Raw genomic sequence first — 112,665 nt, 5'->3', positions numbered from 1 at the left:
CGCATTCACGCTGCAGCGAGGGCATCTCGGCGCGGTCATGCGCATAGGACACCACCCCCACCGTTTCACCCTGGCGCGGAGGCGCGGCAAGGTCGAAGGGCGCAAGCTGCGGCAGGCGGATCGGTTGCTCCAGCTCGATCAGCGCCAGGTCCCAGGCAACGCGGCCCAGCCGGTCGGCGCTGAGATAGGCATAGGCGGGGTGGGCCACCGCGCGGCGCACCTTGCGAGAGGCCAGCGCGCGGCCGTTGCGCCAGCCCGCGCGAAACTCCATCCGGTCCACCGGCAGCATCTCGCCCGAGCGCGGATCGAACAGGCAATGCCCTGCCGTCAGCACCAGATCGGGTGCGATCAGTGTGCCGGTGCAAAAGCTCCCGGCGCCAAGATTGAGCCGACCGACCGCCTCCCAGCCGCGCGCGTCATCACCCGTCGCCAGCCGCTCAAGCGGCGTCTGCGCAAGCGCGATCGTCGCGGAGGCAAGGGCCGCAAGCAGGCTCAGAAGGGGCAGGAACCGGCGCATGCAACGATCCGTAAAGGATGATCCAAGGCAGGTCTAGCGCCGCTCTCTGGCAGGATTATGGCGTGGCCGCCAGCGCCGGCGGTTTCGGCCCGCCCGTCGCCCAATCCAGCAGCTCGACCGTGTGCACCACCGGCACGCCGGTGCCCGAGCCGATCTGGATCATGCAGCCGATATTGCCCGCCGCGATCACCTGCGGCGCGCGCGCCTCGAGCGTGGCCACCTTGCGCCGTTTGAGTTCCTCGGAAATCTCGGGCTGGAGCAGGTTGTAGGTGCCCGCCGAGCCGCAGCACAGATGGCTGTCGGCCGGCTCGACCACCTCGAAGCCCGCGCGTTTCAGCAGGTCTTTCGGCGCCGATTTCACCTTTTGGCCGTGCTGCAGCGAACAGGCGGCGTGATAGGCCACGCGCAGCCCCTTCGGCGCGCCTTCGGGCAGGCCGACCTGGGCGAGGAACTCGGTCACGTCCTTGGCCAGAGCGGCGACCTTTGCGGCCTCGCCCGCCAGCGGACCCTGGCGGAACATATGACCGTAATCCTTGACCGTCGTGCCGCAGCCTGAGGTGTTGATGATGACCGCATCCAGATCGCCCTCGGAGAGATAGGCGTGAATGTTGCGCGCGGCCTGCGCATGGCTTTCATCTTCGCGGCCCATGTGATGCGAAAGCGCCCCGCAGCAGCCGAGGTTGCGCGGAATGACCACCTCGCAGCCGAGCCGCCGCAACAGCCGGATCGTGGCGTCGTTGATGTCCGTATTCAGCGCGCGCTGCGCACAGCCGATCTGCAGCGCGACGCGGTATTTTCGCTCGCCCATCGCCGGGAAGGTCTGCGCGTCATCGTTGCGGCTGACGGGCGGAATGGTCTTCGGCGCCATCCCCACCATCGCACGCAGCCGCGCATCGGGCAGGAACCGCGCGAAGGGCTTCGCCAGCTTCGCCCCGCCCATCGCCAGCCGGAACCGCCCCGGATAGGGCACGATCTGCGCCAGCGTCCAGCGCAGCATCCGGTCAAGGAACGGGCGGCGATAGGTGCGCTCGACATGCGCGCGGGCGTGGTCGATCAGATGCATGTAATGCACCCCCGAAGGGCAGGTCGTCATGCAGGCCAGACAGCTCAGGCAGCGGTCGAGATGCTTGACGATCTTCACATCCGCCGGGCGGTCGTTTTCGAGCATGTCCTTGATCAGGTAGATCCGCCCGCGCGGGCTGTCGAGCTCGTCACCCAGCACCTGATAGCTGGGGCAAGTGGCGGTGCAGAACCCGCAATGCACGCAGGCGCGCAGGATCTCGTTGGCGCGCGCGATGCCGGGATCGGCCAGTTGCTCGGGCGTGAAATTGGTCTGCATCAGCCCATCCTTCCGGGGTTGAGAATGCCGCGGGGGTCGAATTGCGCCCGCAGCGCCCGGCTCAGCGCCGCGACCGGCGCAGGCTCGGGTTCAAAGGCGGGGGCGGCGCCGCGCAGACAGGTCGCGTGGCCGGTGTAGGGCGCGGCCATGGCGCGCGCGTCGGTGCCCTCGGGCAAGAGCGCCCAGATCAGCCCCCCGCCCCAATCGAGCATCACCTTGCCGCCCAGGCGTGCAACCAGCGCAGGCGCCTCCGAGGGCTTCACCGAGAACCGCCACAGGTCCCCCGGCTTGCCCGCGAACGGCGCCAGATCGCGCAGATCGGCCCAAAGCTGCGCCGAGCCCTCACGCTCGATCCGCACCGCCCCGAACGGCGCGAGCAGGGAGACAAGGCGGTCAGCGCGATAGGCGACCGAATCCGCCAGACCCTCGATGCGGACAATCGCGCCCACACCCGGCAACCAGCCCGCGCCCGACACGTCAAAAGGCGAACCGAGCGCGGCGGCCAGCGCCGGCTGCGCGGCGTCAGACGGCAGGTCGATGACCAGCGTCGCCTGCGATGTCGCTGCCGGCAACAGCTTGAAGGCCACCTCGCTCAGCACACCCAAGGTGCCCCAGCTCCCGGCCATCAGCTTGGTCAGATCGTAGCCGGTGACGTTCTTCATCACGCGCCCGCCATTTTTCAAAATCTCGCCGCGGCCATCAACAAAGCGCACCCCGATCAGGCTGTCGCGGCAAGCCCCCGCCTGCACCCGGCGCGGGCCGGACACATTCGCCGCCACCACGCCACCGATCGTGCTCTCGCCGCCCTGCCCCAGTGCCGCCACCCAATGCGCGGGCTCGAACGGCAGTCGCTGACCCTCGGCGGCCACCGCCGCCTCGATCTCGGCAAGCGGCGTGCCCGCCCCCGCGACCAGCGTCAGCGCGCCGGGCTCATACAAACGAATGCCGGAAATCGCGACCTGCAAAGGCGTGCCCGCCGCTTGCCCCACGGGGCGCGTGCCGCCGCCCACAATCCGCACGGGCCCCTCCGCCGTGCGGATCGCCTCGGCCAGTTGCTCTTCGGTTTCAATCTTCATCGGACCTGCTTTCATCGAGCCGAAAAATACTCCGGGGGGCAGAGGCACAGCCTCAGCGGGGCAGAGCCCCTACCCCGCGCGCCGCGTGGCACTGGCGGCCAGCGGAAACACCTTGACCGGGTTCAAGAGCCAGGCCGGATCGAACACATCCTTCACCCGCATCTGCGCCTCAAGATCCGCAGCGGTGAACTGCACGCCCATCAGGTCGCGCTTTTCGATGCCCACGCCATGCTCGCCGGTCAGACAGCCGCCCATCTCGACGCAAAGCTTCAGGATCTCGGCGCCCAGCGCCTCGCAGAGCTCCTGCTGGCCGGGCTCGTTCGCGTTATAGAGGATCAGCGGGTGCATGTTGCCGTCGCCCGCATGGAACACATTGGCGACCTTCAACCCGTATTCCTCCGACAACTCGCCGATCCGACGCAGCACCTGCGGCAGCGACGACACCGGGATCGTGCCATCGAGGCACATGTAATCGTTGATCTGCCCCATCGCGCCAAAGGCCGATTTACGGCCCAGCCAGATCCGCGCGGCCTCGTCGCCGTCGCGCGCCTCGCGGAACTCGACCGGATCGTGGCGCATCGCGATCTGGCGCACGAGGCCCAGTTGCTCGTCGATCTCGGCGGGCGCGCCTTCGCATTCGACGATCAGGAGCGCCTCGCAATCGGGATAGCCCGCGTGGCAGAAGGCCTCGGTCGCCTCGATGCAGGGGCGGTCCATGAATTCGATCGCGACGGGCAGGATGCCGGCGCGGATGATATCGGCCACGCAGGCGCCGGCGATCTCGTTCGAGGAAAACCCGATCAGCACCGGGCGCGCGCCCTCGGGCTTGGGCAGGATGCGCAGCACGGCCTCGGTGACGACACCCAGTTGCCCCTCCGAGCCGCAGACCAGCGCCAACAGGTCAAGCCCGCCCGCATCCGACCAGGGCCCGCCGATCTCGACCACCTCGCCCGCCATCGTCACCAGCGTGACGCCCAGCAGGTTGTTGGTGGTCACGCCATATTTGAGACAGTGCGCGCCGCCCGAATTCATCGCGATATTACCCGAGATCGCGCAGGCCAGCTGCGAGCTGGGATCGGGCGCATAAAAGAACCCCTCAGCCTCGACCGCACCGGTCACCGACAGGTTGGTGCGCCCCGCCTCGACCCGGATAAACCGGTTCTCGTAATCGGTTTCCAGCACCGCGCTCATCCGCGCGAGCCCCAGAACGATCGCATCCTCGGTCGGCATCGAGCCCCCCGCGAGCGAGGTCCCCGCGCCGCGCGGCACCACCGGCACGCGCTCTTCGTGGCAAACCTTGAGCGCGGCGGCGACCTCGGCGATCGAGCGCGGCAGCACCACCGCCAGGGGCGGGCAGCGATAGGCCGAGAGCGCATCGCATTCATAGGCGCGCGTTTCCTCGGGGGCGTCGATCACGGCATCGGCGGGCAAGACCGCGCGCAGACGCGCGACGATCTGGGCCTTGCGGGCAATCACCCGCGCATCGGCTTTCGGCAGTTCCATCGGGGCTCCTCCATCTGGTCAGAAAATATAACCAGTTTTGCCGTCTGGCAAGCAATCTCGAAGCGCGCTAACAGTTTATCATGAGTGATTTGCTTCTTGGCCCTCTCAGTTTCGCCGATCTGGCGGCTCTGGCGCTTCTGGTGCTGGCCTGGCTCGGCATCGGCTGGGTGACCGAGCATCCGCCCGCGCATCGTCCCTCGGTCGGGGTTTTGATGGAGGGCTACCGGCGCGAGTGGATGCGCCAGCTGGTGACGCGCCAGCCGCGGATCTTCGATGGCGCGATGATGGACGGGCTGCGGCAATCGACGACCTTCTTCGCCTCGACGGCGCTGATCGCGATCGGGGGCGGGCTCGCGCTGATCGGCAATCCCGAGCGGCTGTCGGACCTGGCGTCGGAATTCGCGCTGGAGGAAGGGCCGCGGCTGTTGTGGGAGACGCGGATCCTGACGGCGGTCTTGTTCGGGGCGAATGCGTTCCTGAAATTCGTCTGGTCGCACCGGCTGTTTTCCTATGCGGCAATCGCGATGGCGGCAGTGCCCAATGATGTGAACGACCCGCTGGCCTATCCGCGCGCGGCGCAGGCGGCGCGGGTCAACATCAATGCTGCCAAGAGCTTCAACCGCGGGCTGCGCTCGGTCTATTTCGCGCTGGCCTCGCTGGCCTGGCTGGCCGGTCCGGTGGCGCTGGCGGTGGCGGTTGTGATGACGACGGTGATGCTGTGGCGGCGCGAGTTCGCCTCGGTCGCGCGGATCGCGCTGTTGGAGAACCCGCCCGAATAGGGGGCGCTGCCCCCTCGGCCTGCGGCCTCCCCCCGGGATATTTTCGGCAAAATGAAGAGGTTCAGCGGCGGCGGGTGCGCCCCTCAAGCAGCCAGGCGGCGAGGGTGAGCGCGACGGCCATCAGGAGCCACGCCCAGCCCGGCAGGAGCGGCGCGACCCGCAAGTCGACGGTTGCGCTGGCGCCGCGCGGGGTGAGGCCGATCCAGCCATTGCCAGCGCTGGCGCGGCCCGCGCGGATCAGGCGCAGGCGGGGGATGCCGTCTTCAAGGCGGGTGACGGCGCCGCCCGAGGCGGTGATCGCGGCCTGAAGCGTCGCGGCACTGGCGAGGGTTTCTTCGAATTCACGCGGGGCAGCGGGGCCGAGCGCGAAGACGCGTTCCAGATCTCCGTCGCGCAGCCGGTAGAGCCCGGCCTCCGGCGCCTGCCAGCGCGCGGTGAAGCGGCCCGGCGCAGTTTCGGCAAGGGCGATTTCCTCGCGCGTGCCGTCGGGATGGGTGAGGGCGACGGGCGGGACCGAAGGCGCCATCGAGCGGCGCACGAGGGTCACGCTCAGGCTGCCGGGTTCGATCTCGGCGTAAAGCGCCTCTTCTTCCAGCTCGGGCTCTTTCATCGACCAATGCGCGATGCGGCGCAGCAATTCGAGCTGCGGGCCGCCGCCTTCGAAGCCGCGATCCCAGAGCCAGGCATGATCGGAGGCCAGCAGCGCCACACGGCCCTCGCCCTGACGCGAAAGCACCAGAAGCGGCGTGTTGCCTGCGCCCTCCATCACGACCTCGCCGGTGGGGTTTTCAACCTCGATCTGGCGCAGCCAGCGGCCCCAGTGCGGGACACCTTCGGCCTCAGGTTGACCGGCGGCGGGCGGCGCCCCGTCAAGCCCGGCGGTCACCGGATGGCGCAGGCCCAGCTCGGTCGGACGCGGCAGAAAGGCCTCGGAGAGGACGCGACCGGTGGGGCGCGCGGGCATCAGGTCTTCGAGGGCGGTGCGCGAGAGGCTCTGGACGGTGGCGAACTCGGGGCCGGCCGAAATCAGCACCGCGCCGCCGCGCTCGATATAGCTGCGGATATTGGCGAAATAGGCCGAGGGCAGGATGCCGCGCGCGCCGTAACGGTCGAAGATGATCAGGTCGAACTCGTCTATCTTGTCGATGAACAGCTCTTGCGTCGGGAAGGCGATCAGCGAGAGCTCCGAGACCGGCGTGCCGTCCTGCTTTTCGGGCGGGCGCAGGATGGTGAAATGCACAAGGTCCACCGCCGCGTCGGATTTCAGTAGGTTGCGCCAGGTGCGCTCGCCCGCATGGGGTTCGCCCGAGACCAGCAGCACGCGCAGCCGGTCGCGCACGCCGTTGATCTGCACGACCGCCGCGTTGTTGCGTTCGGTCAGCTCGCCCTCGGACGGATCGAGGGTGAATTGCACCACGTTCTGCCCGCCGTGTTTCAGCACCAGCGGCAGCTCCAGCTCGCGCCCGACATTGACCTCGTAGCGTTTGGGGTCTCCCCCGTCGATCGAGATTTCCAGCCCCGCGCGCCCGGCCAGTTCGGGCGGCACGGCGCCCTGATCCTCGACGCGGAGGCGGATCTGGGTTTCCTCGCCGATGATACCGAAGGCGGGGGCGGTCCGGATCACGAGGCGGCGATCCCAGTCGTTATCGCGCCCGGTCAGCAGCAGATGCAGGGGCGCGGGCATCTCGGGCAAGAGCGCCGGGTCATGGGCCTGCCCGTCGGAGATCACGATGGCGCCCGCGATGCGCGCGCGCGGCTCGGCGGCCAGCGCCTCGGCCAAGGCCGCGCCGATCTCGGTGCCAGCGTTGCCCTCGCCATCGGCCACGCTGACACGGCGGGTTTCAACGCCGCCCAACCCGTCCAGTTCGGCCGCGATCCGGGCCAGCGCGGCATCGGTTTGCGCCGGACGATCGGCCAGCGCCTGCGAGGACGAGCGATCATCGAGCAGCAAGACGATGTCGGAGAGCGGCTCGGTCTCGGCGGTTTGCAGCGCGGGCTGCGCCAGCGCCGCCAACAGGACCAGCACGGCAAGGCCACGCAGCGCCCAGCCCGGAAGCCCGCGCCACAGCGCCAGCGCCACCAGCACCAGCGCCGCCCCGGCAAGCGCCGCGATCACGGGCCAGGGCAGAAGCGGCGCGAAGATCACCGAAAGCCCGCTCATTGCCCGAGCCTTTCCAGAAGCGCGGGCACATGGACCTGATCGGATTTGTAGTTACCCGTCAGCACATGCATCACGAGGTTCACGCCAAAACGCGCCGCCATCTCGCGTTGACGCTCGCCCGCCATGCCGCGCCCGACCGGAAACATCGGCAGGCCCTCGGGGGTTTCCGCCCAGGCCGAGGCCCAGTCATTGCCGCCGATCACCACCGGCGTCACACCGTCATTGAGGTTGCGAAAGGGCATGCCCTCGGCCAGCTCGGCATCAGGTGGGGCGGCCTCGACCCAGATCGCGCCGTCGTGGCGGCCCGGAAAATCCTGCAGCAAGTAGAACGTGCGCGTGAGCACGTGATCGGGCGGCACCGCCTCGAGCGGCGGCACATCCAGTGGCGCCGCCAGCGCCTGCAGCCGTTGCCCGGCGGGCGTCGTTGCCCCGACCCCGGCCAGATCGGCGTCGCGCGTATCGAACAGGATCATCCCGCCGCTGCGCAGGTAACGGTTGAGCTTGGCATAAACGCGCGGCGAGGGCGCGGGCTGGCCTTCGGTCACCGGCCAGTAGATCAGACTGAACAGCGCAAGATCGTCGCGCTCAAGATCCAGCGTCATCGGCGCCGAGGGCTCGACCGTGGTGCGCCGCGCGACGATATCCGACAGCCCCTTGAGCCCGGCATAAGCGACGCGATCGACCTCGGCATCGCCGGTGGGCACATGGGCGAAGACCACGTTCGAGGCGGCCTGAATGGCGCGGGCCTCATCCATCTGCGCGGGTTCCTGCGCCTGCGGCGGGTGCGGCACGAGCGCCAGCGCCAGCGCCAGCACCAGCGCCGCGCCGCGCACAGCCGGGCGCCAGAGCCGCCCCGACAGGCCCAGCGTCGCGAGCACGTCGAGCAGAAGCGCGCCAAGCGCGAGCGCCAGCGCGATGCCCTTCAGCGGAACCTCTTCCCGCTCCTCCAGCGCACCTTCAAGCGTCACTGTCGCGGGCCATTGCGCCGCCGCCAGCGTGCGCCCGCGCGTCACCGCATTCAGCGCGATCACCCGGTCACCCGCCGCATAAAGCCCCGGCGGCGTCGCAGCACTAGCCGCACCGCCGGCAAGGTCCTCGCCCGCGATCCCGGCAGCGGCATCCGTCGCCTGCAAGCGGCCATAGCCATCCAAAACCTTTTGCGGCACCCAGATCGTGCCCGCCAATTCCGCCGCTTCTGGCTCGGCAGGGCGGGTCGAAACCGCAAGCCGTTCCAGCATCTGCGGGAACAGCCCCGACAGCGGCAAAGACGACCATTCCGCATTCGCCGTCACATGGAAGAGCACGATCTGCCCGGTGCCAAAGCGCGCGCGCGTCACCAGCGGCGTGCCATCGGCCAGCGCCGCCAGCGTCGCCTCGGCCAGCTCGGGGCCCGGCTCGGCCATGACCTGCATGCTCACGCGCACCTCTTCGGGCACGGGAAGCCCGGCAAAGGGCGAGGCCTCGGCAAAGGGCGCGAGGCTGCGCGGCTCGCCCCAGCTCATCGTGCCCCCGACCGAACGCCCGCCCAGCCGCAACCGCACTGGCAAAAGCGGGTCTTCCGCCTCGGCCGCCGCCATTCGCGGCCCGGCAAAGCGCAGCAGAAGCCCGCCTTCCTCGATCCATTCCGCAAGCCGGTCGGGCTCGGCGACCTCGGCGACATCGGCCAGGATGATCACATCGGGGCTGACGGGCAGCACATCTTCCAGCGGGCTTTCGATCAGGTCCGCCGAGGGCGCCAGCGCCTCGCGGAGGTAATGCAGCGGCGAGAGCAGTTCGAGCCCTTCGCGTGGGCGCCCCCCGGCGACCAGCGCCACTTTGCGGCGCTTGAGCGCGTCATCGGTCAACCGCACAGCCCCCGCCGAACGCGCGCCCGCGATCTCGAAGCGGGTGATCCGGTTGCGCAATTCAGGCGGCAGGTCAAAGACCTGTTCGGTGCTGGTTTTCCCTTCGAAATCAAGGGGCGCGCGGATCAGGTCGCGCTCGATCCCGGCGGGGTCGAGCCCGACGGCCACGATCTCGACGGGCGCGGCGGGCGGGGCGGAGGCAATCGCCCCGACGACCAGCTCGCCGTCAACAAGTGCCGCAGAGCTGAGCGCCAGCACCGGGCGCGCCGGCTGCCAGACGCTGACCGCGCCACGGGATTGCACCGCCGCTAGCAAGGGCGCGCGGCCTTCGCGCGCCACCCCGTCCGAGAGCCAGAGCGTGTCGAAACCGCCCTCCGGCAACAGCGCCGGATCGAACGCGGCAGGCTCCCACGGATGGGGTTTCAGGCCGGGCAATTGCGCGGCCAGATCCGCGGCGGGGGCAAAGGACAGGGCCTGCGGTGGCGGGTCGGACAGGTCGATCAGCGCCGCCGGGCGGCCCGCGACGCGCGCCTCTTCAAGCGCCAGTCCAGCGCGGGCGATCGCGCGCGACCAACCCGGCGCCGCGGCCCAGGAGCCGTCAAACAGAACCAGCAGCGGCCCCTGCCCCGGCAGCGCCACGCGCGGGTTCAGGACCGGCCCGGCAAAACCGATGATCGCCGCCGCCAGCGCCGCCATACGCAACAGCATCAGCCACCAAGGCGTGCGATCGGCCTCGGCATCCTCGTCGCGGAGCCCCAGCAGGAGCGCGACACCCGGAAAGCGACGGCGGATCGGCGCAGGCGGCACCGCGCGCAGCAAGAGCCACAGGATCGGCAGGCCCAAGAGCCCCAGCAAGAGCCAGGGCGCAGAGAAACCGACAGGGCCCAGCATCCACATCAGACCAGCCTCCCGAGCGCGGCATTGAGCCAGAGCAGTGCGCCTTGCGCGGGCGATCCGGTATGATGGGTCGAGAACTGCCAACCCGCCGCGCGCGCCATCCGCGAAAGCCGCTCGCGCCGCTCGGCCAGCCGTTCAAGGTAGCGCGCGCGCAGGTCGGCGGCCTTGCGGGTTTCATGCGTCAAGGCGCCCGACATCGACTCGAAAATGGTGCGGCCCTGAAACGGGAATTCCTCTTCCTCGGGGTCGAGCACCTGCAGCATCACCCCGGTCACGCCGCGATCCGACAGCCGCGCAAGCGCCGCTTCGATCGCCTCGGGCGCGCCGAAGAAATCCGACAGAAACACCGCTCGGGCACCCGATTGCACAGCCCCCACCTCGGGCGCGCCGTAATCGCCCGCCTCAGGCAGGCTCGACAGATGCGCGGCCAGCGTCATCAGTTGCGCCCGACCCGGACGCGGCGGCGCCAGCGGCCCCATCAGCCCGACACGCTCGCCCCCACGGATCATCAGCACCGCCAGCGCCAGCGCCAGAAGCCGCGCGCGCTCCCCCTTGGAGGCCCGCGCCGCATTCGTCGCGCTGCCCGCAAACCGCATCGAGGCCGCGTCATCGACCCAAAGATGCACCGACTGCGCCAGCTGCCATTCGCGTTCACGCAGGTATTGCGTGTCCGAGCGCGCCGAGCGGCGCCAGTCGATGAACCGCGCATCATCGCCCGAATGCACGGGCCGGTATTGCCAGAATTCCTCCCCCGCACCCGCGCGACGGCGGCCATGGCCCCCCATCTGCACCGTTGCCGCCAGATGCTCTGCCGCGACCAGAAGCGCGGGAAGGGCCGAAGCTTCGGCCTCCGCGCCGCGGCGCAATTCGAGCGCGCGGGCGGCAGAAGGCGGGGCTTGGGTCACGCCGCGGCCTCGGCAGCGGCGCCCAGCACCTCGCGCGAAATGCCGGAGATGACGCCCTGCAAGGTCTCGCCACGGGCGCGGGCGGCAAAGCTCAGCGCCATGCGGTGGCTGAGCACCGGGCGCGCAAGCGCGATCACATCCTCGATGCCGGGCGCAAGGCGGCCCCGGATCAGCGCGCGCGCGCGCACCGTCAGCATCAGCGCCTGCGCCGCGCGCGGACCCGGCCCCCAGGCCAGTGCCTCGGCGGCGAGTTTCGAACCCTCGGGTTCGCCGGGGCGACAGGCGCGCACGAGGTCGAGGATCGCCTCGACCACGGTCTCGCCCACGGGCATACGCCGCACCAGCTCCTGCGCCGCAATCAGATCCTCGGGCGAGAACACCTGATGCGCCTCGGTGCCGGTCGCGCCGGTCGTGGCCAGCAAGATATCGCGCTCGGTCGCGCGGTCGGGGTATTCGACGTCGATCTGCACGAGAAAGCGGTCAAGCTGCGCCTCGGGCAGCGGATAGGTGCCCTCCTGCTCGATCGGGTTTTGCGTTGCGAGCACGTGGAAGGGCCGCCCGAGCGGGCGATGCGCACCGGCGATCGTCACCTCGCGTTCCTGCATCGCCTGCAACAGCGCGGATTGCGTGCGCGGGCTGGCGCGGTTGATCTCGTCAGCCATCAGAAGCTGGCAGAACACCGGCCCTTCGAGAAAACGAAACGCGCGGCTGCCGTCGGCGGCGGTTTCCAGCACCTCGGAGCCAAGGATATCGGCTGGCATCAGGTCGGGCGTGAACTGGATCCGGTTCGAGCCAAGCCCCATCACCGTCGAGAGCGTATCGACCAACATGGTCTTGCCAAGCCCCGGCAGGCCGACCAAAAGCCCGTGCCCACCCGACAGCATCGCGGCCAGCACCAGCTCGACCACACGCTCCTGCCCGATGAACCGGCGGTTGATCGAGTCGCGCGCGGCGGCGAGCTTGCTGCCCAGTGCCTCGATTTCGCCAATCAAATCATCGGTATCGGCCATGACAAATGCTCCCCGTAAGCTATTATGTTCAGCAAAGCAGATATTCGCGCGCAAACAAACCGGAAAGACCGATGAGCAACGGATCGACCCCACAAAAGCCCGTGAAGGGCGCAGCGCCCAACGCCGATGGTATCGCCGCGGCGGCAAGCAAGGCGGGTCGGAAAGGCCCGCCGCCGGTGCATCTGTGGAACCCGCCGTTTTGCGGTGATCTCGACATGGAGATCCGCGCGGATGGCACCTGGTTTTATCTTGGCACGCCGATCGGGCGGGCGCCTCTGGTCAGGCTTTTCGCCTCGGTGCTCAAGCTCGAAGACGGAAAATATTTCCTTGTGACGCCGGTCGAGAAGGTCGGTATCCGGGTCGAGGACGCACCCTTCATCGCCACCGATTGCGAGGCGGTCGGGCGCGGCCCCGAGCAGGTCTTGCGCTTCACCACCAATGTCGGCGACGAGGTTGTCGCCGATGCCGAGCACCGCATCCGCGTCGAGACCCGCGAGGGCGGCGAGCCGCGCCCCTATATCCACGTGCGTCGCGGCCTTGAAGCCCGGATCGACCGCAAGACGTTTTACCGCCTCGTCGATATCGCGCGCCCGGCCAGCCACGAAGGCGCCGACTGGCTTGGCCTCTGGTCGCATGGTGAATTCTTCCCGATCATCCCGATGGCCGACCTCTAACATGCTGAAATTCAGCGCGAATCTCAGCCTCCTGTTCAGTGAGCTGCCATTCATGGAGCGTTTCGCTGCAGCCAAGGCGGCGGGGTTCGATGCGGTCGAGGTGCAGTTTCCCTATGACGGCCCCGCGCAGGAGATGCGCGACGAGTTGGTGATCCATGTGCTGCCCCTTGTGGTCATCAATGCGCCGCCGCCGAATTACACCGGCGGGCCGCGCGGCTTTGCTGCCGTGCCGGGGCAAGAGGCCCGGTTTCGCAGCGATTTCCGCCGGGTGCTGCGCTATGCGCAGGTGCTCAAACCCTTGCATCTGCATGTGATGGCCGGGGCCAGCGACGCGCCCGAGGCCCGCGCCTGTTTCATCGAGAACCTGCGTTGGGCCTGTGCCGAGGCGCCCAATCACTCGTTCCTGATCGAGCCGATCAACCGGGGCGATATGCCGGGCTATTTTCTTGCCGATTACGATCTCGCCGCCGAGGTAATCGCCGAGGTCGGCGCGCCGAACCTTGGCCTGCAATTCGATTTCTATCACGCGCAAAAGATCACCGGCGATGCGCAGGCGGCCTGGGCACGCCATGGCGGGGCCACACGCCATGTGCAGATCGCGCAGACCCCGCAGCGCTCGGAACCCGATGCCGGGGAAATCGACTATCCGGCGGTTTTCGCGGGTCTGAAGGCCGGGGGCTATGCGGGCTACATCGGCGCCGAATATATCCCCGCTGAAACGACCGAGGCCGGGATCGGCTGGCTGGAGAAGGCCAAAGCCGGAACCTGATCCTGTGCAAATTCGCCAAGGGACCTGCGCCCCCATCGGCGTTTTCGAACACCCGCGCACAGGTTAGGTTCAGCGCCTCCCCCTCAACCGGAGCCGCACCATGATCCCTGCACGTTACAGCCATTTCCTGTTCAGCCTGATCCTCTCGGGGCTGATGTCCTTTCTCGTCTCGGGCATCGCGACCTTTCGCGCGACCGGTCTGGTCGAGAACTTCCCGCAGCTCTGGATCGGCGCCTGGCTGCCGTCCTGGCTCCTGGCCTATCCGGCGGTGCTGATCGTGGCGCCCTTCGCACGGCGGCTCACGCAGCGGCTTACCGTGGCGGCCTGATCCGCTAACAGGCGGCGGCGCGATCGGCACAGCCCAGCGCCGCTGTCTCGGGTTCGAGCGTGACATGTTTCAGCCCGAACTCCTCGGCCAGCATCGCCTTGGCCTCGGCGATCACCCGCGCAAAATCCGCGCCCTCGGCCAGCACCAGATGCGCCTCGAAGGCGTTGCGATGCTCGTCGATCTGCCACAGATGGACGTGATGGAGGCTCGCCACGCCTGGCACCCGCGCCAGATGCGCCTCGATCTCGGCGGTCTCCAGCCGCTGCGGCGCGCCCAGCATCAGGATGCGCAGGACCGGCATGATATCGCCCGCGACATGCCACAGGATAAAGACCGAAATCCCGATCGTCAGCAGCGGGTCGATCAGGCGCCAATCGAACAGAACAATCGCCACGCCGCCCACGATCACCGCAACCGAGGCCCCCGCATCGGCAAGGTTGTGCAGGAAGGCCGCGCGGATATTCAGGCTTTCCTTCGACAGCCGCCAGGTCAGCCAGGCCGTGCCAAGGTCAATCACCAGCGCCAGCGCCGCCAGCCAGATCACGATCGAACCGTTCACCTCGGGCGGCGCCAGAAGACGCCCCACGGCTTCGGCGATCAGCCAGAGCGCCACCACAACGAGCGAAACGTAATTGATCAGCGCCGCAACCACTTCGGCCCGCGCCCAGCCAAAGCTCATGGCCGCGTCCGCACCACGCCGCGCCAGCCGGCGCGCGCCAAAGGCCAGCACCAGCGCCGCCGCATCCGAGAAATTATGCACCCCGTCTGCGATCAGCGCGACAGATCCCGCCACCAGCCCGCCGATCACCTGAGCGCCGGTGAGGCCCAGATTGATCGCCACCGCCCAGGCCACCTGCCGATCGCCCGCGGCGGGGCTCAGGTGGTGGTGATGGTGGTGACCATGGTGATGATGATCATGCGGCATGCCCGCCCCCACTGTTTCCGGGGGCTCCGCCCCCGCCCGTTCCGGGCTCCCCCGGCATATTTTTCCCAAGAAGAAGCCCAATTCTCCTGGCTCAAATACGCCCGCCGGAGGCGTCCCGCAGTTTTCGCCCGCGCGGCGCGCGCATCAATGCGCCTCGGCCCAGCTGTGGCCGACACCGCCGTCGACCACGAGCGGCAGCGAGAGCTTGACCGCCGGTTCGGCAGCGCCTTCCATCACCGCGCGCGCGGCGCCGATCAGTGCCTCTTCGGCGCCCTCTTCGACCTCGAAGATCAATTCATCATGGACCTGCAACAGCATCCTTGCGGGCAGATCCGCGATGGCGTCGGGCATGCGCACCATTGCGCGGCGGATGATGTCGGCGGCAGCGCCCTGAATCGGCGCGTTGATGGCCGCGCGTTTGGCAAAGCCCGCGCCCGGGCCCTTGGCGTTGATCTCGGGGGTATGGATGCGGCGACCGAAGATGGTTTCGACATAGCCATGTTCTTTCGCGAAATTCACCGTCTCGTCCATGTAGCGGCGGATGCCGGGGAATCGCTCGAAATAGCGGTCGATGAAGCCCTGCGCCTCGGCGCGCGGAATGCGCAGGTTGCGTGCAAGCCCAAAGCCCGAGATGCCATAGATCACCCCGAAATTGATTGCCTTGGCCTGCCGGCGGATTGCCGGGTCCATGCCTTCGACGGGCACGCCGAACATCTCGGCGGCGGTCATCGCGTGGATGTCAATGCCGTCCTTGAAGGCCTGCTTCATCTCGGGGAGGTTTGCGACATGGGCGAGGATGCGCAGTTCGATCTGACTGTAGTCGAGGCTGACAAGGCGCATGCCCGGCCCGGCGACAAAAGCCTCGCGGATGCGGCGGCCCTCGTCGGAGCGGACGGGGATGTTCTGCAGGTTTGGGTCGGTCGAGGCGAGCCGCCCGGTGTTGGCACCGGCGATCGAATAGCTGGTGTGGACGCGGCCGGTCTCGGGGTTCACATGGGTCTGCAGCGCGTCCGTGTAGGTCGATTTCAGCTTGGCGATCTGGCGCCAGTCCAGCACCAGCCCGGCCAGCCGCGCGGCCTGTTCGTTCTCGGAGGCGGCAATGTCCTCGAGCACATCGGCGCCGGTGCCCCAGGCGCCGGTCTTGCCCTTTTTGCCGCCCTCGGCACCCATGGTTTCAAACAGAATTTCGCCCAGCTGCTTGGGCGAGGCGACGTTGAAGGGCTGGCCCGCAACTTGCTGGATCTCGTCTTCGAGCCCGGCCATCTTTTGCGCAAACGCGTTCGACATCCGCGCCAGAACCGAGGTGTCGACACGCACGCCGGCCATCTCCATATCGGCCAGAACCGGCACCAGCGGGCGTTCCTCGGTCTCGTAGATCGTGGTCGCGCGCAGGCGGTGCAGTTGCGGCTTGAACGCCTGCCAGAGGCGCAGCGTGACATCCGCATCCTCGGCGGCATAGGCGGTGGCCTTGTCGATCTCGACCTTGTCGAAGGTGATCTGCGCCTTGCCCGAGCCGATCAGCTCCTTGATCGGGATCGGCTGATGGTTGAGGTGGCGATCCGACAGCGCGTCCATCCCGTGGCCATGCAGCCCCGCATGCATCGCGTAGGACAGCAGCATCGTGTCGTCGATCGGCGCGACGCGGATGCCGTGGCGGGCAAAGATCTTGAAATCGTATTTCATGTTCTGCCCGATCTTGAGGATCGCGGGGTCCTCAAGCACGGGCTTCAACAGCGCCAGCGCCTGCGCCATCGGCATCTGGCCGGGTTGCGGCGCGGAGCCGCCGAACAGGTCATCGCCCCCCGCCGTGTGGCCGAGAGGCAGGTAACCCGCCTGCCCCGGCTCGATGCACAAGGACACGCCGACCAGATCGGCCTGCATCTCGTCAAGCGAGGTGGTCTCGGTATCGACCGCGAGCCAGCCGCGCGCGCGGGCCTGATCGAGCCAGCGTTCGAGCGTGTCCGCGTCGCGGATCGTCACGTAATCACCGGGCGTGAAAGCCGCCTGCTCGGGCGCGGGGGCGTCTTCGGGCGCGCGCTCGGAGACCGGCGCGATTTCCGGCGCGGGCGGCGGCGCGGCGCCGAAATGATCGGCCACGCGGCGGGTCAGCGCGCGGAACTCCATCTGATTGAGGAAATCCATCAGCACCTCGGGCTCGGGGTCGCGCAGCTCAAGGTCATCAAGCGTGAAATCCAGCGGCGTGTCCTGATCGAGCGTCACGAGGCGCTTCGAGAGGCGAATCTGATCGGCCTTTTCGATCAGGGTCTGGCGGCGCTTGGGCTGCTTGATTTCCTCGGCGCGGGCCAGAAGCGTGTCGAGATCGCCGAATTCGTTGATCAGGAGCGCCGCCGTCTTCACCCCGATGCCGGGCGCGCCGGGGATATTGTCGACCGAGTCGCCCGCCAGCGCCTGCACGTCGATCACCCGCTCGGGGCGCACGCCGAATTTCTCCTCGACCTCTTCGGGGCCGATGCGGCGGTTCTTCATTGCGTCGAACATCTCGACGCCGCCGCCGACCAGCTGCATCAGGTCCTTGTCGGAGGAAATGATCGTGACGCGCCCGCCCGCCTCGCGCGCCTGACGCGCCAGCGTCGCAATGATGTCATCGGCCTCGTAGCCCTCAAGCTCCTTGCAGGCGATGTTGAAGGCCAGCGTCGCCTCGCGCGTGAGCGGCATCTGCGGGCGCAGATCCTCGGGCATCTCGTCGCGGTTGGCCTTGTAGAGATCGTAAAGATCGTTGCGGAAGGTGTGGCTGCCCTTATCGAAGATCACCGCGATATGGGTCGGGCCATCGGCGCCGTGATCCTTCTGCAGCTCAGACCAGAGCATGTTGCAGAACCCCGCGACCGCCCCCACCGGCAGCCCGTCGGATTTGCGCGTGAGCGGCGGCAGTGCGTGATAGGCGCGGAAGATATAGGCCGAGCCGTCGATCAGATGCAGGTGACAGCCTTTTCCGAATGCCATGTCTTCCCCCTTCGCGCGTTTGCCCCGTTCTGCCACAGGGGGGCGCAAACGAAAAGGGCGGCCCGCCGATGCTCGAACGGGGCCGCCCTGTCAGGTGGTTGCGCTGCGATCAGTGATCGTCATGCGCGTGATCGCGGTCGATCACGAATTTCTTGTCGCAATAGGGGCATTCGACCTCGCCGGTGTCGCGCGGCAGGGTCAGCCAGACGCGCGGATGGCCAAGCGCGCCTTCGCCGCCGTCACAGGCGACTTTCCACGTGGTGACAATCTGGGTTTCGGGCGCAGCGGGGGCGGTGGTCATGGAAGGCTCCGTCATGGGTCGCGGGGAACGCGCGGGTTTGCCGCATACTAGCCAAACCCACGCCTCAGGCAAGATCGAAGGCGCCGGTCAGCGCATCAAGAGCATCGGGCCAAGCGGGCGCCCGGCCAGAATATGCAGGTGGTAATGCGGCACTTCCTGCACGCCATCCTCGCCGGCATTGGTGATCGCGCGGAAGCCGTCGCCGCCATGGCCCGGCTCGGCACCGATCATCTTGCAGACCTGACCGGCGGCGCGGGCGAAATCGACCAGTTCCGCATCCGAGGCTTCGTTGCAGAAATGGTCAAAGCAGACATAGGGCCCCTTCGGGATCACCAGCACATGGTCGGGGGCCTTGGGCGCGATATCGCGGAAGGCCAGCGTGTGCTCGGTTTCCAGAACGGTGTTGTTCGGGATCTCGCCGCGCAGGATCTTGGCGAAGATGTTTTGCGGATCGTAGGCATAGGCCATCGCGGCTCTCCTCAGTCGACAAACAGGTGGTCGGTTCCGGCAATATCACGAGCCGTCGCCCGATCGCAGCCCAAAAACGCCGCCAGGGCCCGGGCATTCTCTTCGGGCGTGGCGGCCTGACGGATCACCGCGAACCCGGGCAGGTCGGCATCATGCATCCGATCGGATTCAAAGCGCATATCGGCGCGGATCGTGGGCAACAGCCGGTCGATCACCTCCTGCGGCGTGCTCTCGCCCGCAAGGCCTACCCGGCGGGCATGGCCGACAAGGTAATCGTCGGAGAAATCGCAGGCGATCTCAAGCACGCGCACGCGGGCCTTGTCGGCGCAGAAATCCTGCAGCAGGTCGAAATCCGACGGGTCGATGCAGATCAGCAGCTTGTCGGTGCGATGCAGGTCGAAGAGCATCTTGACCAAGGCGCGGCGGTGGCGGTGGCGCTTTTCCAGCGTGCCCTCGATCCCGCCCAGATAGGGCAGCCCGCCCGTCTCGTTGAACAGGTATTCCACCGCCTCGATGCCGGTGCGCTGACGCACCTGCGCGACCAGACGCTTGGCGACGTGCCATTTCTTGCAGACCACAATCAGCAGCGTGTTCTCGCGCCCGAGGCTGGTGTCGACCTCCCAGAAACGCGGGGCGAAACGACGCCCGATGCGGCCCCGCCCGGTCAGAAACTTGAACAGCGAGCGCCCTTCGTTCGAGATCGAGAACTGCACGCCCTTTTGCCCCCAAAGAGCCCCAAGGCGCTGCTTCAGCTCGCTCGCATCCGCGCTGACCTTGCGCGCGAACAGGGAATCCTGGCTCAGCAACAGGTCGTAATGGTCGTTATAAAAGGTCACCGGCATGCCGTAATCGGTGAACATCAGGAAGGTCAGCGTGCGCGACCGAATCTCGGCCTCGGGGACGACATGCGGCACGATGGTCTGGAAAAAGGTTTCATCCGGGATCCAGGTTGTGCGGAAGAACCGCATCACATCGCGACGCGTATCGCAGAACGCCAGCACCTTCTCGATCGTCGCGCGGCGCAGGCACCACCATTGCGAGCCGATCTTCATCTCGACGTCGGCGGGCACCTCGCGGGTGAAGCCGAAGCGCTTCTGCAAGTTGTAGCTGGTGTAGAACAGGCGCTTTTGCGTGCGCTCGTTGAAGAAGTGGCGATAGATCAGCCGCTCTTCCTTGAAGCCGGTCTTGATCCAGTCCGAGCCAAAGAAATCAAAGCATTCAATGTAATCGACCGGGTCGGCATCCAGGAACGCATGGGCGAATTCGGCGGTCTTGATCTGCATGCAATCGCCTGAAAGCATGTAGAAATGCGTGGCTTCCGGGAAGGCCTCGACGGCGGCGCGCACCGCTTCCAGCGAGGCCGCGACCAGTGACCACTCCCCCCAGCCGCATTTATGCCGCCGCCGCGCAAACGTCACGCGCGGGTTCGAACCCAGTTCATCCTGCAAGAGCGCGTAATCGGAGGCCTTGGCCCGCGCGTCATAGTGAATCGCCACGAAATCGCCCTGCTCGGTCAGCCGGCGTGCCTGCTCGATCAGCCCTTTCGGGTCCTTGTGGGTCAGCATTATGAAGGCGATTTTCGCCATTTCCGAAACAGTACCTTCCATTGCATTCGGATCATCGTCTCTTTAACGGTAATATCCGTTGAAAAGTAAGTATTTCTTTGCTCTTTAGGGCCTAATTCTCGGGTGACGCCACTGACGCGAAGCTCGCATGATCGTGGAGGTATGAATTATGGGGTTTCCTGGCACATGGATGACCGAGAGCGAAAGCGTGGTCTATCGTGTGGTCCCCAAATGTGCCTGCTCGAGCATCGGGCAGATCATGTTCTTCTCGGACCACGGCCGTTTCTTTGACGGCGACATTCACGACGCAACCGGCGGCATGCACAAATGGTCGATCGAGGCCAGCCAGAAGGCGATCGAAGCCAATGTGAAGGCGCATAAATCCTATGCCTTCACTTGCGTGCGCAATCCCTACGCCCGCATCCTGAGCTCGTTCTTCGACAAGATCGCGGGCATCCAGCGCAACGGCAAACGCTATCGCGGCAACCTCGTGCCGCAGCTGGTGCAGAAATACGGGATCGAGGTCGGCAGCCCCGAGGACAATTTCGACTTCGACCAGATCACGTCGTTCCGCCGGTTCCTGCTGTTCGCGCGCGACACCATCCGCTGGCGCCGCCCGATGGAGCCCGATATCCACTGGTCGGCGATGTCGGGGCATATCTCGACCTTCATCTGCAACGGTGGTCAGTACGACAAGATCTTCTTCACCGAGAAGTTCAACGAGGGCATGCAGCAGGTGCTCGACCATATCGAGACGCCGGTGCCGGTCGATCTGGCCAAGATCCCGAAATTCAACGAATCCGAAGGGCACGGGCCGAAGCGCGCGCATAAGGTCAGCGAGTATTTCGACGACCTGTCACGGCATCTGGTCTGGGAAATCTACAAGAAGGATTTCCAGCTGTTCCGCTATGATTTCGACGACCCCGACAACAAGATGCCGGTCGGCGAGATCGACCTTGACGAGGTGCATGCGAAACTTGGGGCGTAAGGGGGGCGCTGCCCCCCGTCTTCGCGGCGCGAAGCCTCCCCCCGGAGTATTTCAGGCTCGATGAAAGGGCGGCTCAGACGAGCCCGTGCGCGGCGAAAAGTGCCTGCACGTCAGCCTCGGGGCGCGCGCCGAAATGCGAGATCACCTCAGAGGCGGCGATCGTGCCCATCTTGCCCGCGACGGCGAGCGGGCGACCCGTGGCGTAGCCGAAAAGGAAGCCCGCGGCGAACTGGTCGCCCGCACCAGTGGCGTCAACCGGCGTCACGCGCTGCACCGGCACCTCGACGCGCTCGCCGCCGCCGATCAGTACGACATCCTCGCCCGAGCGGGTGCAGACGATCATTTCGCATTCGCTGGACGCCTGTTTCAGCGCGCTTTCGAGGTCGGTCTGATAGAGCGATTCCCATTCGTGATTGTTGCCGATGACATAGTCCATCTCGTCGCGGACGAGGCGGCGGAAGCTGTCCCGGTGGCGATCGACGCAGAACGGGTCGGACAGCGAGATCCCCGCCTTGCCGCCGCCGCGCCGCGTGCCCTGCGCGGCCTTGAGGAAGGCCGTTTTGCCGTGGTCCTTGTCGAAGAGGTAGCCTTCGAGAAACAGAAACTCGGTATCCTCGACCACCGCCAGCGGCACATCCTCGGTCGAGACTTCGGCCGATATCCCGAGATAGGTGTTCATCGAACGCTCGCCATCGGGCGAGACGAAGATCATCGAGCGCGAGGTGGGCAGTTCGCCCCCTTTCACCGGCGGGTTCGGGAAATCAGTGCCCTCGGCACGCAGCGAGGCCTCGAAGAAATGACCGAGCGCGTCGTCGTTTACCCGCCCGATATAGGCCGTGCGCAGGCCAAGGTTGCCCAGCCCCGCCAGCGTGTTGCCGACCGAGCCGCCAGGCGCCTCGGTGCGGTTGGTCATGGCGGCGTAAAGCTCTTCGGCGCGGGCGCGCTCGATCAGCTGCATCACGCCCTTCTCGATGCCGTTCGCGGCCAGAAACGCGTCATCCGATTGCGAGAGCACGTCCACGATGGCGTTGCCGATGCCGACGACCTGATATTTTTTCACTGGGTTTTCTCCTCGAACTGGCACCATTCCCGGATCGGGCAGGCCCCGCATTTGGGTTTGCGCGCCACGCAGATATAACGGCCATGCAGGATCAGCCAGTGATGGGCATGGCGCTGGTATTCCACCGGCACATTGTCTTCGATCGCGCGCTCGACGGCCTCGACATCGCGGCCCGGGCAGATGCCGGTGCGGTTGCCGACGCGAAAGATATGGGTGTCGACCGCCTGCGCGGGATGACCGAACCACATATTGAGCACCACATTCGCCGTCTTGCGCCCGACGCCGGGCAACTCGACCAGCGCCGCGCGCGAGCTGGGCACGAGGCCGTCGTATTTCTCGACGAGGATGCGGCTCATTTTCAGGACGTTCTTGGCCTTCTGGCGGAACAGGCCGATCGTCTTGATATGCTCGATCAGCCCCTCTTCGCCGAGCGCCAGCATCTTGGCGGGCGTGTCGGCGATCGGGAACAGGTCTTTGGTGGCCTTGTTCACGCCCACGTCCGTGGCCTGCGCCGAAAGCGCCACCGCCACCAGAAGCGTGTAGGCGTTGGTGTGATCAAGCTCCCCTTTCGGGTGCGCCTCCGCCTCTTCGAACCGGGCGAAGATGGCTTTCATCTGCATATAATCAAGCTGTCGAACCATGCCCGATCCTATGCCCGTCCCTGCCCCGCCCGGCAAGGGATCACGTGGGTTTTGCGCAGCTTTCGGGTCGCTTGCGCGGCACGCGCGCCCTAGAGTGGCGCGACAGGAGGCGCCGATGACCACGCTTGAGGACCAGTATCACTACCGCCTGATCGCCCGCGCGATCACCGAGATCGACCGCGCCGAGGCCGAGCGGGTCGCGGGAACGGGGCCGGCGCTGTCGCTCGAGGATCTGGCCGGGCGGCTGGGGTTCAGTGCCGCGCATTTTCAGCGCGTGTTTTCGGCCTGGGTCGGGGTCTCGCCCAAGCGCTACCAGCAATACCTGACGATGGGGCTTGCGCGCGAGTTGCTGGCGCGGCGTCTGCCGCTGGAGGAGGTGGCGGATGCGGCGGGGCTTTCGGGGACGGGGCGGCTCCATGACCTCGTGCTGCGCTGGGAGGCGATGAGCCCCGGCGCGTTCGCGCGCGGCGGCGACGGGCTCGAAATCCGCTGGGGCCGGTTCGAGACCCCCTTTGGCCCCGCCATCGCCATGGCCACGGAGCGCGGGCTTTGCGGCATGGGGTTTGCCGCCGAGATGGGCGAGCAGGCCTGTTACGACGATCTCGCCCGGCGCTGGCCCGAGGCGCGTTTCGCCGAGGCGCCCGAGGCCCTTGCGCCCTGGGTCCGGGCAGCCTTCGCGCAGCAGGGCGAGGTGCCGCTTGCCTTGATCGGCGCGCCCTTCCAGATCAAGGTCTGGGAGGCGCTGCTTGCGATCCCGTCGGGGCAGGTCACCACCTATTCCGAGATCGCCTCGGCCATTGGCAACCCGCGCGCGGTGCGCGCCGTCGGCACCGCAATCGGGCGCAATCCGATCTCGTTCCTGATCCCCTGCCACCGCGCGCTGCGCAAATCCGGCGGGCTTGGCGGCTATCACTGGGGCCTGCCGGTCAAGCGCGCCGTCCTCGCATGGGAGGCCGCCCGCAGTGAAGGCGCGTGACGGGCGAATTCCCGCCGCTCGCGGCAAGTTCAGTGGTGTTTACCGGGGATTTCCGCTTATCTTGGCCCCGGAAAGCCCGTAACGGGCGCAAAACCAAGGCATGAGCATATGAAACCGATGAAACCCGTTGTCATTCTGACGGCCGCCGCGCTGGCGCTGGCGGGCTGCGTCTCGAATACCTCGCTGCAGGAAAGCTACGCCGACGGCACGCCGAACCCCAACGCCAAGCGCAATCAGGGCGTTGTGGCCGGTGCTCTGATCGGTGGCCTGATCGGCGCGACCACCGCCGATGACAAGAAGCTTGAGAAAGGTCTCGCCGGCGCCGCGATCGGCGGGCTGCTGGGCGCCGCCGCTGGCGCGCAGCTCGACAAGCAGGCGGCGGAACTGCGCCGCGATCTCGACACGCAGGGCGTGCGCATCGTCAACACCGGCAACGAGCTGATCGTGACGATGCCGCAAGACGTGCTGTTCGCCGTCGACAGCGCGCAACTGCGCCCCGACCTGCGCGATGATCTGATGGTGCTTGCCGGCAGCCTCAACCGCTACCCCGACACCCGCGTCGAGGTCATCGGCCATACCGACAACACCGGCGAGGCCTCGTATAACCAGCGCCTCTCCGAGGAGCGCGCCGACTCGGTCGCTTATGTGCTGATCTCGGGCGGCGTGGCGCGCAACCGCGTCATCTCCTATGGCCGCGGCGAGGACGAGCCGATCGCGTCGAACCTGAGCGCGGAAGGCCGCGCCCAGAACCGCCGCGTCGAGTTCGTGATTACCCCGATCAACTGATCCCCTCCCCCGACTCCAAAGGCTCCGCGCAACTGCAGCGGGGCCTTTTTCATTTGCAGCAATTGGTTTGCGGTCATATTCCTTGACCAAAGGGAGAAGGGAATGCCGTTTCAGAAGATCGAGTCGGAAAAGCTCGCCTCTGCTGTCGTCCGGCAGATCGAGGGATTGATTCTGCAAGGAATTCTGCGGCCGGGCGAAAGACTGCCGTCCGAGCGTGAACTGTCCGAACGGCTGGGCGTCTCGCGGCCGAGCCTGCGCGAGGCGGTGGCGCAGCTGCAGGAAGCGGGGCTGTTGACCACGCGCGCGGGCGCCGGGATCTATGTGGCCGATGTGTTGGGCTCGGCCTTTTCCCCGGCGCTGATCCAGCTTTTCGCCACCAACGATCAGGCGGTATTCGACTACCTTTCGTTCCGGCGCGACCTTGAAGGGCTTGCCGCGGAACGCGCCGCGCATCTGGGCTCGGCCACCGACCTGAAGGTGATCGACACAATCTTTCGCAAGATGGAAGCCGCCCATGTCAAACGGAACCCGGCCGACGAGGCGGCGCTGGACGCGCAGTTCCACATGGCGATCATCGAAGCGAGCCACAACGTCATCATGCTGCACATGATGCGCGCGATGTTCGACCTGCTGAGCGAGGGCGTGTTCTACAATCGCTCGGTGATGTTCCGCAACAAATCGACCCGCGATTCCCTGCTCGAACAGCACCGCGCGATCAACGTGGCGATCCAGGCCCGCGACGGCACGGCCGCGCGGGCGGCGGTGGCGGCGCATATGGATTTCGTCGACATGGCGCTGAGCGAGCAGCGCAAGGCCGAGCGCAACGAGGCCACCGCGCTGCTGCGACTTTCGGCCAAGCAGGGCGCGAAATAACCCCGGACATGAAAGAACCCGGCCCAAGGGCCGGGTTCTTCGATTTCAGATCAGCGATTGCTCAGTGCAGGCGCTGTTCGACTTCGGCGATGGCGGCGTCGATCATGCCAGCCTGGTCCTTGGCCGTCATCTGCTTGGCGAGAACTTCGCCGGCAGCTGCGACAGCCACGGTCACCGCACGGTCCTTGACCTCTTTCACCGCAGCGGATTCCGCCGAGGCGATCTGGTCTTCGGCCGCTTTCAGGCGGCGTACGATCGAAGCCTGCAGGTCAATCTTGGCCTGGTCCGCGGCAGCACGCGAGTCGCGCTTGGCGGCGGCGACGATCTCGTCGGCCTGGCCTTGCACTTCACGGCTCTTGCGCTCGTAGGTGGCGAGGATCGCCTGAGCCTCTTCGCGCAGCTTGCGGGCCTCCTCAAGGTCGGCCTTGATGCCTTCGGCACGCTTGTCGAGCAGCTTGCCGAGCATGCCCGGCACCTTCGCCCAAAGCAGGACGCCGACGAACAGCAGGAACGCGATCGTCACCACGAAGTCGGTGTTGCGCAGCGAGAAGAACGGACCCGACGCAGCCAGAGCAGGCTGAGCGGCGAGAATGAGAAGGAGCGAAAGTTTCTTCATCATCTTACCCTTTCAGCCGTTCGCTGACCGCGGCAGCCAGAGCTTTCGCGTCTGCCTTGCCACCCAGCGCCGCAACGATCTCGGCAGCGGCGTCTTTCGCCACGACCTCGGCCGCTTCAACGGCACCGGCACGGATTTCACCGATCCGGGCTTCCGACTCGGCGGCACGCGCCGAAATCTCGGCATCCGCCTTGGCGGTGGCCGCGTCGAGCTCGGCCTGAATCTCGGCACGGGCTTCGCCGGCGATCTTCTGGGCCTCGGCGCGGGCATCCGCGAGCGCCTTGTCATAGGCGGCCTCGGCGTCCTTGGCCTTGGCTTTCAGCTCTTCGGCAGCGGCCAGATCCCCGGAGATCGCGCCCTGACGATCCGCCAGCACCGAAGCGATGCGCGGCAGAGCGATGCGCGAGAGCACCCAGTAGATCACGACCAGCGTAACGACGAGCCAGAAGATCTGGTTCCCGAAGGTCGAAAAGTCGAGTTGCGGCATGCCGGCGGACTCGGCGGCGTGACCGGCAGCTTCCGCTGCGGCGGCACCCGCGTCATGCGCCATGTTGGCCGCTTCGTGTTCGTTAGCCATGGTCGTCCCCCTGGACCCTTCAATTACCGGATGGGCCCATCAGGCCCATCCGACCGCAAGGATGCGAAAAGGGATCAGACGGCGAACATGAGCAGAAGCGCGACGAGGAACGAGAAGATCCCCAGGGCTTCCGCGAACGCGATGCCGATGAACAGCGTGGCGGTCTGGCCAGCAGCGGCCGACGGGTTGCGCAGGGCGCCCGACAGGAAGTTGCCGGCAACGTTACCCACACCGACAGCAGCCCCACCCATGCCCATGCAGGCCAGGCCAGCGCCGATGTAAGCACCCATTTGAACGATATCGCCTTCCATGTTCGTATACTCCTTGAGGTTGGAATTGGCAGAATTGGTTTAGGGGACCCGGACCTTAGTGATGCGGATGCAGCGCGTCTTTCAGATAGACGCAGGTCAGGATCGTGAACACATAGGCCTGGATGAAGGCCACCAGCATCTCGAGGCCATACATGGCCGTGATCGCCAGGATCGAAAGCGGGGTCACCGCGATGCCGATGCCCGACATCAGGATCAGCGGCGCGAAGGCGGCGAACACTTTGATAACGGCGTGGCCGGCCATCATGTTGCCCGCAAGACGAATGGAGTGGCTGACCGGGCGCACGAAGTACGAGATCACTTCGATCAGCGCGAGCACCGGGCGCAGCGGCAGCGGCGCTGACGAAACCCAGAACAGGCTCAGGAAACCGGCGCCGTTCTTGACGAAGCCCACCACGGTCACGGTCACGAAGACCAGCATCGCGAGCACCGCGGTCACCGCGATATGCGAGGTCGGCGTGAAGGCTTTCGGCAGCAGGCCGAGGAAGTTCGAGAACACGATGAAGAGGAACAGCGTGAAGATATAGGGGAAGAACTTCAGCCCGTCCTTGCCGGCGACATCCTCAACCATCTTGTGGATGAAGCCATAGGCCAGCTCGGCAACCGACTGGATACGGCTCGGAACGACCGCGCGGCCGCGCGTACCGATCACCAGCAGCAGGATGATCGCCACCACCGAGACCGCCATCCACAGCGCCGCGTTGGTGGGCGTGTACCAGTGGACGGCGCCGTCACCGAAGAGCGGCTTCACGATGAACTGATCCATCGGGTGGAACACGAGACCTTCGCCCTGAGCTTCCGACACGTCTATCTTCCCTCTACATCAGCTGCCTTGGCAGCCGCTTCCTTTTGCATCTCTTGCGCGGAGCGGATCATCACCTTGATCCCCGCCGCCAGGCCCAGGAGCGTGAACAGCACCATCAACCACGGCTGCGTGCCCAAAAGAGCATCCAGCCCGTATCCGATGCCGAAGCCGATCCCCAGCCCCGAAACCATCTCGATCACCATCCGCCAGGCCATGTTCGCCTGAGACAGCTGCTGATCGGCGCGCGGCTTGGGCGCTCGCGCCCGCTTGACCTCGTCGAGCTTCTTCTCAAGCGCGGCAAGGCGCTCGGGATCGGGCTCTTCGGACGGCACATCGGACATGATTGGCCCCCGCCTGAAACTTGGCCCCGGTTTAGTTGTCACGCAGGCGTGAGTCAACAGCGTTAGCGGCAACGCAAGAACAACATAACCCTTTGATAAAACAAGATTTCAGCAAACCGTCACAGCAACAGATCGCGCCCCACGCCGCCGCAAGGGCAGATTTCGGGCCAAACCGCTTATTCAACCGATTGGTTGACGTTTTTCACCGCGCCCGCCATCAAGGTCGCATGAGCCCTCGCCACGCCGCCCAGCTCGATGCTATCTTTGCCGCGCTTGCCGACCCGACCCGGCGCGCGATCCTGACCATGCTGCTTGAAGACGACATGGCCGTCACCGATGTCGCCGAGCCCTTTGAGATGTCGCTCGCCGCGATCTCCAAACACCTCTCGATCCTCGCCGATGCCGGGTTGATCTCGCAGGAGAAACACGGCCGGGTGAAATGGTGCAAGCTCGAACCCCACGCATTGCGCGACGCCACCACCTGGATTCAGGGGTTTGGCCAGTTCGAGCCGCTCGACCTCGACGCCTTCGAGCGCTTCCTCGAAACCGAGCTTTCGCTGCCGCCCGAAGACTAGGGGGCCCTGCCCCCTCGGGCTACGCCCTCACCCCCGGAGTATTTTCCGCTCGATGAAAGGGCTTTCATTTTGCCGCAAATATCCCGGGGGTGAATGCCGAAGGCAGAGGGGGCCGCGCCCCCTGCGCCCTAGCCGCCGTGGCTCCGGTCATAGCCATTCGCGGGCGGAGACGCCCAGCCCGCCGGGGGCGCGCTCGGACGGAAGGTCTCTACCAGCAGCGGAAAACAGCGCGCCATATCCGAGCTGTGCTCGGAGCCGCAATCGCCGCCGGGGCACGCCGAGAGCACGCCCAAGAGGTCCATCTCGGCGAAGAATTCGAGGCAATCGCCGGGGCGCACCGGGCTCGCCTTCATGAAATACTGGCCAGTATCGCGGGTGAACCCCGTGCACATGAAGACGTTGAGCACATCATGGACGAGGGCTTCGGCAGCAGGCAGGTCAAGCCCGCGAGCCGCGGCCAGCGCGCGCGTCAGGTTCGAATGGCAGCAGTGGTGATACTGCCCGCCATCCGACAGCAGGCAATGGGTGTAGGGGTCACAGCGCGTGCCGATCACATCATGGACCGATCCGCCATCGCCATCGAAGCCATACCAGTCCAGCGTGTCCGCCGTGATCGTCGCCATCGGTCGCAGGCTCGGGAAGGAGGACCAGAGCCGGTCGCCCGTGCTCAGATGCGTGCCGTGCAGCGCGCGGGTCTTGCCGGAATAAAACCGCTCGGACAGGTCAGCCGAGAACAGGTTGAGGTCACCGACCTGCGGGCCCTCGATGCTGGTGATCCGAAAGAAATGGCCCGCAGGCACCTCGAAACTGGCAGCGGCGCGGGCGGGCACGATGACCTCGGCGGTCTTGACCCAGCCCTCGCGCGCGGCGCGATAGCTGGCCAGATCGGGGACCGGCAGGGTCTCGGGCGGATAGCAGATCACCGGGCGGATCGCACGGCGCGCGGCGGCATCGGCCGGAGGAGAAAATTCTGGGATCGTAGGTTTCATGCGAGGCCTCCTGCGCCCCAGTCTGTCGTGACCGGGGCGCAGGCGCCAGTGCGATTTGGATCAGCGGGTGCCGTAGTACGCATACATCAGTTCGACAGCATCCAGGCTCGATGCCGGTTTGCGCGGCTTGCGCCACGGGTATTCCGGCTCGTAGTAGGATTGGCTTTCGATCAGATTGCGGAGTTTTTCAATCTGACGGGACTCGATCACGTCTGCAACCATTGGAACGCTCCATTACGGTGTTCCTCCCTGTGGGGGCATATAGGGCGACGACCACCGTTACGCGAGGGTCAATTTTGCATGGTCGCCATGACGATGCTGCAATGCAGCATTTGTTGACGTTTTGGTGTGCCCCCATTGCCCCGCATGCATCGGAATGCGAAAATGGGCGTCTGAATTCAGGTTTTCACGATGTCTCATCACGTTATGGCAGCGCTTCTCTGTGCCGCGGGGCTGTCCCTGACCGGCTGCGCCCCTCCGGATCCGGGGGAGGCAGCGCGTGCCTTGTCGGGGACCGAGCTCGCGAATTGTTGTGATAATGCCGAGTTCTACCCGCCGCCGGTGATGCAGATCGCCGATCCGCTGATGCCGGTTCTGGGGCCGGTGTTCGGCAATGTCGTCTTCCGCGAGGGTCACCTTGAGCCCCCCGCCGCGCGCGAGGCGATTCTCGCGCAGCTGGAGCCGATGGACCTGCTGGCTCTGAGTTCCAAGAACCGGCTTTCGGGGAAAACCTTGCCGGGGCTCTTCGGTCATGTGGTGCTGTATCTGGGCTCCGAAGACGACCTGAAGCGGGCCGGTCTCTGGGATGACCCGGCCGTGGTGCCGCATCACACGGCGATCCGGAACGGCATGTATTTCATTGAGGCGGATACGAACGGCGTGCATCTGTCGGACGCAAACCACGCACTCGCCACCGATGCGCTCAGCATCCTGCGCCTCAAGACGGGCTGCGGCACGGATCGGTGCGACGCGCGGGCCGCATTTGCCACGCTCGGGCGCGAATATGACTTCACCTTCGATGGCACCGATCCGACAAAGCTCTATTGCACCGAGCTGGCCCAGATCGGCCTGCCCGGCGTCGATCTGCCCGACCGGCGGCTTTACGATTACACGCTGATGCTGCCCGATGACCTTGTGGCGCTGGTACTTGCCGACAAATCCGAGTTGAAACTGGTCACGCATTTCACCGGCACCGAGAAAGGCTGGTCCGAGACCGGGCGGAGCGGGGCAATGTCCGAGCTCAAGGGCTGGTGGCGTGAGGCGGCGGTGCAACCCATTCCCGGCCAGCGCCGCACGCTGGAATGAACAAGGCCCGGCGCATTGCACCGGGCCCTTTTCTGTCTGGCATTCCGCGATCAGACGACGCGGCTGACCATCATCTTCTTGATCTCGGCGATCGCCTTCGCGGGGTTCAGACCCTTCGGGCAGGTTTTCGCGCAGTTCATGATGGTGTGGCAGCGATAGAGCTTGAAGGGGTCTTCAAGGTTGTCCAGACGCTCGCCGGTCGCCTCGTCGCGCGAGTCGATGATCCAGCGGTAGGCGTGCAGGAGCGCTGCCGGGCCAAGGTATTTGTCGCCATTCCACCAGTAGCTCGGGCACGAAGTCGAGCAGCTGGCGCACATCACGCATTCATAGAGACCGTCGAGTTTCTTGCGATCCTCGATCGACTGGCGCCACTCTTTCGCGGGGCGGTTCGTCTTGGTTTCCAGCCAGGGCATGATCGAGGCGTGCTGCGCGTAGAAATGCGTCAGGTCCGGGATCAGGTCCTTCACCACCGGCATGTGCGGCAGCGGGTAGATCTTGACGTCGCCCTTGATCTCGTCGAGGCCGTAGATACAGGCCAGCGTGTTGATCCCGTCGATGTTCATCGCGCAGGAGCCACAGATCCCTTCGCGGCACGAGCGGCGGAAGGTCAGGGTCGGGTCGATCTCGTTCTTGATCTTGATCAGCGCGTCCAGAACCATCGGGCCGCAGCGGTCCATGTCCAGGAAATAGGTGTCGATGCGCGGGTTTTCCCCGGTGTCCGGGTCCCAGCGATAGATCTGGAATTTGCGAACGTTCTTCGCGCCTTCCGGCTTCGGCCAGGTCTTGCCGACGCGGATTGTCGAGTTCTTGGGAAGCGTGAACTGAACCATGTGTTTCCCCTTTCGGTTAGCGGGAATAGAGCGGCCGCGTCGGGAGCTGACCGGATCTGTTGTAAACGCAGCGGGAATAGACCTCGTTCGGGTCGCGACCCATGAGCGCGTCGAGCGACAGCGTCATGTCGATATCGGTGATCGCGTGGCCGTCCTGGTTGATGCCCACTTTCGCCTCGCCGCTGAGCGGCTTGTTCAAGACCTGCTGGGCGCAGATCCGCTCTGCCTCATGGACCGGGATCGGACCGCAGGCGGCGAGGATCAGCCCCGCCACCGCAAGTGCGCCATATGCAGACCGACGGATCATCAGAAGGTCCGCGCTTTCGGCGCGATCTTCTTCAGGTCGATGCCACCCTCGGCCTCGGTCGTCAGCGGGTCCTTGATGACCGGACGATATTCGAGGTCGACCTTGTTGCCGACAACGCGGCTGATGGTGTGCACGCGCCAGTTTTCGTCGTCGCGGGTCGCGTGGTCTTCCGAGGCATGGGCGCCACGGCTTTCCTTGCGCGCTTCGGCGCCGACGATGGTGGCAAGAGCATTCGGCATCAGGTTGGTCAGCTCGAGCGTCTCCATCAGATCCGAGTTCCAGATCAGCGAGCGGTCGGTGACGGCCAGATCGTCGAGCTTGGCGGCAACATCCGTCATCTTCTCGACGCCTTCCTTCAGCGTCTTGTCGGTGCGGAACACCGCCGCGTCGGCCTGCATCGTGCGCTGCATCTCAAGGCGCAGTTCCGCCGTCGGCGTGCCGCCCTTGGCGTGGCGCAGTCCATCGAAGCGATCGAAGGCCTTGTCGACCGAAGCCTGGTTCAGCTCGCCGTTGCGGGCCTTGGCATCGACGACCTGACCGGCGCGGATCGCGGCGGCGCGGCCGAAGACCACGAGGTCGATCAGCGAGTTCGAACCGAGGCGGTTCGCGCCGTGCACCGAGGCACAGCCCGCTTCGCCCACGGCCATCAGGCCCGGAACCACCTGGTTCGGCGCGTCCTTGGTCGGGTTCAGCACTTCGCCCCAGTAGTTGGTCGGAATGCCGCCCATGTTGTAGTGCACCGTCGGCAGAACCGGGATCGGTTCCTTGGTCACGTCGACACCGGCAAAGATCTTGGCCGATTCCGAGATGCCCGGCAGGCGCTCGGCCAGCGCTTCGGCGGGCAGGTGCGAGAGGTTCAGGTGGATGTGGTCGCCATGCTCGCCCACACCGCGGCCTTCGCGGATCTCCATGGTCATGCAGCGCGAAACATAGTCACGCGGCGCGAGGTCTTTGTAATGGGGCGCGTAACGCTCCATGAAACGCTCGCCTTCCGAGTTGGTCAGGTAACCACCCTCGCCGCGCGCGCCCTCGGTGATCAGGCAGCCCGAGCCGTAGATGCCGGTCGGGTGGAACTGCACGAATTCCATGTCCTGCAGCGGCAGGCCCGCGCGCGCCACCATGCCGCCACCGTCGCCGGTGCAGGTGTGGGCCGAGGTGCAGCTGAAATAGGCGCGGCCATAGCCGCCGGTGGCCAGCACGACCATCTTCGCGTTGAACACGTGGAAGGTGCCGTCGTCGAGCTTCCAGCAGACCACACCCTGGCACACGCCGTCTTCCGACATGATCAGGTCGATGGCGAAATACTCGATGTAGAATTCCGCGTTGTTCTTCAGCGACTGGCCATAGAGCGTGTGCAGGATGGCGTGGCCGGTGCGGTCTGCCGCGGCGCAGGTGCGCTGCACGGGCGGGCCGTCACCGAATTCGGTGGTGTGGCCACCGAAGGGACGCTGGTAGATCTTGCCTTCCTCGGTCCGCGAGAAGGGCACGCCGTAGTGCTCAAGCTCGTAAACGGCCTTGGGAGCTTCGCGCGCGAGATATTCCATCGCGTCGGTGTCGCCCAGCCAGTCCGAGCCCTTCACAGTGTCGAACATGTGCCATTGCCAGCTGTCCGGGCCCATGTTGCCGAGCGAGGCGGCGATACCGCCCTGCGCCGCAACGGTGTGCGAACGGGTCGGGAAAACCTTGGTCACGCAGGCGGTGCGCAGGCCCTGTTCAGCCATGCCAAGGGTCGCACGCAGGCCAGCCCCACCGGCGCCCACGACCACGACATCGTATTCATGCGTTTCGTATTGATAAGCAGCCATCTGTCTGTCTTCCCGTCGTTCAAGCGCCCATCGCGCCAAGGATGAGGCCGATGAAGGCCATTTTGGCCAGCGCGTAGAGCACGGCGGCCGTCACGGCATAAGCGATCGCGTAGGCGGCGATGATAGCTGCCTTGCGGGCGGTGCCCTGCGCGTAATCCTCGATCATCATCTGCGCGCCCTTGGCGAAGTGGCGCATGCCGACAACGGTGACCAGCGCGGTGATGATCGCCGGGAAGGGACGCGAGAAGGTCGCGATCACTTCTTCCAGCGGCGCGCCGATGGTCGAGCCAAGGATGTACAGGAAGACGGGCACGAGGAAGGCCAGGCCCACGGCCGACATCGTCATGTACCAGTGATGCTCGGTGCCGGTGCCCGAGGCGCCTTTGCCTTCGGCGCGTTTGCGTGCGGTCAGGTAACGCATGATCGTCTCCTCAGACCAGAATGATGGTGATGATGGTCAGCACGACCGAACCGATGATCACGCCCATGCCGAGCTTTTCGGCGGTCTTGATCTCGAGGCCCTTGCCGGCGTCGAAATAGAGGTGACGCAGGCCGGCGAGGTAGTGATACCACACCGCCCAGATCGAGCCGAGGAAGACCAGCTTGCCGAACCACGAGGTCACAACGGCATTCGCGAAGTCGAAGTAGTCGGGGCTCGTCGCAGCGGCGAGAAGCCACCAGGCCACCAGGATCACAGCCACGATCAGGGCATTGCCGGTGATCCGCGTCAGGATCGACGTGATCGACGTAAGCTGTGGGCGATAGATTTGCAGATGCGGGGAAAGGGGCCGTTCCACCCGTTTCACGTCAGCCATAATGGGTCCCTCTGTCGCTGTGCCCCGAGCGGGCGGGCGCAAGGGGGCGCCACGCGATCCGGGGCTGGCCGGAATTGCCCCTACTCAATAGCGATTATTTCACGCGAGTCACGCGCGACTTGTACCAATTTTCGGGAAATCGTTACAAACAGGGGAGAAAAAGGCGGTTTGTGATCACATATTTTGGGGGCGTGATCACATATTCGCACCTAAAATTGCCGTTTGGGCAAGTTGCGGGCCCTGCCCCCGCGCGGGGAGTCGTTTTGAGGCAAAAGCGCCGCCGGGCAGGTCTCGGACATGAAAATACCCGCGGCATCGGCACCGCGGGTATCTGTTTTGGACCGTAACGGGTCGCTTATTTCGGCATCACCGCCCAGTAATCGAGGTCGAGCAGGACCTCGGGCTTGTACTTGCCGTCCTCGCCCTTCAGCGCGAAAGGCTCGGCGCCTTCTTTTACCGCGACGAGGCGCAGGCGGATCAGCCCGACGCCCGGCGCATCGGTATCAGCCTTATCCAGAACCTCGGACCAGGCTTTCACGGTATTGCCCGAGAAGCAGGGGTTCGCATGGGCGCCGCCGTTCAGCGCAACGATCATCTGCGCGTTGGCCAGCCCGTTGAACGAGAGCGCCCGCGCCATCGAGATCACATGGCCGCCATAGATCAGCCGCTGGCCGTCTTCGCGGAAGGTCGCGTCGAAATGCACCTTGGCGGTGTTCTGCCAGAGCCGCGTGGCGATCATGTGCTCGGCTTCCTCGATCGTCACGCCATCGACGTGGTCGATTTTCTCGCCGATCTCGTAATCGCCCCAGCGATGCGCCTCTCCGGCCAGATCGAAGTCATATTCCTCGAAGGTCAGCCCCTCGGGGATCGTGATGTCCTCGGGCGCGACCACCTTGGCCAGCGCGGGCAGCACGGTTTCGGGCGCGGGCGCATCGAGATTGCCTTTGCGCACCATCACCCAGCGCACGTATTCCAGCACGACCTCGTCCATCTGGTTCAGGCCGCGCGTGCGCACATAGACCACGCCCGACTTACCGTTGGAGTTCTCCTTGAGGCCGATCACCTCGGACTCCGAGCGCAGCGTGTCGCCCGGATAGACCGGCTTCAGCCAGCGGCCCTCGGCATAGCCAAGGTTCGCCACCGCGTTCAGCGACACGTCAGGCACGGTCTTGCCAAAGACCACGTGGAAGGCCACCAGATCGTCCAGCGGGCTGCCTTCGAGGCCGCAGGCGCCGGCGAATTCATCCGAGGAATAAAGCGCGTGGCGCGCCGGATAAAGCGCGTGATAGAGCGCCCGCTCGCCCTCGGCCACGGTGCGCGGCACGGCGTGGCGGATCACGTCGCCCACTTTGTAATCTTCGAAAAAGCGGCCCGGATTGGTCTTTGCCATGATCGTTCCTCGGTTGCGGCGCTACTGGGCGCCCAGTTTCATCTCGGGGTGATACTCCCCGTCCTTTTCCTTCACCACGGCCTGGCCGCAGCGCATCACGCCCTTGGCGGCGTCGAAGGCGTAGGTCGGCGAGCCGTGCAGCTCCCAGCCGCTGTTCAGCGCGGCGGTGACCTTGTGGCAGAACTCGCTGGTGTCGTCGGAGCTGAGGAAGCGGTAGAGTTTCATCGCGCGCCCCTCAGCCGAAAGCCGGATAGCCGAGCAGGTAGTGGATGCCTGCAATGGCGCCGAAAACCAGCAGCGTGCCGCCCAGCGCCATCGCCTCGAATTTCGCGGGCTTCGCCTTGGGGGGCGTCCATTTCGGCACGGCGCGGTTGATCAGAACGATCTCCAGCACCGCCCAGAGGCCCAGCCCGCCGAACAGCACGAAGCTCGGCACGTCGCCATTCACCAGGATATGCGCGATCGACCACAGGATCATCCCGATCAGCATCGGGTGGCGCATCTTGCGCGCCAGCGCCGTTTTCATCCCCGCAGCCGCGAACAGGTAAACCGAGACCAGCATCAACAGGTTATTGATGCCGACCGTCGCAGGGTGGCGGCCCCAGAACACAGCCCCCTCCGACATCCGGTAGCCGATCACCATCAGCACGATGCCAAGGCTGGCCAGCCCCGCCACCATCGGCTTCTCCGAGCCCTGCAGCGCCCGGTGAAACCCCGGAACCAGCCGTTTGCCCAGATGCGGCAGCGCCCACAAGAGGACGCCCAGAATAAGAAGTGCCATCGCGATTGCCCCTTAGCCGTTCAGCGCGGCGATCGCCTCCGCCTTGGCCAGCGTCTGCCGCGCCGTGACGATATGCAGATTCTCGACGATCCGGCCATCCACAACCGCGACACCAAGGCCATTCTTTTCGGCCTCCTCGAACGCGGCGATCTGACGCTTGGCCAGGTCGATCTCGGCCTCCGAGGGCGCAAAGGCGGCGTTGGTGATCTCGAGCTGCGCCGGGTGGATCAGCGTCTTGCCGTCAAAGCCCATGTCGCGGCCCTGCTCGCATTCGACCTTGAGCCCCTCGTCATCCTTGAAGGCGTTATAGACGCCATCGACGATGATCTTGCTGCAGGCCTTGGCGGCCAGCAGGCACAGGCCCAGCCCGGTTTGCAGGCCCAGACGGTCGGCGCGGAAACGCGTCTGCATTTCCTTGGCAAGGTCGTTCGTGCCCATCACCATGCCTTCAAGGCGCGGGTGCTGCGCGATCTCATGCGCGTTCAGCATGCCGAGTGCGGTTTCCATCATCGCCCAGAGCGGCACATCGGGCACCAGCGCGGCGACGGCATCAAGATCGGCGGCTTTCGAGACCTTCGGGATCAGGATCGCATCGACCTTGGCGCCATCCGCAATCGCGGCGGCGAAGGTCTTGCAGTCGTCCGCGCCCCATTCGGTATCGAGCCCATTGATCCGCACGATGCGCATCCGGTTGCCGTAATCGGCGGTCTTCAGGGTCTCGGCCAGCAGGCCGCGCGCATTGACCTTTTCATCCATGGCCACGGCGTCTTCGAGATCGAAGATGATCGCATCGCAGATCAGACCCGTGGCCTTTTCCAGAGCGCGCTCTTTCGAGCCGGGAATGTAAAGCACCGAGCGAGTGGGACGGTTCGCCATGATTCTGTCCTCCGAAATAAAGTTGCGTCAAATGTCACGATCGAGACAGAATCATCAACCCCCGATTTGCCGCATCGCAGAAAGGTTTCGCAACGGCCCCGCGATAGAATCGGTCCAGACTGATTTCAGCAATGAACGGCAGATCCGGCACCGATCCGCCCCGTCGCCGCCGCCTTCACCCGCCGAAAAAGTCGTGAATTGGCAATTTTCAGTGCACAATTGCATACAATGCGCCCCCTCACCGCGCAGCGCCCTTGCCACAACGGCCGCAAGCCGCTAATCCCCTCGGCGTCAGTTTCAACCCATCCATCCTGACTTTGGAGGACTCAAATGGCCCGACCCAAGATTGCCCTTATCGGCGCTGGTCAGATCGGCGGCACGCTCGCCCACCTCGCCGCGATCAAAGAACTCGGTGACGTCGTCATGTTCGACATTTCCGAAGGCACCCCGCAGGGCAAAGCCCTCGACATCGCTGAATCGGGCCCCTCGGAAGGCTTCGACGGCTCCTTCAAAGGCACCAACGACTACGCCGACATCGCCGACGCTGATGTCTGCATCGTCACCGCGGGCGTTCCGCGCAAGCCGGGCATGTCGCGCGACGACCTGCTGGGCATCAACCTGAAAGTCATGAAATCGGTCGGCGAAGGCATCAAGGCCCACGCTCCGAACGCCTTCGTGATCTGCATCACCAACCCGCTCGACGCGATGGTCTGGGCGCTGCAGAAGTTCTCGGGCCTGCCCGCGAACAAGGTCGTCGGCATGGCCGGCGTGCTCGACTCGGCCCGCTTCCGTCACTTCCTGTCGGTCGAATTCGGCGTCTCGATGCGCGACGTCACCGCCTTCGTTCTGGGCGGCCACGGCGACACCATGGTTCCCTCGGTCCGTTACTCGACCGTTGGCGGCATCCCGCTGCCGGACCTGGTCGAAATGGGCTGGACCTCGCAAGAGAAGCTCGACGCGATCGTGCAGCGCACCCGTGATGGCGGCGCCGAGATCGTTGGCCTGCTGAAAACCGGTTCGGCCTTCTACGCGCCGGCCACCTCGGCGATCGAAATGGCCGAAGCCTACCTGAAAGACCAGAAGCGCCTGCTGCCCTGCGCCGCCTATTGCGATGGCGAGCTGGGCGTGAAGGACATGTATGTCGGCGTGCCGACCATCATCGGCGCCGGCGGCATCGAGAAGGTCGTCGACATCAAGCTCAACAAAGAAGAGCAAGTGATGTTCGACAAGTCGGTCGACGCGGTGAAGGGCCTCGTCGAAGCCTGCAAAGGCATCGACCCGTCGCTGGCCTAATCGGCAAAAAACGAGTAGACTTAAAGGCGTACCTTCGGGTGCGCCTTTTTATTTTTTGGGAGGAGGACCCGTCATGCGTGCCATTCTGGCAGCCGCCGTGGTTTCCGCCCTGCCCGCCGTGGCACTGGCAGAGACCGATATTTCCACAGAGATTGCCGAAACCGGGATTGCGCCGACGCTGGCGCGGCTCTCGGCGCTGGACAGCCCCAGCGACGAGGAACGCTTTGCCATTGCGGGGCTCGAATTCCTGAACGCGCTCTCGCAGGCCTATCAGCTGCGCTGGGAGGTCGGCATGCCGCGCGATTTCGACATGATGTTCGGGATGGCCGGGCGCCTGCCCGAGAATGACACCACCCGCAACCTCGATCCGGCCGAGATCACCGCGCTGCTGAGCAACACGCTCGACGCGATGGAGCGCGCGCGCACGGCGCTGGCCGGGATTCCCGAGGACTCGGATTTCGGGCTGGTGCTGCGCTTTGGCGACCTCTGGATCGACCTCGACCGCGACGGCAAACGCGCCGAATACGAGGATTTCGCGGAGATGGTCGGCGTGACGATCTGGGGCTGGCAATGGATGCGTCAGGCCGAGCGGCCACCCCTGCCAGAGATCCGTTTTGACGTGGCCGATGCCGCCTGGCTCTCGGCCTATACCCACATGGTTGCGGGCTCGACCGAGATGATCCTCGCCTATGACCCCGAGCCGTCGATCGCCCGCGTGCTCGAGGCGAAATCGGTGCTGCGCGGCGCCACCGAGCCCGGCGGCCGCCAGCGCAACTTCGAAAGCTTCGTCGATCTGTTTGCGATCATCGACGGCACGCTGCGCCACGAACCCGCGGTCGCACGCACCGTCGCCGCGCGCGATCATTTCCTGTCGATGGTCGCGGAGAACCGCATCTTCTGGACGCGGGTCGAAGCCGAAACCGACAATGACCGCGAGTGGATCCCGAATGACGCACAGGTCTCGGCCACCGGCATCCCCTTCCCGAAAGGGATCGGCGCGAACTGGCAGCGGGTGCTTGCGGATGCCGAAGGGCTGCTGACGGGCAAACTGGCCGCGCCCTACTGGGACGTCGAAGGGTTCTTCATGGGCAACCCCGACAGCGCCTCGATCGGCATCGACATCTCGCGCCTGTTCACCGAGCCACGCCCGATCGACCTTGTGGGCTGGATCCAGGGCTGGGGCGCCCTGCCCTATCTGAGCGACGCCCCGCTGGTCACCTCGGCAAACGTGCAGCGGTTCGAGATGCTGGTCTCGGGACAGGCGCCGCTGTTCATGGTGTTCCTGAACTGACTTCATGGCGCTGCGCCCCTTGTTTTCATGGGGGCGCAGGCCAGTTGACGTTGCGTCGCTTTGCAGATGTTTCCGAGGCGTGGACACATCTTTGCAGATGCTGCGCCGCAGCGCCCGCCAGCAGAGTGAGTCGCGGGAAAACCGGGCTACTGTCAAAATTCCGAATAATTGTGATCACACCCCCTAAAACTGTGATCACAAAAGGCGCTTTTATGCCCGAAAAGGCGGCGAAGACGCATTTATAGTTTTGTTACATGCCCAAGCTGTGACAAAAGGCCCCAAATCGCACCAGCATGGGAAAATGCCATGAACATTCATGAATATCAGGCGAAGCAGCTCCTCAAGAGCTACGGCTGCCCGGTCTCGGAAGGCCGCGCGGTCCTGAAGGCGGAAGACGCCAAGACTGCCGCGGGTGAGCTTGACGGTCCGCTCTGGGTCGTGAAAGCCCAGATCCACGCCGGCGGCCGCGGCAAGGGCAAGTTCAAGGAAGCCGAAGCTGGCGAAAAGGGCGGTGTGCGCCTGGCCAAGTCGGTGGAAGAAGCTGCCGAAGAAGCCAAGAAGATGCTCGGCCGCACGCTGGTGACCCACCAGACCGGCCCGGCCGGCAAGCAGGTGAACCGCATCTACATCGAAGCCGGTTCGGACATTTCGCGCGAACTCTACCTCGCGCTGCTGGTTGACCGCGCCACCTCGCGCATCTCGGTCGTGTGCTCGACCGAGGGAGGCATGGACATCGAAGAAGTCGCCGCCTCGACCCCCGAGAAAATCCTGACCATCACCATCGACCCGGCCACCGGCTACATGCCGTTCCACGGTCGCCGCGTCGCCTTCGCGCTCGGCCTCGAAGGCGGTCAGGTCAAGCAGATGACTGCTCTGCTCGGCAACCTCTACCGTGCCTTCGTCGAGAAGGACATGGAGATGCTGGAAATCAACCCGCTGATCGTCATGGAAGACGGCAACCTCAAGCTGCTTGACGCCAAGCTCGGCTTCGACGGCAACGCGGTCTACCGCCACGCCGATGTCGCCGCCCTGCGCGACGAGACCGAAGAAGACCCGAAAGAACTCGCAGCGTCGAAATACGACCTCAACTATATCGCGCTCGACGGCGAGATCGGTTGCATGGTGAACGGCGCGGGTCTGGCGATGGCCACCATGGACATCATCAAGCTCTACGGCGCCGAGCCGGCGAACTTCCTCGACGTTGGCGGCGGCGCCACCAAAGAGAAAGTGACCGAAGCCTTCAAGATCATCACCTCGGACCCGAAAGTTAAGGGCATCCTCGTGAACATCTTCGGCGGCATCATGCGCTGCGACATCATCGCCGAGGGCGTCATCGCCGCGGTGAAGGAAGTCGGCCTGCAGGTTCCGCTGGTTGTGCGCCTCGAAGGCACCAACGTGGAACTGGGCAAGGAAATCATTGCGAATTCGGGCCTGAACGTGATCGCGGCGGACAACCTCGCCGACGGCGCCCAGAAGATCGTGAAAGCGGTGAAAGGCTAAGAACATGGCAGTCCTCGTCAACGAAAACACCAAAGTCATCTGCCAGGGCTTCACCGGCTCGCAGGGCACGTTCCACTCGGAACAGGCGATCGCCTACGGCACCAAGATGGTCGGCGGCGTCACCCCGGGTAAAGGCGGCACCTCGCACCTGAACCTGCCGGTGTTCAACTCGGTCCACGAAGCGAAACACGTGACCGGCGCCAACGCGACCGCGATCTACGTGCCCCCGCCCTTCGCGGCCGACTCGATCCTCGAAGCGATCGACGCCGAGATGGAACTGATCGTCTGCATCACCGAGGGCATTCCGGTGCTCGACATGATGCGCGTGAAGCGTGCGCTGATCGACAGCAAATCGCGCCTCGTCGGCCCGAACTGCCCCGGCGTCATCACGCCGGACGCCTGCAAGATCGGCATCATGCCGGGCCACATCCACATGCGTGGCTCGTGTGGCGTCGTCTCGCGCTCGGGCACGCTGACCTATGAAGCCGTGAAACAGACCACCGACCTCGGCCTCGGCCAGTCGTCGGCTGTCGGCATCGGCGGCGACCCGATCAAGGGCACCGAGCATATCGACGTGCTCGACATGTTCCTGGACGACCCGGAAACCACCTCGATCATCATGATCGGCGAAATCGGCGGTTCGGCCGAGGAGGAAGCCGCGGAGTTCCTGAAGGAGCAGAAGAAAAAAGGTCGCTGGAAGCCGGTTGCGGGCTTCATCGCGGGCCGCACGGCGCCTCCGGGCCGCCGCATGGGTCACGCCGGCGCCATCGTTTCGGGCGGCAAAGGCGACGCCGAGTCGAAGATCGAAGCAATGCGTTCGGCGGGCATCGTTGTCGCCGAAAGCCCCGCCCATCTCGGCGAAGCCGTGATGAAGGCGATCAAGGGCGAATAAGCCTTTCGGGTGCGGGGCTGCCCTTCGGGGTGGCCCCTACCCTGCGCTTCGGCGCAACTCGCAAGAGCAAAACAGAGAGTGGGCCCCCTCTGCTTTGCTCTTTCGAGCCTCGCTCGGGAGTTTCGGCACCCTGCCGAACTGGGAGAGAGAAGATGATGATCGCGCTTTCGCCGGGGTATCGCCCCGGAGACGCATTGGTCCTTTGCGCGCCTCGGCGCGGCGCCCCGGCGCCGGCCCCGGTCGTCTCGTCCCGCGCCCTCCCCGCTCACCATCACGCATCGCCCGCGACGGAGGCCCGACGCCTCCGCCCGATCACCGCCGCCGCGCCCCGCTTTTGCGCTGCGTGACGGCCCCGACCTCAACCGACACCGGACTCAGGTGAAACCATGAACGATCAGACCCCCAACGATCAGCTCCACGCTTCCTCCTTCCTGCAAGGGGCGAACGCGGACTATGTCGAACAGCTCTATGCCCGTTACGCGCAGGATCCGGCCTCGGTCGATGCTGCCTGGGCCGAGTTCTTTGCCACGCTTGGCGACGACCAGCTTTCGGTGACGAAATCGGCGCAGGGCGCGTCCTGGGATCGCGCCGACTGGCCGCCGGTTCCCGCCGATGAGCTGACCGCCGCGCTGACCGGCGAATGGCCGGCCCCGAAAGAGGCCAAGGGCGCTGGCGACAAGATCAAGGCGAAAGCCGCCGAGAAGGGCGTCGAAGTATCGGACGAGGCGGTGAAACGCGCCGTGCTCGACTCGATCCGCGCGCTGATGATCATCCGCGCCTACCGTATCCGCGGCCACCTGATCGCCGATCTCGACCCGCTGGGCATGCGCGACAAGACCCCGCATCCGGAACTTGACCCGCGCAGCTACGGCTTCGCCGACGCCGACATGGATCGCCCGATCTTCATCGACAACGTTCTGGGCCTCCAGATCGCCTCGATGCGCCAGATCATCGACGTGCTCAAGCGCACCTATTGCGGCACCTTCGCGCTGCAATACATGCATATCTCGAACCCCGAGGAAGCCGGCTGGCTGAAAGAGCGGATCGAGGGCTATGGCAAGGAAATCGCCTTCACCCGCGAAGGGCGCCGCGCGATCCTGAACAAGCTGGTCGAGGCCGAGGGCTTCGAGAAGTTCCTGCACGTGAAATACATGGGCACCAAGCGTTTCGGCCTCGATGGCGGCGAAGCGCTGATCCCGGCGATGGAAGGCATCATCAAGCGCGGCGGTCAGCTGGGCCTGAAGGAAATCGTCATCGGCATGCCGCACCGCGGCCGCCTGTCGGTGCTGGCCAACGTGATGTCGAAGCCCTACCGCGCAATCTTCCACGAATTCCAGGGCGGTTCCTACAAGCCCGATGACGTGGACGGTTCGGGCGACGTGAAATACCACCTCGGCGCCTCGGCGGACCGTGAGTTCGACGGCAACAAGGTGCACCTGTCGCTGACCGCGAACCCCTCGCACCTCGAGGCGGTGAACCCGGTCGTGCTGGGCAAGGTCCGCGCCAAGCAGGACCAGCTGGGTGATACCGAGGCACGCACCGCGGTGCTGCCGATCCTGCTGCACGGCGACGCGGCCTTTGCCGGTCAGGGCGTCGTGGCCGAGTGTCTCCAGCTTTCGGGGATCAAGGGCCATCGCACCGGCGGCTGCATCCATATCGTGGTGAACAACCAGATCGGCTTCACCACCGCGCCGCATTTCTCGCGCACCTCGCCCTATCCGACGGATATCGCGCTGATGGTGGAAGCCCCGATCTTCCACGTGAACGGCGACGATCCGGAGGCGGTCTGCCACGCAGCCAAGGTCGCGATCGAATTCCGCCAGAAATTCGCCAAGGACGTGGTCATCGACATGTTCTGCTACCGTCGCTTCGGTCACAACGAAGGCGACGAGCCCATGTTCACCAACCCGCAGATGTACAAGAACATCAAGGGTCACAAGACCACGCTGCAGCTCTACACCGAGCGCCTCGTTGCCGACGGGCTGATCCCGGAAGGCGAGATCGAGGACATGAAGGCCGCGTTCCAGTCGCACCTGAACGAAGAGTTCGAGATCGGCAAGGCGTTCAAGCCGAACAAGGCCGACTGGCTCGATGGCCGCTGGAAGCACCTCGACCGCGAAAAAGGCGACTATGACGCGGGCGTCACCTCGGTTTCCGAGGAAGCCTTCCAGGAGATCGGCCGCGGCCTGACCTCCTACCCCGAGAATTTCGACATCCACAAAACCGTGGCGCGTCAGCTCGAGGCCAAGAAGGCGATGTTCGAGAGCGGCAAGGGCTTTGACTGGGCGACCGGCGAAGCGCTGGCCTTCGGCTCGCTCGTGGCCGAGGGCTTCCCGGTCCGCCTCGCAGGTCAGGACTGTACCCGCGGCACCTTCTCGCAGCGTCATTCGGGCCTGATCGACCAGTCCACCGAAGAGCGTTACTACCCGCTGAACCACATCAAACCGGGTCAGGCGCGCTACGAGGTCATCGACTCGATGCTCTCGGAATACGCGGTGCTGGGCTTCGAATACGGCTACTCGCTGTCGGAACCGAACGCGCTGACGCTCTGGGAGGCACAGTTCGGCGACTTCGCCAACGGCGCGCAGATCATGTTCGACCAGTTCATCAACTCGGGCGAGCGCAAATGGCTCCGGATGTCGGGCCTCGTCTGCCTGCTGCCGCATGGCTTCGAGGGTCAGGGCCCCGAGCACAGCTCGGCGCGTCTGGAACGCTTCCTGCAGCTCTCGGCGGAAGATAACTGGATCGTGGCGAACTGCTCGACCCCGGCGAACTACTTCCACATCCTGCGTCGCCAGATCCACCGCAACTTCCGCAAGCCGCTGATCATGATGACGCCGAAGTCGCTTCTGCGTCACCCGCTCTGCGTCTCGAAGGCCGAGGAATTCACCACCGGTTCGTTCTTCCGCCGCGTGATGTGGGACGATGCCGACCCGCAGCATTCGGGCAACTCGGAGTTCAAGCTGGCGGGCGACGACAAGATCAAGCGCGTCGTGATCTGCTCGGGCAAGGTCTATTACGACCTGCTCGCCGAGCGCGACAAGCGTGGCCTCGAGGATGTCTACATCCTGCGCCTCGAACAGTTCTACCCGTTCCCGGCGCATTCGATGGTCAACGAGCTGTCGCGCTTCAAGGGTGCCGAAATCATCTGGTGCCAGGAAGAGCCGAAGAACCAAGGCGCCTGGACCTTCGTCGAGCCCAATATCGAATGGGTTCTCGGCAAGATCGACGCCAAACATTCCCGCGCCCGCTATGCCGGTCGTGCGGCCTCGGCCTCGCCCGCGACGGGTCTGGCCAGTCGCCACAAGGCCGAGCAAGAGGCGCTGGTCAACGATGCACTGGAGGGCTGATAAATGACCGAAGTTCGCGTCCCCACCCTGGGCGAATCCGTCACCGAGGCGACCGTCGCCACCTGGTTCAAGAAGCCGGGCGATGCGGTTGCCGTCGATGAAATGCTCTGCGAGCTGGAAACCGACAAGGTCACCGTCGAGGTGCCGGCGCCCGCCGCTGGCACCCTCGCCGAGATCATCGCCGCCGAAGGCGAGACCGTCGGCGTCGACGCCCTCCTTGCCGTGATTTCCGAGGGCGCGGCCGCCGCCGCCCCCGCCCCCAAACAAGAGACCGGCGCCCAGGCCGCGCCCCAATCCAATGAGGTCAAAATGACGGACGTTATGGTCCCCACGCTCGGTGAATCGGTTGCCGAGGCCACGGTGTCCACCTGGTTCAAGAAAGTGGGCGACACCGTTGCCCAGGACGAGATGCTCTGCGAGCTGGAAACCGACAAGGTGTCGGTCGAGGTTCCCGCGCCCTGCGCTGGCGTTCTGACCGAGATCGTCGCCCCCGAAGGCACGACCGTCGACGCCTCGGCCAAGCTGGCCGTGATCGCCGAGGGTGCCTCGGCAGGCGCCGCCGCCCCGGCCGCTGCCGCCGCTCCGGCTGCCGCCGCCCCGGCCGCCTCGGGCGCGAAAGACGTCGAGAACGCGCCCTCCGCCAACAAGCTGATGGCGGAAAAAGGCATCGACCCGGCTTCGGTCCAGGGCTCGGGCAAAGACGGCCGCATCATGAAGGAAGACGTGATGGCCGCCGCCGCGAAACCGGCCGTCTCGATCGCCCCGGCCCCCGCCGCCGCGCCGCGCGGCCCGGTCAATGCCGATGACGCCGCCCGCGAAGAGCGCGTGAAAATGACCCGCCTGCGCGCCACCATCGCGCGCCGCCTGAAGGACGCGCAGAACACCGCCGCGATGCTGACCACCTATAACGAGGTGGACATGACCGAGGTGATGGCGCTGCGCAACACCTACAAGGATGCCTTCGAGAAGAAACACGGCGTGCGCATGGGCTTCATGTCCTTCTTCACCAAGGCCTGCTGCCACGCGCTGAAGGAAGTGCCGGAAGTCAACGCCGAGATCGACGGCGGCGACATCGTCTACAAGCACTACGTCCACATGGGCGTGGCCGCTGGCACCCCGACGGGCCTCGTGGTTCCGGTCATCCGCGACGCCGACCAGATGTCGTTTGCCGATATCGAAAAAGCGATCGCCGAAAAGGGCAAGCGCGCCCGTGACGGCAAGCTGTCGATGGCGGAAATGCAGGGCGGCACCTTCACCATCTCGAACGGTGGCGTCTATGGCTCGCTGATGTCCTCGCCGATCCTGAACCCGCCGCAGTCGGGTATCCTCGGCATGCACAAGATCCAGGACCGCCCGATGGTCATCAACGGCGAGATCAAGATCCGCCCGATGATGTACCTGGCGCTCAGCTACGATCACCGCATCGTCGACGGCAAGGGCGCCGTGACCTTCCTCGTGCGCGTCAAAGAGGCGCTGGAAGATCCGCGCCGCCTGCTGATGGATCTGTGATCTGACGCAACCCAACCGGGGCGGCCCCGCGCCGCCCCTTTCCATTCCCGCCCCTTCTTCTTGGCTGAAATACGCCCGGGGGGCACGGGGGGCAGCGCCCCCCGCCGTAGTCAAAGGAAACTCCAATGGCAGATTTCGACGTTATCGTGATCGGCGGCGGCCCGGGTGGCTATGTCTGTGCGATCCGCTGTGCGCAACTAGGCCTCAAGACCGCTTGTGTCGAAGGGCGCGAAACGCTGGGCGGCACCTGCCTCAACGTGGGCTGCATTCCGTCCAAGGCGCTTTTGAACGCGACGCACCAGTTGCACGAGGCCGAGCATAACTTCGCCAAGATGGGCCTGAAGGGCAAAAGCCCCTCGGTCGACTGGAAGCAAATGCAGGCCTATAAGGACGATGTCATCGGCGGCAACACCAAGGGCATCGAATTCCTGTTCAAGAAGAACAAGGTAACCTGGCTCAAGGGCTGGGGCTCGATCCCGGCGGCCGGTCAGGTCAAGGTCGGCGACGAGGTCCACTCGGCCAAGAACATCATCATCGCCACCGGCTCCGAGGCCGCCTCGCTGCCCGGCATCGAGATTGACGAAGACACCGTCGTCACCTCGACCGGCGCGCTGTCGCTGAAAAAGATTCCGAAATCGGTCGTGGTGATCGGTGCGGGCGTGATCGGGCTTGAAATGGGTTCGGTCTACAGACGCCTCGGCGCCGAGGTGACCGTGGTCGAATTCCTCGACGCGATCACGCCGGGCATGGATGGCGAAGTGGCCAAGTCCTTCCAGAAGATCCTCGCCAAGCAGGGCATCGACTTCGTGCTCGGCGCCGCAGTGCAGGGCGTGACCAAGGGCAAGGGCAAGAACACCGTCGCCTACAAGCTGCGCAAGGACGAGAGCGAGCACACGCTCGACGCCGAAGTCGTGCTGGTCGCCACCGGCCGCAAGCCCTACACCGACGGGCTCGGCCTCGCCGAGCTGGGCGTCGAGATGGAGCCGCGCGGCCAGATCAAGACCGATGCGCATTGGGCGACCAACGTCAAAGGCATCTACGCGATCGGCGACGCGATCGTGGGCCCGATGCTCGCCCACAAGGCCGAGGACGAAGGCATGGCGGTGGCCGAAGTAGTCGCCGGCAAGCATGGCCACGTGAACTACGACGTGATCCCCGGTGTGATCTACACCACCCCCGAGGTTGCCTCGGTCGGCAAGACCGAAGAGGCGCTGAAGGCCGAGGGCCGCGCCTACAAGGTCGGCAAGTTCAGCTTCATGGGCAACGCCCGCGCCAAGGCCGTGTTCCAGGCCGACGGTTTCGTGAAGCTGATCGTCGATGCGGCGAGCGACCGCATCCTCGGCTGCCACATCATCGGCCCGGCCGCTGGCGACATGATCCACGAGATCTGCGTCGCGATGGAATTCGGGGCTTCGGCTCAGGATATCGCGCTGACCTGCCACGCCCACCCGACCTATTCGGAAGCGGTGCGCGAAGCGGCTCTGGCCTGCGGCGACGGCGCGATCCACGCCTGATCCGGCACTCCGGAAACGACGAAAGGGCGGCCCTCGGGTCGCCCTTTTTCGATCGCGCGCAGGCGTCTCGGTAGAATTGCGTATTTGGACCAAGAAGAAACTGCGCGCTTCTTCTTGGATCAAATACGCTTCCTAGCCTGCCAGATGGCGCAGGCCCTGGGTCACGTCGGTGCGCACGGCAAGACGCAGTGCGGGCTCGTCTCCGGCGCGCAGCGCGGCGAGGATCATCCGGTGATGGCGCGGCGGCTCGTTGCGCGAGATCCGGTTGTAGAGAGCGCGCATCGTCGGACCGAGCTGCAGCCAGACGGTTTCGATCACCGCCAGCATCGCGGGCGCCTGGGCGCGCAGGTAGAGCGTGCGGTGGAACTCGAGATTGGTGCGGATGTAGCTGACCGGGTCCTGCTTCGCGACCGCCTCGGCGTTGAGCGAGTTGATCGCGGCGAGCCGGTCGATCAGCGCGAGGTGGGCGCGCGGCAGGGCACGGGCGGCCAGCTCTGGCTCGATCAGGGCGCGCAGGGCGGCAAGTTCCTCGATCCGCTCGTTCGACAGCTCGGGCGTCGCGACACGCCCCGAGGAGGACAGCATCAGCGCGCCTTCCGCCACCAGCCGCCGCAGGGCCTCGCGCGCGGGGGTCATCGAGACGCCATGCTGCTTGCCAAGCCCGCGCAGCGTCAACGGTTGGCCGGGCAAGAGCTCGCCATGCATGATCTGCTGACGCAGGCTGCGATACAGCCGGTCATGCGCGGCGCTTTCGATCGGGCGTGAGGTGCTGGTGGTCATGCCCTGTTGTGATCACAAAACGGCGCGCCGTCAATCAGTCTCGGAAGCGGATCGCCTGCAGCGCCCCGCCCTCGCGCTTGAGCCAGGCACGCTCGCTGCGGTAGCCCGGGCAGAGCCGCGCGACCACGGCCCAGAAATCGGGCGAGTGGTTCATTTCCTGCAGATGCGCGACCTCGTGGGCGGCGACGTAATCCAGCACCGAGGGCGGCGCCATCACCAACCGCCAGTTGTAGCTGAGCGCGCCCGCGTGGCTGCACGAACCCCAGCGCGAGCGCGTATCGCGTAGCGTGATACGCGAGAACGGACGCCCGAGGCGGCCGGCATGGGTCTCAGTGGCGGCCTGAAGGCGCTGGCGGGCGGCAAGCTTGAGAAAGGCCTCGATCCTAGCGCCGAGCCGCGCCGGGTCCTCGGGCGCCAGCAACCGGTCGCCCTCGATCCGCGGCGCGCGGAGCTGCGCGGCTTCGAGCCGCAGCGGGCGGCCCTCAAAAGGCAGCTCCATCCCGAACCGCACTGTCACGGGCGGCGCGATCCCGGCCAGCGTTTCGGCGATCCAGACGGCGTGCCCCTGAGCGAAGCGCAGCGCCTCGCGCTCTGTCCCGCGCTGCGGCAGCGTCAGCGTCACCGCCCCGTCATGGCGCGACACCCGCAGCGCATAGCGACGCGCCCGTGCCGAGCGGCGCAGCCGCAGCGCGATCTCGGATCCGTCTGGCAAGGTGAGTCGGGTCAGAGCGGGCTCCTTGCGGCGGTTTGCGGGCCTTGCGGGGCACGAGGCCGCACCATTGCCGGGTTCTCCACGAAAAGGCTTTGACACCCCGGGGACATTGTGGCAGTTGGCCTCGACTCTCTGTTTAGAGCGAAGCCAGGAGATTTCCATGCCGAAAGAGGAATGGGGCGTCAAGCGCCTCTGCCCCCATTGCGCGAGCCGGTTCTATGACCTCAACAAGAACCCGATGACCTGCCCGGTCTGCTCGAACAGCTTCACGCTGGAAAGCATCACCGAAGGCCGCAGCCGCGTGCTCATCGCCGAAAAATCGACCCCGAAGAACCAGGTCGATATGGATGATCTGGACGATACGGATCTGGACGATGACGCAGGTGATGTCGATCTCGACGATGACCTGCTCGAGGATGATGACGACGATAACGTCTCGCTCGACGAAATCGCCGATGTCAGCTCGAACGACGACGACAGCTGATCGGTCGCAGGGCGAAATTACCGGGCGCGAGGGGCAACCTTCGCGCCTTTTTTCTTGCGCGCGGTTTTTTCAACACGGCGCGAATTTTCCTCTTGCGCCCGTATCTCGATCTGCCTATACGCCTCCCACACGGACCGGGCAGCGCCCGGGACAGACCTCCGGTGGGGCCATAGCTCAGTTGGGAGAGCGCTTGAATGGCATTCAAGAGGTCAGGGGTTCGACTCCCCTTGGCTCCACCAAATCTCCTCATATGACAACAAGATCAGTAACTTGCTGCAAATGAAGAGTTATTTTCCAAGGGTGTTACGCTGAGGTGTTACAGTGGAGCGCCTTACGAAGATGCCCGGACACACCCGTCTCTACCGTCGTGGAGCGGTCTACTACCACCGCGCTGCAGTCCCCCAAGACATCATTGCTACCTACGGAAAGCGGGAAGAGACCTTCTCGCTGAAGACCCGCGACTACTCAGAAGCGCTCTGCAGAGTGAAAATCGAGGCTGTCAGGGTAGACCGCCTTTTCGACGAACACCGACTGAGGCTGGCTCGGGAGCGGGAAGAGAAACTGCACGAACTGACGCCTGAGCAAATCGCCACAATCAAGGCTCTCTACCTGCACCACCTACTCGATGAGGATGAAGAGGTCAGGATCGATGGGTTCGAGGAAGTGGAAGACCATGAGGGACAGTCCGTCCTCGTGTCACCGCAGCAGTTCGACCCACGCCAGACCTTCGAAGAATACAAAATGCTCGTCGAGGACATGGACGAGATTACCCGCTTCAACATGGCGCGAGGCAAGGCGGACCCGTTCTACCGCTCTGAGGCAGAGGAGGTTCTGTCATGGGAAGGCATTGACCTGCGGCTCGATCCGTCGTCGCCCAGTTGGCCTCGGCTCACACGTGCGTTGCAGGAGGCCTCTGTTGAGGCCAGAGAGGCCATTCGGAGAAGAAACAAGGGCGACGTTGTCCCGACGCCAGATGCGCCTCAAGCGGCTCCTCAAAGCGTTCACGAAGCCCCTCTCCTCTCTGCTGCCATCAAGCTGTGCCGCCGAACATCATGGACGCGCTACAGGGTCACGCTGAGCGAGGGATGGCAGGACGCTATGGCGACGGTCGCTACCGGATTGACCTGCTTAAGGAGAACATCGAGCGCGTCGAATACCCTGACCTGCGAGAACGTGGACGAGCTACGTCAATCACTTCTCAACAAAGCATTTTCAGGCGAACTCACCTGAGAGAAAGAGGTTTCCCATGACAAGATCGAAGTTGACGAAGAAACGAGCGAGACTGCTTGCGGAGCTTGAGCATCTTGTTGGAAAGAACTGCTACAACGGAAACATCCAGAACTGGGGTCCCGGTGGGGTGTATGAGGGCAAAGGGCGGGACTTCCGCTACCCTCTCACGATGATCGATGAGAGCGGTGAGAAACGCAGGAGGAAGTATCCCGCCGCGACGGATGTATCGCCCCAAATGCTCGCCACTGGATACTACGCCTTCGGTGCCAACAGGCTCCATATCATCGAGGCGCTGGACGATGTTCTGAGGCATCTTGAGACCCACCATGGCTTGAAGCTGTAGGTTCCGAACAGCGATGAGCCTTCACGAAGAAACCGAAGCCGACACCCGCGCCAACCGGATCGACCCGGTGCTGGCCGCTGCCGGCTGGGGCAAGGTCGAAGGCTCTCGGGTCCGGCGGGAGGTGATCTGTCCGGGACGCATCCAGTCGGGAGGAAAGCGCGGTAAGGGCCTCTCCTGTGACTACGTGCTGGAGTATCGCGGTCACAAGCTGGCAACGCTGGAGGCCAAACGAGCGGGTCTCAGTCACCGGGAAGGCGTGGGACAGACCAAGGACTACGCCCAGCGCCTCGGCTCCCGCTTCGCCTTCGCATCCAACGGCCTACAGTGGTTCCAGTGCGACATGCAGACGGGAATGGAGAATGACGACCTCCCTCCCCCCTTTCCCTCACCACAGGACCTCTGGGATCGCACTTTCGGCGACCAGAACGCGTGGCGTCTCCGCTTCGGGGAGGTGCCTTTCGAGACAGCTGGGGGTAAGTGGGAACCCCGCTACTACCAGCACAAGGCGATCACCGCAGCGTTGGAAGCTGTCGCCCAAGGGCAGGACCGCATCCTCCTGACGCTCGCCACGGGAACAGGCAAGACCTCCATCGCCTTCCAGATCGCGTGGAAGTTGTTCCATGCGAAGTGGAGCCTTGAGCGGGAGCCTGTGCGACGCCCCCGCATCCTGTTCCTGGCTGACCGCAACATCCTCGCCGATCAGGCCTACAACGCCTTCTCCGCCTTCGACCCGACTTCGGTCATGCGCATCGACCCTGAGGCATTGCGCAAGCGCGGTGGACGCGCCCCGACCAACGCCAGCGTCTTCTTCACGATCTTCCAGACCTTCATGACCGGGGAGGGTCAGCCAGTCTTCCACGACTACCCCTCAGACTTTTCGACTTCATCGTAATCGACGAGTGCCACCGGGGAGGAGCAAACGATGAAAGCCAGTGGCGGGACATCCTCAATCACTTCGCTCCAGCGGTTCAGCTCGGGCTGACAGCCACGCCCAAGCGGAAGCACAACGCAGATACCTACGCCTACTTCGGCGAGCCGGTCTACACCTACGCCTTGCGAGACGGGATCGAGGACGGCTTCCTCACTCCCTTCAAGGTGCGTCAGATGGCCAGCACCATCGACGAGTATGTCTACGATCCTCAGGACGAGGTGCTACGGGGAGAGATTGAGGCAGGAAGGAAGTTCACCGAGGGTGACTTCAACCGGATCATCGAGATCAGGGAACGAGAGCTGGCCCGCGTCCGGGAGTTCATGGAGGAGATGGACCAACGACAAAAGACCCTCGTTTTCTGTGCCACTCAGGCTCACGCGGCACTGGTCCGAGACCTGATCAATCAGGCGAAGACCAGCACCGATCCCGACTACTGCCACAGGGTGACAGCTGACGACGGAGTTGTCGGGGAGCAGCACCTCCGCGACTTCCAAGACAACGACAAGACCATCCCCACGATCCTCACCACATCGCAGAAGCTCTCGACTGGCGTGGATGCGAGGAACGTCAGGCACATCGTCTTGATGCGACCCATCCGCTCCATGATCGAGTTCAAGCAGATCATCGGAAGGGGGACGAGGACCTACGACGGGAAGGATTTCTTCACCATCTGGGACTTCGTGAAGGCGCATGAGAACTTCAACGATCCTGAGTGGGATGGAGAACCCCTGGCACCCGAGCCTCCAAGGCCGGGAACGGGTGGCGAGACCGGTGGTGACACGACGGGAGATGATAGCGGGAACGACCCGACGCCTCCTGTTCCTCCCGAGCCGCCTGTTGAGAAGATCGTTGTTCGCCTCGCTGACGGTTCAGAGAGAAAGATTAAGTTCCTCAAGACAACAACCTACTGGGGGCCAGACGGGAAACCTATGTCCGCTGCCGAGTTCCTTGAACGACTTTTCGGGGACTTGTCGGAGATGATCGCCGACGAAGATGCTCTGAGGAAACTCTGGAGCGATCCAGACAGCCGCGAGCATTTCATGACCCAGCTTGAGGAAGGCGGGTATGATCAAGATCGTCTCAACGACATCCGCCAGCTTGTAGACGCCCCAAACAGCGATCTCTTCGACGTTCTCGGGTATGTTCTCTATGCCAATCCGCCAAAGACACGTTTCGACCGAGCCGATGCGGTAAGGTCTGACGGGCTGCAGGAAGCAAATGCTGAACTCAAGAACCTCCTCCTTGCCATTCTGCAGGCTTACGAAGCGAATGGAGAGAACGAGCTTGCAAGCAAGAAGCTGGGGCAGTTCTTGACGGCCCGATTCGGTGGCGTGAGCGAGAGTAAGGAAAAGCTCGGTGAGCTTTCCACAGTGCGAGATGCCTACAGGAAGATGCAGCAGCAGCTCTACGTAGGCTGATCCCAAACCAACCCGCGATTTATGGCCCACCATAGATAGACGGAGGCCGATCAAGCCCGCGTCTGTTTTGAGTAGTTCCTGTGGCTGGCTCTCGGGGAGTTTAGGCTCTCTGAGGGCGCAGATCACACTGGGGTAGCCGCCCGTGATCCGTTTCCAAACGCCCGAGAACCCGCGCGGCAGCCGCACCGCCCGCGCATTGGTTTCCGCGATCCAGCGTTTTTCCAGAGCATCATGGAGCATCTGACGTTCATGCCGATGCCGTCCCGCCATTTCGCTGCGCTCGAATTCCAGCGCCTTCTGGCCGCGTGCTGCTTCGAGCTCCGATTGCCTGACGAAACCCTTTAGGCGTTCGGACATTCGCGAGGCTATCGCTTGCCGCGCTTCATCGACCGAAGGCATGGCCTCAGGATCGCCGGGACGTTCCGCGACTTCTTTGGTCTTCACGCCTGACTGACGGGCTACAGAATAGACCTCGCCGCGAAAATCGACGGCGACGAAGCCGCGCCGATCTCCGGGCGCAAGCGTGAAACCGCGTTCTTTGAGAGCTTGCGCGAACGCGGAAGCTGAATCCGAGTGCTCCCAGCATTCCCTGAAAAGCGTCTTGATTTGTTTGGGGTTGAGGCCGACGCGCCGCGCTTGCTGCCATTCTTGCAGCGTGTAGCGGAGCGGATCGCGCTCCCGCCAATCGAGCAGCCCCTTCGGCATCTCCCAGCCATGTTCGCGGAACAGATCGCGTGACACGTCCCGCAGGCGCAGCTTGTAGTGTGAAATATTGATTGCCCGCATCCGTTCAGCATCGATCCGTGACCAGACGACATGCGCATGCCGCCGCCCGTCCTTTTCATGGAAGACAATGGCGCGGGGCTGATCTTCGAGGCCGAGCTTGCGCTCGACCGCATCGGCAGCCTTCTCGAAATCTTCGACCGTGGGATCGGCACCGCCAGGCGGGTTCAGACTCGCCGAGAACATGTAGTTCTTGCAGCGCGTTCCAGCGGCGATGGCGTCCAGTTCTCGAAACGCATCCAGCAGATCATCGCTGACGAAACCGCGAACCTCATGCAATTCGACATGATCGTTCTCGCGCATTGAGAGCAGATAGCGGGCAAGCTGCGCGCCGCCGCCACGTTCTTTGGCCTTCAGGATCATGGCGCGCTCCCAGGTTCGTCACGATAGATACCGCGACCGAGCGCCATAAGAAGCTCTTCGCGCATCACCAGCACCGCCGCGCAGGCTTCGCGCAATTCCGCCTCGGTTTCGGGCGTTACGGGCAAGGAGCCCGTGTTCACGGCCTTAGCGAGTTGGTTCAGGTTGGACGACAGGCGCGATGAGCCGAGTGCGGCGAGGACGCGCCCCAAAGCCTCATAGTCCTTCATAGGGGCCTTGCCGCGCGTCTTGCGCGGTGCAGCATCTTCGCCGAACAGCCGCTCGCGGATATAGGAGCCGAGCGACATATCCGCCGCGTCCTGTTCGAGCTGCGCCCGTTCTTCGAACGTTAGGCGAAGCGAGAACGGCGTCGGCTTACTTTCTTTCGTTTTTTCCGTCGCGGCCGAGGGTGGCGCTAACCTATTGAAATTATGTGAGGGAATCTTCATCGCGCACCCCCAGACCATCTAGGTCAAGTTGTGCGAGATGGCGTTCCCAATCTTCGAGAACTTGAAAGAGGTGGTTCGATTCCTCTCCCGTCAGGTCCACCAAATCTCCTTCAGATCGAACGCTGAAAGCTCCGCTTGCGGGGCGTTTTTGCGTTTGTCTGCTGCGTCGCCAGACCGTCAGAACAAGAGTGGCGCGGGCCAGTTCTGCGGTGTGGCCACGTCGAAGAGCAGCCAGAGCACGCTCGTGACGCCAAGCGTCGCGAAAGCCAGGTGGCGTGGCGAGTAGCCAAAGAACAGCCCGACCCCGAGGATGAAGGCCGCAGGGCCCAGCAGGTGCCCCAGAGACAAGAGCGCAGCACCAAGCACGATCACCAGCAGCAGGAATCGCAGGTCCGCGCCCACCGGCCAGGCGCTTTGCTCGGTGGATTCACGCCAGCGCAGGACCGCGCGCAGCACCAGCGCCGCCGCCAGCGCCGCGGTGATCGCGGCCAGCCCCGATGGGAAGACCTTGGCCGCGAAGGGCAGCGAGACGAGGCTGACAAAGCCCGCAACGCCCAGCCCCAGCAACAGCACCAGGAACGCCAGATCGGCCTGTTTCGGCGGCACCACGCCGCGCTCGGAGCGGCTGCGGTAGCTTTTCAACAGTTGGCGCAGCACGATCGAGGCCGCCACCGCGAGGCAGACCACCACGAGCGGCTGCGTCAGCCAATCCCAGCCGGAAATCTGGTAGGAAAGGAAAAAGAAGCTCTCGAGATTCGGGCCCAGCACGAAGCCCAGTGCGAAGGCCGGGCGCGACCAGCCAAGGCCGCGCATCATGATCCCCAGCACGCCGAAGGCCAGCAGGAAGATCAGGTCGAAAACATCCTTGTTGTACTGGAACGCCCCGAACACCACGAAGACCAGCGCCAGCGGCACCAGCGTGGTGGCGCGCACGCGGGCGATCTTGGCCAGCAAGGGCGTCAGGCCAAGGCAGAACCCCGTCGCCAGCACATTGGCCAGGGCGATGGTCAGGATCATGGTGATGACGAGGGGCGCCTGCTCATCGAGCATCCGGGGCCCGGGCACGATCCCGTGCAGCGCGAAAGCGCCAAGAAGGATCGACATCGGCGCCGAGCCCGGAATGCCGAAGGCCAGCGTCGGCAGGAGCGAGCCGCCCTCTTTCGCGTTATTGGCGCTTTCGGGGGCGATCACGCCACGAATATTGCCGGTGCCGAACTCGGGCTCGTCGGGCTTGCGGCTGCGCGCGGCATCGCCATAGGCCAGCCATTCGATCACCGTCACGCCCACCCCCGGCAGCGCGCCCAGCATCGCGCCGATCCCGCCCGAGCGCAGCACCAGCCGCCAGTTGCGCAGCGTCTCGCCCATGCCTTGCACCAGTTTGCGGCGGTCATGGTCGTCGCTCTCACCCTGCAGGACACGGTCACGGCGCAGGATGGTGGCCAGCTCGGGGATGCCGAAGATGCCGAGGAACACAATCGCGACCGGCACGCCATCCCAGAGGTAGAGGAGGTCGAAGGTCCAGCGCTCGGCGCCTTCATGCGGATCAAGCCCGGCACAGGCCACCAGCGCACCCAGACAGGCCGCCAGAAGCCCCTTGAGCTGATCCTGCCCCGAGAGCATCGCCACCAGCGTCAGGCCGAAGATGGTGATCGCCAGCAGGTCTCCGTAATTCAACAGCAGCACCACCGGGCGCATCACCGGCAGCGCCAGCGACAGAAGGATCGCGCCGAAGACCCCGCCAATCATCGAAGCGGAATAGGCCGCCCCCAACGCCCGCGCGGCCTCCCCCTTCTTGGCCAGCGCATGGCCGTCCAGCACCGTTGCAGCGGCGCCCACCGTGCCCGGCACACCGATCAGCACGGCGGGCACCGTATCCGAGGTCGTGGTGACCGAGGCCATCCCCAGCAGCAGCGAAAACGCCGCGATCGGGTCGAGCGTGTAAGTCAGCGGCACGAGGATCGTCAGGCCAAAGAGCCCGCCGATCCCCGGAATCACCCCGATCACCAGCCCGAGCACGACGCCGCCCAGCAGGTAGACGAAATGCCCGGGCGCAAAAAGCTCGGCCAGCGCGGTCAGAAAGATGTCCATCGGGCGCCGCCTCCGGCCGGGCCGTCGTGCGCGTTACTGCACCATCTCGCGGGCGCGCTGCAGGATCGCCGGGTCGGCGTTGCGGAAGCCTTCGATCAGCGCCTCGACCTCGCCGCCATCGGTCAGATCGACGACAACGCCACGGGTCTCGGCATCGGCCAGAAACGCCGGATCGGCGGCGGTCTCGGCAAAGGCCTTGCGCAGCGCCATGACGGTTTCCTCGGGGGTGTCTTTCGAGACGATATAGGGGTGGTGCATCCGGGTCGACGAGAACACCAGCTCAAGCGCCGCGCGCTCGGCCGGATCGCTCACCATATCGAGGACGAAGGGCTCGTCGGTGACCGGCCCTTTCGACACCGTGCCGATCTCGCCGAGGATGCGATATCGTTCGAGCATGTCGGCCTGGCCGACCACGGTCAGGCTGATGCCACAACGCACCTGAATATCGCCGCGCTCCATCGCGAGGTCGATCTCGTTGCCGCCGCCAAAGCCGGTGACGATGTCATAGGTACCGCCCAGAGCCGCCTTGATCGCCGCCGAATAGGTGTAGGTCGAGCTGGATTTGCCCGTCGCGCCAGCCTTGCCGTTCGATTTCACGAATTCCGCGAGCGAGGTGATCCCCGAGCTTTTCGGCGTGATGCAATAGGAGGATTCTTTTGACGCGCTGGCAATGTAGCGCACGTTGGCCGGGTCAAAGCCTCCCTCGGGGTCGAAGACCGGCATCAGGCCCAGCGCGCCGCTGATCGTGCCGATCTGGGAGCCATCCGTCGCGCCCTTGTCGGCGATCAACCGGGCAAGCTTGAGGCTACCGGCGCCGGGAACGTTTTCAACGACGACGGTCGGGTTGCCGTCCAGATGCTTGCCGAGATGGTCGGCGAACAACCGGGCCATGATGTCGAATGAGCCACCCGGCCCATAACCGACCTGCAACGCGACGGTATCTGCCGCGCGTACGGGCGCGGCAACCGCCAATGCGGCAAGAGTCAGAGGCATAAGGAATTTGCGGAAATTCATCTTGGAGTCCTCGCTGGATCAGATATTGGGCTCTTGCGGCGCCGCCACCGCCCCTTGCCACTCGGCAAAGGCCTGCGTCAGCCCGCGCCGGTCGGGTTTGCCGGCCGGAGTTACGGGAAGTTCGGGTAACGTCGCGACGTGAAACGGAAAATCAGGGCCAAGCCGGCGCGCCATATGCTGACAGAAGGCGCCCAGATCAAAGCCCTCGCGAGGCCGCACCGCAAGGCCGACTTCGTCTGACCCGCTGGCGACCGGGGCACGAAAGGCCACCACATCCGCCACGCCGGGATGCTCGCGCGCGACCGCCTCGAAATGCGCCGGGGCGACCTTGTTGCCGCCAAGATTCAAGAAATCCGACCGCCGCCCCAGCAACTGAAACGTGCCGTCCGGCAGCATCCGCCCGACATCGCCCGTCGCGATCCAGCCCTCGGCGTCGCAGAGGCTTCGCCCCGAAGGATAATCGGCCAGCCGGTTGTCGGGCCGCAGCTGCAGCCACAACTCGCCGCCCTCTTCGGCGGTTGCCGGGCTGCCATCTTCATGGGTGAAGCGCACGCCGAACTGCGTCTGGATGCGCCCAACCGAGCCGGGCAGCCGCGTGGGGTCCGTCGGTCGATAAATGCTTATCGCGCCGGTTTCGTTACTGCCGAAGGAATTCCAGACCTCACAGCCGAACAGCGCCTCGGCCCGCGCCGCAAGCTGTTCGGAAATCGCGCTGCCCCCCACCGCAATCTGGTGCAGGGCCGAGGGCCGCAGCCCCGTACGCTCGGCCGCCTGCACCAGTTGCTCGATCATCCGGGGCGGCGCGAGGATCTTGGTGATGCCGTGGCGCTCCATCTCTTCCAGAGAGCGCTCGGGCGTCGCCTGCGGATGCATCTGGAAATGCCCCTCGATGAGCATGCGCAGGATGTGGTTGGTGCCCGGCGACGAGGTCGGTCGATAGCCGATAAAAGTCGGCCCCGGCACGAAGCCCCTCTCGGACATGGAATGCTCCAGCCGCGCGCTCTGTCGCTCGGCGGTCATCAACCGCAGCTTGGGCAGGCCGGTCGTGCCCGAGGTCGTGCGAATGAGCGCGCCTCCGGGCACCAGCGGCAAAAGCCTGCGCGGCGGCGCGATCCAGCTAGCATCAAGGGTGATATAGCGGCCCTCGTCTTCGGGCGTGGCCTGATCGGCCGTGCCGATGCGCCAGCGAGGCAGCGGCGCGCCATTGGCCAGCAGCGCCTCAGGCGGCACATGCGTCGCGGTCGCCCCCAGATGCATCACCGCAAGCCGAACAAGTGTGTTGGCGATCCAGTCGGTGACGCGCACCTGCACGACATCGCCCGCGCGCACGCCCTGCGCCTCCAGACGGTCGGCAAAGGACAGGATCATCACATGGAAGGTTTGGAACGACACGGGCATGCCCGCGGGATCCATCATCGCGGTGCGCTCGCCATGTTCAATGCATGCGTCCTGCAGCCAGGTCAGAATATTGCGCGCCATCAAATCCCCCTGCGCGCACCCTAGCTTCTGCACCATGTCGCTTCAAGCGCCACGCGGGCTTGACGCCCCTGTCCCGGCAGGCTCGAATGCGGCCAATCCGGCAAGGAGCCCGCCCCATGAGCCTCATCGACAGTTTCGCCCGCGCCGCCGCACGACGCCCCGAGAAAATCGCCCTGATCACCGAGCGCAGCCAGCTCAGTTTCGACGACATCCTGCAACTCGTGCAGATCTTCGACATGCAACTGCGCACCCATGGTCTGGATGCGGGCAAGACCGTGGTGCTGGCCAGCGCGCGCGCCGAGTTCATCTTGGTGATGACGCTCGTCGCGAGCCTGCGCGGCTACCGGCTGTCTTTCGTCTCGACCGGGCTCGACCAGAATGGCCCCCTCACCCCCGACCTCGTTCTGGTCGAAGAGGTGCAGCCCGGGCACGACACCGCACGGCAGCTTCAGATCTCGCCCGACTGGTTCGCGCTGATGGGCACGCGCCCGTCACCCGATTACACCGGGCGCGGTGGCGGCGCGCTGTTCATCTTTGGCTCCTCCGGCTCGACCGGCAAGCGCAAGCTCGTGCAATCGACCGAGGCCAGCCGCGAGGAAACCATCCGCCTGACCCGCTCGCTGCCCGGCGTCGACATGAGCCAGCGGCGCTATCTTTCGACGTTGTCGCCGAAAAACGGTATGGCCGTGACCAGCAACCTCGCGGTCTTGCTCGCCGGGGGCAGCATCGTCTCGCTGCAACCCCAGAGCCCCTCGCTCCTGCCCTATATCGACCTCTACCGCGTCGACACGATCGGCAGCACGCCCGGCATGGTTGCGAAGCTCTTGGGCGAGGAAAACGCCGCGCAATATCTGCAAGGCGTGCGCGACATGCGCTTTGGTGGTGCCCTGACCAGCGCGGCGCTGCTGCGCTCCCTGTCCGAGATCTGCCCCGCGCGGCTGCATTTCGGCTATGGCGCCGCCGAGATCGGCACCTGTTTCGACATGATCTACGACCCGGCCAATCCTCCGCCCGAGGGCTATGTCGGTCGGCCCGCGCGCAGCGATCTTGAAGTGGCGTTTTTCGACGATGCCGGGCAGATCCTGCCCGATGCGACCGAGGGGCTGATCGGGTTGCGGCTGACGGGCGGGTCCGGGCGCAGCTATCTGGAGGCGGGTCAGGCCACCTCGGGGCCGTCCGCGGGCTTCAACGACGGGTATTTCCTGCCCGGAGACTACATGCGTCGCGATGGCGAGGATTATTTCCTGCTCGGGCGTGCGAAGAACATCATCAATTTCAGCGGCAACAAATACGCGTTGGAGGCGATCCAGAGCAAGCTGGCCGAGCAAGCCCCCGACACCGGCTTTGCGCCCTTGGTCGATATCGGCGCGGACGGGCTGGAGCGGCTCTGCCTGATCTACAGCGGCCCGCAGGAGCTGCCGAAACCGCAGGTCGAGGCCTTCTTCGATCAGGCCTTCCCCGGCGTGCAGATCACGCGCCTGCTGCGCCTCGACAGCCTGCCGATGACCGAAAGCGGCAAAATCGACATGCAGGCCCTGCGTGCGGCGCATCTGGGCTGAGCCTCACAACGAAAAGGCCGGGCGCTTGCCCGGCCTTTCTCTATCTTACGACTGTTTCCGGATCAGAAGCGGAAACCGGCGCGGATGCTGAGCGTGGTCAGATCGTCGACCTTGTACGTATCGTAGAAACCGGCGTCATTCTTGGCATCAATGTTGCGGCGCAGGATCTCGCCGCCGATGAAGCCGTTGCTGCCGATGTTGGTTTCGACGCCGAGGCCGTAGCTCACGCCCGAACCATCTGCCTGCATGAAGGACGGAGCATTCTGGAAGTTCACATCGGCCGAGCTGTAGCCCAGAACGCCATAGACATAGGACGAGCCGAAGGTCTTGCCGAGGCGGGCCTTCAGATCGATCACGCTTTCGAGCTGGATGCCGCTGTAGTTGTCCAGGTCGTAGGATTCGCTGAACGCGAGTTCGGTACCGGCAACCCAGCCGTTCGACAGGGCGAAGTTATAGCCGAGGAACACGCCAGCCGCGGTCCCGCCGAAGTCGTCGCCGCCACCGTAATAGGTCCACTCCAGATCGCCGCCGATCGCCTTGTTCGCCGAAAGGCCGCCGTAGAAGCCATTCAGGTCCTGCGCCTGCGCAGTGCCGGCCATGCCAGCCAGAACGGCAGCGCCGCTGGCGAACGCAATTTTCATCGTGTTGTTCATCATTTCGGGCCTCTTTTCACGCCAAACTGAATCGCGCGTGCGCAATTCCGATAATATTCTTGCCCTAGCGTTAGCAGAAATCCGCTGATTGATCCAACACAGAGTTATTAATCTGTCGACGCCCCAGCGTTCTTTGCGATTTGCGATGCGAGCGTTGCGCCAAGGTCACAGCTCACCCGGGCCGCTCGCCCCCTTGGTGGCCGCGCGCTGCGCCTGTACACGCGCCCGATTCCTTTGGAGATAGGCGATGCAGCCCGCGCGATCGGGCTTGCCGGTGAGCGTGCGCGGCAGGGTATCGGCGAAAAAGATCCGCTCGGGGACGCCTTCACGCCCAACCGCCACAATCGCCGCCAGGCGCAGGTCTCCGACAACCCGGCCCGGATCTGCCCCGGGCTCGATCGCAACCAGCGCCGTCAGCCGGTCGGGCCGGTCGGCACGCGGCATCAGGAACGAGATCGCGTCGCGCACACCCGCCACTTCGAGCATCGCGTGATCCAGAAGCTGTGCGTTGATCTTGACGCCGCCGATATTGAACTGTTCGTTCAGCCGCCCGGTTACCACAAACGTCCCGTCCGGGTCCCAGCGCCCCAGATCGCCCGGATAGAACCAGCCATCGCGGAAGGCCCGCGCCTGCGCCTCGGGCGCGCCCAGATAGCCTTTCGCCAGATAACCATTGCGGATCCGCACGATGCCTTCGCCACCCGTCGGCACCGGCTGCCCCTCTTCGTCGACCAGCTCCAGCTCGACATTGCGTTGCACCGTCCTTGCAGAGAGCGACCCGTCAGGCTCGTTCCGGAAATAGGTGATCAGGACATTGTGCCCCTCGGTGGAGCCATAGCTGCTTCCAACGGTTTCAAACCGTTCGAGCAGCTTGCGTACAAGGCCCTCGGGCGGGCGCCCTCCGGACGTGTGAACCGACGGGAGTCTTGTGGATATCTCTTTGTTTTCAAAAAGCTTATGAAGCTGGATCGGCGACCCGACGACCAGATCCGCGCCGGCCTTCGCCCAGAACTCGGGATCGTAGCTGACGATCACCCGCCCCCCCAACACCAAGGCCGAGATCAGCCGCGACAGATAGGCCGGGGCGCCCACCGGAAACAGCGAGACGATCGACGCGCCGGGGCGGTCGATCCATTGGCGGTTCGCCATGGTGCGATCCATCACGATGCGCTGGCTCAGCACCACGATCTTGGGGGTGCCCGTCGTGCCCGAGGTCATGCTCAGCATGAAGTCGTCCTCGGGGTCGCGATAACCCGGGAAATGAGGCCGCCCCGCGCCCTCGGGCGGGCGGCCCCAGCTTTCATCGACCCGGATACCCTTGGGCAAAAGCGGCTCGTCATCGGTCTGCAGCACCAGATCGGGCGAGACGCGCGGGTCCTTCAGCATCTTGTCCCGGCCAAAGACCCAGCGGCTGCCCAGCAGCGCCGCGGCAAAGATCGAGACCAGAACGAAAACCGGGTCCTGCGAGCGCACCATCACCAGGCTGCCCTGCCCGATCCCGCGCGCCTGCAGGTGCTGCGCGGTGAACAGGACCAGCGGATGCATCTCGCCGTAGCGCAGGCGATAGCCCTCGCCGAGGATCGCATCGGCCTCGGGCATCGCTTCAGCGCGCTTCAGAAAGGCCAGGCCCAGGTTCTGCTCTTGCGTCATTCGCTCGTCCTCATGCTCCGGGCGTGCTTATTTCAGCGCGATATAGGTCGTCGGATCGAGCTGTCCGATCCGCACCGCAACCTCGGCAGGCGCGGCCCGCGCCACTTCGGCACGCAGATCGGCGGCCAGCGCGCGCAGCAGATCGGGCGTGCGCTCAGAACGGGGCAAGATGTGCAGCTCGGCGTTGATCTGCGGTTGCCCGTCAAGCCCCCAGACCGGGATCAGCGCGAGCTGGCACGCGCCGGGCGGCACCGAAAGCCGGTCGCAGAGCAAGGCGCGGATCTCGGGCAGGGCTGCGCGCAGGGCCGCGCCGCGCTCGTGCCAGAGCGCCTCTTCGACATGGATCTTGAGATTGGGCATGGGCACGTTTTCCTCGGGTTGCGGGCCTCTTGCGCGCCAGATCAGCCTTCGTGGGGGGGCCTGTCAACCCGCGCGCACCACCTCAGGTTGAGTTGCGCGCAAAGCTGGGGTATTTCTGAGCGACAGGAGTCCCCGATGCGCATCGTTCATGTCATCCTCGAAGCGTTTGACACGCCGGTGTCCGGGGCGGATATCCGCAACCACGGCCTCGCCGAAGGGCTGCGCGCGCTCGGGCCGCTGCGGGTGATCGGAGCCAGCAATCTGCGTGGCCGGGATGCGCCAGAGGTCTGCCCGCGCACGGTACTGCCGCTGTCCGCCGAGGCGATCGCGCAGGCCCTCCACGAGATCACCGATTTTGCGCCCGATGTCGTGGTGTTGGGCGGCGTCGGGCTGTTACGGCTGGCCGAACCGCTGCGCCGCGCCCTGCCCCATGCCCGCCGGATCGTCGATTTCCACAATGTCGAGAGCCTGCTTTTGCAGGAGATGGACCTTGCCGAAAATCCGAATGCCGCAGCCCGGCTGGCCGCCGGCTGGCGCGCCGCCGAGGACGCCGACCGCGCGATTGCGGCCTGGGGCGCGGCGCTCTGGTGCTGCTCGGAGGCCGACATCGCGCGGGCGCGAAGCCTTGGCATCGCCACGCCCGCCCATGTCGTGCCGAACGCGCCCCCGCCCTGGGCGCGCCCGATGCCGCTGCGGCCCGCGCGGGCACCACGGCTCCTGTTCATGGCGCATCTGGGCTATCCGCCAAATATCGGCGCGGCACGGATGCTGATCGAGGGCATCCTGCCCGGGCTACGCGCGTCTCTGCCCGGCGCCGAGGCGGTGGTTGCCGGGCGCGATCCGGCGCCCGATCTGCTCGCGGCGGCGCGGGGCGTGGCGGGGTTGCGGCTGCCGGCCGATCCGGGCGATCCCGCGCCGCTTTACGACCGGGCGAGCGTCGCGGTGATGCCCATCCTTGAGGGCGGCGGCACGCGGATCAAGGTGCTTGAGGCGTTGCGGGTCGGGCGGCCAATCGTGGCTTCGGCCAAGGCGGTGGAGGGCCATGGGCTGACGCCGGGCCTCCATTACCTGCCCGCCGAAACCGCGCCTGAGTTCGTCGCGCAGATCCTGCGCCTGCAGGCCGACCCCGCGCGCGGCGAGGCGCTGATCGCGGCGGGGCGGGACTGGATGGTGCGCCATGCCTCGGCCGAGGCCCTGCGCGATGCCATCGCCGCAGGGCTCAACGAAAAGCCCCGCCCGGCATGACCGGACGGGGCGAGGCGGGCTCGGGAGGAGAACGTCGAGCCCGATCAGTCGCTGATGCTGCCCTCGGCGTCGCCCCGCTCGTGCATCTTGGCGCGCACCACGCGGCCCACGATCAGCGGCAGCACGAAGCCCACGATCGCCACCGCCCAGAGCCCGATCGAAAGCGGGCTGTCGATCAGCGTGAACCAGTCGCCATTGTCGATGGTCACAGCGCGGCGCAGGTTCGATTCCATCGCGTTGCCCAGCAGCGTGCCAAGGATGATCGGCACCAGCGGCACGTCGAGCTTGCGCAGCACCCAGCCCATGATCCCGAAACCGATCATCACCAGCAGGTCGAAGCTTGAACCCGAGATGCCGTAGATGCCGACGAAGCTGACCATCGCCACCAGCGGCATCAGGATGCGCGGCGGCACCAGAAGCACGCGGGTGAACAGGCCCACCATCGGAATGTTCATCGCCAAGAGCATGAAGTTCGCGATGAAGAGCGCCGCGATCAGGCCCCAGACCACATCGGGGTTCTGCGTGAACAGCAAGGGCCCCGGCGTGATGTTCAGCGACAGCAGAACCGCCAGCAGCACCGCCGTGGTGCCCGAGCCCGGCACGCCGAGCGCCAGCATCGGCACCAGCGCCCCGCCCGCGGCGGCGTTATTGCCCGCCTCGGGGGCAGCGACACCGCGCGGGTCGCCCTTGCCGAAGGTGCCCTCTTTGTCGACGAGGCGTTTTTCCATCGAGTACGAGATGAACGAGCCCAGCGAGGCCCCCGCCCCCGGCAGCACCCCGGCAAGGAAGCCCAGCCCGGAGGTGCGCAGCATCGTCGGCGTGCATTGCTTGATCATCGACCAGGGCGGCGTCAGACGGCCGATCTCCATCTTGCAGCCCTCGGCCGAGGCAGAACCGTGGCGCTCTTCGAGGAAGATGAACACCTCGGACAGGGCGAACAGCCCAACGATCGCCACGAGGAAGTCGATGCCGTCATAAAGATGCACCTCGCCGAAGGTGAAGCGCGGCACGCCGGTCTGGGTATCGACCCCGATCATCGCAAGCCCAAGGCCCAGCGCGGCGGCAAAGGCCGATTTCGCCTGATTGGTCGAGCTGACCCCGCCCAGCGTCATGAAGGCCAGCGCGAAGAGCGCGAAATACTCGGCCGGGCCGAACAGAAGCGCGATTTTCACCAGCTGCGGCGCCAGCAGGATCAGCCCCCAAGTCGCCAGAAACGAGCCCACGAAGGACGCGAGCCCCGAGATCGCCAGCGCCTGCCCGGCCTGCCCGGCCCGCGCCATCGGATAGCCGTCAAGGCAGGTCATCATCGCCGGCTCGTCGCCCGGGATGTTCAAGAGGATCGAGCTGATCCGCCCGCCATACATCGCCCCGTAATAGACCGAGGTCAGCAAGATCAGCGCGGGCGTCGCTCCGAGCCCCAGCGTGAAGGCCAGAGGGATCAGGATCGCCACGCCGTTCGACGGGCCAAGCCCCGGCAGCGCGCCCATGATCGTGCCCAGGAAACAGCCCAGAAGCGCCAGGCCAAGGTTTTGCCAGGTCAGCGCAATGGAAAAGCCATCTGCGAGTGAGTTCAACAAGTCCATGGGACCCTCCTCAGAAGCCCAGCGGCCCGCGCGCGAGCGACAGATCGAGCACGAGGTGGAAAATGGTGTAGATGCCCAGCGAGATCCCGACGCCCGTCAGCGCGGCGCCCAGCGGTGCCGAGCCGAGGCGCCAGCTCAGGTAGGTGGCGGCGAGCGCGGTGGCGATCACGAAGCCCAGTTCGGGCAACAGTTCGGCGTAAAGCGCGAGCACCACGATCGCGGCGGCGATCTCGGCGAGGCGGCTAAGGCTCGGCCAATGCGGCGCGGCATCGGGGCGCAGCGCGATCAGCGCCGAGGACAGGCCGAGGATAGTGGCAATGATGAGCGGGAAGGCCTTGGGGCCCACGGCATCCGACAGGAAGCTCTCTTCGATCGCCAGCGCCGCGAAGGCATAGAAGATCGCAAGGGCCACCCCGAATGCACCGAAGATACGGTCAGACATGACGCTCTCCTGAAACGGCGGAAAAGGTGGGGGCGGCACAGGCCCGAGCCGCCCCCGTTTTCAAGTAGCGCGAGAGAGAGCGCTTACTTGATGATGCCGATCTCTTTCGAAATCGATTCGATCTGGGCGACCGAGTCCGAGACGAATTGCTCGAAGGCCGGGCCCTGCAGGTCGAGCGGCGCAAGGCCGTTGGCCTCCATGATGCCCTTCCATTCGTCCGAGGCGTAGAGCGCGCCGATCTTTTCGACCCAGCCGGCATAGGCCTCGTCCGACATGCCGCCCGGCGCATAGAAGCCTCGCCAGTTCGCGCCGATCGCGTCCACGCCCTGCTCCTTCGCGGTCGGGAACTTGCCGAATTCGCCGCCGAGGCGCTCGGGTGCGAGCACCGCGATCACCTTGATGTCGCCCGAGTCGACAAAGCCCTTGGCCTCGGAAATGTCGCCCGTGAAGGCCTGAACCGAGCCCGCCAGAAGTTGCGTCACCGCCTCGCCGCCGCCGTCAAAGGCGATGTATTTGACCGAGCGCACATCCTCGACGCCATAAGCGTTGGCCGCGATCAGCACCTTGAGGTGGTCCCAACCGCCCACGGCCGAACCACCCGCGACCGAGATGGTAGTCGGGTCGGTCTTGATCTGCTCGAGCAGCTCGGGAAGCGTGGTGATCGGGCTGTTCGCCGCCACCGCGATCACGCCGTAATCGGCGCCGACCGAGGCGAGCCAGCGCACCTGGTCCTTGGTGTTGCCCGGATAGGCGCCCTGCGCGAGGCGCGTCGCCGTCGCCGACGAGGCCGCCACGATCAGGTCATTGTTATCATTGCGCTTGTTGACCACCTCGGCATAGGCCACGCCACCACCGCCACCGGCGAGGTTCGAGACCTGCATGGTCTTGTCGATCAGCCCCTGGTCCTGCAGCGACTTGCCGACCTGGCGGCAGGTGAAATCCCAGCCGCCGCCCGGGTTCGCGGGCGCGATGCATTCGGGGTTGGCGGGCATGAAGCCTTCGGCCGAAGCGGTCAGCGCGCTCGCGCCCAACAGCAGGGCGGCGACGGTCAGGCGGGTTGCCTTGATCATGATGAGTTCTCCTCCGTAAGAGCGGCCTTCGGGCCGCGATATCCCCGCCGGCGCATCCGCACTTTGCGGCCTCCACGCGCTCGGCTATGACTGGGATTACCGCGCCAAGCTGTCGCGAAGCTGTCATCGGCCCGACAGGCCGGCGCGGATCGGGGGGAAAGATGCGAATCCTGATCGTCGAGGATGCGATGGACATGGCCGAGGCGGTGGCGATCCGGCTCGGGCGGGCGGGCATGGCCTGCGACATCGCCGAAAGCTGCGAAGCCGCCTGGGATCACCTCGCGGTGCAGAGCTATGACGCGCTGGTGCTCGATATCAACCTGCCCGACGGCACCGGCACCGAGCTTCTGGCGCGGCTGCGTGCTCGCGGTGATCGCACGCCGGTGCTGATGCTGACGGCGCTGTTTTCCGTCGATCAAAGGGTCTCGGCGCTGGATCTGGGCGCCGACGACTACCTCGTGAAACCCTTCGACCAGCGCGAGCTGGAGGCCCGTCTGCGCGCCCTGATCCGCCGCGATGCCACGCAGAAAAGCGATGCGATCCGGCTTGGGCGGCTGGAATTCTCGCCCGCGACGATGACCGCGCGGCTGGGCGACGACCCGCTCGACCTGACCCGGCGCGAGGCGGCATTGCTGGCGCTGCTGCTGCGCCATCAGGGGCAGGTGATCTCGAAAGAGCGCCTTTATGACGGGCTGTTCACCTTCAACGATGCCGATGTCGGGCTGAACGCGATCGAGCTGTATATCGCGCGGCTGCGCAAGAAGCTCGCGGGCGCGGGCGTGACGATCGAGACCCAACGACGGCTCGGCTACCGGATTGCCGCCAATGGCTGAGGCCGCCCCCCTTCCCCGCGCCGAACGCTCGCTGGGCCTGCGCGTCGCGATGGGGGTGCTGTCGCTTTTGCTGGTGGGGGGCGTCGTCGTCGCGCTGGCCAGTTTCGGCTATGGGCGGCAGGCGGCGCGCACCGCTTTTGACAGGCTGCTGCTGGGCGCGGCGAATGACATTGCCGAGACGATCATCATCGAGGCGGGCGAGCCGGTGGCCGACCTGCCGGTCTCTGCGTTCCAGTTGCTGGGCCTCGCGGCGCAGGACCGCATCGGCTATGCGCTGCGCGATGCCGAGGGGCGGCTCCTGACCGGGCACGCCACCGTGCAACCCGCCCCGCCCGCCCGCAGCCAGCCCGGTCGCCCCGCGTTTTTCGACGGCACGCTGCAGGGCGAGGCCGCGCGCTTCGTCACCCTCACCCGCCGCTTTGCCGAGCGCGATTACTCGGGCGCGGTGACGGTGACAGTGGGCCAGACGCTCTTGGCGCGCAACGACATGGCGCTGGGGCTGACGCGCAACGCGCTGATCGTGACGGCGCTTGGCGGCATCGCACTGATGGTGCTGGCGCTGGTGGTGATCCGGCGCGCGCTGCGCCCGCTCGACCGGATCGCGGCCGAATTGCTCGCGCGCGACCCCTACGACCTGACGCCTATGGAGGCGCCCGTGCCCGCCGAGGTGGGCGTGATGCTCGGCGCGATGAACCGCTTCATGCGCCGCCTCGACCGGCAGGTGGGCTCGATGCGCAACCTGATTTCGGACACGGCGCATCAGTTGCGCACGCCGGTCGCGGCGCTGCGCGTGCAGGCCGAGCTGGCCGCCGACGAACCCGACGCGGAGAAGCGCGGCCAGATGCTGGAACGGCTGGCGCGGCGCAGCCGGTCGCTCGGCGAGTTGCTCGACCAGATGCTGTCACGCGCGCTGGTTATTCATCGCACCGACTCGGTGCCGCGCCAGCCCGTCGACCTGCGCGACATCGCGCTGGCGGTCTTCGAGACGCAGGACCACGAGTTGCTCGCGCCCGGCACCGCCGTCGAGCTGGAGATCGGCCCCGACCCGGTCGAGGTTCTGGCCGATGAGATGTCGCTGATCGAGGCGGCCAAGAACATGTTCAACAACGCGCTGCGCCATGGCGCGGCGCCGGTGCGGATCGGCGTCGAGGCGCAAGACGGGCGCGCGGCGCTCTGGGTCGAGGATGCAGGCCAAGGCCCGCCGCCCGAGCTTCTGGAGCGCATCGGCGCGCGGTTCGAGCGCAGCGCAGCGTCACGCGGGCAAAGCGCGGGGCTCGGCCTGTCGATCCTGCGCGCCGTGGCCGAGGCCTTCGAGGGCGAGGTGCGCTTCGGCCATAGCGCAGTGGGGTTCCGCGTCTCGCTGATCCTGCCGCAGATGACGGAGGCCTCCCGATGATCCGTGCCGTTCTGTTGGCCCTTGCCCTGCTCACGCTGCCCGCGGCCGCACAAGAGGCACGGACGCGCTTTGGCGCGGATGGCGCCACCGCGATCCGGCTGCGTTCGACCACCGATATCGCGATCCTCGGGCCGACGCTCGAGGCCTTTGTCGCGCGCAATCCGGGGCTTGCGGTGGATTACGAGCAATGGGGTTCGAACGACCTTTACGCGCTGGCGCTGCAGGACTGCGAGGCGGGCCGGAGCGGTGCGGATGCGCTCTTGTCCTCGGCGGTGCATCAGATGGTCGAGCTGGTGAATTTTGGCTGCGCGAGCCCCTATCGCTCGGCGGAAACGCTGGCCTTGCCCGAGGCCCGGCGCTGGCGCGACGAAATCTGGGGCATCACCCATGAGGCCGCCGTCATCGTCTACAATCGTGCGCTCCTGCCGCCCGAAGACGTGCCGCAGACGCGCTTCGACCTGCTCGATCTGATGCGCCGCGATGATCCCCGCCATCGGGGCCGGATCGCCACCTATGACATCGAAGCCTCGGGGCTGGGCTACCTGTTCGCCTATGCCGACAGCCTCGAAGCCAGCACCTTCGGCGCGCTGCTCGAAGGGTTCGCGCGCGCGGAAGCGGTGGCGACCTGCTGTTCGGCCGAGATCATCCAGGGCGTGGCCGAGGGTCGCTATCTGCTGGCCTATAACGTGCTTGGCTCCTACGTCGAAGCGAACCGGCGCGACAGTGTCGGCGTGGTGCGTCCGCGCGATTACACGCTGTTTCTGTCGCGCGCCTACATGATCCCGAAAGGCGGCGCGCCCGAGGCGGCCTTGCTGCTCAACTTCCTGCTCTCGCCCGAGGGCCAGCAGCGGCTGACCGAGAGCCGGCTGACAGGCCCCGGGCGCGACCCGGACACCAGCGGGTTGCCCGAAAGCGCCGAGCGCCCGATCCCGATCAGCCCCGAGCTGCTGGTGGCGCGCGACGCGCAGAAACGCGGCCGCTTCATCGCGCGCTGGCGGGACACCTTCGGACGTGCCGCGCTGCCCTGAATGCGGGGCTGGCCTCCGGCCCGAATCCCAAGTAAAAGCCGCGCAACACGGGACAAAAGGGATCTGACATGGCGCGGCACCTCATCACCTCGGCTATCCCCTACATCAACGGTATCAAGCACCTGGGCAACCTTGTCGGCTCGCAACTGCCCGCCGATCTGTTCGCCCGCTACCAGCGCGCGCGCGGCAATGAGGTGATGTTCATCTGCGCCACCGATGAACACGGCACCCCCGCTGAACTCGCCGCCGCCAAGGCTGGCAAGCCGGTTGCCGATTACTGCGCCGAGATGCATGACGTTCAGGCCGAGATCGCGCGCGGCTTCCGCCTGTCGTTTGACCATTTCGGTCGCTCGTCCAGCGCCCAGAACCGCGCGCTGACCCAGCATTTCGCCAAGCAACTCGCCGAAAACGGGCTGATCCGCGAAGTCACCGAACAACAGATGTATTCGGTGGCTGATGGCCGCTTCCTGCCCGATCGCTATATCGAGGGCACCTGCCCGAACTGCGGCTATGACAGCGCGCGCGGCGATCAGTGCGACAATTGCACGAAACAGCTCGATCCGGTGGACCTGATCAACCCGCATTCGGTGATCTCGGGCTCGACCGATCTGGAAATGCGCGAAACCAAGCACCTGTTCCTGCGCCAGTCGGCGATGAAGGACAAGCTGGCGGAATGGATCGACAGCAAGGCCGACTGGCCGGTGCTGACCACCTCGATCGCGAAGAAATGGCTGTTCGACGGCGAAGGCCTGCAAGACCGTGGCATCACCCGCGACCTGAGCTGGGGCGTGCCCGCGCAATTCGAGGGCGCGCCCTGGGCAGGCATGGAGGGCAAGGTCTTCTATGTCTGGTTCGACGCGCCGATCGAATATATCGCGGCGACGCAGGAGTGGGCCGACAAGACGGGGGGCGACTGGGCACGCTGGTGGCGCACCGACAAGGGCGCCGACGACGTGACCTACACCCAGTTCATGGGCAAGGATAACGTCCCCTTCCACACGCTCTCCTTCCCCTCGACGATCCTCGGCTCCGACGAGCCCTGGAAGCTCGTGGATTACATCAAGTCCTTCAACTATCTGAACTATGACGGCGGCCAGTTCTCGACCTCGCGCGGGCGTGGCGTGTTCATGGATCAGGCGCTCGAAATCCTGCCCGCCGATTACTGGCGCTGGTGGCTCCTGAGCCACGCGCCCGAAAGCTCGGACGCGGAATTCACCTGGGACAACTTCCAGGGCTCGGTGAACAAGGACCTCGCCGACGTCCTGGGCAATTTCGTCAGCCGGATCACCAAGTTCACCCGCTCGAAATTCGGCGAGGCTGTGCCCGAGGGCGGCAGCTGGGGCGAACAGGAGGCCGCGCTGATCGAAGAACTGACCACGCGCATCCGCGCCTACGAGCAGTTCATGGAAGAGAAAGAGGTCCGCAAGGCGGCGAGCGAGCTGCGCGCGATCTGGGTCGCGGGCAACGAATATCTGCAGGCCTCGGCGCCCTGGTCGGTGTTCAAGACCGACCCCGCGCAGGCCGCCGCCATCGCGCGCCTCGCGCTGAACCTCGTGCGGCTCTACGCGGTGCTCTCGGCCCCCTTCATCCCCGATGCCGCCGAAGGCACGATGGGCGCGATGCACTGCGACGACTGGAGCTGGCCCGGCGATGTGAAAGCCGCGCTCGAGACCTTGCCCGCAGGCCACGCCTTCACCACGCCCGAGGTTCTGTTCCGCAAGATCGCGGATGAAGAGCGCGAAGACTGGCAACAGCGCTTCGCCGGGATCCGGAGCTGAGAAAGGGGGCGCTGCCCCCTCTGGCCTCGCGGCCATTCACCCCCAGGATATTTCAGGCAAAATGAAAGCAGGGGGCCGAGCGAGCCCCCCTGTTTCTTCTTGGTGCAAATACGCAAATTCCACATCTGCCGCCCGGGGCGGCATTCCGGTCATTGCAGGGACTTTGTCGAGGCTTGCCATTCCTCGAGTGCGGGGTTGGTTTCTTCGGGCAGGGTCTCGGCCGGGGGCGTGACGATCGCGCGGGTGCGGAAATAATGCGCCTCGCGCGCGCCGAAGTAGAAGCCGACGATCGCGCCGAGGAGCCACCAGAGTGGCTCGGGAACGTAATTGAGGCCCACCATCCGGCGCGCGAAACCGATCGGGTCGATCATCGCATAGACGAAGAGCCCGAGCGTGCCGAAGGCGAGGAAGGGGCGCGGCAGGCGGTTCAGCCCGTTCACGAAGCGATCGAAGACCCCGGGGCGGACGTATTCGAACTCGGCACCATGTTCCTCCATCGCGGCGATATAGGCCTGATGCGCGGCCTCCATCTTTTTCGTGGCATTCGGGATGAACACCTCGGCCACGCCGGTCGCGGCCTGGCCGAGCGCGCTGGTGCTCGCTGCAGTGCCAAAGATCTTGCCGATCAGCCCCATGCCGAGACCCTCTCGCGGTGCTGCGCGTCGCTGAGGTGGAAGCGCGGCGAGATGAACTCTTCGGCGCGACGGATCCAACCGCCCTTGCTGCCCGCGCGGGTGCGCGCGAATTTGCGGCTGGCGGGGCGGGCATCGGCGAGCGCGTAGTAATAGTTGCGCCGCGCGATCCCGTAGGCATCGGCGAAATGCGCGGGCGCCTCGGCGAAGGCCGCACGCGCGGCTTCGATCGTCTCGGGGCCGATCGCGCCATCGACGGTGACGCCATGGCCCATGCGATTGAGCAGACGCTGCAGGATCACCACCGCATTGGCGCCCGCGTTCACATACATGTCGAAGACCGAGGGCCGGATCGCCTCGGGCAGTTCGGCGATGCGCGGGCGCTCGTAGTAATGCGTGACAAAGATTTCGGCGGCTCTTTCGCGATTCAAGAGCCGCAGGTCCCAGTCGGTGACCTTGCCGTCGCCCGAGAGGTCGATGCCGAGGCGCTGCATCGTGGCCAGCGTCACCCCGTATTTCGTCGCCCCGCCCGGATCGTCGGGGTCGTTCACATAGCCGCCCTCGCGGGCGACGATTTCATTGGCGATGTCCTGAACAGATTTCATGTGTCATTTCCCCAAGGCTCCCCCGGGGAAATGTCTGAAACTCAGGTTAACGGTGCTGGAACGCGCCGTGCGGTCAGGAGTTGGGCTCCTGGTAGACGCCCTGCTCCTTCAGCGCATCGACGACTTCCTTCGGCATGTAGCTTTCGTCGTGCTTGGCGAGGATCTCGTCGGCGACGAAAATCTCGCCTTCCATCTGGCCGGTGCCGATCATGCCCTGGTTTTCGCCAAAGAGGTCAGGCAGCACGCCCGAAAAGCGCACCGGAACAACCGCGCCGCCATCGGTGACGTTGAAGGTGACGGTCTCGCCCTCGCCGCGCACCAGAGAGCCCTCTTCGACGAGCCCGCCGAGGCGGAACACCTCGCCCGGCTTCGGCGGCTCTTCGTAGACCTGGCTCGGGGCGCGGAAGAAGTTGATCCCGTCCTTGAAGGCCGTCCCGATCAGCCCGGCAGACACCGCCAGCGCGACAGCGGCCAGGGCCAGCACCTGAATGCGGCGTTTCTTCTTGAGGCTCTTCATTCGCGTTTCCTCCTCGTAGCGGGCCTGCTCTAGCCCGTTGTGGCGCGGGCGTCCCTGACTTCGGTCAAGGGAAGACCGGCGCCAGCATCAGCCCTTCGGTTTCCTCGAGCCCAAGCATCAGGTTGGCGTTCTGGATCGCCTGCCCCGAGGAGCCCTTGCACAGGTTGTCGAGCGCGACGATCACCACCGCCCGGCCCGGCAGCCGGTCGCCAATAACGCCGACATGGACGAAATTGGAGCCCGCGATCGAGCGTGTCGAGGGGAGTGCGCCGAAAGGTAGCACCTCGAGGAAGGTCTCGTCGGCGTAACGCGCGGTCAGCGCGGCGTGGATCTGCGCCGGTTCGCCACGCACATAGACCGTGGCGAGGATGCCACGGTTGAAGGGCATCAGGTGCGGCGTGAACTGCACGCGCACGTCGCGACCAGCCAAGAGACTGAATTCCTGATCAAATTCGCCAAGGTGGCGATGCGCGCCGCCCGCCGAATAGGGATGCGTGCCACCCGACAGCTCGGCGTGCAGCAGGTTCTCCTTGAGGCTACGGCCCGCGCCCGAGACGCCCGCCTTGAGGTCGATCACAATCTCGTCAAAGTCGATCACGCCCGCCTCGATCAGCGGCCGGATCGCATATTGGCCCGCCGCCGCGTTGCAGCCCGTGCCCGCAACCAGCCGCGCGCCGCGAATCTCATCGCGGTAGAATTCGGTCAGGCCGTAGACGGCCTCTTTCTGAATCTCGAGCGCCGAATGCGGCTTGCCGTACCATTTTTCGTAAGCCGCCGGGTCGCGCAGACGGAAGTCGGCCGAAAGATCGACGATCTTCAGATCGCGCGGCAGTTCCGCGATCACCGCCTGCGAGGTCGCGTGGGGCAGCGCGCAAAAGGCCAGATCCACGTTCGAGAAGTCGATCTCCTCGATCTTCTGCAGGTCCGGCAGGCCGAGATGGCGCAGATGCGGGAACACATCGCCCATCGCCTGCCCCGCCTTGCGGTCGCCCGACAGCGCGACGATCTCCATACCCGGATGGGTGGCGATGATCCGGGCCAGTTCCGCGCCGGTGTAGCCCGACGCGCCCAGAATTGCGATTTTCTTGGTCATGACATTCTCCGAAAAGACGGCGTGTCAGGCTTGCTGGAACTCGACCTTGCGACGCAGGAAGCGCGTCGCGTGGTTCGAGACCTTGGCCGGGTCGCCGGTGGTCAGGAATTTGCGTTCGGTGCCAGGCCCGATCATCTCGGGGTGACGCTTGAGATAGTCATCAAGCGCCTCGGCGACCAGATTGGCCTGGCTGTAAACCTTGACATGGGCGCCCAGCGCCTCCTGGAAGGTTTCCTGCATCAGCGGATAATGGGTGCAGCCCAAAATCGCCGCCTCGGGCTCGGGCATGCGGCGCTTGAGCGCGTCGACATGGGATTTCACCAGAGCCTCGGCCAGAATGTCATCGCCCGCCTCGATTGCATCGACCACGCCGCCACAAGGCTGCGCCTCGACATCGACGCCGATCGCGCGGAAGGCCAGCTCGCGTTGAAACGCGCGGCTTGCAACGGTGGCGGGCGTAGCGAACAGCGCCACATGTTTCACCTCGACCTCGCGCGGCGGGCTGTTGTCGCCCCATTTGCGCTCGGTCAGCGCCTCGATCATCGGCACGAAGACGCCCAGCACACGCTTGTCTTTCGGCAGCCAGGTTTCCTGCATCCGCTTCAGCGCCGCCGCCGAGGCCGTGTTGCAGGCCAGGATCACCAGATCGCAGCCCTCCTCCCACAGCCGCTCCACCGCGGCGCAGGTCAGGTTGAAGATATCGTCCGAGGTACGCACGCCATAGGGCGCATGCGCGCTATCGGCGAAATAGACGAAAGGCACGTCGGGCAACCGCTTGGACACGGCGTCAAACACGGTCAAGCCACCCAGCCCCGAGTCAAAAACGCCTACCGCCATCGCCTGCTCCTCCGATCGCCGATCCCGCAATTCGCGCGGGGTGACGCCCGTCATACGCCGCTTGCGCAACGAAACAAAGGGCCGAATTTTCTCAACCGCCAGCTTGGCGATCAAAAAGCGGCGCGTGAACAGGCAGATACCGGAAAAACGCATCGAAGGCGCGTTTTAGGGTGCGGAACCGTCCCATCCCTGACGCAGCGTCACTGAATTTTCACCGAAAGTGGTTTGTTAAGGGCTACTGTTAACGATAAAGCACTTGCCGGTTCCACGGCTTTGCACCGTAATGCCGCCAACAGGATAAAGCCGATGGATTGGGATAAACTCAGAATCTTCCACGCGGTGGCCGATGCGGGCTCGCTGACCCATGCCGGGGAATCGCTCCATCTGTCGCAATCCGCCGTGAGCCGGCAGATCCGCGCCCTCGAAGAGGCGCTCGGAACCACCCTGTTCCATCGCCATGCCCGCGGCCTGATCCTGACTGAACAGGGCGAATTGCTGTTCGATGCCACCTCTGCGATGGCGAAAAAGCTCGACAGCGCGGCGGCGCGCATCCGCGATTCCGAAGAAGAGGTCTATGGCCATCTGCGCGTGACGACCACGGTCGGCTTCGGCACGCTCTGGCTCGCGCCGCGCCTGACCAAGCTTTACGAGCGCTACCCCGACCTCAAGATCGACCTGATGCTGGAGGAACGTGTGCTCGACCTGCCGATGCGCGAGGCCGATGTCGCGATCCGGATGAAGGAACCCGCGCAGGCCGACCTGGTGCGCAAGCGGCTCCTGAATATCCGCATGCGTTTTTACGCGACGCCCAGCTATCTCGAACGGATGGGGCGCCCCAACTCGCTCGAAGAACTGCGCGGCCACCGGCTGATCTGCCAGAGCCCCGACACGGCTCAGGTCTCCGAAGGCGCGCGCCTCGTACAGCAGGCGATGGCCCATGACCTGCCCTCGACGCTGACGGTGAACAACTATTTCGGCGTGCTGCAAGGTGTACTGAACCATCTCGGCATCGGCATCCTGCCCGACTATCTGACCGTCGATCACCCCGGCATCGAGCGCGTCCTGCCCGAGATCGAATCTGGCGAAGTGCCGGTGTTCCTCGCCTATCCCGAGGAACTTCGCTCGTCGCGGCGCGTCACCGCCTTCCGCGATTTCATCCAGGAACAGATTCTGATCTATCGCCGCCAGCAGATGGGCGAAACCGCCCCCGAGTAACCCCGGCGCGGCAAGCCATGTCCTCAGCGCATATCGGTCATGCTGCACCTGCGGCATGAATCTTCTTGATCGATTCACAACCTGCCCATAAATGCGGCGTCAGAGATGATGATCAGAGGAAACTCTCATCATTTCTACCTCCCTGTTGGACTTTGGCCGAGCTTTGCTCGGCCTTTTTTTTGCCCGCGGCTAGGATCGCGCGCATTTGCCCCCTGATTCTGGGCCGATCAGCTCGCAGGGCGCAGTTGCAAGCGGCTCCCGCCCTGAAAAACCGGGGGAAAACCGCATCTGCGAGGCCCTCCACCCCTTCCCCCCTTGCCCGTCATGGCCTAAGAGAGCGCAAAACCCGCGCTTCCGGAGGATGTCATGGACGAGCCGCAAATCACGCCCGACCTCGTTGCCGCCCACGGGCTCAAGCCCGACGAATACGAGCGCATCCTCGAAATCATCGGCCGCGAGCCCTCGTTCACCGAACTGGGCATCTTCTCGGCGATGTGGAACGAGCATTGCTCCTATAAATCCTCCAAGAAATGGTTGCGCACGCTGCATACCACCGGCGAGCAGGTGATCTGCGGCCCGGGCGAGAATGCGGGCATCGTGGATATCGGCGATGGCGACGCGGTCGTCTTCAAGATGGAAAGCCACAACCACCCCTCCTACATCGAGCCCCATCAGGGCGCGGCGACGGGCGTGGGCGGCATCCTGCGCGACGTATTCACCATGGGCGCGCGCCCGATCGCGGCGATGGACAGCCTGTCGTTCGGCCTGCCCTCGCACCCGAAAACTCCGCATCTGGTCAAGGGCGTGGTCGAGGGCGTGGGCAGCTATGGCAACTGCTTTGGTGTGCCGAACGTCGGCGGCGAAGTCCGTTTCCACAAATCCTACAACGGCAACTGCCTTGTGAACGCCTTTGCGGCGGGCCTCGCGCGGACCGACAACATCTTCTACTGCGCCGCCTCGGGCGTCGGCATGCCGGTGGTCTACCTCGGCGCCAAGACCGGCCGTGACGGCGTCGGCGGCGCCACCATGGCCTCGGCCGAATTCGACGACACGATTGAGGAAAAACGCCCGACCGTGCAAGTCGGCGACCCCTTCGTCGAGAAAACCCTGATGGAAGCCTGCATGGAGCTGATGCAGACCGACGCCGTGATCTCGATCCAGGACATGGGCGCGGCGGGTCTGACCTGCTCGGCCGTGGAAATGGGCGACAAGGGCGGGCTTGGGATCAAGCTGCAGCTCGATAACGTGCCGCAGCGCGAAGCCATGATGACCGCCTACGAGATGATGCTCTCGGAAAGCCAGGAGCGGATGCTCATGGTGCTCAAGCCCGAGAAAGAGGCCGAGGCCCGCGCCATCTTCGAGAAATGGGATCTCGACTTCGCCATCGTCGGCGAGACCATCGCCGAAGACCGCTTCCTGATCCTGCATGGCAATGACGTGAAGGCGGATCTGCCGCTGTCGAAGCTGTCCTCCTCGGCGCCCGAATACGATCGCCCCTGGGTGGAAACGCCCGTGGCCGCGCCGCTGACCGCCCTGCCCGAGATCGGCGCCATCGACGCGCTGAAAGCGCTGATCGGTTCGCCGAACTATGCCGCCAAGAACTGGGTCTTCGAGCAATATGACACGCAGGTCATGGCCGATACCGTGGTGCGTCCGGGCCTTGGCGCCGGCGTCGTGCGCGTGCATGGCACCGACAAGGCCGTGGCCTTCACCTCGGACGTGACGCCGCGCTATGTGCGCGCCAACCCCTACGAGGGCGGCAAGCAGGCCGTGGCCGAGGCCTATCGCAACCTCTGCGCCGTGGGCGCGCTGCCGCTGGCCACCACCGACAACCTGAACTTCGGCAACCCCGAAAAGCCCGAGATCATGGGCCAGTTCGTCGGCGCGATCAAAGGCATCGGCGAGGCCTGCAAGGCGCTCGACTTCCCGATCGTGTCGGGCAACGTCTCGCTTTACAACGAGACCGACGGCTCGGGCATCCTGCCGACGCCGACGATCGGCGCCGTGGGCCTGCTGAAATCGCTCGACGACCTGATCGGCGGGCGCCCCGAGGCGGGCGACATCGCGCTGGTGATCGGCATCACCCATGGCCATCTTGGCCAATCGGCGCTGGCCTACGAGGCGTTCGGCCTGGAAGAGGGCGATGCCCCGCCGGTGGACCTCGAAGACGAACTCAAGCACGGCACCTTCCTGCGCGCCAATGGCAAGCTGGTGAAGGCCGCGACCGACCTCGCCGATGGAGGGCTGGCACTGGCGGCCTTTGAAATGGCCGAAGGCGCGGGTCTGGGCCTGCAACTCGATGCGGGCGATATCGCGACGCTCTTCGGCGAAGACCAGGGCCGCTACCTCGTCGCCTGCGACGCCGACGGCGCCGATGCGCTCGAAGCCGCTGCGCGCGCGGCCGGCGTTCCGATCGACCGTGTGGGCACCTTCGGCGGTGACGCCGTGACCTTCGGCGCGGCTTCGGCACCGATGGCCGAGCTGTCGAAACTCTATCGCACCGCCTTCGCCGACGCGATCGGCGGCTGAGACTTGGCGCGCGGGGGCCCCGGCCCCCGCTCCCCTGCGACCTTTCGCAACTGAAAGTCGTGCCGCGACGCCCCTTGCAGCCCTCGCGTGCGCGGCCTAGATTTCCCCCAAAGGAAGAGGAGACGCCCATGCCGATGGTAGCCGAGGATATCGAAGCCCTGATCCGCGCGGAGTTCCCCGATGCGCAGATCACCATCACCGACATGGCCGGTGACGGGAACCACTGGGCGGCCGAAGTGATTGACGAAAGCTTCCGCGGCAAGAACCGCGTGCAGCAGCAGCGCATGGTCTTTGCCGCGCTGAAAGGCGCGATGGACGGCTCGAACGCTCCGCTTCATGCGCTGGCGCTGACCACCAAGGCCCCCGAATAGGCCCTGACTTCGGTCAAGTCCTCGTCCTGAATTTCATGCCATCTGCGGGTGGCGAAACGCGCGAACACGAAGGAACCTCCCCATGACCGCACTCGATCAGATCAAGGCAGACATCGAAGGCAATGACGTCGTCCTCTACATGAAGGGCACGAAGGAAATGCCGCAATGCGGGTTCTCGAGCCGCGTCGCAGGCGTGCTGAACTACATGGGCGTCGGCTTCAAGGATGTGAACGTCCTCGCCGATGCCGAGATCCGTCAGGGCATCAAGGATTACTCGGATTGGCCGACGATCCCGCAGCTCTACGTCAAGGGCGAGTTCATCGGCGGCTGCGATATCGTCACCGAGATGACCCTCTCGGGCGAGCTGGACACACTTTTTGAGACCGCCGGCATTGCCTATGACAAGGAAGCCGCCGAGCGCATCCGCGCCGCCAACAGCTAAGCCTTCACGGCACAGCATCCCGAAACCCCGCGCTTGCCGCGGGGTTTTTCTTTTGCGCGTTGAAGCGTGTCGCGGGCCGGGTTAGCCTTTGCCGATCACCCGCAGGCCTGCCCGATCCCGGGCCCTGCCGTTCGAGGAGGGGCGATGTCCGCCACCGATTTTCCGCGCAATCCCGGCACCGGGCTGATGCCCGAGTGGTTCGAGGATATCCGCATCAACACGCCCGCCGCCGAGGCCCGCGCGGCCGATCTGGGTGCGCGGCGCTCGCTGAAAAAGAACTTTCAGGCGGCCTGGCTGGTCAATGCGATCCGCTGCATCGACCTGACGACGCTGGCGGGCGATGACACGCCGGCGCGCGTCGCGCGGCTTTGCGCCAAGGCGCGCCGCCCGCTGGCCGATCACATTCTGGCGGGGCTGGGGTTAGAGCAGCTGCACACCGGCGCGGTCTGCGTCTATCCCACGATGGTGGCGCCTGCCGTGCGCGCGCTCGAAGGCTCGGGGATTCCCGTGGCCTCGGTCGCGACGGGCTTTCCCGCCGGGCTGATGCCCCTCGACCTGCGCCTTGCCGAGATCCGCTATGCCGTCGATCAGGGCGCAGACGAAATCGACATCGTCATCACCCGCGCCCACGTGCTGGGCGGCGACTGGGCCGCGCTTTACGACGAGATCGCCGCCATGCGCGAAGCCTGCGGGCCGGCGCATCTCAAGGCGATCCTCGCCACCGGCGACCTGCAGACGCTGAGCAATGTCTATCGCGCTTCGATGGTGGCGATGCAGGCGGGCGCCGATTTCATCAAGACCTCGACCGGCAAGGAATCGGTCAATGCCACGCTGCCTGTGTCGCTGGTGATGGTGCGCGCGCTGCGCGATTATGGCGAGCGCACCGGCCACAAGGTTGGCTTCAAGCCTGCCGGCGGGCTGAAAACCACGAAAGACGCGCTAAACTGGCAGGTTCTGATGAAGGAGGAGATGGGCCGCGACTGGCTGCGCCCCGATCTGTTCCGCATCGGCGCCTCCTCGCTTCTGGGCGATGTCGAGCGTCAGCTCGAACATCATGTCACCGGGCGCTATGCGTCCTCGTCCCGCCACGCGCTTGCCTGAGGGAAAGATGCCGACCGTGAAAGAAATCCTCGACAGCATGGACTATGGCCCCGCCCCCGAAAGCGCCACCGAGGTGCTGGGTTGGCTCGCCACGCGCGGGCAGTTTGGCCATTACATTGACGGCGGGTTTACCGTGCCGGCCGATCTGTTCACCACCGCCAATCCCGCGACCGGCGAGGCCTTGGCCGAAGTCAGCCAGGGCAGCACAGCCGATATCACCGCCGCCGTCGCGGCCGCCCGCCGCGCCCTGCCGAAATGGGCGAAACTGCCGGGGCATGAGCGCGCGAAATGGCTTTACGCGCTGGCCCGCCAGCTGCAGAAACGCGCGCGGTTTCTGGCCGTGCTGGAAACCCTCGACAACGGCAAGCCGATCCGCGAGTCGCGCGATGTCGATATCCCGCTCGCGATCCGGCACTTCTATCATCACGCGGGCTGGGCCGAGCTGGTCGAGACCGAGTTTCCCGGCGAGGCCCCGCATGGCGTCTGCGGCCAGATCATCCCGTGGAACTTCCCGCTTCTGATGCTGGCGTGGAAAGTGGCGCCCGCGCTGGCCGCCGGCAATACCGTGGTGCTGAAACCGGCTGAACAGACACCGCTTTCGGCGCTGGCCTTCGCTGAGATCTGCGCCGAGATCGGCCTGCCCAAGGGCGTCGTCAACATCGTCACCGGTGACGGGCGCACCGGCGCCGATCTGGTCGCGGCCCCGGTCGACAAGCTGGCCTTCACCGGCTCGACCGAAGTGGGCCGCGCGATCCGTCGCGCCAGCGCAGGCTCGGGCAAGGCGCTGACGCTGGAACTTGGCGGCAAGTCGCCCTTCATCGTCTTTGAAGATGCCGATCTCGATGCCGCCATCGAGGGCGTGGTCAATGCGATCTGGTTCAATCAGGGGCAGGTCTGCTGCGCGGGCTCACGGCTCTTGGTGGCAGAGGCCATCGCCGCCCCCTTCACCCGCAAGCTGACCGCGCGGCTGCAAAAGCTGCGCACGGGCGACCCGCTGGACAAATGCACCGATCTTGGTGCCATCGTCAGCCCCGCACAGCTTGCCCGCATCCGCGATCTGGTCAGCGCGGGCGAGGCCGCGGGCGGCGAACTGGTGCAGGCCGAAGCCCAGCTGCCGGCGGCGGGCAATTTCTGCGCACCGGGCCTTTTGCTGGGCACCGAGCCCGCAAACCCCTGCTGGAGCGCGGAAATCTTTGGCCCGATCGCTACGATGACCAGCTTCCGCACCCCCGCCGAGGCGGTCGAGCTGGCCAATAACACCCGCTATGGGCTGGCCGCGACGATCTGGTCGGAAAACATCACGCTGGCGCTGGATATCGCGGCGCGGGTGCGCGCGGGCGTCGTCTGGATCAACGGCACCAACCTGTTCGACGCGGGCGCGGGATTTGGCGGCATGCGCGAAAGCGGGTTCGGCCGCGAGGGCGGGCGCGAGGGGATGGCGGCCTATCTGCGTGCACCCACCGCGAAACCGCGTCCCGAGGGCGCGCCGGGCGCTCTGGACGCCGCGCCGCATCCGGGCAAGCCCGCGACGGGCGAGCTCAGCATCGACCGCACCGCCAAGCTTTACATCGGCGGCAAGCAGGCCCGCCCCGACAGCGGTCAGAGCTACCGCGTGACCGCCAAGGGCCACGAGATCGGGCTCGCACCTCTGGGCTCCCGCAAGGACATCCGCAATGCCGTCGAGGCTGCCCACAAAGCCACGGGCTGGGGCAAGACCACCGGGCACAACCGCGCGCAGGTGCTTTATTACCTCGCCGAGAACCTCGCCGCCCGGCAGGGCGAATTCGAGGCCCGCCTGCGCGAGATGGGCGCCGATCCAGCCGAGGCCGGCGCCACCGTCGCGCGCGCATTTTTCTACGCGGCCTGGGCCGACAAGTTCGACGGCGCGGTGAAATCGACGCAGGCCGCCAAGGTCACGCTGGCCGTGCCCGAGCCCTTCGGCGTGATGGGCGTCGTCTGTCCCGATGCCGCGCCGCTGCTGGGGTTTGCGAGCCTCGTGCTGCCCGCCATCGCGATGGGCAACCGCGTTGTGGCCGTGCCCAGCGCCTCGATGCCCTTCGCCGCGACAGATCTGTATCAGGTCTTCGACACCTCGGACTTGCCCGGCGGCGTGGTGAATATCGTCACCGGCGCAAAGGACGAGCTGGCCAAGGTGCTGGCCCAGCACGACGATGTGGCGGCGCTGTGGTATTGCGGCGAAGCGCAGGGCCGCGCCATGGTCGAAACGGAAAGCGCGGGCAACCTGAAAGCCACCTGGACGCTTGAAAACCGCGACTGGACGCAAGCGCAGGGCCGCGAGTTCCTGACCCGTGCGACGCAGGTGAAAACGATCTGGGTGCCTTACGGGGCGTGAGTCACCTCACGCCCTTCCCGCGCGACCATCTCAGGGGATGGTCACATGGATCACCTTGCATGTGTTCAGCTTGGCGCGGTTGACCTTTTTGCGCGTCTCAACCGACCAACCCGCGATTGCGTTATCCGCCGCCGCTTCGCAACTGGCGATGGCGGAACCGATCGCATCCTCCTTGTTGCGGCGGTTCCAGGTGTAACCCCAGTCGCCCATGCCCGAGATCGCGAAGGCCCCATAACGTCCGGCTTCCTGCTTGCGGCGATATGGCCCCGTCAGCTCCTTCAGGCCAGCCTCGCTCAGCCCCGAGGCCTTTTGCTCATACGGATCGAGACCTTTCGGGATCACGCTTGCATAAAGCTTGCACAGCTTGGGGTCCTCGTTCTTGTCCTTTGCGATTGCCTCGCAGCCCCCCACGGCCATGCGCCGCGCAGTCTCGAGGCTGTGGATGTTCCAGACCCAGAAATCCACCGTGTCGACCGGATGATACGCGATCGCGGCGAAATAGCCGGTCTTGCCACGGAACCGGCGAAGGGCCGCCGACTGCACACGCGACAATTCCATCTCGGAATGCAGGACAAACTTATGGCCCGCGCCGAAGGTCTGGACACTCGGATCTTGCGCGAAGGCGTCAGCGCCGGATACGGCACTGAGTCCGACCGCCAAAACGGCCGACAGACACATCTTCCTGATCATTGGCTCTTCCTCCCGAAATGAACGGCAGTAACGCCCACGATCCTCCTCCGGGGCGAAACCTCTGCCATGGATCAGCCTAGCACAGGACGACGCACGACAAGATTGATGCGTGTCAATCCGCACATGCCGGGCGCCCAAACGCAAAAGGCGCCCCGCGGGGCGCCTTTGGTCATTTCCGGGGTTTGCCCTTGAAGGTTCCGAGCCAGGCCATGAACCGGGACCAGACGCCCCGAACCTCGTCGCCCGCTGCATCAGCGCGGGCCTCGACCTCGTCCCAGGCCTCTTCGACGTCTTCCAGAACCGGGTCGATCGAGCGTTCCTTGAACTGCTTCAGCATCGCGCGGATCGTCAGCACGATCAGCAGAAGCATGGTCAGGATGATGATATTGACCCAGGGAATGATCCGCACATCGGGGCTGTCGACCTCATAGATGCCGACCGCATTCGGGAAGATCGAGAACAGCTCGGAGCGCCAGCCGTAATGCGTGACCACGGCCCATTTCGGCGCCTCGCGGGTGGATTTCAGGTCATCCGCCTCGGTCTGCAGGCTTGCCGTGTCGAACTTGAAATAGGGCGGCCAGCCCCAGCCGGTATCCTCGTTGCGATAGACCATCGGGTCGCCATCGACCTCGACCGCCTGAATGAACTGCACGTCGCGATTGGTCAGCGTCGCCGACTGATCGTCGGGGCTGGCCCAGAACACCCGCGTCCAGTCGCCCAGATCCTGCCGCTCCTGGTAGGTGCCGACGATGCGCACCACGTCATGCTGGGGCAGGTTGTAGTGGAAGAAAGCGAAGATAATCAGCGCGATCAGCCCGAACAAGGTCCATTTCACATAGGTCATCTTTGCCTCACTTGGTAAAATTCATCAGATAGAGCACCAGCCCGAAGAGAACCAGCGGCACGATCACCACCAACCAGATCAGCTTGGCGCGCAGACTGCGTTCATAGGCGGCCATGCCCTCGTCGATGAAGGTCTCGCGGGACGGGAGCCCCTCGCCCACGGCCCCGTCCCATTCCTTTTCCAGCGCCTCGCGCCGGAGCGAGCGCATATAGATCGACATCAGGAAATAGGCGCCGCCGAGCCCGATTATCGCAAAGATCGCCAGCCGCAAAAATCCGATCATCGCCCGCCTCCCAACACCTTGCCCCAGGGGCCCATCAGGTCGGCCACATCACGCGAGGGGCGCACGCGGCGCGGGGCCGCCTGCCCGCCGGCATCCTCTTCCGACATCGCGGGTTCGGCACCGAACAGCGCCTCGCGCACACCGGCCTTGTCGATCTGGTATTCGCGTTCGAGGAAGTCGGCGACATAGGCCTTCTTGGCCTCGGGCCAGTCGGCATAGAGACGATAGAAGAGCGCCTTGTGGCAGATGAAAAGCTGGCGCACATCAAGCGGACTCAGTTCGGACAAGAGCTGATTGACCAGCGCCTTTTGCGGCCCCTCGGCGGCGCGCAGCGTGTAGAAATAGGCGGGGTGGCGGCTGTCGATGCGCGGCCAGGGCCCGCCCGCCTCTTTCCAGCGCAACAGCGCGGCCAGCGCCTGAAACTCGGGCGGCAGACGCTCGCCCAGATCCTGCGCGACGCGGCGCAATTCGCGGCGCGATCCGTCGCCCGGGTTCAGCCCGAGCCGCGCGGCCGCCTCGACCAGAATGAAATCCATCTTCTGGCGCAGCACCGCGCCCGCATCGAAGCCGCGCGCGCCCACGATCGGCTCGACCAGCTCGTTGATCTGCAGGAACTTGGCGATCTCGTTGCGCTGTTCGACGCCAAAGACATAGCGGATCGGCAGGGCGCCCAGCGCCAGCCGGTCGCCCATGCAGATCGCCGCCGGATGGGGCAGCGAACGGAACACATAGACGCCGCCGAAATGCGAACTCCAGAAATCCTGCGTCTCGAAACGCGTGGCCTTGAGGCGCACCGGGTTGCGCGTGACATCGCCGGTCTTCTTGGCCAGCCCGATCATGTCGGCGATCAGCACATCGTCGAACCAGGCGTCGGGCTCGGTCCGAAAGCGTTCGACCAAGGCGCCCAGCTTTTCGGCCTCGGCGACGTGATTGCCGGCGGTGTCGGCCACCACGACCATCGTCTTGATGTCGAACAGCCGCGCCGGGCTGGAAAGCTCGTAGACCGTATCCTCCAGCTCGCCCGCCACCGCGTCGCGCGCCGTCAGGCTGAACAGCTGCGCCTCGTTTTCCTCGATGAAACTGCGCAGGATCGCGCGCTCCATCGAGAAGGTCGCGTTCAAAAGAGGCGCCGATTTCTGCTCGGTCGAAAGCAGGATGAACTGCCGGTTCACGCCATTGGGGTTGAGATAGAGATGATCGCCAAATTCATCGCCAACCTCGGGCGAATAGCCCGAGATGTCGATGTGAAACTCGGTCTGGGTCGTCTGCGGCTTGCCAAGATGGCGCAACGCGCGGTTATAGCGCTCGACCAGCGCGGGCGCATCGACCCGCACCAGATTGCCGAACATCAGACCCTTTTCGATCAGGCGTTTCATCCGCGCCCCTTACGCCCCCTTGCGTTTCGCCGCCCAGTCGCGGCCCAGCTTGGCCAGCACCGTGAACACCAGCACCGGCAGGAACGAGAGCACATAGACCCCCGCCAGAACCTGCTGCGGCGTGCGCTCGGGCGTGCGGCAGACGCCCTCGGTGAAGAAATCTGCGATGAACCCCAGCCCGCAGCTGCTGGCCGCGCCGTAGAAGGCCGGCACCAGCACACCCAGCGGCACCAGGATGAAAAGTTTCGACCAGGTGTTTTTCGACAGCCAGAACCCGATCATCAGGCAGATGATCAGAAGAAAGGCCAGAAAGCTATTCATTCACGTTCCTCCAGATAGCGCTTCTTGGCGGCCTCAGTGCGGTGCATGTCGCGCACCATCGCGTCGATCGCCGCCGCGTCCGATTTGTCCGCATAGCGGAATTCGCTATCGGCATAGCGGTTGATTTCCTGAATGACCATCTCGGGCGTGATCGGGCGGCGCAGCTCCGCGATCATCGCGGATTTCTCGTCATAGGAATTGAACAGGAACAGATCGGGGTTTTCCATCCATTCATCTGGCAGTTCGAAATCCATCGCGCGCACCTTGACCGCATCGGTGATGTTCTTGATCGCGCGGCCGGTAAAGCGCGGGTCGGCCTCTTGAATCGCCTTGAGATAGGTGCCCAGCTTGGCGATCGTATCCAGTTCGCCAACGCGCGTGCGCACCGCGTCAAAGACCGGCACGAGGCCCGCTTCATGCGGGCGGGCGTGGCGCGCGAAGCTGTCGGCCACGGCGCGTTGGATTTCCTGCGCGGCGAAAAGCTCATGATCGCCCAGCGGGATGCCATGGCGCTTGCCCAGCAGGAGCGCGAGAATGTCGATGTAATCCTCGCGGCTTTGCGGCCCGTCCACCAGAAACCGCGCCCCTGCCCGCTGACGCAGTGCATCGTCGACGTTCTCCGGGAAGTTCGAGAACATCCCAAAGGTGCAGTTCCCCCGCACCACCGTGTTGGCCCCGGCAAAAGCCTCCATCAGCACGGCGGTCACCTCTTGCTGGCCCGCGCTCGACTGCCGGTCGCCGCGCTTGCCGGCGATCTGATCGATATCATCGACCGTCCCGAAGCCGATCACATGCGGGTCCATCACGTTCTGGATGAAGGCCTTGGCGTTCTGCCCCGACTTGCCCTGATAGCTGTCGATATTGTCGATACCAAAGTTCTGATAGCGGAACGGATAACCCGCCACCTTGCAGTAGTCGTTCAGCAACCCCGCCATCATCTGGATCAGCGTGGTCTTGCCGGTACCGGGCTTGCCGTCGCCCATGAAGGTAAAGATGAACCCGCCCAACTCGGCAAAGGGGTTCAGCTTGCGCTCGAAATCATAGGCCATCAGCATCTTGGCCAGACGCATCGCCTGATATTTCGCGATATGGTTACCCACCACCTCATGTGGCTTCTTGAACTGCATCACCAGGGTCGTGCCGCGCGCCTTCAGCGCCGGCGCAAAGCCGGCGATCGGCAGGTCGTCGGCCTCGACCCGCCAGGCCGTGCCGGTAAACGCCCCGATCCGCGGCGCGTTTTCACCGCGGGCGCGCGCCCTCGCGCTCAGCGTTTCGGCATAGGCCAGAACCGTGGCGATCAGCGCGCCATCGTCCCCGGCGCGCTCGGCGATGATCTGGTCAAGCTCCCACAACGCCCCGTGCAGCGCCAAGAGCGGATTGTCGGCCAGAACCTCGTCGATCTCACCGATCTCGGCGCTTTGCTCGCCCGCATGGGGCGCCAACAGAAACACCGTCGCATTGGCAAAGACCGACAGCACCGCCAGCGCCTCGGCCGCCAGCAGTTCCGAGAACTCGGCGCGCCGCACCTCGGGCAACCGCCCCTCCAGATTGGCACGCTTCAACTCGGCCGTGCCGGTCGCTTCGGCCACCGCCTCTCCCACCGCCAGCGCAATCGCCAAGGCCCGGCGCAGCGCCTGCAAGACCTGCGCCTGCGCGGGCGTCGGCAGGTCATCCTCGCCCACCGCCTCGATCCGGTCGGCCAGCCGCACCCCGTCGGGGCGCCCGAGCGCGCGCGTCACCAGCCCCGGCGTGGTCGAACGAAACCGCCGCCCCGTCGCCGCGATCCCCGGCGAGCGTTCCACCGGCGCAGGCTCCACTGCCCGCGCCTTCGCCAGACGCGGCGCATGGTCGAACCCGGTCAACAGCGCCGCCGCCGCCCCGTAATGTGCGCGGATCGCCTCTTCCCGAAGTTCCATCTCGTCGCGCGGTGCACTCATCCGCCTTACCCTTTCATCGAGCCAGAAATACTCCGGGGGAGGGGCGCCAGCCCCCGGGGGCAGCGCCCCCGTCCCCGGTCTCAGCCATAAACCAGCACCCGGTCATCCTGCCCCACCACGAATTTGCGCACATCGCGAAACCCGCGCGGATCCTTTTCCGCGAGCACCTGAAACGGGCGCTGCGGCAAGATCAGCGCCCGGCTCACCCGCGAGGCACCGCTGTTCTGCGCGGCCAGCGGATCGAGGTCGAACACCTCGCGCTCGGTCGCCGAAAACCAGCCCTTTTCCACCTCGACCCGCGCCGATTCCAGCTCCTCGAGGGTCCAGGCCAGTGCCCAATCCTCGCCTGCGGGCGCGCGCGCCTCGTCCAGAACCTCGCGGATCGGCCCGCTCTGCAAGGTGAAGGCGTTGGAATACATCGGCCCGAGGAACAGCCTGCGCAGCCGCTTGGGGTGCAGGTCGTCGAAATCGGTGTCGAACCCCTTGGCGATGGTAATCAGCTTCAGCCCCGCCACCGATTGCGCCATCAGATGCGCCTTGGCCTGTTCCCAGCGCCCTTCGTCGCGCGGCAGGGCGCGGCGCCCGCTGTCCTCAAGATCGAGCAGGTAGATCACCGGCACATTGAGCTGGCTGTCATAGACCGCCCAATGCAGCAGGTAGCGCCGCCGCTCGCCGCCGATCTCGCCCAGCGGCTCGATCGTGGGATGCATCTGCGCCCAGAACAGGCTGCCCTGCCCCGCCCCCAGCGCCTCGAAATAGAGGCGCTGGCTCATCGCATATTGCAGGTCAGTCGGCACTTCACGCTCGCCCAGAATGCGGCGCAGCATCCGGTCGCGCAGATCCTCGGCCGAGGCCATGCCGCGCAAGTGTTGCGCGGCCTGCGCCGCGTCATTGGCCATCGCGACCAGCTCCTGATAGATCGGGAAACCGCTTTCATGCAGGTCGATCGTCAGGTGCTTGCGCGCCGGCCCCGAGATTCGTCCCGAGACCAGGTATTTCATCGACAGCGCCTTGAAGCTTGCCGCGACGCCCTGGATGTAGCCGCCCAGAATCCCCGCCTCGGCCTCGCCCAGAACCCCGTCAATCTCGGGGCTCTCGGCGAGCCGCGCGAGGATCCGGGTGATCCGCTCGAACTTGGCGAAGTAACGCCGCGCGGCGAATTCATCATCGAGCGCGCGATGATCGTTGGTCAGGTCGGTTTCAACCACGGGCTTGCCTCCGGGCCGTCCTCAGCCGCCGTAAAGGTTCTTGTCGTGCTTCTCGACGATCGCCTGAAACCGCCGCATGAAGCGCTCGTCGGCCTTGGCCTTCTGTTCCAGCACCTTGCGGGCAAAGACCATGTGATCTTCGTGCGCCTCCAGCATCTCGGCCATGCGCGTGTTGGTCGCGGCGCCAATGCCGGCCATCGCGGTCTGCGCCTCCTTGTCGGTCTGCACCCCGATCTCGTTGATCCGGTGCGCGACATCCTGCTGCTGTGCGGTTTTCAGCGATTTGGTCAGCGCATCATACAGCACCACGCGCTGCTGCGTGTCGGTCGAAAGCTTGTTGATCAGCACCATCTGCGTCGCCGCCTGGTTCTGCAGGCTGTCGACCCAGGTCTTGCCCTTTTCGATATAGCGTTCGAGCGTCTGGCTTTTCGCAAGCTTCACCTGCTCGTCCTGCACCAGCGCGTTGTAGCGCACGTTCAGGTCGGCAAGCTCGGTCTCCAGCCGGGTGCGCGCGGCCGCGTCCTGCTCGACCGCGATCTTGTTTTCCAGCTCGATGATCTTCGGGTCCATCGCAAGGATCTCGGCGCGCAGCGCCTCAAGGCCCGCCACCGTCGCCTCACGCTCATCGAGCGTGCCGGTCAGGTTGGTTTCCACCTTGGCCTTCTGCTCGTTCAGCAACGCCAGCTGGCCTTCCAGCAGCTTCACGATCGTGTCCGACTTGGAAATCAGGTCCTGCAACTTCGAATCGATCGAGGCGGCGCGCAGGCGCTCGGCCCGCATCGCCTCGGATTTGCCCTTAGCAAAGAAGCCGACGACACTTTCCCAGCCGGTCTTGGTCCGCAGCCCCTCGAAATCCTTCGAGAACCCGGCCGTCACATCGTCGAGCCCCATGATCAGCTCGGCGATATTGGCGTTCATCGCATCGGCATGGGCCTGCACATCCGCGAGCGAGGCGTTCTCGATATCCAGCCCGATATCCTGCCCGGCCGCCATCTTGCCGCGCGCGGCCTCGATCCGGCTGGTGATCTCGGAAATCTTTGCCTGAGCCTCGGCCACCTGCTTCTGGCTTTCCGCGATCTGGGTTTCCAAACCGGCCATTGCGCCCTCCAATGTTAATCTTATTCACAATCTGGGGAGCCCCCGCCCTGCGCGCAAGCCCTCGTCCTTCGAAAAGCTAACGAAATCGTTCCCCCACCGCCACCGCTTTCGATGGACAGTCGCCCCCGCCCGGCGCTAGCCTCCGGTCATGAAGCTGGAAGACCGCATAACGCATGAAATTCGGGCACGGCGCGACGATCTGATCGCGCTGACGCAGGACCTGATCCGCATTCCCACACTCAACCCGCCCGGACGGCATTACCGCGAGATCTGCGATTACCTCGCCGAGCGGCTTCTGGCCGAGGGCTTCGAGGTTGAACTGATCCGCGCCCATGACGCGCCGGGCGACAGCGACACATACCCGCGCTGGAACATGGTCGCACGGCGCGAAGGAACGCGCCCGGGCGACTGCGTGCATTTCAACAGCCATCACGATGTCGTCGAAGTCGGCCACGGCTGGACCCGCGACCCTTTCGGCGCCGAGATCGAGGGCGACCGCATCTATGGCCGCGGCGCCTGCGACATGAAGGGGGGCCTGGCCGCCTCGGTCATCGCCGCCGAGGCCTTAATCACCGCCTGCCCCGATTACGCCGGCGCGATCGAGATTTCCGCCACCGCCGACGAGGAAACCGGCGGTTATGGCGGGGTGGCCTATCTGGCCGCGCAAGGCCGCTTTGCGCCCGAGCGCGTGCAGCATGTCATCATCCCCGAACCCCTCCACAAGGACCAGATCTGCCTCGGCCATCGCGGCGTCTGGTGGGCGGAAATCGAGACCCATGGCCGCATCGCCCATGGCTCGATGCCATTCCTTGGCGACTCGGCCGTGCGCCACATGGGCGCGGTGCTGGCCGAGATGGAAGAAACGCTGTTTCCGCTCCTAACGACCAAGCACACCGCGATGCCGGTGATCCCCGAAGGCGCGCGGCAATCGACGCTGAACATCAATTCGATCCACGGCGGCGAACCCGAACAAGACCCCGGCTACACCGGCCTGCCCGCGCCCTGCGTGCCCGACCGCTGCCGCATCATCATCGACCGCCGCTTCCTGATCGAGGAACAGATCGACGAGGTGAAATCCGAGGTCTCGGCGCTGATGGAACGGGTCAAGGCGCGGCGCGCGAATTTCACCTACGAGATCCGCGACCTCTTCGAGGTGCAGCCCACGATGACCGACCGCGACGCGCCCGTCGTGCGCTCGACCGCCGCCGCGATCGCGGCCGTTCTGGGCCGCGAGGCCGCCTATGTCGTCTCGCCCGGCACCTATGACCAGAAACATATCGACCGGATCGGCCGGCTGAAGAATTGCATCGCCTACGGGCCGGGCGTGCTGGCGCTGGCGCATCAGCCCGACGAATGGATCGGCATCACCGACATGGAAGACAGCGCCAAGGTAATGGCGCTGGTGCTGGCGGAGCTGTTGGGGAAATAGGGGCGCCGCCCCTCGGCCTGCGGCCTCACCCCGGAGTATTTCCCGCTCAGTGAAAGGGCTTTCATCGAGCTTCAAATACTCTCGGGGGTCCGGGGGCAGACAGCCCCCGGCCTGTATCACACCGCGATATTGTCGATCAGGCGCACATCGCCCATCCAGGCGGCGGCAAGCAGACGCGCGGGGGTGGCAAGGTCGCTGACCTGCAGGAAACCGTCGATGCTGCGCAATTCGAGGTATTCGACCTCGCGGAACCCGCCGGCAAGGATCGCGGCCTTGGCAGTCGCCAGCGCGGCCCCGGCATCGGCGCCGTCGCGGATCGCCTGCGCGGCCTGTTGCATCTGTGCGTAGAGGACCGGCGCGGCGGCGCGCTCCTCGGGCGAGAGGCGCACATTGCGCGAGGACATCGCCAGCCCGTCGGGTTCGCGGATCGTCGGGCAGCCCATGACGCGGACGGGGATGTTCAGGTCTTCGACCAAGCGCTGGACCACCTGCAATTGCTGCCAGTCCTTTTCGCCAAAGAACGCGCGCCCTGCCTGGGTCATGCCGAAGAGCTTCGACACCACCGTCGCCACGCCGTCGAAATGGCCCGGGCGCATCGCGCCTTCGAGCGGCTCGGAGACGCCCGCAACCGAGACCTTGGAGGCGAAGCCCTCGGGATAGACCTCGTCCACGCCGGGCGCGAAGAGCACATCGACCCCCTCGGCATCGAGAAGCGCGAGGTCATGTGCCTCGTCGCGCGGGTATTTCGCGAGGTCGTCGGCATTGTTGAACTGCATCGGGTTGACGAAGATCGTCACGATCACCCGGTCGGATTGCTCGCGGGCGGCGCGCGCGAGGCTCAGGTGCCCGTCATGGAGCGCGCCCATCGTCGGCACCACGCCCACCAGCATGCCTGAGCGTTTCCACGCGGCCACCTTGTCGCGCAGCTCGGCGGAGGTGCGGATCACTTCGGTCATTTCTTCACCTCGTCGTCAAAGACATGTTCGGCGGCGGGGAAGCTGCGCGCGCGCACTTCGGCGGCATAGGCGGCAATCCCGACCTCGGCGGCCTCGCCCAGCTGGGCAAAGCGTTTCACGAATTTCGGCTTGAAGGCGGTGAACAGGCCCAGCATGTCATCGACCACCAGAACCTGACCGTCGCAGCCCGCGCTGGCGCCGATACCCACGGTGGGAATCGGCAGTTCCGCAGTAATCGCATCGGCCAGTTTCGCCGGCACCTTTTCCAGAACGACAGAAAAAGCCCCCGCCTCGGCCACAGCGCGCGCATCCGCATGCAGCCGCTCGGCATCGGCGCCCCGGCCCTGCACCTTGTAGCCGCCCAGCGTGTTCACCGATTGCGGCGTCAGCCCGATATGCGCCATCACCGGGATGCCACGCTTGACGAGAAAGCCGATGGTCTCGGCCATATGCACCCCACCCTCGAGCTTGACCGCGCCCGCGCCGGTCTCGGCCATCAGCCGCGCGGCATTGCGAAACGCCTGCGCGGGGCTTTCCTCGTAGCTGCCAAAGGGCATGTCCACGACCATCAGCGCCCGGTGCAGCCCGCGCGCCACCGCCTGACCATGCAGGATCATCATCTCCATCGTCACGCCCAGCGTCGAAGGCAGCCCGTGCAGCACCATCCCCACCGAGTCGCCCACCAGCACCAGATCGGCATGGCTGTCCATCATCTGCGCCATCGGCGTGGTGTAGGCGGTCAGGCAGACGATCGGATCGCCCCCCTTCATCGCCGCGATATCTGCGGGCATCAGCCGCTTCGTAAATCCGGTTGCACTCATCGGCGCCTCCCCTCTCCCTGGCGCATTGCATAGCGTTCCGCGCCCCGATCCGCAATTTATTCATGCCGCAACGCAGCGTTTCGGGGGAGATTTCCGCCCGATTTCCCCCTTTTTCCAAAGCCGATGAATCCCTTGATCGAAACAGGGATCGCGCCGATCATGACGCTTCGGGCCGCGCCCCGTTCCTTGCCCCAACCAAAGGGAGGCATCTTGATGACCCATCGTTTCCTGACCTCGGCCGCCGTTCTGGCGCTGATCGCGGGCCCCGCGCTCGCAGCACCCGACGCGATCACGCTCGGCATGGTGCTGGAGCCGCCGAACCTCGACCCGACGGCGGGCGCAGCCGCCGCGATCGACGAGGTGGTCTATGCGAACCTCTTCGAAGGCCTGACCCGCTTTGGCCCCGACGGCTCGGTGCAGCCCGCGCTCGCGCGCAGCTGGGACGTGGCCGAAGACGGGCTGAGCTATACGTTCCACCTCGTCGAGGGGGCACAGTTCCACGATGGCACCGCCTTTGACGCCGAGGACGTGAAGTTCTCGCTCGACCGCGCACGCGCCGAAGACAGCGCCAATGCGCAAAAGGCGCTGTTCGCCGGGATCGAGGCGGTCGAGGTGGTCGACCCCGCGACGGTCAAGGTCATGCTCAAGGCGCCCGACGGGGCGTTCCCGTTCAAGATGGCCTGGGGCGATGCGGTGATCGTCGCGCCCGAAAGCGTGGCCGAGGCCGCGACCCATCCGGTTGGCACCGGGCCCTTTGCCTTCGCCGATTGGGTGCAGGGCGATCACGTCACTCTCGCCGCTTTCGACGGCTACTGGGGCGACAAGCCCGCACTATCCAAGGCGACGTTCCGTTTCATCTCGGACCCGACCGCGGCCTTTGCCGCGATGATGGCGGGTGACGTCGATGCCTTCCCGAACTTCCCCGCGCCCGAGACCCTGATGCAATTCGAGGCCGACCCGCGCTTTGCCGTGATCGTCGGCTCGACCGAGGGCGAGACGATCCTGTCGATGAACCAGCGCACGCCGGCACTGGCCGATATCCGCGTGCGCGAAGCCATCGCCCATGCGATCAACCGCCAGGACATCATCGACGGTGCGATGTTCGGTTATGGCACGCCGATCGGGTCGCATTTCGCCCCGCACAACCCCGATTACATCGACCTGACCGGGCTTTCCGCCTTCGACCCCGAGGCCGCCAAGGCGCTTCTGGCCGAGGCCGGGCAAAGCGACCTCAAGCTGCGCCTCGCGCTGCCGCCGCCGACCTATGCCCGGCGCGGCGGGGAAATCCTTGCGGCCCAACTTGCCACCGTCGGCATCCAGACCGAGATCACCAATCTCGAATGGGCGGGCTGGCTGGAAACCGTGTTCAAGGGCCATGATTTCGACCTGACCATCGTCAGCCATACCGAACCGATGGACATCGGCATCTACGCCCGGCCCGACTACTATTTCGGCTACCAGAACGAGGCCTTCAACGCGGTGATGGAGCAGCTCGAAACCACGAGCGAGGCGGGCGAACGCTCGGCGCTGCTGAAACAGGCCCAGGAGATCCTCGCCAAGGATTATGCCAACGGCTTCCTGTTCCAGCTCGCGAAAACCGGCGTCGCCAATGCCAAGATCGAGGGGCTCTGGGCCAATGCGCCGACGCAGGCCAATGACCTGACCGGCGTGAAATGGCTCGACTAGGGCTTCTTCTTGGCTGAAATACGCTCGGGGTCCGGGGGCAACGCCCCCGGCCCTTTCCGTTTCTCCCACCCGGAGGCCCCATGCTGACCGAACGCCTGATCGCCAAGGGCGAGCCCGAACTCTCCCGCCCCGCCCCCGACCGCCTGATCGAGGGCGACCCCGTGCACCGCACCTGGAACCTCGAAGACGACCGCGGGCTTTACTGCGGCATCTGGGAGAGCACGCCGGGCGCCTGGCGCGTCAGCTATGACGAATGGGAATATTGCCGCATCCTCGCGGGCCGCTCGGTGCTCGAAGGCGATGACGGCTCGCGTCTCGACATCACCACGGGCGACGCCTTCGTGATCCGCCCGGGCTTCACCGGCATCTGGCGGGTGATCGAGACCACCCGCAAGGATTACGTGATCCTCTACCGCTAGGGCTCAGCGGCCCTCCAGTTCGGCGTCGCGCGCATCGCCCGCATCGGCGGGCTGATGCTTGAGCCAGAAGGCCTCGCTCGCGGCTTTGGCGGCTTCGGCGATCTCGGCGGGGCTGAGGCCCGCGGCCTGCGCCTCGGCGGCGGCAACGGCGCGCACATGGGCCTCTTCTTCCAGCAGCTTCTGGTCCTTGATCCGGCCCTCTTCAAAGGCCTTCTGATCGGCTTCGATCGCCGCCAGATCCTTGGCCGAGACGACATAGCCCGATTTCAGCTCGACCACCTCGCCCTCGTATTCGAGGCTCTCGGCGCGGCTGCGCACCTTTACATGCGCGCCCAGTTCCATCTCATCATAAAGGTCCATCACATCCTGATTGAACAGGCGGATGCAGCCCGCGCTGGTCGCCCGCCCGATCGAGGCCGGGTCCATCGTGCCGTGGATGCGATAGCGGGTATCGCGGCCATTGCGATAAAGATAAAGCGCCCGCGCGCCCAGCGGGTTATCCAGCCCGCCCTGCAAGCCCCCCGCGAGCGGCCCATACAGATCGGGATCATTGCGGATCATGTTGGCGGTGGGCGTCCAGCCCGGCCATTCCTTTTTCACGCGCACCACCGCATCGCCAGAAAAGCCCTTGCCCGCACGCCCCACGGCGATGCCGAAACGCATCGCGCGGCCCGGCTCGGTCACGTGATAAAGCAGCCGCGCATAGGGGTCGACGACCAGCGTGTTGGCCTCTTCGGGGCCGGAATAATCGACCCATTGCCGGCGGTTGCGCTCGGTCAGGAAGACCGCGGAAATCTCGGGCACGACGATCTCGCCATCGGGGCGGGCGCGGTATTCGACCGGCACACTGCGCGAGGAAACCCAGGCCGCGCCCTGAACCGGGGCAGCAGCGGGCGCATCCGAATCGGTCGGAACAGGTTCACAGGCGGCCAGTAGGCCCAGCGCGGCAGCGGCGCAAACAAGGTGGCGCAGGCGCGGCAGCACCGCGGAACTCAGGGTCGAAACAGGCACGAACACATCTCCAAGGTCTTTTCCTGTCATGAAAAACGGGGTTCCCCGATAACTCCGCGCCCGGCGCGCCCGCGTCAAGCCCGAAGCGCCCGCCAGCCTGCATCCGGGGCGGTCCTGTTGCCAAAACCGCCCCTGCCTAGGGTTATCCGACCACGTTGAAGGCAGGTCCGTAAGGATATCCGGTGATATTCTCGGCGCCTTCTGCCCCGATCACCAGAATGTCGTGCTCGCGGTAGCCGCCCGCGCCGGGCAGGCCCTCGGGCAGGGTCAGCATCGGCTCCATCGAAACCACCATGCCGGGTTCAAGCACCGTGTCGATATCCTCGCGCAGCTCAAGCCCCGCCTCGCGCCCGTAGTAATGCGACAGGACGCCGAAGCTGTGGCCGTAGCCGAAGCTGCGATATTGCAAGAGGTCGCGCTCGGCGAAGAAGGCGTTGATCTGATGGGTGACCTCATCGCAGCGCGCGCCGGGCTGCAGCAGGCTCAGCCCCAGCTCATGCGCGGCGACATTGGCCTCCCAAATGCGCAGGCTCGCGTCATCGACTTCGCCCAGGAACATCGTGCGTTCGAGCGCCGTGTAATAGCCCGAGATCATCGGGAAACAGTTCAGGCTGAGGATATCGCCGCGGCGCAAGGCGCGCCCCGTCACCGGGTTATGCGCGCCATCCGTATTGATCCCCGACTGAAACCAGACCCAGGTGTCGCGATACTCGGCCTCTGGGAAACGGCGCGCGATCTCGGCCTCCATCGCGTCGCGCCCGGCCATCGCCACGTCGATCTCGCGGATGCCTTCGCGCAACGTGTCGCGGATCGCGTAGCCGCCGACATCGGCCACCGCCGCGCCATGACGGATCAGCGCAATCTCGGCCGGGCTTTTCACCATGCGCTGGCGCATCGTGGCGGGGGCAATATCGAGCTGCCGTGCCGGGGCGAGGAAATGAACAAGCTTTTCCGCCGCTTGCAGTGTCAGGTGATCGGCCTCGACGCCGAGCGCCGCACCCGGCCCGATCAGGTGCCGCGCCGCGCGCCAGAAATTGTCGCGCGCCCAGTCGGTATAGGTCAGCGCCTCGCCAAAGCAGCGCCGCCAGGGCTGGCCCGCGTCGATCCCGGCGGAAATCACCACCGAGCGATCCGCCGTCACCACCAGCCCGTAGGGCCGGCCGAAACTGCAATAGAGAAACCCCGAGTAATAGGCGATGTTCTGCATCGAGGTCAGCAGGCAGGCGCCCAGCCCCTCGGCCGCCATCGCTGCGCGCAGCCCGGCAAGCCGCGCCTCATATTCGGCCGCCGCAAAGGGCAGCACCGCCTTGTGGCCGTTTTCGCAGGTGTAGAATTCGGGTCGAGTCATCGTCATCTCCGTGGGCGATCCCACGGGCTGCGCGGGACCTGAAAGATCCCGGCGTACAGGACGAATGCGGGCCAGGCCGCAAGCTTGGGGGGACGCCCCTGCGGCGACGCCATCGCCACGCTCGGCCTGATGGTGCCGCAAGGGGCGCGTCTGCGCAACAGATTTGCGAAGGGGGCTTTGCCCCCGGCACCATGCGCCTCCCCCAGAGTATTTCATGCTCGATGAAAGGCCGGGGCCCGGATTTTCGACGGTATGCATCGCCCCCCTTGACCCCGCGCGCGGCGCAGTCGAACCTGCCGGGGATGGGCCGCTATTTTCTCAAACGGATCGCGACGCTGTTCGCCTCGCTGGCGGTGGCCAGTCTGGTCATATTCGCGCTGATCGAAGTGGTGCCCGGAGACCCGGCGAGCTTCATGCTGGGGATCAACGCAGCCCCCGACACGCTGGCCGCGCTGCGCGAGCAGATGGGGCTCGATGACCCGGTGTGGCTGCGCTACCTGCGCTGGGTCGCGGGGCTGATGCAGGGCGATTTCGGGCAGAGCTTTACCTACAAGGTGCCGGTGACCGAGCTGTTGGCGGCGCGGTTGCAGGTGTCGCTGCCGCTCGCCTTGCTGGCCTTGGCGCTGGCTTCAGCGATCGCGCTGCCGGTGGGGCTTTGGGCGGCGGCACGGCGCGGACGGCCGTCGGAGGTGGCGTTGATGGGGATGGCGCAGCTTGGGATCGCGCTGCCGAATTTCTGGTTCGCGATGCTGCTGGTGCTGGTGTTCGCGGTAAAATGGCGGCTGTTGCCAGCGGGCGGTTTCGCGGGCTGGAGCGATCCGCTCGCGGCGCTGAAATCGCTGGCCTTGCCGGCGGTGGCGCTAGCCTTGCCGCAGGCGGCGATCCTTGCGCGGGTGCTGCGATCGGCCCTGATCGAGACCTTGGGGCGCGACTATATCCGCACCGCGCGCGCCAAGGGGCTGAGCCGGGCGCAGGCGCTCTCGCGCCACGCGCTGCGCAATGCGCTGATCCCGGTGCTGACGATCCTCGGCATGCAGTTTTCCTTTCTGCTGGCGGGCGCGATCATCATCGAGAACGTGTTCTACCTGCCGGGACTGGGGCGGCTGATCTTTCAGGCGATCACCCAGCGCGATCTGATCGTCGTGGAATCGGCGGTGATGGTGCTGGTCTGCGCCGTGATCCTCGTGACCTTCGTCACCGACCTGACCTATGCCGCGATCGACCCGCGGTTGCGGAGGCGCGGATGAGGCCCTTGCTGCTCCTCGGCGCGGCGCTTTCGGCGCTGGCGCTGCTGGCGGCGGCGCTTTCGCTGGTGTGGTTGCCTTATGACATCACCCAGCACGCGATTGCCCAGCGCCTGCAGCCGCCCTCGCCCGCGCATTGGGCCGGCACCGATCTTTACGGACGCGACATCCTGTCGATGCTGATGGCCGGCGCGCAGGTCTCTCTGGCGGTCGCGCTGGTTGCGGTGGGGATCGGCGCGGGGCTCGGCGTACCGCTCGGACTGGCGGCGGCGGCCCATCGCGGCAGCTGGATCGACGAGCTGATCGGGCGCGGCAACGACCTGATCTTTGCCTTTCCCTCGCTGGTGACCGCGATCCTGATAACCGCGAGCTTCGGGCCCTCGGCCACCAATGCGATCATCGCCATCGGCATCTTCAACATCCCTGTTTTTGCGCGCGTCGCGCGTGCCGGGGCGCTGTCGATCTGGACGCTGGATTTCATCCGCGCGGCGCGGGTCGCGGGCAAGGGCCGCGCACGTATTTCGGTCGAGCACATCCTGCCCAATATCGCGAGCCTGCTGATCGTGCAGGGCACGATCCAGTTTTCACTGGGCATTCTGGCCGAGGCGGGCCTGAGCTACGTCGGTCTGGGTGCACAGCCGCCGACCGCCTCCTGGGGCCGGATGTTGGCCGAGGCGCAGACGCTCGTGGTGATGGCGCCGCATGTAGCGCTGGCGCCGGGGCTGGCGATCGTGGCCACGGTGCTGGGACTGAACCTCTTGGGCGACGGGCTGCGCGATGCGCTCGATCCGCGGCTGCGGGGGCGCGTGACATGAGCCTTCTGCGCCTTGAAACGCTGTCGGTCGAGATCGGCGGCGCGCCGATCCTGCGCGAGGTTTCGCTTGATCTGGCGCCCGGCGAGATTCTGGGCCTTGTCGGCGAAAGCGGCTCGGGCAAGTCGATGACCGCGCTGGCGATGATGGGGCTCTTGCCGCATCGGGCGCGGGCCTCGGGACGGATCGCGCTGGATGGCGAGAACCTTCTGGCCCTGTCTGAAAATCAGCGTTGCGCGCTGCGCGGCAACGAGATCGCGATGATCTTTCAGGAGCCGATGACGGCACTGAACCCGCTGATGACGATTGGCGATCAGGTGGCGGAAACCCTGATGCTGCATCGCAGAATGCTGCGCGGCGAAGCCCTTGATGCCGCACGGCAGAAACTTGATCGCGTTGGCCTGACCGCGCCGCGCTTTCCGCTATCACTCTACCCGCATGAACTGTCCGGCGGGCAACGCCAGCGGGTCGCGATCGCGATGGCGATCGCGCTGCGCCCCAAGCTTCTGATCGCGGACGAGCCGACCACCGCGCTCGATGTCACGACCCAGGCCGAAGTGCTGTCGTTGATCGGGGCGCTTGCGCGCGAAGAGGGGATGGGGCTGATCCTGATCACCCATGACCTCGCCGTGGTCGCAGGCCTCGCTGACCGGGTCGCGGTGATGAAGGCGGGGCGCGTCGTGGAGACCGGCGCGACCGAGGCGCTGTTTCGCACGCCGCGCGAGGCTTACACCCGCGCACTTCTCGAGGCATCGACCCACCGCACGCGCCCAGCCGAGACGGCGGGATCTGCGTATTTGGACCAAGAAGAAACCGCGCCGCTTTTGCAGGTTGCGGGCGCCACGCGGATCTATCCGCTCGCGCGTCCGCATCCGTTTGCGCCCCATCCCGAGTTGCGTGCGGTCGATGACGTGTCGTTCGCGCTGAACCCCGGCGAGTCGCTGGGGCTGGTGGGCGAATCGGGTTGCGGCAAATCCACGCTGACCCGCGCGATCCTTGGCCTCGATCCGCTACAGGGCGGCCAGATCACGCTGTCGGGCCACCCCGTCAGCCCCGAAATGCCCGCGCCCCTGCGCGCCGATGTGCAGGTCGTGTTTCAGGACCCCTACGGCTCGTTCAATCCCCGCCAACGGGTCGATCGGCTTCTGGCCGAGCCTTTCCACCTGACCGGCCGCCCCGAGGACTGGCGCGCGCGCGTGGCCGAAGCGCTGCGCGAGGTCGACTTGTCGCCCGACGACATGGGCAAGTATATCCACGAGTTTTCCGGCGGGCAGCGCCAGCGATTGGCGATTGCGCGCGCGCTGATCATCCGACCCAAGCTGATCGTTCTGGACGAGGCCGTCTCGGCGCTCGATGTGCGGGTGCGGGCGCAGGTGCTGGACCTGCTTGCCGCCTTGCAGGAGAGCCACCGGCTGGCCTACCTTTTCATCTCGCATGACCTGTCGGTCGTGCGCAACGTCACCACGCGCTGTCTCGTGATGCGGGCCGGGCGGATCGTCGAGGAGGGGCCGACCGAGGCGCTGTTCGATGCTCCGCGCCACCCCTACACGCAGGCGCTGATCGCCGCCGCGCCGCAGATCCCGGCGCATTGGAGGAACCCCGCATGACCCTTCCGCTCTGGTTCGACCCGGCCGAAATTCTGATCGGCGGCCATTGGCGTGCCGCGCCCGAACGGCTGGAGGTGGAGAACCCCTCGGACGGCAAGACCATCGCCGAGATCGCGCGCGGCTCTCGCGCCGATATCGACGCCGCCGTCGCCGCCGCGCAAGGGGCGTTGGAGGGCGAGTGGGGTGCGCTGGCGGCGGTTGACCGAGGGCGGGTGCTGATGCGGATGTCGGCGCTGGTTACCGAGCATGCCGAGGCGCTCGCGACCCTTGAGGCGCTGGATGTCGGCAAGCCGCTGAAACAGGCGCGTGCCGATGTGGTGGCGCTGGCGCGTTATCTGGAATTCTACAGCGGCGCCGCCGACAAGGTGATGGGCGAGACCATTCCCTTCCAGCCCGGCTACACCGCCTACACCTTGCGCGAGCCGCATGGCGTGACCGGCCATATCGTGCCATGGAACTACCCGATGCAGATCATCGGGCGCTCGGTCGGGGCGGCGCTGGCGATGGGCAATGCGGCCGTTCTGAAACCGGCCGAGGAAGCCTCGCTGACGGCGCTGGCCTTTGCCCGCATCGCGACCGAAGCCGGCCTGCCGCCCGGCGCGCTGAACATCGTGCCCGGGCTTGGCGAAGAGGTGGGCGCGGGGCTGTCCTCGCATCCGGGCGTGAACCATATCTCCTTCACCGGATCGGTGGCCGTGGGACAATTGATCCAGGCGGCAGCGGCGGCGAATGCCGTGCCTGTCACGCTCGAGCTGGGCGGCAAGTCGCCCCAGATCGTCTTTGCCGACGCCGATCTCGATCGCGCGCTGCCCTTCCTCGTCAACGCGGGCATCCAGAACGCCGGGCAGACCTGCTCGGCCGCCTCGCGCATCCTCGTGCAGCGCCCGGTCTGTGACGCGGTGCTTGCGCGCATGGCCGAGGCCTATCGCGGCTTTACCGCCGGGCCCGCGCTTGCCGATCGCGACCTCGGGCCGCTGATCTCGGCGCGGCAGAAACAGGTCGTGCAGGGCTATCTGCGCCTCGCCGCCGACCTCGAGATCGCGGCCACCGGCCAGATCGCCCCGGACGCCCCCGAGACCGGCCATTACGTCGCCCCCGTGCTGATCGGCGGCGGCCACGCGGCGCATCGCCTCGCGCAAGAGGAAATCTTCGGCCCCGCCCAGATCGTCATCCCCTTCGACGACGAAGACGAAGCCGTCGCCATCGCCAATGGCACAGAATACGGGCTGGTCGCCGCAGTCTGGTCGGAAAACGGCGCGCGCTGCCTGCGGATGGCGAAACGGCTGCGCGCGGGGCAGGTCTTCCTGAACAATTACGGCGCTGGCGGCGGGGTCGAACTGCCCTTCGGCGGCACCGGAAAATCCGGCCATGGCCGCGAAAAGGGCTTCGAGGCGCTCTACGGCTTCTCGGCCCTGAAAACCGTGGCGGCCTGGCATGGCTAGGCTTTCATCGAGCCGAAAATACTCTGGGGGGAGGCGCGCCGCGCCGGGGGGCAAAGCCCCCCTTCCGCACGACAGGAGGACAGAATGCGACTGAAGGACAAGACCGCGATCATCACCGGCGGCGCCTCGGGCTTCGGGGCGGGGATCGCGCGCCGGTTCACCGCTGAGGGCGCGCAGGTAATGGTGGCCGATATCAACGCCGCGGCCGCCGAGGCGCTGGCCGCCGAGATCGGCGGGATTGCCTGTGCGGTCGATGTGGCGAGCGATGCCTCGGTCAAGGCTATGGCCGAGGCGGCGCTGGCGGCCTGGGGCCGGGTCGACATTCTGGTGAACAACGCCGGCATCACCCATCTGCCGCAGCCGATGGAAGAGGTCTCGGAGGCAGAGTTCGACCGGGTGCTGGCGGTCAATGCAAAATCCGTCTTCCTGACCGCGCGCCATCTCGTGCCGGCGATGAAGGCGGCCGGGCGCGGCGCGATCCTGAACGTGGCCTCGACGGCGGGGGTCTCGCCCCGGCCGCGGCTGAACTGGTACAACGCCTCGAAGGGCTGGATGATCACCGCAACCCGCGCGATGGCGGTCGAGCTCGCGCCCGCAGGCATCCGCGTCAACGCGATCAACCCGGTCGCGGGCGAGACGCCGCTGCTGAAAAGCTTCATGGGTGAAGACACCCCCGAGATTCGCGCGAAGTTCCTTTCGACGATCCCGTTGGGGCGGTTTTCGACGCCTGAGGACATGGCCAGTGCCGCGCTGTTCCTGTGTTCGGACGAGGCCTCGATGATCACTGGCGTGGCGATGGAAGTCGATGGCGGGCGCTGCATCTGAGCGCGCCCGGAGGGGGGCACCCCCGGACCCGCCGCATTCACCCGGGGGTTTCACACCCCCGGACCCCCGTGGGATATTTGGAGCAAAGTGAAATGAAGCCGGGCCCGAGAAACCTGATTACCGATGTCGCTGGCCTTCACGTGGGCAATGCCGAGGATGCGCGGTTGCGCAGCGGGGTCAGCGTGCTTGTCGGAGAGCGCCCGTTCACCGCAGGGGTCCATGTGATGGGCGGCGCGCCCGGCACCCGCGAGAGCGACCTTCTGGCGCCCGACAAGCTGGTGCAGGAGGTGGATGCGCTGGTGCTCTCTGGTGGATCTGCCTTCGGGCTGGCTGCGGCCGATGGGGTGATGGCGGGGCTGCGCGCGGCGAGGCGGGGCTTTGCCGTGGGCGACGTGCGCGTGCCGATCGTGCCCGGCGCGATCCTGTTCGATCTGCTGAATGGCGGTGAAAAGGACTGGGCGGAGAACCCCTACCCCGCACTGGGCCGCGCCGCGCTGGAGGCTGCCGGGGCCGAGTTCCGGATCGGCACCGCGGGCGCGGGTTTCGGCGCGATGACGGGGAGCCTCAAGGGCGGGCTCGGCTCGGCCTCGGCGGTTCTGGAAAGCGGGCTTATGGTGGGGGCGCTGGTCGCGGTGAACGCGCTGGGGTCGGTGACCGTGGGCGATGGCCCCGAGTTCTGGGCCGCGCCCTTCGAGATGGACGACGAATTCGGCGGGCGCGGGATCGGCCGGGGTTTTGCGCCCGGGTTCGAGCCCCTGCCCGAAAAGCGCCCGGGCGAGGCCACGACCATCGCCATTGTCGCGACCGATGCCGCGCTGACACAGGCGCAATGCACGCGGCTTGCCACGGCGGCCCATGACGGGATGGCGCGCGCGATCCTGCCCTCGCACACGCCTCTGGATGGCGATCTGATCTTTGCCGCGGCGACCGGGGCGCGCCCCTTGGCAGAGCCGCTGCGCGACACGTTCCAGCTGGGCCATGCCGCAGCCTGCTGCCTCGCGCGCGCCATTGCCCGCGCGGTCCATGCCGCCCGTCCCTGCCCCGGCGATCTGCAACCCAGCTGGATGTCGCGTTTTGGATAGGCCCGGTCGCGTCGGGATGGACAAGCCCGGGCGCGCGTGCTTCCCTGCGCGCCTAACCAGCCGGAGGACATCATGAACGCCGCATCGACCGATCTGAAATCGCTGCTCAAGGACCCGACGCTTTTGGCCACGCAGGCCTTTGTTGCGGGCGAGTGGGTCGAGGCCGATGACGGCGCGCGCTTTGAGGTGCTGAACCCCGCGCGCGGCGACGTGATCTGCACCGTGCCCGATCTGGGTCGCGCCGAAACCGCCCGTGCAGTTGCCGCCGCGCAAGTCGCGATGAAGGACTGGGCCGCGCACACGGGCAAGGAACGTGCCGCCGTGATGCGCAAATGGTTCGACCTGATGATGGAAAATCAGGAGGACCTCGCGCTGATCCTGACCGCCGAGATGGGCAAGCCTCTGGCCGAAGCGCGCGGCGAGATCGCCTATGGCGCCTCGTTCATCGAGTGGTTCGGCGAGGAAGCCAAGCGCATCTATGGCGAGACCATCCCCGGCCACATGCGCGACAAGCGCATCACCGTGATCAAGCAGCCGATCGGCGTTGTCGGCTCGATCACGCCCTGGAACTTCCCCAACGCGATGATCGCGCGCAAGGCAGGGCCGGCGCTCGCGGTGGGCTGCGGCTTTGTCGCGCGCCCGGCGGCGGAAACCCCGCTGTCCGCACTCGCGATGGCGGTGCTGGGCGAGCGTGCGGGCCTGCCCAAGGGTATCTTGTCGGTGATCACCTCGACGCAGGCCTCGGCGATCGGCAAGGAGTTCTGCGAAAATCATGCCGTGCGCAAACTGACCTTCACCGGCTCGACCGAGGTGGGCCGCATCCTGCTGCGTCAGGCCGCCGATCAGGTGATGAAATGCTCGATGGAACTGGGCGGCAACGCGCCCTTCATCGTTTTTGACGACGCGGATCTCGATGCGGCGGTCGCGGGTGCGATGGCCTCGAAATTCCGCAACAACGGCCAGACCTGCGTCTGCGCGAACCGGATCTACGTGCAGGCGGGCGTCTATGACGCCTTCGCCGAAAAGCTCGCCGCTGCGGTGCGCGCGCTGAAGGTCGGCGACGGGCTGGAAACGGGGACCGAAGCCGGCCCGCTGATCTCGGCCAAGGCTGTCGACAAGGTCGAGGACCATATCGACGACGTGGTGTCCCATGGCGGCAAGGTGCTGACAGGGGGCAAACGCCATGCGCTCGGCGGCACCTTCTTTGAACCCACCGTGCTGACCGGCGTCACGCAGGACATGAAAGTCTCGACCGAGGAAACCTTCGGGCCGGTCGCGCCGCTGTTCAAGTTCGACACCGAGGACGAGGTGATCGAGAAGGCCAATGCCACGATCTTCGGCCTCGCTTCCTATTTCTATGCCCGCGACATCGGCCGGATCACCCGCGTGCAGGAGGGGCTCGAGTACGGGATTGTCGGCGTCAACACCGGCATTATCTCGACCGAGGTGGCACCCTTCGGCGGGGTCAAGCAATCCGGGCTCGGGCGCGAGGGCTCGCATCACGGCACCGAGGATTACCTCGAGATGAAATACATCTGCCTCTCGGTCTGAGGCCAAGGCCGGGGGCGCCGCCCCCGGACCCCCGGAGTATTTCGGGCTCAGTGAAAGCCATCGGGCTTCTTCTTGGTGCAAATACGCCGGGGGAGGCTTCCGGCACGGAAGACGGGGGCAGCGCCCCCAAAGCAAAAGGCCGCCCCGAGAGGCGGCCTTGGCATTTAGCGCGATAGGCGAGGATTATTCCTCGTCTTCCTCGTCCTCGCCCTTGGGCAGGTTGAAGAAGCTTTCGGCGTCCGAATAGTCCTTGTTATCCTCTTCCGGCTTGTCGTCCGAGAGCGAGAAATTCTCGAGCCCGGCGATCGCGGTCGGCAGGCGCGGCTCATCGGTCATGCCGAGCGACTGTTCGGTCGAGACCAGTTTACGACGCTCGTCATCCGACATCACGCCTTCGGCGGCGCGCTTCTTCGCGGCTTTTTGCACTTCGGCATCCAGTTCCGACTGGCGGCACAGCCCCAGCGCGACCGGGTCGATCGGGGTCATGCTCTGGATGTTCCAGTGCGTGCGCTCGCGGATCGAGGCGATGGTCGGCTTGGTGGTGCCGACAAGACGCGCGATCTGGGCATCGGCCAGCTCGGGGTGGAACTTGACCAGCCAGAGGATCGCGTTCGGGCGGTCCTGACGCTTCGACAGGGGCGTGTAGCGCGGGCCGCGGCGCTTGTCTTCGCCCAGCGCGGCGGCGTTGAACTTGAGCTTGAGCTTGCGCAGCGGGTCGGACTCGGCGCGCTTGATTTCCTCTTCGTCGAGCTGGTTCGAGGCGATCGGGTCAAAGCCCTTCACGCCGGTCGCCACGTCGCCATCGGCGATGCCCTGCACCTCAAGCTCGTGCATGCCGCAGAAATCCGCGATCTGCTTGAAGGTGAGCGTCGTATTGTCCACCAGCCACACGGCGGTTGCCTTGGCCATCAGGGGCTTGTTCGTCATTGCAGCCATCCTTTACAAATCTCTCCCGTGCCGAGAAATCGGCTGCGGCTCGGGAATTCCCTGCCGCGGTCCATTTCTGGAAGGGGAATTGCGCCCGTATATAGTGCCGATTGCGGCGAGAGGAAAGAGAAAATGAAAGCTGTGCTGCTTGCCGCCGCCCTTGCCCTGTTCACTGCGCCGGTTCTTGCCGAGGGCGAGCGGGCGGGCGATTTCGACTATTACGTGCTGGCACTGAGCTGGTCGCCGACATGGTGCGCGCTGGAGGGCGATGCGCGCAACTCGCCGCAATGCGATCCGCGCGCGGATTACGGGTTCGTCCTGCACGGGCTCTGGCCGCAATATGAAGAGGGCTGGCCCAGCTATTGCCGCACGCCGCAGCGCGATCCCTCGCGCGCGCAAACCGCCGCGATGGAAGACATCATGGGCGCACCCGGCACCGCCTGGTATCAGTGGAAAAAGCATGGCCGTTGCTCGGGCCTGTCGGCCAGCGCCTATTTCGAGACCGCCCGCGCGGCCTTTGAGGCGGTGACCATTCCACCGGTCCTTGCCGGGCTCGACCGCGATTACAAGCTGCCCGCGAAGGTGATCGAAGAGGCGTTCCTAGAGGTCAATCCCGGACTGGAGCCAGACATGCTTACGGTGACCTGCAAGGCCGGGCGCATTCAGGAAGTGCGCCTGTGCCTGACCCGCGATCTGAAGCCGCGCGACTGCAGTGCCGACACGGTTCGCGACTGCACGATGACCAACGCGCTGATCGAGGGGATCCGATAACGGCCCCTCAGCCGATTTCCAGCACGATCTTGCCGATATGGGCGTTGGTCTCCATCCGGGCATGGGCCCGGGCGGCCTCGGCCAGCGGGAAAGTGCTGTCGTGAACCACGCGCAGCTTGCCCGCCTCGACCATCGGCCAGACCTGCGCGCGGATTTCCTCGGCGATCCGCGCCTTGGCGGCATCCGATTGCGGGCGCAGCGTCGAGCCGGTGATCGTGAGCCGGCGCAGCATCACCTGCGCAAAGTTGATCTCGGCCTTGGGGCTTTCGAGGAAGGCGATGAACACCATCCGCCCATCATCTGCCAAAGCCTTGATATTACGAGCGATATAGCTGCCGCCCACCATGTCCAGAATGACATCGGCGCCGCCATCCGCACGCAGGAGCTCGACGAAATCCGCCTCGCGATAATTGATCGCGACGGCACCAAGCTCGGCGCAGGCGGCGCATTTCTCGGCCGATCCGGCGGTGGCGAAGACGCGAGCGCCCAGCGCGCGCGCAATCTGGATCGCGGTGGTGCCGATGCCGCTGGAGCCGCCATGCACGAGGAACGTCTCGCCCGCCTTCAGCCCGCCG

At 65.6% G+C, this 112,665-nt stretch carries 105 protein-coding genes, 1 tRNA gene and 2 pseudogenes (2 of these 108 only partly in view); 45 read left to right on the top strand and 63 right to left on the bottom strand.

The genetic code is table 11. The annotated features are described in order from the left end of the window. The 4 genes from CLN94_RS01350 to CLN94_RS01335 all read right to left on the bottom strand — a co-directional run. Window positions 1-517: the 5' portion of a trypsin-like serine peptidase gene (locus tag CLN94_RS01350; protein ID WP_096430222.1), read on the bottom strand. 269 nt of this gene lie to the left of the window's left edge; the window shows 517 of its 786 coding nt (coding positions 1-517); it begins with the start codon at window positions 515-517; its stop codon lies beyond the left edge, outside the window. Window positions 518-572: 55 nt separating this feature from the next. Continuing rightward, window positions 573-1,856: a glycolate oxidase subunit GlcF gene (gene glcF, locus CLN94_RS01345; protein ID WP_096430219.1), complete on the bottom strand. Its 1,284-nt coding sequence runs from the start codon at window positions 1,854-1,856 to the stop codon at window positions 573-575. Continuing rightward, on the bottom strand, window positions 1,856-2,932 hold the full coding sequence (locus CLN94_RS01340) for an FAD-binding protein (RefSeq protein ID WP_096430216.1): 1,077 nt from the start codon (window positions 2,930-2,932) through the stop codon (window positions 1,856-1,858). Before CLN94_RS01340 ends, glcF begins: the two co-directional genes overlap by 1 nt. Before the next feature lie 69 nt (window positions 2,933-3,001). Then, a complete protein-coding gene (locus CLN94_RS01335; RefSeq protein ID WP_096430214.1) occupies window positions 3,002-4,435 on the bottom strand; it encodes an FAD-linked oxidase C-terminal domain-containing protein in 1,434 nt (477 codons plus the stop codon). Between the two features lie 80 nt (window positions 4,436-4,515). Between CLN94_RS01335 and CLN94_RS01330 the strand changes: the two genes are divergently transcribed. Next, window positions 4,516-5,214: a DUF599 domain-containing protein gene (locus CLN94_RS01330; RefSeq protein WP_096430211.1), complete on the top strand. Its 699-nt coding sequence runs from the start codon at window positions 4,516-4,518 to the stop codon at window positions 5,212-5,214. A 61-nt stretch (window positions 5,215-5,275) separates the two neighbouring features. Here CLN94_RS01330 and CLN94_RS01325 read toward each other — a convergent pair whose 3' ends face one another. Genes CLN94_RS01325 through CLN94_RS01310 form a run of 4 tightly spaced genes read right to left on the bottom strand, consistent with a single transcriptional unit; the run spans window position 5,276 to window position 12,031 of the window. After that, the gene (locus CLN94_RS01325; protein ID WP_096430209.1) at window positions 5,276-7,375 is read right to left on the bottom strand and encodes a hypothetical protein; all 2,100 of its coding nucleotides are present in this window, start codon (window positions 7,373-7,375) and stop codon (window positions 5,276-5,278) included. Further along, on the bottom strand, window positions 7,372-10,116 hold the full coding sequence (locus CLN94_RS01320) for a DUF4159 domain-containing protein (RefSeq protein WP_096430207.1): 2,745 nt from the start codon (window positions 10,114-10,116) through the stop codon (window positions 7,372-7,374). Before CLN94_RS01320 ends, CLN94_RS01325 begins: the two co-directional genes overlap by 4 nt. Further along, on the bottom strand, window positions 10,116-11,021 hold the full coding sequence (locus CLN94_RS01315) for a DUF58 domain-containing protein (protein ID WP_245845018.1): 906 nt from the start codon (window positions 11,019-11,021) through the stop codon (window positions 10,116-10,118). Before CLN94_RS01315 ends, CLN94_RS01320 begins: the two co-directional genes overlap by 1 nt. Further along, the gene (locus tag CLN94_RS01310) at window positions 11,018-12,031 is read right to left on the bottom strand and encodes an AAA family ATPase (RefSeq protein WP_096430205.1); all 1,014 of its coding nucleotides are present in this window, start codon (window positions 12,029-12,031) and stop codon (window positions 11,018-11,020) included. Before CLN94_RS01310 ends, CLN94_RS01315 begins: the two co-directional genes overlap by 4 nt. A 71-nt stretch (window positions 12,032-12,102) precedes the next feature. Between CLN94_RS01310 and CLN94_RS01305 the strand changes: the two genes are divergently transcribed. The 3 genes from CLN94_RS01305 to CLN94_RS01295 all read left to right on the top strand — a co-directional run bounded on the left by CLN94_RS01305 (window position 12,103) and on the right by CLN94_RS01295 (window position 13,802). Beyond that, window positions 12,103-12,705 carry a DUF1285 domain-containing protein gene (locus CLN94_RS01305; RefSeq protein ID WP_096430203.1) on the top strand — a complete coding sequence of 201 codons (603 nt, stop codon included), beginning with the start codon at window positions 12,103-12,105 and terminating at the stop codon, window positions 12,703-12,705. A gap of 1 nt (window position 12,706) precedes the next feature. After that, entirely contained in the window at window positions 12,707-13,474 is a 768-nt protein-coding gene (locus tag CLN94_RS01300; protein ID WP_096430201.1) for a hydroxypyruvate isomerase family protein, read from the top strand. A gap of 100 nt (window positions 13,475-13,574) precedes the next feature. Continuing rightward, on the top strand, window positions 13,575-13,802 hold the full coding sequence (locus CLN94_RS01295) for a DUF2798 domain-containing protein (protein WP_096430199.1): 228 nt from the start codon (window positions 13,575-13,577) through the stop codon (window positions 13,800-13,802). 4 nt (window positions 13,803-13,806) lie between these two features. On the opposite strand, the gene CLN94_RS01290 is transcribed toward CLN94_RS01295, so the two are convergent. The 5 genes from CLN94_RS01290 to CLN94_RS01270 all read right to left on the bottom strand — a co-directional run bounded on the left by CLN94_RS01290 (window position 13,807) and on the right by CLN94_RS01270 (window position 20,046). Continuing rightward, complete coding sequence (locus CLN94_RS01290; RefSeq protein WP_096430197.1) at window positions 13,807-14,727, bottom strand: cation diffusion facilitator family transporter; 921 nt, start codon at window positions 14,725-14,727, stop codon at window positions 13,807-13,809. Between the two features lie 144 nt (window positions 14,728-14,871). Then, complete coding sequence (gene polA, locus CLN94_RS01285; protein WP_096430708.1) at window positions 14,872-17,691, bottom strand: DNA polymerase I; 2,820 nt, start codon at window positions 17,689-17,691, stop codon at window positions 14,872-14,874. A 109-nt stretch (window positions 17,692-17,800) separates the two neighbouring features. After that, window positions 17,801-17,992, bottom strand: a complete 192-nt coding sequence (locus CLN94_RS01280; protein WP_096430195.1) for a zinc-finger domain-containing protein — start codon at window positions 17,990-17,992, stop codon at window positions 17,801-17,803. Window positions 17,993-18,079: 87 nt separating this feature from the next. Beyond that, window positions 18,080-18,460 carry an HIT domain-containing protein gene (locus CLN94_RS01275; protein WP_096430193.1) on the bottom strand — a complete coding sequence of 127 codons (381 nt, stop codon included), beginning with the start codon at window positions 18,458-18,460 and terminating at the stop codon, window positions 18,080-18,082. Between the two features lie 11 nt (window positions 18,461-18,471). Continuing rightward, window positions 18,472-20,046 carry a DUF5928 domain-containing protein gene (locus CLN94_RS01270; RefSeq protein WP_096430191.1) on the bottom strand — a complete coding sequence of 525 codons (1,575 nt, stop codon included), beginning with the start codon at window positions 20,044-20,046 and terminating at the stop codon, window positions 18,472-18,474. Between the two features lie 148 nt (window positions 20,047-20,194). On the opposite strand from CLN94_RS01270, the gene CLN94_RS01265 reads away from it, so the two are divergent. Beyond that, the gene (locus CLN94_RS01265; RefSeq protein WP_096430189.1) at window positions 20,195-21,013 is read left to right on the top strand and encodes a sulfotransferase family protein; all 819 of its coding nucleotides are present in this window, start codon (window positions 20,195-20,197) and stop codon (window positions 21,011-21,013) included. 73 nt (window positions 21,014-21,086) lie between these two features. Here the strand turns inward: CLN94_RS01265 and CLN94_RS01260 are convergent, their stop codons facing one another. Both CLN94_RS01260 and nth read right to left on the bottom strand, forming a co-directional pair. Next, window positions 21,087-22,073, bottom strand: coding sequence for an adenosine kinase (locus tag CLN94_RS01260; RefSeq protein WP_096430187.1), 987 nt, complete (start codon window positions 22,071-22,073; stop codon window positions 21,087-21,089). Then, window positions 22,070-22,714 carry an endonuclease III gene (gene nth, locus CLN94_RS01255; RefSeq protein WP_096430185.1) on the bottom strand — a complete coding sequence of 215 codons (645 nt, stop codon included), beginning with the start codon at window positions 22,712-22,714 and terminating at the stop codon, window positions 22,070-22,072. The genes CLN94_RS01260 and nth overlap by 4 nt, the downstream gene beginning before the upstream one ends. A 115-nt stretch (window positions 22,715-22,829) precedes the next feature. On the opposite strand from nth, the gene CLN94_RS01250 reads away from it, so the two are divergent. From CLN94_RS01250 to CLN94_RS01240, 3 genes are all read left to right on the top strand, one after another. Further along, entirely contained in the window at window positions 22,830-23,690 is an 861-nt protein-coding gene (locus CLN94_RS01250) for a methylated-DNA--[protein]-cysteine S-methyltransferase (protein ID WP_096430706.1), read from the top strand. 108 nt (window positions 23,691-23,798) lie between these two features. Next, entirely contained in the window at window positions 23,799-24,476 is a 678-nt protein-coding gene (locus CLN94_RS01245) for a YiaD family glycine zipper/OmpA-like lipoprotein (protein ID WP_096430183.1), read from the top strand. A 102-nt stretch (window positions 24,477-24,578) separates the two neighbouring features. Then, on the top strand, window positions 24,579-25,349 hold the full coding sequence (locus CLN94_RS01240; RefSeq protein ID WP_096430181.1) for a FadR/GntR family transcriptional regulator: 771 nt from the start codon (window positions 24,579-24,581) through the stop codon (window positions 25,347-25,349). A 61-nt stretch (window positions 25,350-25,410) separates the two neighbouring features. Here CLN94_RS01240 and CLN94_RS01235 read toward each other — a convergent pair whose 3' ends face one another. The 5 genes from CLN94_RS01235 to CLN94_RS01215 form a co-directional block, all read right to left on the bottom strand. Then, window positions 25,411-25,968, bottom strand: coding sequence for a F0F1 ATP synthase subunit B (locus CLN94_RS01235; RefSeq protein WP_096430179.1), 558 nt, complete (start codon window positions 25,966-25,968; stop codon window positions 25,411-25,413). Between the two features lies 1 nt (window position 25,969). Beyond that, window positions 25,970-26,515 (bottom strand): F0F1 ATP synthase subunit B', encoded by a 546-nt coding sequence (locus CLN94_RS01230; protein ID WP_245845033.1) that lies wholly within the window; start codon window positions 26,513-26,515, stop codon window positions 25,970-25,972. Window positions 26,516-26,616: 101 nt separating this feature from the next. Next, window positions 26,617-26,853 carry a F0F1 ATP synthase subunit C gene (locus tag CLN94_RS01225; RefSeq protein WP_009157477.1) on the bottom strand — a complete coding sequence of 79 codons (237 nt, stop codon included), beginning with the start codon at window positions 26,851-26,853 and terminating at the stop codon, window positions 26,617-26,619. Window positions 26,854-26,908: 55 nt separating this feature from the next. Continuing rightward, the gene (locus tag CLN94_RS01220; protein ID WP_096430175.1) at window positions 26,909-27,637 is read right to left on the bottom strand and encodes a F0F1 ATP synthase subunit A; all 729 of its coding nucleotides are present in this window, start codon (window positions 27,635-27,637) and stop codon (window positions 26,909-26,911) included. A gap of 41 nt (window positions 27,638-27,678) precedes the next feature. Further along, a complete protein-coding gene (locus tag CLN94_RS01215) occupies window positions 27,679-28,017 on the bottom strand; it encodes an AtpZ/AtpI family protein (protein WP_096430173.1) in 339 nt (112 codons plus the stop codon). A 227-nt stretch (window positions 28,018-28,244) separates the two neighbouring features. Between CLN94_RS01215 and CLN94_RS01210 the strand changes: the two genes are divergently transcribed. Then, window positions 28,245-28,592 (top strand): ArsR/SmtB family transcription factor, encoded by a 348-nt coding sequence (locus CLN94_RS01210; protein ID WP_096430171.1) that lies wholly within the window; start codon window positions 28,245-28,247, stop codon window positions 28,590-28,592. A 128-nt stretch (window positions 28,593-28,720) separates the two neighbouring features. Here the strand turns inward: CLN94_RS01210 and CLN94_RS01205 are convergent, their stop codons facing one another. Then, window positions 28,721-29,581, bottom strand: coding sequence for an urea carboxylase-associated family protein (locus CLN94_RS01205; protein ID WP_096430169.1), 861 nt, complete (start codon window positions 29,579-29,581; stop codon window positions 28,721-28,723). 60 nt (window positions 29,582-29,641) lie between these two features. Next, complete coding sequence (locus CLN94_RS13875) at window positions 29,642-29,803, bottom strand: hypothetical protein (RefSeq protein WP_179300201.1); 162 nt, start codon at window positions 29,801-29,803, stop codon at window positions 29,642-29,644. A 282-nt stretch (window positions 29,804-30,085) separates the two neighbouring features. On the opposite strand from CLN94_RS13875, the gene CLN94_RS01200 reads away from it, so the two are divergent. Next, window positions 30,086-30,886: a YiiX/YebB-like N1pC/P60 family cysteine hydrolase gene (locus CLN94_RS01200; RefSeq protein WP_179300200.1), complete on the top strand. Its 801-nt coding sequence runs from the start codon at window positions 30,086-30,088 to the stop codon at window positions 30,884-30,886. 50 nt (window positions 30,887-30,936) lie between these two features. Here the strand turns inward: CLN94_RS01200 and CLN94_RS01195 are convergent, their stop codons facing one another. From CLN94_RS01195 to CLN94_RS01155, 9 genes are all read right to left on the bottom strand, one after another. Then, entirely contained in the window at window positions 30,937-31,716 is a 780-nt protein-coding gene (locus CLN94_RS01195; RefSeq protein WP_096430165.1) for a succinate dehydrogenase iron-sulfur subunit, read from the bottom strand. Window positions 31,717-31,732: 16 nt separating this feature from the next. Continuing rightward, window positions 31,733-32,023, bottom strand: a complete 291-nt coding sequence (locus tag CLN94_RS01190) for a hypothetical protein (RefSeq protein WP_096430163.1) — start codon at window positions 32,021-32,023, stop codon at window positions 31,733-31,735. Then, window positions 32,023-33,828, bottom strand: a complete 1,806-nt coding sequence (gene sdhA / locus CLN94_RS01185; RefSeq protein WP_096430161.1) for a succinate dehydrogenase flavoprotein subunit — start codon at window positions 33,826-33,828, stop codon at window positions 32,023-32,025. The genes CLN94_RS01190 and sdhA overlap by 1 nt, the downstream gene beginning before the upstream one ends. A gap of 19 nt (window positions 33,829-33,847) precedes the next feature. Beyond that, window positions 33,848-34,249 carry a succinate dehydrogenase, hydrophobic membrane anchor protein gene (sdhD, locus tag CLN94_RS01180; protein WP_096430159.1) on the bottom strand — a complete coding sequence of 134 codons (402 nt, stop codon included), beginning with the start codon at window positions 34,247-34,249 and terminating at the stop codon, window positions 33,848-33,850. A gap of 10 nt (window positions 34,250-34,259) precedes the next feature. Beyond that, complete coding sequence (gene sdhC, locus CLN94_RS01175; RefSeq protein ID WP_096430157.1) at window positions 34,260-34,643, bottom strand: succinate dehydrogenase, cytochrome b556 subunit; 384 nt, start codon at window positions 34,641-34,643, stop codon at window positions 34,260-34,262. A gap of 355 nt (window positions 34,644-34,998) precedes the next feature. Beyond that, window positions 34,999-36,033 (bottom strand): MaoC family dehydratase, encoded by a 1,035-nt coding sequence (locus CLN94_RS01170; protein ID WP_096430155.1) that lies wholly within the window; start codon window positions 36,031-36,033, stop codon window positions 34,999-35,001. A gap of 21 nt (window positions 36,034-36,054) precedes the next feature. Continuing rightward, entirely contained in the window at window positions 36,055-36,258 is a 204-nt protein-coding gene (locus CLN94_RS01165; protein WP_096430153.1) for a DUF1737 domain-containing protein, read from the bottom strand. A gap of 10 nt (window positions 36,259-36,268) precedes the next feature. Further along, window positions 36,269-36,814 (bottom strand): NnrU family protein, encoded by a 546-nt coding sequence (locus CLN94_RS01160; protein ID WP_096430151.1) that lies wholly within the window; start codon window positions 36,812-36,814, stop codon window positions 36,269-36,271. 12 nt (window positions 36,815-36,826) lie between these two features. After that, window positions 36,827-37,690, bottom strand: coding sequence for an HpcH/HpaI aldolase/citrate lyase family protein (locus CLN94_RS01155; RefSeq protein ID WP_096430149.1), 864 nt, complete (start codon window positions 37,688-37,690; stop codon window positions 36,827-36,829). Window positions 37,691-38,020: 330 nt separating this feature from the next. Here CLN94_RS01155 and mdh point away from each other — a divergent pair, with 330 nt between their 5' ends. From mdh to lpdA, 7 genes are all read left to right on the top strand, one after another. After that, on the top strand, window positions 38,021-38,983 hold the full coding sequence (gene mdh, locus CLN94_RS01150) for a malate dehydrogenase (RefSeq protein ID WP_096430147.1): 963 nt from the start codon (window positions 38,021-38,023) through the stop codon (window positions 38,981-38,983). A 73-nt stretch (window positions 38,984-39,056) separates the two neighbouring features. After that, complete coding sequence (locus CLN94_RS01145; protein ID WP_096430145.1) at window positions 39,057-40,274, top strand: hypothetical protein; 1,218 nt, start codon at window positions 39,057-39,059, stop codon at window positions 40,272-40,274. A 306-nt stretch (window positions 40,275-40,580) separates the two neighbouring features. Beyond that, window positions 40,581-41,774, top strand: coding sequence for an ADP-forming succinate--CoA ligase subunit beta (gene sucC / locus CLN94_RS01140; RefSeq protein WP_096430143.1), 1,194 nt, complete (start codon window positions 40,581-40,583; stop codon window positions 41,772-41,774). A gap of 4 nt (window positions 41,775-41,778) precedes the next feature. Then, window positions 41,779-42,666, top strand: coding sequence for a succinate--CoA ligase subunit alpha (gene sucD, locus CLN94_RS01135; protein WP_096430141.1), 888 nt, complete (start codon window positions 41,779-41,781; stop codon window positions 42,664-42,666). Window positions 42,667-43,052: 386 nt separating this feature from the next. Next, entirely contained in the window at window positions 43,053-46,016 is a 2,964-nt protein-coding gene (locus CLN94_RS01130) for a 2-oxoglutarate dehydrogenase E1 component (RefSeq protein WP_096430139.1), read from the top strand. Window positions 46,017-46,019: 3 nt separating this feature from the next. Beyond that, a complete protein-coding gene (gene odhB, locus CLN94_RS01125; protein ID WP_096430137.1) occupies window positions 46,020-47,525 on the top strand; it encodes a 2-oxoglutarate dehydrogenase complex dihydrolipoyllysine-residue succinyltransferase in 1,506 nt (501 codons plus the stop codon). 125 nt (window positions 47,526-47,650) lie between these two features. Further along, window positions 47,651-49,039, top strand: coding sequence for a dihydrolipoyl dehydrogenase (lpdA, locus tag CLN94_RS01120; protein ID WP_096430135.1), 1,389 nt, complete (start codon window positions 47,651-47,653; stop codon window positions 49,037-49,039). 132 nt (window positions 49,040-49,171) lie between these two features. Here lpdA and CLN94_RS01115 read toward each other — a convergent pair whose 3' ends face one another. Further along, window positions 49,172-49,819 carry a GntR family transcriptional regulator gene (locus CLN94_RS01115; protein WP_096430133.1) on the bottom strand — a complete coding sequence of 216 codons (648 nt, stop codon included), beginning with the start codon at window positions 49,817-49,819 and terminating at the stop codon, window positions 49,172-49,174. A gap of 34 nt (window positions 49,820-49,853) precedes the next feature. Further along, window positions 49,854-50,531 (bottom strand): M48 family metallopeptidase, encoded by a 678-nt coding sequence (locus tag CLN94_RS01110; RefSeq protein ID WP_245845013.1) that lies wholly within the window; start codon window positions 50,529-50,531, stop codon window positions 49,854-49,856. Window positions 50,532-50,691: 160 nt separating this feature from the next. Here CLN94_RS01110 and CLN94_RS01105 point away from each other — a divergent pair, with 160 nt between their 5' ends. From CLN94_RS01105 to hsdR, 5 genes and pseudogenes are all read left to right on the top strand, one after another. Next, the gene (locus CLN94_RS01105) at window positions 50,692-51,015 is read left to right on the top strand and encodes an FYDLN acid domain-containing protein (protein ID WP_096430129.1); all 324 of its coding nucleotides are present in this window, start codon (window positions 50,692-50,694) and stop codon (window positions 51,013-51,015) included. Between the two features lie 163 nt (window positions 51,016-51,178). Further along, window positions 51,179-51,254, top strand: a tRNA-Ala gene (locus CLN94_RS01100). Between the two features lie 100 nt (window positions 51,255-51,354). Continuing rightward, complete coding sequence (locus tag CLN94_RS01095; RefSeq protein ID WP_143598857.1) at window positions 51,355-52,245, top strand: DUF6538 domain-containing protein; 891 nt, start codon at window positions 51,355-51,357, stop codon at window positions 52,243-52,245. Window positions 52,246-52,261: 16 nt separating this feature from the next. Next, a complete protein-coding gene (locus CLN94_RS01090) occupies window positions 52,262-52,588 on the top strand; it encodes a hypothetical protein (RefSeq protein WP_096430125.1) in 327 nt (108 codons plus the stop codon). Between the two features lie 13 nt (window positions 52,589-52,601). Then, window positions 52,602-54,937 (top strand): annotated as a pseudogene (gene hsdR, locus CLN94_RS14255) (EcoAI/FtnUII family type I restriction enzme subunit R). A gap of 720 nt (window positions 54,938-55,657) precedes the next feature. Here hsdR and CLN94_RS14250 read toward each other — a convergent pair. The 5 genes and pseudogenes from CLN94_RS14250 to CLN94_RS01060 form a co-directional block, all read right to left on the bottom strand. After that, window positions 55,658-56,023: pseudogene (locus CLN94_RS14250) on the bottom strand (relaxase/mobilization nuclease domain-containing protein); the annotation flags it as partial. A gap of 56 nt (window positions 56,024-56,079) precedes the next feature. Further along, complete coding sequence (locus CLN94_RS01075; RefSeq protein ID WP_218837230.1) at window positions 56,080-56,388, bottom strand: hypothetical protein; 309 nt, start codon at window positions 56,386-56,388, stop codon at window positions 56,080-56,082. Between the two features lie 318 nt (window positions 56,389-56,706). Further along, complete coding sequence (locus CLN94_RS01070) at window positions 56,707-58,617, bottom strand: tripartite tricarboxylate transporter permease (protein ID WP_096430123.1); 1,911 nt, start codon at window positions 58,615-58,617, stop codon at window positions 56,707-56,709. Between the two features lie 33 nt (window positions 58,618-58,650). Beyond that, on the bottom strand, window positions 58,651-59,610 hold the full coding sequence (locus CLN94_RS01065; RefSeq protein WP_179300199.1) for a Bug family tripartite tricarboxylate transporter substrate binding protein: 960 nt from the start codon (window positions 59,608-59,610) through the stop codon (window positions 58,651-58,653). Between the two features lie 39 nt (window positions 59,611-59,649). Then, window positions 59,650-61,110: a class I adenylate-forming enzyme family protein gene (locus CLN94_RS01060; RefSeq protein WP_179300198.1), complete on the bottom strand. Its 1,461-nt coding sequence runs from the start codon at window positions 61,108-61,110 to the stop codon at window positions 59,650-59,652. A gap of 116 nt (window positions 61,111-61,226) precedes the next feature. Here CLN94_RS01060 and CLN94_RS01055 point away from each other — a divergent pair, with 116 nt between their 5' ends. Next, window positions 61,227-62,669: an AMP-binding protein gene (locus CLN94_RS01055; RefSeq protein WP_179300197.1), complete on the top strand. Its 1,443-nt coding sequence runs from the start codon at window positions 61,227-61,229 to the stop codon at window positions 62,667-62,669. A 62-nt stretch (window positions 62,670-62,731) separates the two neighbouring features. Here the strand turns inward: CLN94_RS01055 and CLN94_RS01050 are convergent, their stop codons facing one another. The 3 genes from CLN94_RS01050 to CLN94_RS13805 form a co-directional block, all read right to left on the bottom strand. After that, window positions 62,732-63,325, bottom strand: coding sequence for an outer membrane protein (locus CLN94_RS01050; protein ID WP_143598856.1), 594 nt, complete (start codon window positions 63,323-63,325; stop codon window positions 62,732-62,734). A gap of 162 nt (window positions 63,326-63,487) precedes the next feature. Next, entirely contained in the window at window positions 63,488-64,972 is a 1,485-nt protein-coding gene (locus CLN94_RS01045; protein ID WP_096430115.1) for a class I adenylate-forming enzyme family protein, read from the bottom strand. A gap of 27 nt (window positions 64,973-64,999) precedes the next feature. Beyond that, on the bottom strand, window positions 65,000-65,332 hold the full coding sequence (locus CLN94_RS13805) for a hypothetical protein (RefSeq protein WP_143598855.1): 333 nt from the start codon (window positions 65,330-65,332) through the stop codon (window positions 65,000-65,002). A 135-nt stretch (window positions 65,333-65,467) separates the two neighbouring features. Here CLN94_RS13805 and CLN94_RS01040 point away from each other — a divergent pair, with 135 nt between their 5' ends. Next, window positions 65,468-66,577, top strand: coding sequence for a glycosyltransferase (locus tag CLN94_RS01040; RefSeq protein ID WP_179300196.1), 1,110 nt, complete (start codon window positions 65,468-65,470; stop codon window positions 66,575-66,577). Window positions 66,578-66,621: 44 nt separating this feature from the next. Here the strand turns inward: CLN94_RS01040 and CLN94_RS01035 are convergent, their stop codons facing one another. The 3 genes from CLN94_RS01035 to CLN94_RS01025 all read right to left on the bottom strand — a co-directional run bounded on the left by CLN94_RS01035 (window position 66,622) and on the right by CLN94_RS01025 (window position 69,672). Beyond that, window positions 66,622-68,160 (bottom strand): tripartite tricarboxylate transporter permease, encoded by a 1,539-nt coding sequence (locus tag CLN94_RS01035; RefSeq protein WP_096430111.1) that lies wholly within the window; start codon window positions 68,158-68,160, stop codon window positions 66,622-66,624. Window positions 68,161-68,170: 10 nt separating this feature from the next. Next, window positions 68,171-68,602 carry a tripartite tricarboxylate transporter TctB family protein gene (locus tag CLN94_RS01030; protein WP_096430109.1) on the bottom strand — a complete coding sequence of 144 codons (432 nt, stop codon included), beginning with the start codon at window positions 68,600-68,602 and terminating at the stop codon, window positions 68,171-68,173. Between the two features lie 83 nt (window positions 68,603-68,685). Then, window positions 68,686-69,672 carry a Bug family tripartite tricarboxylate transporter substrate binding protein gene (locus tag CLN94_RS01025; protein ID WP_096430107.1) on the bottom strand — a complete coding sequence of 329 codons (987 nt, stop codon included), beginning with the start codon at window positions 69,670-69,672 and terminating at the stop codon, window positions 68,686-68,688. Between the two features lie 161 nt (window positions 69,673-69,833). Between CLN94_RS01025 and CLN94_RS01020 the strand changes: the two genes are divergently transcribed. The 4 genes from CLN94_RS01020 to metG all read left to right on the top strand — a co-directional run bounded on the left by CLN94_RS01020 (window position 69,834) and on the right by metG (window position 74,707). Beyond that, the gene (locus tag CLN94_RS01020; RefSeq protein WP_096430105.1) at window positions 69,834-70,505 is read left to right on the top strand and encodes a response regulator transcription factor; all 672 of its coding nucleotides are present in this window, start codon (window positions 69,834-69,836) and stop codon (window positions 70,503-70,505) included. Then, a complete protein-coding gene (locus tag CLN94_RS01015) occupies window positions 70,498-71,901 on the top strand; it encodes a sensor histidine kinase (RefSeq protein ID WP_096430102.1) in 1,404 nt (467 codons plus the stop codon). Before CLN94_RS01020 ends, CLN94_RS01015 begins: the two co-directional genes overlap by 8 nt. Next, window positions 71,898-72,929, top strand: coding sequence for an ABC transporter substrate-binding protein (locus CLN94_RS01010; protein WP_096430100.1), 1,032 nt, complete (start codon window positions 71,898-71,900; stop codon window positions 72,927-72,929). Before CLN94_RS01015 ends, CLN94_RS01010 begins: the two co-directional genes overlap by 4 nt. Window positions 72,930-72,997: 68 nt before the next feature. Continuing rightward, on the top strand, window positions 72,998-74,707 hold the full coding sequence (gene metG, locus CLN94_RS01005; RefSeq protein ID WP_096430098.1) for a methionine--tRNA ligase: 1,710 nt from the start codon (window positions 72,998-73,000) through the stop codon (window positions 74,705-74,707). 149 nt (window positions 74,708-74,856) lie between these two features. On the opposite strand, the gene CLN94_RS01000 is transcribed toward metG, so the two are convergent. The 5 genes from CLN94_RS01000 to murI all read right to left on the bottom strand — a co-directional run bounded on the left by CLN94_RS01000 (window position 74,857) and on the right by murI (window position 78,391). Then, window positions 74,857-75,342, bottom strand: coding sequence for a holin family protein (locus tag CLN94_RS01000; protein WP_096430096.1), 486 nt, complete (start codon window positions 75,340-75,342; stop codon window positions 74,857-74,859). Next, window positions 75,333-75,944, bottom strand: a complete 612-nt coding sequence (locus CLN94_RS00995) for a holin-associated N-acetylmuramidase (RefSeq protein ID WP_096430094.1) — start codon at window positions 75,942-75,944, stop codon at window positions 75,333-75,335. The genes CLN94_RS01000 and CLN94_RS00995 overlap by 10 nt, the downstream gene beginning before the upstream one ends. A 73-nt stretch (window positions 75,945-76,017) precedes the next feature. Further along, window positions 76,018-76,461, bottom strand: coding sequence for a cytochrome c maturation protein CcmE (gene ccmE, locus CLN94_RS00990; RefSeq protein ID WP_096430092.1), 444 nt, complete (start codon window positions 76,459-76,461; stop codon window positions 76,018-76,020). 64 nt (window positions 76,462-76,525) lie between these two features. Continuing rightward, window positions 76,526-77,554 carry an N-acetyl-gamma-glutamyl-phosphate reductase gene (gene argC / locus CLN94_RS00985; RefSeq protein ID WP_096430089.1) on the bottom strand — a complete coding sequence of 343 codons (1,029 nt, stop codon included), beginning with the start codon at window positions 77,552-77,554 and terminating at the stop codon, window positions 76,526-76,528. Window positions 77,555-77,578: 24 nt separating this feature from the next. After that, window positions 77,579-78,391, bottom strand: coding sequence for a glutamate racemase (gene murI, locus CLN94_RS00980; RefSeq protein WP_096430700.1), 813 nt, complete (start codon window positions 78,389-78,391; stop codon window positions 77,579-77,581). Between the two features lie 306 nt (window positions 78,392-78,697). Here murI and CLN94_RS00975 point away from each other — a divergent pair, with 306 nt between their 5' ends. The 6 genes from CLN94_RS00975 (at window position 78,698) to CLN94_RS00950 (ending at window position 86,402) form a co-directional block, all read left to right on the top strand. Continuing rightward, window positions 78,698-79,606 carry a LysR family transcriptional regulator gene (locus CLN94_RS00975; protein WP_096430087.1) on the top strand — a complete coding sequence of 303 codons (909 nt, stop codon included), beginning with the start codon at window positions 78,698-78,700 and terminating at the stop codon, window positions 79,604-79,606. A 366-nt stretch (window positions 79,607-79,972) separates the two neighbouring features. Continuing rightward, window positions 79,973-82,135 carry a phosphoribosylformylglycinamidine synthase subunit PurL gene (gene purL, locus CLN94_RS00970; protein ID WP_096430085.1) on the top strand — a complete coding sequence of 721 codons (2,163 nt, stop codon included), beginning with the start codon at window positions 79,973-79,975 and terminating at the stop codon, window positions 82,133-82,135. Between the two features lie 128 nt (window positions 82,136-82,263). Next, complete coding sequence (locus CLN94_RS00965; RefSeq protein WP_096430083.1) at window positions 82,264-82,506, top strand: BolA/IbaG family iron-sulfur metabolism protein; 243 nt, start codon at window positions 82,264-82,266, stop codon at window positions 82,504-82,506. Window positions 82,507-82,588: 82 nt separating this feature from the next. Continuing rightward, window positions 82,589-82,948 carry a Grx4 family monothiol glutaredoxin gene (gene grxD / locus CLN94_RS00960; protein ID WP_096430081.1) on the top strand — a complete coding sequence of 120 codons (360 nt, stop codon included), beginning with the start codon at window positions 82,589-82,591 and terminating at the stop codon, window positions 82,946-82,948. 144 nt (window positions 82,949-83,092) lie between these two features. Then, window positions 83,093-84,049 carry a deoxyribose-phosphate aldolase gene (gene deoC, locus CLN94_RS00955; RefSeq protein WP_096430079.1) on the top strand — a complete coding sequence of 319 codons (957 nt, stop codon included), beginning with the start codon at window positions 83,093-83,095 and terminating at the stop codon, window positions 84,047-84,049. A gap of 7 nt (window positions 84,050-84,056) precedes the next feature. Continuing rightward, entirely contained in the window at window positions 84,057-86,402 is a 2,346-nt protein-coding gene (locus tag CLN94_RS00950; RefSeq protein ID WP_096430077.1) for an aldehyde dehydrogenase family protein, read from the top strand. A gap of 30 nt (window positions 86,403-86,432) precedes the next feature. Here the strand turns inward: CLN94_RS00950 and CLN94_RS00945 are convergent, their stop codons facing one another. The 8 genes from CLN94_RS00945 to CLN94_RS00910 all read right to left on the bottom strand — a co-directional run bounded on the left by CLN94_RS00945 (window position 86,433) and on the right by CLN94_RS00910 (window position 94,159). Then, window positions 86,433-87,092 carry a hypothetical protein gene (locus tag CLN94_RS00945; RefSeq protein WP_096430075.1) on the bottom strand — a complete coding sequence of 220 codons (660 nt, stop codon included), beginning with the start codon at window positions 87,090-87,092 and terminating at the stop codon, window positions 86,433-86,435. A 169-nt stretch (window positions 87,093-87,261) separates the two neighbouring features. Beyond that, on the bottom strand, window positions 87,262-87,936 hold the full coding sequence (locus CLN94_RS00940) for a DUF1523 family protein (RefSeq protein WP_096430073.1): 675 nt from the start codon (window positions 87,934-87,936) through the stop codon (window positions 87,262-87,264). Window positions 87,937-87,943: 7 nt separating this feature from the next. After that, entirely contained in the window at window positions 87,944-88,219 is a 276-nt protein-coding gene (locus CLN94_RS00935; protein WP_096430071.1) for a hypothetical protein, read from the bottom strand. Beyond that, window positions 88,216-89,595 carry a DUF6638 family protein gene (locus CLN94_RS00930; protein ID WP_096430069.1) on the bottom strand — a complete coding sequence of 460 codons (1,380 nt, stop codon included), beginning with the start codon at window positions 89,593-89,595 and terminating at the stop codon, window positions 88,216-88,218. Before CLN94_RS00930 ends, CLN94_RS00935 begins: the two co-directional genes overlap by 4 nt. 9 nt (window positions 89,596-89,604) lie before the next feature. Further along, window positions 89,605-89,916, bottom strand: a complete 312-nt coding sequence (locus CLN94_RS00925; protein WP_096430067.1) for a hypothetical protein — start codon at window positions 89,914-89,916, stop codon at window positions 89,605-89,607. Beyond that, a complete protein-coding gene (locus tag CLN94_RS00920) occupies window positions 89,913-91,853 on the bottom strand; it encodes an AAA family ATPase (protein ID WP_096430065.1) in 1,941 nt (646 codons plus the stop codon). The genes CLN94_RS00925 and CLN94_RS00920 overlap by 4 nt, the downstream gene beginning before the upstream one ends. 80 nt (window positions 91,854-91,933) lie before the next feature. Beyond that, window positions 91,934-93,061 (bottom strand): hypothetical protein, encoded by a 1,128-nt coding sequence (locus tag CLN94_RS00915; protein ID WP_179300195.1) that lies wholly within the window; start codon window positions 93,059-93,061, stop codon window positions 91,934-91,936. A 21-nt stretch (window positions 93,062-93,082) separates the two neighbouring features. Next, complete coding sequence (locus tag CLN94_RS00910) at window positions 93,083-94,159, bottom strand: coiled-coil domain-containing protein (RefSeq protein ID WP_096430063.1); 1,077 nt, start codon at window positions 94,157-94,159, stop codon at window positions 93,083-93,085. Window positions 94,160-94,307: 148 nt separating this feature from the next. On the opposite strand from CLN94_RS00910, the gene CLN94_RS00905 reads away from it, so the two are divergent. Further along, on the top strand, window positions 94,308-95,588 hold the full coding sequence (locus CLN94_RS00905) for an acetylornithine deacetylase/succinyl-diaminopimelate desuccinylase family protein (protein WP_096430061.1): 1,281 nt from the start codon (window positions 94,308-94,310) through the stop codon (window positions 95,586-95,588). A 116-nt stretch (window positions 95,589-95,704) separates the two neighbouring features. Here the strand turns inward: CLN94_RS00905 and panC are convergent, their stop codons facing one another. Both panC and panB read right to left on the bottom strand, forming a co-directional pair. Next, window positions 95,705-96,544 (bottom strand): pantoate--beta-alanine ligase, encoded by an 840-nt coding sequence (panC, locus tag CLN94_RS00900; protein ID WP_096430059.1) that lies wholly within the window; start codon window positions 96,542-96,544, stop codon window positions 95,705-95,707. After that, a complete protein-coding gene (panB, locus tag CLN94_RS00895) occupies window positions 96,541-97,365 on the bottom strand; it encodes a 3-methyl-2-oxobutanoate hydroxymethyltransferase (RefSeq protein ID WP_096430057.1) in 825 nt (274 codons plus the stop codon). Before panB ends, panC begins: the two co-directional genes overlap by 4 nt. A 213-nt stretch (window positions 97,366-97,578) precedes the next feature. On the opposite strand from panB, the gene CLN94_RS00890 reads away from it, so the two are divergent. Continuing rightward, on the top strand, window positions 97,579-99,051 hold the full coding sequence (locus tag CLN94_RS00890; protein WP_096430696.1) for an ABC transporter substrate-binding protein: 1,473 nt from the start codon (window positions 97,579-97,581) through the stop codon (window positions 99,049-99,051). An 80-nt stretch (window positions 99,052-99,131) separates the two neighbouring features. Next, entirely contained in the window at window positions 99,132-99,470 is a 339-nt protein-coding gene (locus CLN94_RS00885) for a cupin domain-containing protein (RefSeq protein ID WP_096430055.1), read from the top strand. Window positions 99,471-99,473: 3 nt separating this feature from the next. Here the strand turns inward: CLN94_RS00885 and CLN94_RS00880 are convergent, their stop codons facing one another. Together CLN94_RS00880 and CLN94_RS00875 are read right to left on the bottom strand one after the other, a co-directional pair. Further along, on the bottom strand, window positions 99,474-100,481 hold the full coding sequence (locus CLN94_RS00880; RefSeq protein ID WP_425439430.1) for a L,D-transpeptidase: 1,008 nt from the start codon (window positions 100,479-100,481) through the stop codon (window positions 99,474-99,476). 142 nt (window positions 100,482-100,623) lie between these two features. After that, on the bottom strand, window positions 100,624-101,829 hold the full coding sequence (locus tag CLN94_RS00875; RefSeq protein WP_096430694.1) for an aminopeptidase P family protein: 1,206 nt from the start codon (window positions 101,827-101,829) through the stop codon (window positions 100,624-100,626). 302 nt (window positions 101,830-102,131) lie between these two features. Here CLN94_RS00875 and CLN94_RS00870 point away from each other — a divergent pair, with 302 nt between their 5' ends. The 7 genes from CLN94_RS00870 to CLN94_RS00840 all read left to right on the top strand — a co-directional run bounded on the left by CLN94_RS00870 (window position 102,132) and on the right by CLN94_RS00840 (window position 110,392). Continuing rightward, window positions 102,132-103,076, top strand: a complete 945-nt coding sequence (locus CLN94_RS00870) for an ABC transporter permease (RefSeq protein WP_096430692.1) — start codon at window positions 102,132-102,134, stop codon at window positions 103,074-103,076. After that, window positions 103,073-103,888, top strand: a complete 816-nt coding sequence (locus CLN94_RS00865) for an ABC transporter permease (RefSeq protein WP_096430051.1) — start codon at window positions 103,073-103,075, stop codon at window positions 103,886-103,888. The genes CLN94_RS00870 and CLN94_RS00865 overlap by 4 nt, the downstream gene beginning before the upstream one ends. Next, window positions 103,885-105,492 carry an ABC transporter ATP-binding protein gene (locus CLN94_RS00860; protein ID WP_096430049.1) on the top strand — a complete coding sequence of 536 codons (1,608 nt, stop codon included), beginning with the start codon at window positions 103,885-103,887 and terminating at the stop codon, window positions 105,490-105,492. The genes CLN94_RS00865 and CLN94_RS00860 overlap by 4 nt, the downstream gene beginning before the upstream one ends. Next, window positions 105,489-106,934, top strand: a complete 1,446-nt coding sequence (locus CLN94_RS00855) for an aldehyde dehydrogenase family protein (RefSeq protein WP_096430047.1) — start codon at window positions 105,489-105,491, stop codon at window positions 106,932-106,934. Before CLN94_RS00860 ends, CLN94_RS00855 begins: the two co-directional genes overlap by 4 nt. Before the next feature lie 84 nt (window positions 106,935-107,018). Next, window positions 107,019-107,759 carry an SDR family oxidoreductase gene (locus CLN94_RS00850; RefSeq protein WP_096430045.1) on the top strand — a complete coding sequence of 247 codons (741 nt, stop codon included), beginning with the start codon at window positions 107,019-107,021 and terminating at the stop codon, window positions 107,757-107,759. A gap of 92 nt (window positions 107,760-107,851) precedes the next feature. Continuing rightward, complete coding sequence (locus CLN94_RS00845; protein WP_096430043.1) at window positions 107,852-108,841, top strand: P1 family peptidase; 990 nt, start codon at window positions 107,852-107,854, stop codon at window positions 108,839-108,841. Between the two features lie 72 nt (window positions 108,842-108,913). Beyond that, window positions 108,914-110,392: an NAD-dependent succinate-semialdehyde dehydrogenase gene (locus tag CLN94_RS00840; RefSeq protein ID WP_096430042.1), complete on the top strand. Its 1,479-nt coding sequence runs from the start codon at window positions 108,914-108,916 to the stop codon at window positions 110,390-110,392. Between the two features lie 183 nt (window positions 110,393-110,575). Here CLN94_RS00840 and CLN94_RS00835 read toward each other — a convergent pair whose 3' ends face one another. Continuing rightward, the gene (locus CLN94_RS00835; RefSeq protein WP_096430040.1) at window positions 110,576-111,319 is read right to left on the bottom strand and encodes a DUF1013 domain-containing protein; all 744 of its coding nucleotides are present in this window, start codon (window positions 111,317-111,319) and stop codon (window positions 110,576-110,578) included. Between the two features lie 132 nt (window positions 111,320-111,451). On the opposite strand from CLN94_RS00835, the gene CLN94_RS00830 reads away from it, so the two are divergent. Beyond that, complete coding sequence (locus CLN94_RS00830) at window positions 111,452-112,090, top strand: ribonuclease T2 family protein (RefSeq protein WP_096430038.1); 639 nt, start codon at window positions 111,452-111,454, stop codon at window positions 112,088-112,090. 7 nt (window positions 112,091-112,097) lie between these two features. Here the strand turns inward: CLN94_RS00830 and CLN94_RS00825 are convergent, their stop codons facing one another. After that, window positions 112,098-112,665, bottom strand: partial view of an NAD(P)H-quinone oxidoreductase gene (locus tag CLN94_RS00825; protein WP_096430036.1) — the 3' portion only. Its footprint extends 419 nt past the window's final position; 568 of the gene's 987 nt are visible here — the last part of the coding sequence; its start codon lies beyond the right edge, outside the window — the gene reads right to left on this strand; it ends in the stop codon at window positions 112,098-112,100.

The organism is Pseudothioclava arenosa, from assembly GCF_002358085.1.
Lineage (GTDB): Bacteria > Pseudomonadota > Alphaproteobacteria > Rhodobacterales > Rhodobacteraceae > Pseudothioclava > Pseudothioclava arenosa.
This window is presented reverse-complemented; position numbering and strand designations above follow the sequence as displayed.

Coding starts and splice junctions, on each gene's coding strand:
- glcF (WP_096430219.1), bottom strand. CDS start 1,856: ATGCAGACCAATTTCACGCCCGAGCAACTGGCCGATCCCGGCATCGCG.
- CLN94_RS01340 (WP_096430216.1), bottom strand. CDS start 2,932: ATGAAGATTGAAACCGAAGAGCAACTGGCCGAGGCGATCCGCACGGCG.
- CLN94_RS01335 (WP_096430214.1), bottom strand. CDS start 4,435: ATGGAACTGCCGAAAGCCGATGCGCGGGTGATTGCCCGCAAGGCCCAG.
- CLN94_RS01330 (WP_096430211.1), top strand. CDS start 4,516: ATGAGTGATTTGCTTCTTGGCCCTCTCAGTTTCGCCGATCTGGCGGCT.
- CLN94_RS01325 (WP_096430209.1), bottom strand. CDS start 7,375: ATGAGCGGGCTTTCGGTGATCTTCGCGCCGCTTCTGCCCTGGCCCGTG.
- CLN94_RS01320 (WP_096430207.1), bottom strand. CDS start 10,116: ATGTGGATGCTGGGCCCTGTCGGTTTCTCTGCGCCCTGGCTCTTGCTG.
- CLN94_RS01310 (WP_096430205.1), bottom strand. CDS start 12,031: ATGGCCGATACCGATGATTTGATTGGCGAAATCGAGGCACTGGGCAGC.
- CLN94_RS01305 (WP_096430203.1), top strand. CDS start 12,103: ATGAGCAACGGATCGACCCCACAAAAGCCCGTGAAGGGCGCAGCGCCC.
- CLN94_RS01300 (WP_096430201.1), top strand. CDS start 12,707: ATGCTGAAATTCAGCGCGAATCTCAGCCTCCTGTTCAGTGAGCTGCCA.
- CLN94_RS01295 (WP_096430199.1), top strand. CDS start 13,575: ATGATCCCTGCACGTTACAGCCATTTCCTGTTCAGCCTGATCCTCTCG.
- CLN94_RS01290 (WP_096430197.1), bottom strand. CDS start 14,727: ATGCCGCATGATCATCATCACCATGGTCACCACCATCACCACCACCTG.
- polA (WP_096430708.1), bottom strand. CDS start 17,691: ATGGCATTCGGAAAAGGCTGTCACCTGCATCTGATCGACGGCTCGGCC.
- CLN94_RS01280 (WP_096430195.1), bottom strand. CDS start 17,992: ATGACCACCGCCCCCGCTGCGCCCGAAACCCAGATTGTCACCACGTGG.
- CLN94_RS01275 (WP_096430193.1), bottom strand. CDS start 18,460: ATGGCCTATGCCTACGATCCGCAAAACATCTTCGCCAAGATCCTGCGC.
- CLN94_RS01270 (WP_096430191.1), bottom strand. CDS start 20,046: ATGGCGAAAATCGCCTTCATAATGCTGACCCACAAGGACCCGAAAGGG.
- CLN94_RS01265 (WP_096430189.1), top strand. CDS start 20,195: ATGGGGTTTCCTGGCACATGGATGACCGAGAGCGAAAGCGTGGTCTAT.
- nth (WP_096430185.1), bottom strand. CDS start 22,714: ATGGTTCGACAGCTTGATTATATGCAGATGAAAGCCATCTTCGCCCGG.
- CLN94_RS01250 (WP_096430706.1), top strand. CDS start 22,830: ATGACCACGCTTGAGGACCAGTATCACTACCGCCTGATCGCCCGCGCG.
- CLN94_RS01245 (WP_096430183.1), top strand. CDS start 23,799: ATGAAACCGATGAAACCCGTTGTCATTCTGACGGCCGCCGCGCTGGCG.
- CLN94_RS01240 (WP_096430181.1), top strand. CDS start 24,579: ATGCCGTTTCAGAAGATCGAGTCGGAAAAGCTCGCCTCTGCTGTCGTC.
- CLN94_RS01235 (WP_096430179.1), bottom strand. CDS start 25,968: ATGATGAAGAAACTTTCGCTCCTTCTCATTCTCGCCGCTCAGCCTGCT.
- CLN94_RS01230 (WP_245845033.1), bottom strand. CDS start 26,515: ATGGCGCATGACGCGGGTGCCGCCGCAGCGGAAGCTGCCGGTCACGCC.
- CLN94_RS01225 (WP_009157477.1), bottom strand. CDS start 26,853: ATGGAAGGCGATATCGTTCAAATGGGTGCTTACATCGGCGCTGGCCTG.
- CLN94_RS01220 (WP_096430175.1), bottom strand. CDS start 27,637: ATGGATCAGTTCATCGTGAAGCCGCTCTTCGGTGACGGCGCCGTCCAC.
- CLN94_RS01215 (WP_096430173.1), bottom strand. CDS start 28,017: ATGTCCGATGTGCCGTCCGAAGAGCCCGATCCCGAGCGCCTTGCCGCG.
- CLN94_RS01210 (WP_096430171.1), top strand. CDS start 28,245: ATGAGCCCTCGCCACGCCGCCCAGCTCGATGCTATCTTTGCCGCGCTT.
- CLN94_RS01205 (WP_096430169.1), bottom strand. CDS start 29,581: ATGAAACCTACGATCCCAGAATTTTCTCCTCCGGCCGATGCCGCCGCG.
- CLN94_RS13875 (WP_179300201.1), bottom strand. CDS start 29,803: ATGGTTGCAGACGTGATCGAGTCCCGTCAGATTGAAAAACTCCGCAAT.
- CLN94_RS01195 (WP_096430165.1), bottom strand. CDS start 31,716: ATGGTTCAGTTCACGCTTCCCAAGAACTCGACAATCCGCGTCGGCAAG.
- CLN94_RS01190 (WP_096430163.1), bottom strand. CDS start 32,023: ATGATCCGTCGGTCTGCATATGGCGCACTTGCGGTGGCGGGGCTGATC.
- sdhA (WP_096430161.1), bottom strand. CDS start 33,828: ATGGCTGCTTATCAATACGAAACGCATGAATACGATGTCGTGGTCGTG.
- sdhD (WP_096430159.1), bottom strand. CDS start 34,249: ATGCGTTACCTGACCGCACGCAAACGCGCCGAAGGCAAAGGCGCCTCG.
- sdhC (WP_096430157.1), bottom strand. CDS start 34,643: ATGGCTGACGTGAAACGGGTGGAACGGCCCCTTTCCCCGCATCTGCAA.
- CLN94_RS01170 (WP_096430155.1), bottom strand. CDS start 36,033: ATGGCAAAGACCAATCCGGGCCGCTTTTTCGAAGATTACAAAGTGGGC.
- CLN94_RS01165 (WP_096430153.1), bottom strand. CDS start 36,258: ATGAAACTCTACCGCTTCCTCAGCTCCGACGACACCAGCGAGTTCTGC.
- CLN94_RS01160 (WP_096430151.1), bottom strand. CDS start 36,814: ATGGCACTTCTTATTCTGGGCGTCCTCTTGTGGGCGCTGCCGCATCTG.
- CLN94_RS01155 (WP_096430149.1), bottom strand. CDS start 37,690: ATGGCGAACCGTCCCACTCGCTCGGTGCTTTACATTCCCGGCTCGAAA.
- mdh (WP_096430147.1), top strand. CDS start 38,021: ATGGCCCGACCCAAGATTGCCCTTATCGGCGCTGGTCAGATCGGCGGC.
- CLN94_RS01145 (WP_096430145.1), top strand. CDS start 39,057: ATGCGTGCCATTCTGGCAGCCGCCGTGGTTTCCGCCCTGCCCGCCGTG.
- sucC (WP_096430143.1), top strand. CDS start 40,581: ATGAACATTCATGAATATCAGGCGAAGCAGCTCCTCAAGAGCTACGGC.
- sucD (WP_096430141.1), top strand. CDS start 41,779: ATGGCAGTCCTCGTCAACGAAAACACCAAAGTCATCTGCCAGGGCTTC.
- CLN94_RS01130 (WP_096430139.1), top strand. CDS start 43,053: ATGAACGATCAGACCCCCAACGATCAGCTCCACGCTTCCTCCTTCCTG.
- odhB (WP_096430137.1), top strand. CDS start 46,020: ATGACCGAAGTTCGCGTCCCCACCCTGGGCGAATCCGTCACCGAGGCG.
- lpdA (WP_096430135.1), top strand. CDS start 47,651: ATGGCAGATTTCGACGTTATCGTGATCGGCGGCGGCCCGGGTGGCTAT.
- CLN94_RS01115 (WP_096430133.1), bottom strand. CDS start 49,819: ATGACCACCAGCACCTCACGCCCGATCGAAAGCGCCGCGCATGACCGG.
- CLN94_RS01105 (WP_096430129.1), top strand. CDS start 50,692: ATGCCGAAAGAGGAATGGGGCGTCAAGCGCCTCTGCCCCCATTGCGCG.
- CLN94_RS01095 (WP_143598857.1), top strand. CDS start 51,355: ATGCCCGGACACACCCGTCTCTACCGTCGTGGAGCGGTCTACTACCAC.
- CLN94_RS01090 (WP_096430125.1), top strand. CDS start 52,262: ATGACAAGATCGAAGTTGACGAAGAAACGAGCGAGACTGCTTGCGGAG.
- CLN94_RS01075 (WP_218837230.1), bottom strand. CDS start 56,388: ATGTCGCTCGGCTCCTATATCCGCGAGCGGCTGTTCGGCGAAGATGCT.
- CLN94_RS01070 (WP_096430123.1), bottom strand. CDS start 58,617: ATGGACATCTTTCTGACCGCGCTGGCCGAGCTTTTTGCGCCCGGGCAT.
- CLN94_RS01065 (WP_179300199.1), bottom strand. CDS start 59,610: ATGCCTCTGACTCTTGCCGCATTGGCGGTTGCCGCGCCCGTACGCGCG.
- CLN94_RS01060 (WP_179300198.1), bottom strand. CDS start 61,110: ATGGCGCGCAATATTCTGACCTGGCTGCAGGACGCATGCATTGAACAT.
- CLN94_RS01055 (WP_179300197.1), top strand. CDS start 61,227: ATGAGCCTCATCGACAGTTTCGCCCGCGCCGCCGCACGACGCCCCGAG.
- CLN94_RS01050 (WP_143598856.1), bottom strand. CDS start 63,325: ATGATGAACAACACGATGAAAATTGCGTTCGCCAGCGGCGCTGCCGTT.
- CLN94_RS01045 (WP_096430115.1), bottom strand. CDS start 64,972: ATGACGCAAGAGCAGAACCTGGGCCTGGCCTTTCTGAAGCGCGCTGAA.
- CLN94_RS13805 (WP_143598855.1), bottom strand. CDS start 65,332: ATGCCCAATCTCAAGATCCATGTCGAAGAGGCGCTCTGGCACGAGCGC.
- CLN94_RS01040 (WP_179300196.1), top strand. CDS start 65,468: ATGCGCATCGTTCATGTCATCCTCGAAGCGTTTGACACGCCGGTGTCC.
- CLN94_RS01035 (WP_096430111.1), bottom strand. CDS start 68,160: ATGGACTTGTTGAACTCACTCGCAGATGGCTTTTCCATTGCGCTGACC.
- CLN94_RS01030 (WP_096430109.1), bottom strand. CDS start 68,602: ATGTCTGACCGTATCTTCGGTGCATTCGGGGTGGCCCTTGCGATCTTC.
- CLN94_RS01025 (WP_096430107.1), bottom strand. CDS start 69,672: ATGATCAAGGCAACCCGCCTGACCGTCGCCGCCCTGCTGTTGGGCGCG.
- CLN94_RS01020 (WP_096430105.1), top strand. CDS start 69,834: ATGCGAATCCTGATCGTCGAGGATGCGATGGACATGGCCGAGGCGGTG.
- CLN94_RS01015 (WP_096430102.1), top strand. CDS start 70,498: ATGGCTGAGGCCGCCCCCCTTCCCCGCGCCGAACGCTCGCTGGGCCTG.
- CLN94_RS01010 (WP_096430100.1), top strand. CDS start 71,898: ATGATCCGTGCCGTTCTGTTGGCCCTTGCCCTGCTCACGCTGCCCGCG.
- metG (WP_096430098.1), top strand. CDS start 72,998: ATGGCGCGGCACCTCATCACCTCGGCTATCCCCTACATCAACGGTATC.
- CLN94_RS01000 (WP_096430096.1), bottom strand. CDS start 75,342: ATGGGGCTGATCGGCAAGATCTTTGGCACTGCAGCGAGCACCAGCGCG.
- CLN94_RS00995 (WP_096430094.1), bottom strand. CDS start 75,944: ATGAAATCTGTTCAGGACATCGCCAATGAAATCGTCGCCCGCGAGGGC.
- ccmE (WP_096430092.1), bottom strand. CDS start 76,461: ATGAAGAGCCTCAAGAAGAAACGCCGCATTCAGGTGCTGGCCCTGGCC.
- argC (WP_096430089.1), bottom strand. CDS start 77,554: ATGACCAAGAAAATCGCAATTCTGGGCGCGTCGGGCTACACCGGCGCG.
- murI (WP_096430700.1), bottom strand. CDS start 78,391: ATGGCGGTAGGCGTTTTTGACTCGGGGCTGGGTGGCTTGACCGTGTTT.
- CLN94_RS00975 (WP_096430087.1), top strand. CDS start 78,698: ATGGATTGGGATAAACTCAGAATCTTCCACGCGGTGGCCGATGCGGGC.
- purL (WP_096430085.1), top strand. CDS start 79,973: ATGGACGAGCCGCAAATCACGCCCGACCTCGTTGCCGCCCACGGGCTC.
- CLN94_RS00965 (WP_096430083.1), top strand. CDS start 82,264: ATGCCGATGGTAGCCGAGGATATCGAAGCCCTGATCCGCGCGGAGTTC.
- grxD (WP_096430081.1), top strand. CDS start 82,589: ATGACCGCACTCGATCAGATCAAGGCAGACATCGAAGGCAATGACGTC.
- deoC (WP_096430079.1), top strand. CDS start 83,093: ATGTCCGCCACCGATTTTCCGCGCAATCCCGGCACCGGGCTGATGCCC.
- CLN94_RS00950 (WP_096430077.1), top strand. CDS start 84,057: ATGCCGACCGTGAAAGAAATCCTCGACAGCATGGACTATGGCCCCGCC.
- CLN94_RS00945 (WP_096430075.1), bottom strand. CDS start 87,092: ATGATCAGGAAGATGTGTCTGTCGGCCGTTTTGGCGGTCGGACTCAGT.
- CLN94_RS00940 (WP_096430073.1), bottom strand. CDS start 87,936: ATGACCTATGTGAAATGGACCTTGTTCGGGCTGATCGCGCTGATTATC.
- CLN94_RS00935 (WP_096430071.1), bottom strand. CDS start 88,219: ATGATCGGATTTTTGCGGCTGGCGATCTTTGCGATAATCGGGCTCGGC.
- CLN94_RS00930 (WP_096430069.1), bottom strand. CDS start 89,595: ATGAAACGCCTGATCGAAAAGGGTCTGATGTTCGGCAATCTGGTGCGG.
- CLN94_RS00925 (WP_096430067.1), bottom strand. CDS start 89,916: ATGAATAGCTTTCTGGCCTTTCTTCTGATCATCTGCCTGATGATCGGG.
- CLN94_RS00920 (WP_096430065.1), bottom strand. CDS start 91,853: ATGAGTGCACCGCGCGACGAGATGGAACTTCGGGAAGAGGCGATCCGC.
- CLN94_RS00910 (WP_096430063.1), bottom strand. CDS start 94,159: ATGGCCGGTTTGGAAACCCAGATCGCGGAAAGCCAGAAGCAGGTGGCC.
- CLN94_RS00905 (WP_096430061.1), top strand. CDS start 94,308: ATGAAGCTGGAAGACCGCATAACGCATGAAATTCGGGCACGGCGCGAC.
- panC (WP_096430059.1), bottom strand. CDS start 96,544: ATGACCGAAGTGATCCGCACCTCCGCCGAGCTGCGCGACAAGGTGGCC.
- panB (WP_096430057.1), bottom strand. CDS start 97,365: ATGAGTGCAACCGGATTTACGAAGCGGCTGATGCCCGCAGATATCGCG.
- CLN94_RS00890 (WP_096430696.1), top strand. CDS start 97,579: ATGACCCATCGTTTCCTGACCTCGGCCGCCGTTCTGGCGCTGATCGCG.
- CLN94_RS00885 (WP_096430055.1), top strand. CDS start 99,132: ATGCTGACCGAACGCCTGATCGCCAAGGGCGAGCCCGAACTCTCCCGC.
- CLN94_RS00875 (WP_096430694.1), bottom strand. CDS start 101,829: ATGACTCGACCCGAATTCTACACCTGCGAAAACGGCCACAAGGCGGTG.
- CLN94_RS00870 (WP_096430692.1), top strand. CDS start 102,132: ATGGGCCGCTATTTTCTCAAACGGATCGCGACGCTGTTCGCCTCGCTG.
- CLN94_RS00865 (WP_096430051.1), top strand. CDS start 103,073: ATGAGGCCCTTGCTGCTCCTCGGCGCGGCGCTTTCGGCGCTGGCGCTG.
- CLN94_RS00860 (WP_096430049.1), top strand. CDS start 103,885: ATGAGCCTTCTGCGCCTTGAAACGCTGTCGGTCGAGATCGGCGGCGCG.
- CLN94_RS00855 (WP_096430047.1), top strand. CDS start 105,489: ATGACCCTTCCGCTCTGGTTCGACCCGGCCGAAATTCTGATCGGCGGC.
- CLN94_RS00850 (WP_096430045.1), top strand. CDS start 107,019: ATGCGACTGAAGGACAAGACCGCGATCATCACCGGCGGCGCCTCGGGC.
- CLN94_RS00845 (WP_096430043.1), top strand. CDS start 107,852: ATGAAGCCGGGCCCGAGAAACCTGATTACCGATGTCGCTGGCCTTCAC.
- CLN94_RS00840 (WP_096430042.1), top strand. CDS start 108,914: ATGAACGCCGCATCGACCGATCTGAAATCGCTGCTCAAGGACCCGACG.
- CLN94_RS00835 (WP_096430040.1), bottom strand. CDS start 111,319: ATGACGAACAAGCCCCTGATGGCCAAGGCAACCGCCGTGTGGCTGGTG.
- CLN94_RS00830 (WP_096430038.1), top strand. CDS start 111,452: ATGAAAGCTGTGCTGCTTGCCGCCGCCCTTGCCCTGTTCACTGCGCCG.